Origin of the sequence: Mesorhizobium sp. CO1-1-8, assembly GCF_020164875.1 — a bacterium.
GTDB lineage: Bacteria > Pseudomonadota > Alphaproteobacteria > Rhizobiales > Rhizobiaceae > Mesorhizobium.
The window spans coordinates 1-85,728 of the sequence record NZ_JAIUGZ010000022.1 but is presented as its reverse complement, the minus strand read 5'-3'; the positions used below and the strand labels follow the sequence as shown (position 1 = coordinate 85,728).

Annotated in this window: 85 protein-coding genes; 41 read left to right on the top strand and 44 right to left on the bottom strand. The window is 62.9% G+C overall.

Features of this window, described 5'->3' with window-relative positions; all coding sequences use genetic code 11:
* The first annotated feature begins 288 nt into the window (after positions 1 to 288).
* On the top strand, positions 289 to 1,197 hold the full coding sequence (locus LB558_RS29970) for an SH3 domain-containing protein (RefSeq protein WP_224700797.1): 909 nt from the start codon (positions 289 to 291) through the stop codon (positions 1,195 to 1,197).
* A 214-nt stretch (positions 1,198 to 1,411) separates the two neighbouring features.
* Positions 1,412 to 4,909, top strand: a complete 3,498-nt coding sequence (gene carB, locus LB558_RS29965; RefSeq protein WP_224700796.1) for a carbamoyl-phosphate synthase large subunit — start codon at positions 1,412 to 1,414, stop codon at positions 4,907 to 4,909.
* A 97-nt stretch (positions 4,910 to 5,006) separates the two neighbouring features.
* Here carB and LB558_RS29960 read toward each other — a convergent pair whose 3' ends face one another.
* The 4 genes from LB558_RS29960 to LB558_RS29945 all read right to left on the bottom strand — a co-directional run bounded on the left by LB558_RS29960 (position 5,007) and on the right by LB558_RS29945 (position 8,372).
* Entirely contained in the window at positions 5,007 to 6,587 is a 1,581-nt protein-coding gene (locus tag LB558_RS29960) for an anti-phage dCTP deaminase (protein ID WP_224700795.1), read from the bottom strand.
* A gap of 309 nt (positions 6,588 to 6,896) precedes the next feature.
* Complete coding sequence (locus tag LB558_RS29955) at positions 6,897 to 7,289, bottom strand: RidA family protein (RefSeq protein WP_224700794.1); 393 nt, start codon at positions 7,287 to 7,289, stop codon at positions 6,897 to 6,899.
* Between the two features lie 237 nt (positions 7,290 to 7,526).
* Positions 7,527 to 7,988: a DUF6644 family protein gene (locus LB558_RS29950; RefSeq protein ID WP_224700793.1), complete on the bottom strand. Its 462-nt coding sequence runs from the start codon at positions 7,986 to 7,988 to the stop codon at positions 7,527 to 7,529.
* Positions 7,989 to 8,372, bottom strand: a complete 384-nt coding sequence (locus LB558_RS29945; protein WP_224700792.1) for a DUF6152 family protein — start codon at positions 8,370 to 8,372, stop codon at positions 7,989 to 7,991. It abuts the gene before it with no gap.
* A gap of 211 nt (positions 8,373 to 8,583) precedes the next feature.
* Between LB558_RS29945 and LB558_RS29940 the strand changes: the two genes are divergently transcribed.
* Positions 8,584 to 8,904 (top strand): DUF1476 domain-containing protein, encoded by a 321-nt coding sequence (locus tag LB558_RS29940; protein WP_224700791.1) that lies wholly within the window; start codon positions 8,584 to 8,586, stop codon positions 8,902 to 8,904.
* Between the two features lie 7 nt (positions 8,905 to 8,911).
* Here LB558_RS29940 and LB558_RS29935 read toward each other — a convergent pair whose 3' ends face one another.
* The 3 genes from LB558_RS29935 to LB558_RS29925 form a co-directional block, all read right to left on the bottom strand.
* Positions 8,912 to 9,376: a cupin domain-containing protein gene (locus LB558_RS29935; RefSeq protein WP_224700790.1), complete on the bottom strand. Its 465-nt coding sequence runs from the start codon at positions 9,374 to 9,376 to the stop codon at positions 8,912 to 8,914.
* Between the two features lie 312 nt (positions 9,377 to 9,688).
* Positions 9,689 to 10,243, bottom strand: coding sequence for a DUF4142 domain-containing protein (locus LB558_RS29930; protein WP_224700789.1), 555 nt, complete (start codon positions 10,241 to 10,243; stop codon positions 9,689 to 9,691).
* A 222-nt stretch (positions 10,244 to 10,465) separates the two neighbouring features.
* Positions 10,466 to 11,209 (bottom strand): DUF899 family protein, encoded by a 744-nt coding sequence (locus LB558_RS29925; RefSeq protein ID WP_224700788.1) that lies wholly within the window; start codon positions 11,207 to 11,209, stop codon positions 10,466 to 10,468.
* A 145-nt stretch (positions 11,210 to 11,354) separates the two neighbouring features.
* Between LB558_RS29925 and LB558_RS29920 the strand changes: the two genes are divergently transcribed.
* Positions 11,355 to 11,690, top strand: coding sequence for a hypothetical protein (locus LB558_RS29920; RefSeq protein WP_224700787.1), 336 nt, complete (start codon positions 11,355 to 11,357; stop codon positions 11,688 to 11,690).
* A 19-nt stretch (positions 11,691 to 11,709) separates the two neighbouring features.
* On the opposite strand, the gene LB558_RS29915 is transcribed toward LB558_RS29920, so the two are convergent.
* The 5 genes from LB558_RS29915 to LB558_RS29895 all read right to left on the bottom strand — a co-directional run bounded on the left by LB558_RS29915 (position 11,710) and on the right by LB558_RS29895 (position 16,503).
* Positions 11,710 to 12,534 carry a carbohydrate ABC transporter permease gene (locus LB558_RS29915; protein WP_224700786.1) on the bottom strand — a complete coding sequence of 275 codons (825 nt, stop codon included), beginning with the start codon at positions 12,532 to 12,534 and terminating at the stop codon, positions 11,710 to 11,712.
* Position 12,535: 1 nt separating this feature from the next.
* Positions 12,536 to 13,489, bottom strand: a complete 954-nt coding sequence (locus LB558_RS29910) for a carbohydrate ABC transporter permease (RefSeq protein WP_224700785.1) — start codon at positions 13,487 to 13,489, stop codon at positions 12,536 to 12,538.
* A 50-nt stretch (positions 13,490 to 13,539) separates the two neighbouring features.
* Positions 13,540 to 14,808: an ABC transporter substrate-binding protein gene (locus LB558_RS29905; protein ID WP_224700784.1), complete on the bottom strand. Its 1,269-nt coding sequence runs from the start codon at positions 14,806 to 14,808 to the stop codon at positions 13,540 to 13,542.
* 298 nt (positions 14,809 to 15,106) lie between these two features.
* Entirely contained in the window at positions 15,107 to 15,595 is a 489-nt protein-coding gene (locus tag LB558_RS29900) for a GNAT family N-acetyltransferase (RefSeq protein ID WP_224700783.1), read from the bottom strand.
* Positions 15,596 to 15,600: 5 nt separating this feature from the next.
* Complete coding sequence (locus LB558_RS29895; protein WP_224700782.1) at positions 15,601 to 16,503, bottom strand: lytic transglycosylase domain-containing protein; 903 nt, start codon at positions 16,501 to 16,503, stop codon at positions 15,601 to 15,603.
* A gap of 181 nt (positions 16,504 to 16,684) precedes the next feature.
* Between LB558_RS29895 and LB558_RS29890 the strand changes: the two genes are divergently transcribed.
* Positions 16,685 to 17,254, top strand: coding sequence for a methylated-DNA--[protein]-cysteine S-methyltransferase (locus LB558_RS29890; RefSeq protein WP_224700781.1), 570 nt, complete (start codon positions 16,685 to 16,687; stop codon positions 17,252 to 17,254).
* 43 nt (positions 17,255 to 17,297) lie between these two features.
* Here LB558_RS29890 and LB558_RS29885 read toward each other — a convergent pair whose 3' ends face one another.
* Positions 17,298 to 17,627 (bottom strand): hypothetical protein, encoded by a 330-nt coding sequence (locus LB558_RS29885; protein WP_127326848.1) that lies wholly within the window; start codon positions 17,625 to 17,627, stop codon positions 17,298 to 17,300.
* Between the two features lie 295 nt (positions 17,628 to 17,922).
* Between LB558_RS29885 and LB558_RS29880 the strand changes: the two genes are divergently transcribed.
* Positions 17,923 to 18,135, top strand: coding sequence for a cold-shock protein (locus LB558_RS29880; protein ID WP_010910991.1), 213 nt, complete (start codon positions 17,923 to 17,925; stop codon positions 18,133 to 18,135).
* Positions 18,136 to 18,371: 236 nt separating this feature from the next.
* Here the strand turns inward: LB558_RS29880 and LB558_RS29875 are convergent, their stop codons facing one another.
* The 3 genes from LB558_RS29875 to LB558_RS29865 all read right to left on the bottom strand — a co-directional run bounded on the left by LB558_RS29875 (position 18,372) and on the right by LB558_RS29865 (position 20,829).
* Positions 18,372 to 18,980 (bottom strand): glutathione S-transferase family protein, encoded by a 609-nt coding sequence (locus tag LB558_RS29875; RefSeq protein WP_224700780.1) that lies wholly within the window; start codon positions 18,978 to 18,980, stop codon positions 18,372 to 18,374.
* 110 nt (positions 18,981 to 19,090) lie between these two features.
* Positions 19,091 to 19,939 carry an EAL domain-containing protein gene (locus LB558_RS29870; RefSeq protein ID WP_224700779.1) on the bottom strand — a complete coding sequence of 283 codons (849 nt, stop codon included), beginning with the start codon at positions 19,937 to 19,939 and terminating at the stop codon, positions 19,091 to 19,093.
* Positions 19,936 to 20,829 carry an EAL domain-containing protein gene (locus LB558_RS29865; RefSeq protein WP_224700778.1) on the bottom strand — a complete coding sequence of 298 codons (894 nt, stop codon included), beginning with the start codon at positions 20,827 to 20,829 and terminating at the stop codon, positions 19,936 to 19,938. Before LB558_RS29865 ends, LB558_RS29870 begins: the two co-directional genes overlap by 4 nt.
* 209 nt (positions 20,830 to 21,038) lie before the next feature.
* Here LB558_RS29865 and LB558_RS29860 point away from each other — a divergent pair, with 209 nt between their 5' ends.
* Positions 21,039 to 22,241: a pyridoxal phosphate-dependent aminotransferase gene (locus LB558_RS29860; RefSeq protein WP_224700777.1), complete on the top strand. Its 1,203-nt coding sequence runs from the start codon at positions 21,039 to 21,041 to the stop codon at positions 22,239 to 22,241.
* Between the two features lie 60 nt (positions 22,242 to 22,301).
* Here the strand turns inward: LB558_RS29860 and LB558_RS29855 are convergent, their stop codons facing one another.
* Both LB558_RS29855 and LB558_RS29850 read right to left on the bottom strand, forming a co-directional pair.
* Complete coding sequence (locus LB558_RS29855) at positions 22,302 to 23,819, bottom strand: MFS transporter (RefSeq protein ID WP_224700776.1); 1,518 nt, start codon at positions 23,817 to 23,819, stop codon at positions 22,302 to 22,304.
* Between the two features lie 186 nt (positions 23,820 to 24,005).
* On the bottom strand, positions 24,006 to 24,401 hold the full coding sequence (locus tag LB558_RS29850; RefSeq protein ID WP_224700775.1) for a cupin domain-containing protein: 396 nt from the start codon (positions 24,399 to 24,401) through the stop codon (positions 24,006 to 24,008).
* Between the two features lie 285 nt (positions 24,402 to 24,686).
* Here LB558_RS29850 and LB558_RS29845 point away from each other — a divergent pair, with 285 nt between their 5' ends.
* The 3 genes from LB558_RS29845 to LB558_RS29835 all read left to right on the top strand — a co-directional run bounded on the left by LB558_RS29845 (position 24,687) and on the right by LB558_RS29835 (position 29,686).
* Positions 24,687 to 26,216, top strand: a complete 1,530-nt coding sequence (locus LB558_RS29845) for a putative bifunctional diguanylate cyclase/phosphodiesterase (RefSeq protein WP_224700774.1) — start codon at positions 24,687 to 24,689, stop codon at positions 26,214 to 26,216.
* Between the two features lie 200 nt (positions 26,217 to 26,416).
* The gene (locus LB558_RS29840) at positions 26,417 to 28,468 is read left to right on the top strand and encodes an elongation factor G (protein WP_224700773.1); all 2,052 of its coding nucleotides are present in this window, start codon (positions 26,417 to 26,419) and stop codon (positions 28,466 to 28,468) included.
* A gap of 720 nt (positions 28,469 to 29,188) precedes the next feature.
* Positions 29,189 to 29,686 (top strand): methyltransferase family protein, encoded by a 498-nt coding sequence (locus LB558_RS29835; RefSeq protein WP_224700772.1) that lies wholly within the window; start codon positions 29,189 to 29,191, stop codon positions 29,684 to 29,686.
* 18 nt (positions 29,687 to 29,704) lie between these two features.
* On the opposite strand, the gene LB558_RS29830 is transcribed toward LB558_RS29835, so the two are convergent.
* Both LB558_RS29830 and trxB read right to left on the bottom strand, forming a co-directional pair.
* Entirely contained in the window at positions 29,705 to 30,601 is an 897-nt protein-coding gene (locus LB558_RS29830) for a LysR family transcriptional regulator (RefSeq protein ID WP_023809733.1), read from the bottom strand.
* Between the two features lie 79 nt (positions 30,602 to 30,680).
* On the bottom strand, positions 30,681 to 31,655 hold the full coding sequence (gene trxB, locus LB558_RS29825; RefSeq protein ID WP_127260950.1) for a thioredoxin-disulfide reductase: 975 nt from the start codon (positions 31,653 to 31,655) through the stop codon (positions 30,681 to 30,683).
* Positions 31,656 to 31,903: 248 nt separating this feature from the next.
* Here trxB and LB558_RS29820 point away from each other — a divergent pair, with 248 nt between their 5' ends.
* Together LB558_RS29820 and LB558_RS29815 are read left to right on the top strand one after the other, a co-directional pair.
* Positions 31,904 to 32,383: an Lrp/AsnC family transcriptional regulator gene (locus LB558_RS29820; protein WP_224700771.1), complete on the top strand. Its 480-nt coding sequence runs from the start codon at positions 31,904 to 31,906 to the stop codon at positions 32,381 to 32,383.
* 253 nt (positions 32,384 to 32,636) lie between these two features.
* Positions 32,637 to 33,431 (top strand): glycosyltransferase family 2 protein, encoded by a 795-nt coding sequence (locus LB558_RS29815; protein ID WP_224700770.1) that lies wholly within the window; start codon positions 32,637 to 32,639, stop codon positions 33,429 to 33,431.
* A gap of 4 nt (positions 33,432 to 33,435) precedes the next feature.
* Here the strand turns inward: LB558_RS29815 and LB558_RS29810 are convergent, their stop codons facing one another.
* The 4 genes from LB558_RS29810 to LB558_RS29795 form a co-directional block, all read right to left on the bottom strand.
* A complete protein-coding gene (locus tag LB558_RS29810; protein ID WP_224700769.1) occupies positions 33,436 to 34,095 on the bottom strand; it encodes an HAD-IIIA family hydrolase in 660 nt (219 codons plus the stop codon).
* The gene (locus LB558_RS29805) at positions 34,088 to 34,660 is read right to left on the bottom strand and encodes an SIS domain-containing protein (protein ID WP_224700768.1); all 573 of its coding nucleotides are present in this window, start codon (positions 34,658 to 34,660) and stop codon (positions 34,088 to 34,090) included. Before LB558_RS29805 ends, LB558_RS29810 begins: the two co-directional genes overlap by 8 nt.
* Before the next feature lie 7 nt (positions 34,661 to 34,667).
* Complete coding sequence (gene rfaE1, locus LB558_RS29800; protein ID WP_224700767.1) at positions 34,668 to 36,161, bottom strand: D-glycero-beta-D-manno-heptose-7-phosphate kinase; 1,494 nt, start codon at positions 36,159 to 36,161, stop codon at positions 34,668 to 34,670.
* Positions 36,162 to 36,320: 159 nt separating this feature from the next.
* Entirely contained in the window at positions 36,321 to 36,953 is a 633-nt protein-coding gene (locus LB558_RS29795) for a LysE family translocator (RefSeq protein WP_224700766.1), read from the bottom strand.
* A gap of 165 nt (positions 36,954 to 37,118) precedes the next feature.
* Between LB558_RS29795 and rfaD the strand changes: the two genes are divergently transcribed.
* The 3 genes from rfaD to waaC are packed head-to-tail and all read left to right on the top strand — an operon-like array spanning position 37,119 to position 40,041.
* Positions 37,119 to 38,087: an ADP-glyceromanno-heptose 6-epimerase gene (gene rfaD, locus LB558_RS29790; RefSeq protein ID WP_224700765.1), complete on the top strand. Its 969-nt coding sequence runs from the start codon at positions 37,119 to 37,121 to the stop codon at positions 38,085 to 38,087.
* Positions 38,060 to 39,067, top strand: coding sequence for a lipopolysaccharide heptosyltransferase II (waaF, locus tag LB558_RS29785; RefSeq protein WP_224700764.1), 1,008 nt, complete (start codon positions 38,060 to 38,062; stop codon positions 39,065 to 39,067). Before rfaD ends, waaF begins: the two co-directional genes overlap by 28 nt.
* Positions 39,064 to 40,041 (top strand): lipopolysaccharide heptosyltransferase I, encoded by a 978-nt coding sequence (gene waaC / locus LB558_RS29780; RefSeq protein ID WP_224700763.1) that lies wholly within the window; start codon positions 39,064 to 39,066, stop codon positions 40,039 to 40,041. The genes waaF and waaC overlap by 4 nt, the downstream gene beginning before the upstream one ends.
* A 75-nt stretch (positions 40,042 to 40,116) precedes the next feature.
* Here the strand turns inward: waaC and greA are convergent, their stop codons facing one another.
* Positions 40,117 to 40,590, bottom strand: a complete 474-nt coding sequence (greA, locus tag LB558_RS29775) for a transcription elongation factor GreA (protein ID WP_127260942.1) — start codon at positions 40,588 to 40,590, stop codon at positions 40,117 to 40,119.
* A 270-nt stretch (positions 40,591 to 40,860) separates the two neighbouring features.
* Positions 40,861 to 41,397, bottom strand: a complete 537-nt coding sequence (locus LB558_RS29770) for a tetratricopeptide repeat protein (RefSeq protein WP_224700762.1) — start codon at positions 41,395 to 41,397, stop codon at positions 40,861 to 40,863.
* 143 nt (positions 41,398 to 41,540) lie between these two features.
* Between LB558_RS29770 and LB558_RS29765 the strand changes: the two genes are divergently transcribed.
* The 4 genes from LB558_RS29765 to LB558_RS29750 all read left to right on the top strand — a co-directional run bounded on the left by LB558_RS29765 (position 41,541) and on the right by LB558_RS29750 (position 44,885).
* Positions 41,541 to 41,966: a DUF3775 domain-containing protein gene (locus LB558_RS29765; protein WP_013530064.1), complete on the top strand. Its 426-nt coding sequence runs from the start codon at positions 41,541 to 41,543 to the stop codon at positions 41,964 to 41,966.
* Positions 41,967 to 42,098: 132 nt separating this feature from the next.
* Positions 42,099 to 43,181 carry an extensin family protein gene (locus tag LB558_RS29760; protein ID WP_224700799.1) on the top strand — a complete coding sequence of 361 codons (1,083 nt, stop codon included), beginning with the start codon at positions 42,099 to 42,101 and terminating at the stop codon, positions 43,179 to 43,181.
* Positions 43,182 to 43,296: 115 nt separating this feature from the next.
* Positions 43,297 to 44,103 carry an extensin family protein gene (locus tag LB558_RS29755; RefSeq protein ID WP_224700761.1) on the top strand — a complete coding sequence of 269 codons (807 nt, stop codon included), beginning with the start codon at positions 43,297 to 43,299 and terminating at the stop codon, positions 44,101 to 44,103.
* 74 nt (positions 44,104 to 44,177) lie between these two features.
* On the top strand, positions 44,178 to 44,885 hold the full coding sequence (locus tag LB558_RS29750; RefSeq protein WP_224700760.1) for an LssY C-terminal domain-containing protein: 708 nt from the start codon (positions 44,178 to 44,180) through the stop codon (positions 44,883 to 44,885).
* 13 nt (positions 44,886 to 44,898) lie between these two features.
* Here the strand turns inward: LB558_RS29750 and LB558_RS29745 are convergent, their stop codons facing one another.
* A complete protein-coding gene (locus tag LB558_RS29745; protein WP_224700759.1) occupies positions 44,899 to 45,921 on the bottom strand; it encodes a zinc-dependent alcohol dehydrogenase family protein in 1,023 nt (340 codons plus the stop codon).
* A 126-nt stretch (positions 45,922 to 46,047) separates the two neighbouring features.
* Between LB558_RS29745 and LB558_RS29740 the strand changes: the two genes are divergently transcribed.
* Complete coding sequence (locus LB558_RS29740) at positions 46,048 to 46,962, top strand: LysR family transcriptional regulator (protein ID WP_224700758.1); 915 nt, start codon at positions 46,048 to 46,050, stop codon at positions 46,960 to 46,962.
* A 75-nt stretch (positions 46,963 to 47,037) separates the two neighbouring features.
* A complete protein-coding gene (locus tag LB558_RS29735) occupies positions 47,038 to 48,348 on the top strand; it encodes a hemolysin family protein (protein WP_224700757.1) in 1,311 nt (436 codons plus the stop codon).
* A gap of 26 nt (positions 48,349 to 48,374) precedes the next feature.
* Here LB558_RS29735 and LB558_RS29730 read toward each other — a convergent pair whose 3' ends face one another.
* Positions 48,375 to 48,617 (bottom strand): DUF1127 domain-containing protein, encoded by a 243-nt coding sequence (locus LB558_RS29730; protein WP_224700756.1) that lies wholly within the window; start codon positions 48,615 to 48,617, stop codon positions 48,375 to 48,377.
* 128 nt (positions 48,618 to 48,745) lie between these two features.
* On the opposite strand from LB558_RS29730, the gene LB558_RS29725 reads away from it, so the two are divergent.
* Positions 48,746 to 50,254, top strand: a complete 1,509-nt coding sequence (locus LB558_RS29725) for a winged helix-turn-helix domain-containing tetratricopeptide repeat protein (RefSeq protein ID WP_224700755.1) — start codon at positions 48,746 to 48,748, stop codon at positions 50,252 to 50,254.
* A gap of 37 nt (positions 50,255 to 50,291) precedes the next feature.
* Here LB558_RS29725 and LB558_RS29720 read toward each other — a convergent pair whose 3' ends face one another.
* Complete coding sequence (locus LB558_RS29720) at positions 50,292 to 50,888, bottom strand: CGNR zinc finger domain-containing protein (protein ID WP_224700754.1); 597 nt, start codon at positions 50,886 to 50,888, stop codon at positions 50,292 to 50,294.
* 118 nt (positions 50,889 to 51,006) lie between these two features.
* Here LB558_RS29720 and LB558_RS29715 point away from each other — a divergent pair, with 118 nt between their 5' ends.
* Positions 51,007 to 51,780 (top strand): alpha/beta hydrolase, encoded by a 774-nt coding sequence (locus LB558_RS29715; protein ID WP_224700753.1) that lies wholly within the window; start codon positions 51,007 to 51,009, stop codon positions 51,778 to 51,780.
* A 144-nt stretch (positions 51,781 to 51,924) separates the two neighbouring features.
* Here the strand turns inward: LB558_RS29715 and LB558_RS29710 are convergent, their stop codons facing one another.
* Both LB558_RS29710 and LB558_RS29705 read right to left on the bottom strand, forming a co-directional pair.
* A complete protein-coding gene (locus LB558_RS29710) occupies positions 51,925 to 52,851 on the bottom strand; it encodes a DMT family transporter (RefSeq protein WP_224700752.1) in 927 nt (308 codons plus the stop codon).
* Between the two features lie 108 nt (positions 52,852 to 52,959).
* The gene (locus LB558_RS29705) at positions 52,960 to 53,940 is read right to left on the bottom strand and encodes a quinone oxidoreductase family protein (protein ID WP_224700751.1); all 981 of its coding nucleotides are present in this window, start codon (positions 53,938 to 53,940) and stop codon (positions 52,960 to 52,962) included.
* Between the two features lie 97 nt (positions 53,941 to 54,037).
* Between LB558_RS29705 and LB558_RS29700 the strand changes: the two genes are divergently transcribed.
* Positions 54,038 to 54,430 carry a helix-turn-helix domain-containing protein gene (locus LB558_RS29700; RefSeq protein ID WP_318011679.1) on the top strand — a complete coding sequence of 131 codons (393 nt, stop codon included), beginning with the start codon at positions 54,038 to 54,040 and terminating at the stop codon, positions 54,428 to 54,430.
* A 78-nt stretch (positions 54,431 to 54,508) separates the two neighbouring features.
* A complete protein-coding gene (locus tag LB558_RS29695) occupies positions 54,509 to 55,318 on the top strand; it encodes an MBL fold metallo-hydrolase (RefSeq protein ID WP_318011678.1) in 810 nt (269 codons plus the stop codon).
* 60 nt (positions 55,319 to 55,378) lie between these two features.
* Here LB558_RS29695 and LB558_RS29690 read toward each other — a convergent pair whose 3' ends face one another.
* Complete coding sequence (locus tag LB558_RS29690; protein ID WP_023809763.1) at positions 55,379 to 55,984, bottom strand: NADPH-dependent FMN reductase; 606 nt, start codon at positions 55,982 to 55,984, stop codon at positions 55,379 to 55,381.
* Positions 55,985 to 56,072: 88 nt separating this feature from the next.
* Here LB558_RS29690 and LB558_RS29685 point away from each other — a divergent pair, with 88 nt between their 5' ends.
* Positions 56,073 to 56,441, top strand: a complete 369-nt coding sequence (locus LB558_RS29685) for a winged helix-turn-helix transcriptional regulator (RefSeq protein ID WP_224700749.1) — start codon at positions 56,073 to 56,075, stop codon at positions 56,439 to 56,441.
* Positions 56,442 to 56,591: 150 nt separating this feature from the next.
* Here LB558_RS29685 and LB558_RS29680 read toward each other — a convergent pair whose 3' ends face one another.
* From LB558_RS29680 to LB558_RS29670, 3 genes are all read right to left on the bottom strand, one after another.
* Positions 56,592 to 56,795, bottom strand: a complete 204-nt coding sequence (locus tag LB558_RS29680; RefSeq protein WP_224700748.1) for a hypothetical protein — start codon at positions 56,793 to 56,795, stop codon at positions 56,592 to 56,594.
* A 117-nt stretch (positions 56,796 to 56,912) separates the two neighbouring features.
* The gene (locus LB558_RS29675) at positions 56,913 to 57,308 is read right to left on the bottom strand and encodes an acyl-CoA thioesterase (RefSeq protein WP_024504171.1); all 396 of its coding nucleotides are present in this window, start codon (positions 57,306 to 57,308) and stop codon (positions 56,913 to 56,915) included.
* A 242-nt stretch (positions 57,309 to 57,550) separates the two neighbouring features.
* Positions 57,551 to 58,492: a phosphoribosylaminoimidazolesuccinocarboxamide synthase gene (locus LB558_RS29670; RefSeq protein WP_224700747.1), complete on the bottom strand. Its 942-nt coding sequence runs from the start codon at positions 58,490 to 58,492 to the stop codon at positions 57,551 to 57,553.
* Positions 58,493 to 58,752: 260 nt separating this feature from the next.
* Here LB558_RS29670 and LB558_RS29665 point away from each other — a divergent pair, with 260 nt between their 5' ends.
* Genes LB558_RS29665 through LB558_RS29655 form a run of 3 tightly spaced genes read left to right on the top strand, consistent with a single transcriptional unit; the run spans position 58,753 to position 62,494 of the window.
* A complete protein-coding gene (locus LB558_RS29665) occupies positions 58,753 to 60,369 on the top strand; it encodes a GMC family oxidoreductase (RefSeq protein ID WP_224700746.1) in 1,617 nt (538 codons plus the stop codon).
* Positions 60,366 to 61,580: a mandelate racemase/muconate lactonizing enzyme family protein gene (locus LB558_RS29660; RefSeq protein ID WP_224700745.1), complete on the top strand. Its 1,215-nt coding sequence runs from the start codon at positions 60,366 to 60,368 to the stop codon at positions 61,578 to 61,580. Before LB558_RS29665 ends, LB558_RS29660 begins: the two co-directional genes overlap by 4 nt.
* Positions 61,577 to 62,494, top strand: a complete 918-nt coding sequence (locus tag LB558_RS29655; RefSeq protein ID WP_224700744.1) for an NAD(P)-dependent oxidoreductase — start codon at positions 61,577 to 61,579, stop codon at positions 62,492 to 62,494. Before LB558_RS29660 ends, LB558_RS29655 begins: the two co-directional genes overlap by 4 nt.
* A gap of 80 nt (positions 62,495 to 62,574) precedes the next feature.
* Here the strand turns inward: LB558_RS29655 and LB558_RS29650 are convergent, their stop codons facing one another.
* Positions 62,575 to 63,513, bottom strand: coding sequence for a diacylglycerol kinase family lipid kinase (locus LB558_RS29650; RefSeq protein WP_318011680.1), 939 nt, complete (start codon positions 63,511 to 63,513; stop codon positions 62,575 to 62,577).
* Positions 63,514 to 64,252: 739 nt separating this feature from the next.
* Between LB558_RS29650 and LB558_RS29645 the strand changes: the two genes are divergently transcribed.
* The 3 genes from LB558_RS29645 to LB558_RS29635 all read left to right on the top strand — a co-directional run bounded on the left by LB558_RS29645 (position 64,253) and on the right by LB558_RS29635 (position 66,564).
* Positions 64,253 to 64,687, top strand: coding sequence for a DUF4383 domain-containing protein (locus LB558_RS29645; RefSeq protein ID WP_224700742.1), 435 nt, complete (start codon positions 64,253 to 64,255; stop codon positions 64,685 to 64,687).
* A 6-nt stretch (positions 64,688 to 64,693) separates the two neighbouring features.
* On the top strand, positions 64,694 to 65,824 hold the full coding sequence (locus LB558_RS29640) for a hypothetical protein (RefSeq protein WP_224700741.1): 1,131 nt from the start codon (positions 64,694 to 64,696) through the stop codon (positions 65,822 to 65,824).
* Positions 65,825 to 66,042: 218 nt separating this feature from the next.
* A complete protein-coding gene (locus LB558_RS29635) occupies positions 66,043 to 66,564 on the top strand; it encodes a hypothetical protein (RefSeq protein WP_224700740.1) in 522 nt (173 codons plus the stop codon).
* Positions 66,565 to 66,636: 72 nt separating this feature from the next.
* On the opposite strand, the gene LB558_RS29630 is transcribed toward LB558_RS29635, so the two are convergent.
* The 6 genes from LB558_RS29630 to LB558_RS29605 all read right to left on the bottom strand — a co-directional run bounded on the left by LB558_RS29630 (position 66,637) and on the right by LB558_RS29605 (position 72,490).
* Entirely contained in the window at positions 66,637 to 67,167 is a 531-nt protein-coding gene (locus LB558_RS29630) for a dihydrofolate reductase family protein (RefSeq protein WP_224700739.1), read from the bottom strand.
* 95 nt (positions 67,168 to 67,262) lie between these two features.
* Positions 67,263 to 67,895, bottom strand: a complete 633-nt coding sequence (locus LB558_RS29625) for a hypothetical protein (protein ID WP_224700738.1) — start codon at positions 67,893 to 67,895, stop codon at positions 67,263 to 67,265.
* Positions 67,896 to 67,910: 15 nt separating this feature from the next.
* Positions 67,911 to 69,533: an FAD-binding oxidoreductase gene (locus tag LB558_RS29620; protein ID WP_224700737.1), complete on the bottom strand. Its 1,623-nt coding sequence runs from the start codon at positions 69,531 to 69,533 to the stop codon at positions 67,911 to 67,913.
* Between the two features lie 233 nt (positions 69,534 to 69,766).
* Entirely contained in the window at positions 69,767 to 70,009 is a 243-nt protein-coding gene (locus LB558_RS29615; RefSeq protein ID WP_013530037.1) for a DUF1344 domain-containing protein, read from the bottom strand.
* A 387-nt stretch (positions 70,010 to 70,396) separates the two neighbouring features.
* A complete protein-coding gene (locus LB558_RS29610; RefSeq protein ID WP_224700736.1) occupies positions 70,397 to 71,347 on the bottom strand; it encodes a hypothetical protein in 951 nt (316 codons plus the stop codon).
* Between the two features lie 84 nt (positions 71,348 to 71,431).
* Positions 71,432 to 72,490: a CapA family protein gene (locus tag LB558_RS29605; RefSeq protein WP_224700735.1), complete on the bottom strand. Its 1,059-nt coding sequence runs from the start codon at positions 72,488 to 72,490 to the stop codon at positions 71,432 to 71,434.
* Positions 72,491 to 72,597: 107 nt separating this feature from the next.
* Between LB558_RS29605 and LB558_RS29600 the strand changes: the two genes are divergently transcribed.
* From LB558_RS29600 to LB558_RS29570, 7 genes are all read left to right on the top strand, one after another.
* The gene (locus LB558_RS29600) at positions 72,598 to 73,863 is read left to right on the top strand and encodes a hypothetical protein (protein WP_224700734.1); all 1,266 of its coding nucleotides are present in this window, start codon (positions 72,598 to 72,600) and stop codon (positions 73,861 to 73,863) included.
* Between the two features lie 435 nt (positions 73,864 to 74,298).
* A complete protein-coding gene (locus LB558_RS29595; protein ID WP_224700733.1) occupies positions 74,299 to 75,903 on the top strand; it encodes a tlde1 domain-containing protein in 1,605 nt (534 codons plus the stop codon).
* A 128-nt stretch (positions 75,904 to 76,031) separates the two neighbouring features.
* Positions 76,032 to 79,118: an excinuclease ABC subunit UvrB gene (gene uvrB / locus LB558_RS29590; RefSeq protein ID WP_224700732.1), complete on the top strand. Its 3,087-nt coding sequence runs from the start codon at positions 76,032 to 76,034 to the stop codon at positions 79,116 to 79,118.
* Between the two features lie 333 nt (positions 79,119 to 79,451).
* Positions 79,452 to 80,978: an ABC-F family ATP-binding cassette domain-containing protein gene (locus LB558_RS29585; protein WP_224700731.1), complete on the top strand. Its 1,527-nt coding sequence runs from the start codon at positions 79,452 to 79,454 to the stop codon at positions 80,976 to 80,978.
* 88 nt (positions 80,979 to 81,066) lie between these two features.
* Positions 81,067 to 81,345 carry a type II toxin-antitoxin system RelE/ParE family toxin gene (locus LB558_RS29580; RefSeq protein ID WP_224700730.1) on the top strand — a complete coding sequence of 93 codons (279 nt, stop codon included), beginning with the start codon at positions 81,067 to 81,069 and terminating at the stop codon, positions 81,343 to 81,345.
* A gap of 27 nt (positions 81,346 to 81,372) precedes the next feature.
* Positions 81,373 to 81,681 carry a HigA family addiction module antitoxin gene (locus LB558_RS29575; RefSeq protein ID WP_224700729.1) on the top strand — a complete coding sequence of 103 codons (309 nt, stop codon included), beginning with the start codon at positions 81,373 to 81,375 and terminating at the stop codon, positions 81,679 to 81,681.
* A gap of 135 nt (positions 81,682 to 81,816) precedes the next feature.
* Positions 81,817 to 81,990, top strand: a complete 174-nt coding sequence (locus tag LB558_RS29570) for a hypothetical protein (protein ID WP_224700728.1) — start codon at positions 81,817 to 81,819, stop codon at positions 81,988 to 81,990.
* A 12-nt stretch (positions 81,991 to 82,002) separates the two neighbouring features.
* Here the strand turns inward: LB558_RS29570 and LB558_RS29565 are convergent, their stop codons facing one another.
* The gene (locus LB558_RS29565) at positions 82,003 to 82,617 is read right to left on the bottom strand and encodes a glutathione S-transferase family protein (protein WP_224700727.1); all 615 of its coding nucleotides are present in this window, start codon (positions 82,615 to 82,617) and stop codon (positions 82,003 to 82,005) included.
* 236 nt (positions 82,618 to 82,853) lie between these two features.
* Between LB558_RS29565 and LB558_RS29560 the strand changes: the two genes are divergently transcribed.
* Together LB558_RS29560 and LB558_RS29555 are read left to right on the top strand one after the other, a co-directional pair.
* Positions 82,854 to 83,282 (top strand): VOC family protein, encoded by a 429-nt coding sequence (locus LB558_RS29560; RefSeq protein WP_013530024.1) that lies wholly within the window; start codon positions 82,854 to 82,856, stop codon positions 83,280 to 83,282.
* A gap of 74 nt (positions 83,283 to 83,356) precedes the next feature.
* Positions 83,357 to 83,710, top strand: a complete 354-nt coding sequence (locus LB558_RS29555) for a DUF1428 domain-containing protein (protein WP_224700726.1) — start codon at positions 83,357 to 83,359, stop codon at positions 83,708 to 83,710.
* A gap of 145 nt (positions 83,711 to 83,855) precedes the next feature.
* Here the strand turns inward: LB558_RS29555 and LB558_RS29550 are convergent, their stop codons facing one another.
* A complete protein-coding gene (locus LB558_RS29550) occupies positions 83,856 to 85,478 on the bottom strand; it encodes a tetratricopeptide repeat-containing sulfotransferase family protein (RefSeq protein ID WP_224700725.1) in 1,623 nt (540 codons plus the stop codon).
* Between the last annotated feature and the right edge of the window lie 250 nt (positions 85,479 to 85,728).

Genomic DNA, 85,728 nt, shown 5'->3' with positions numbered 1-85,728 from the left:
CGGGCCGGCCGGAATGGGCTCACGCGCTCAGAACCGGGTTCATGCCCATGCCCGGCTGAACGCCCTTCGTTCATGCCCGGCTGAACGCCCTTGCGTTCATGCCCGGCTGAACGCAAGGGCGTTCATGCCGTCCAGAGTTGGCTTACGGCCTGGCGGACCGGGTTGAGACTGGCGAAACGGCGACCCGAATTTTCGGGCTTACATGGCGCCGCGTCGTCCCTTATAAAACCGGCCGGGCTTGCGGCGGGCTCGATCCGCCGCGGCATGGTATCAGCGCACGGCCAAACGATGAGGCGCACAGTTACGCTCCGAACAACCCTGCATGCGCTGATTGCCGCTCCGCTGTTGATGACGGCATGGCCGGTGATTGCCCCCGCTATGGCTGAAGAGATGGCCCAAGAGGCGCCGGACCTCGTCATCTCCGTCGTCACCGGCCTGGCGCCGGACGACCTTCTCAAGGTCCGCACCACCGCATCGCCGGTCGCCAAGGTCGAAGTGCGGCTGAGCAGCGGCGACATGGTCACCAATCTCGGCTGCAACGACATCAACGGCTACAAATGGTGCAAGATCGAGAGCACGGGCAAGGAGAAGCTGAGCGGTTGGGCGCCGGCGCGCTATCTCATCCCCCTTAATCCGGCCCCCTATGTCGAAGGCGAGACAAGACCGGCCGATGCGCCTGTGGTTGCCTCCACCGGCAGCGCCAATGAGGCCGGGCAGGCCTTGGCGCCGGATCAATCGCAGGCCACCGGCTCAGCCAACAGCGCGCCGGTCGCACCGCCCGACCTGACGGCGCGGCTTGGCGGCGCCGGCCCGGCAGCCGAAAGCACGCCAAGATCAGCCGCCGAAATCGGCCGCGCCGCGATGCAGGATGCGTACCTGCTGGCGCTGGCGGCGCCCGATGTCCCGCCGGATCCCGCTCCGACGCCGGCTTCTGGCCCCGAGATTCCCTGCGCCCGCTATGTCGGCCAGCCAATGGAGCGCTGCAAGGTCAGCGTGGTGCACACCGCCGACAAGGCGAACATCACTGTGACCTGGCCCGACGGCGGCACGCGCATCATCTCCTTCCGTGCCGGCCAGCCGGCCGGTTCCGACGCGCCCGGCGACTTCCGCTTCACTCGGGAGGGCGGCCTCAACATGATCCGCATCGGCGAGGCCGAGCGGTTCGAGATCACGGATCAGCTGGCGCTGGGGAATTAGAATTTAGGGGAGTAAGGGAGTAGGGGAACAAGGGAGTATGTTTGGAATTCCCTCGAACCCACCCTATTCCCCTACCTCGCATTTTCGGGGTTACATCAGTCAAAACTCTTCCCTATAAGGCCCTCCTAGCCTGATACCAGAATCGCGAGCACAACCGGCCGGGTCTTCCCGTCCCGGTTTTTTGTGCAAGCCGCCCGCCGAACGGACCTTTGACATGCCAAGACGCACTGACATCAAGTCGATCCTGATCATCGGGGCCGGCCCCATCGTCATCGGCCAGGCCTGCGAGTTCGACTATTCCGGCACGCAGGCCTGCAAGGCGCTGAAGGAGGAAGGCTTCCGCGTCATCCTGGTCAATTCCAATCCGGCCACCATCATGACCGACCCGGAACTGGCCGACGCCACCTATATCGAGCCGATCACGCCCGAAGTCGTGGCCAAGATCATCGCCAAGGAGCGGCCCGACGCGCTGCTGCCGACCATGGGCGGCCAGACCGCGCTCAACACCGCTCTGTCGCTGCGCCGCATGGGCGTGCTCGAGCGCTACAATGTCGAGATGATCGGCGCCGACGCCACGGCCATCGACAAGGCCGAGGACCGCGCGCTGTTTCGCGAGGCGATGAAGAAGATCGGACTGGAAACGCCGAAATCGATGCTGGCCAACGCCACCGACGTCAAGAACACCGACCGCAAGATGCATGAGGCCGAGCGCGCCGCCGTCAAGGCCGAGGCGCCTGCCGATCTCGATGCCGCGCTCGACGCGCTGGAAACCCGCTGGAACCTCGGCGAAGGCGACCGCAAGCAGCGCTACATCAGCCATGGCATGGCGATCGCCGCCCAGGCGCTCGACCATGTCGGCCTGCCGGCCATCATCCGCCCGTCCTTCACCATGGGCGGCACCGGCGGCGGCATCGCCTACAACCGCGCCGAATTCTACGAGATCGTCCAGTCCGGCCTCGACGCCTCGCCGACCACCGAAGTGCTGATCGAGGAGAGCGTGCTCGGCTGGAAGGAGTATGAGATGGAGGTCGTCCGCGACAAGGCGGACAATTGCATCATCGTCTGCTCGATCGAGAACATCGACCCGATGGGCGTGCATACCGGCGATTCGATCACCGTCGCCCCGGCGCTGACGCTGACCGACAAAGAATACCAGATGATGCGCAACGCCTCGATCGCGGTGCTGCGCGAGATCGGCGTCGAGACCGGCGGCTCCAACGTGCAGTTTGCCGTCAACCCGGCCGACGGCCGCCTGGTGGTGATCGAGATGAACCCGCGCGTCTCGCGCTCTTCCGCGCTGGCCTCGAAAGCGACCGGTTTCCCGATTGCCAAGATCGCGGCAAAACTCGCCGTCGGCTACACGCTGGACGAGCTGGAGAACGACATCACCGGCGGCGCCACGCCGGCGTCCTTCGAGCCCTCGATCGACTACGTCGTCACAAAGATCCCGCGCTTTGCGTTTGAAAAATTCCCCGGCGCCGAGCCGGTGCTGACCACCGCGATGAAGTCGGTCGGCGAAGTCATGGCCATCGGCCGCACCTTCCAGGAATCGCTGCAGAAGGCGCTGCGTGGTCTCGAAACCGGCCTCACCGGCCTCGACGAGATCGAGATCCCCGGTCTCGGTTATGGTGCGGCCAACCATGCCGACGACCGCAACGCCATCCGTGCCGCACTTGGCACGCCGACGCCCGACCGGCTGCGCATGGTGGCGCAGGCGATCCGCATGGGCACCTCGCTGGAAGACGTGCACGCCATGTGCAAGATCGACCCGTGGTTCCTCGAACAGATCGCCGGCATCGTCGCCATGGAAGCCCGCATCCGCGAGCACGGCATCCCCGAGGATGCCGTCAATCTGCGCATGTTGAAGGCAATGGGTTTCTCCGATGCCCGCCTCGCGTCGCTGACGAAGACCGACGCCGAAGTGATTCAGAAAGCTCGCGAAAAGCTCGACGTTCATCCTGTTTACAAGCGCATCGACACATGTGCCGCCGAGTTCGCCTCACCCACCGCCTACATGTACTCGACCTATGAAGTGCCGTTCGCAGGCAGCCTCGCCAACGAGGCGCAGGTGTCGTCGCGGAAAAAGGTCGTCATCCTCGGTGGCGGGCCGAACCGCATCGGCCAGGGCATCGAATTCGACTATTGCTGCTGCCATGCCGCCTTCGCGCTGCGCGACGCCGGCTACGAAGCGATCATGATCAACTGCAACCCGGAGACCGTGTCGACCGACTACGACACCTCGGACCGGCTCTATTTCGAGCCGCTGACGGCCGAAGACGTGCTGGAGATCCTGCGCGCCGAACAGGCCTCGGGCGAGCTGGTCGGCGTCATCGTCCAGTTCGGCGGCCAGACGCCGCTGAAGCTGGCGGATGCGCTGGAAAAAGCCGGCATCCCGATCCTCGGCACCTCGCCCGACATGATCGATCTGGCCGAAGACCGCGACCGCTTCCAGAAGCTGCTGCACAAGCTCGGCCTTAGCCAGCCGAAGAACGGCATCGCCTATTCGGTCGAGCAGGCCCGCCTCGTTGCCGGCGAGCTCGGTTTCCCGCTGGTGGTGCGCCCGTCCTATGTGCTCGGCGGCCGCGCCATGCAGATCATCCATGACGAGGGCATGCTGCAATCCTACCTGCTCGACACCGTGCCCGGCCTGGTGCCGGAGGACATCAAGCAGAAATACCCCAACGACAAGACCGGCCAGATCAACACGCTGCTGGGCAAGAACCCGCTGCTGTTCGACACCTATCTCTCGGGCGCCATCGAGGTCGACGTCGACTGCCTCTGCGACGGCAAGGCAACCTTCGTCTCCGGCATTCTCGAACACATCGAGGAGGCCGGCATCCATTCGGGCGACAGCGCCTGCTCGCTCCCGGTGCACTCGCTGCCTTCGGAGCTGGTCGACGAACTGGAGCGCCAGACAGCAAGCCTTGCCCGCGCGCTCAATGTCGGCGGGTTGATGAACGTGCAGTACGCGATCAAGGACGGCACGGTCTATGTGCTGGAGGTTAATCCACGCGCGTCCCGCACCGTGCCCTTCGTCGCCAAGACCATCGGCCGGCCGATCGCCAAGATCGCCGCCCGCATCATGGCCGGCGAGACGCTGGAAGACGCCTTCGCCCATTACGGCGCCATGCCCGACCCCAGGAATCCCGGCCACATCGCGGTCAAGGAAGCGGTGTTCCCCTTCGCCCGCTTCCCCGGCGTCGACATCCTGCTCGGGCCGGAAATGCGCTCGACCGGCGAGGTCATGGGCCTCGACCGCGATTTCGCGCTGGCCTTCGCCAAGAGCCAGCTGGGCGCCGGCGTCGACCTGCCGCGCTCCGGCACGCTGTTCGTCTCGGTGCGCGACGAGGACAAGAAAGGCATCCTGCCAGCGGTCAAGCGCCTTGCCGGCTTCGGCTTCAAGGTGCTGGCCACCTCCGGTACCGCCCGCTTCCTCGCCGAAAACGGCGTCGACGCCCAGAAAATAAACAAGGTACTGGAAGGCCGCCCCCACATCGAAGACGCCATCCGCAACCGCCAGGTCCAGATCGTCTTCAACACGACGGACGGCCAGAAGGCGGTGTCGGACTCGAAGTCGCTGCGCCGAGCAACGCTGATGCAGAAAGTGCCGTATTACACGACGCTGTCGGGCGCGGCGGCGGTGGCGGAGGCGATCGCGGCGCTGAAGGCGGGGAGTTTGGAGGTCAGGCCGCTTCAGGAGTATTTTGCTTAAGGTGATTGGCTGATCTCCCTCTTTGTGGGGGAGATGACCGGCAGGCCAGAGGGGGGCGCTGTCGCACCGGCGTTACCGACCGCGTGCCATTCCGCTGTTAATAGACCCCCTCGGTTTTCGGCTCTTGTGGATTTTCTAACTCAATACCCAACTCTTCCACCACCTTTTCGAGCGTGGAGAAAATGCCAGATTCCTCATTCCAGATATAAGATGGGCCCTTGTCTTCAAGCCGTGGCTTTGGGCTATCCTCATACCATTCTGAAAGTTGCCCGCCGCCACCTCGTCGAGACGTTTTCTCGAATATGTCTCTGTATCTTCTCGGAGAAATTCCGACGAAATGCTCGAAGATAACTCTCTTTTCCTGATTGTCGTCCAATGAGACCGAATCCTCATGCAATGACAACGCCTTACTCTTCGGATAAGGCTCTATAAATACGACCCTTCGGATTCCCGATGCAATGATATGTTTAGCGCAGTTGTGACACGGAAATGTAGTCACGAATATTGTGGCGCCGGCGGTAGCTCTGCCTAAACGAGCAGCATCGCATAGTGCCGTCATTTCAGCGTGTGTCATTCTGCCAAATTCTGTAATGTCCGAAATTGCAGCATCCTTAATTCGCTTGCGGACCTTCTCATCCGAGTAAATCGTTGCGGCGGATGCTCCATCCTTCAAAACCTGAGCGCCTTCGAGCGTACGAAGAAAATCAAAAATTATGCGATTTTTCTCGGTACGGTTAGCATCAATCCCATCATCAAAATCTCGATGGGGATCTTCATCCTCAGTCCAATAGGTCCCGCCACCAAATTTTGGAACTTCATTGCAGCCAAGCGATATAACCTCGCCTCTTGTTGAAAATATCGCCGCCCCAATTTGGCGAGAAAGGTCGATAGATCGAAGTGAGGCTGAGGTCGCCATGTAGGCACCGTACTCATCTTTTGTCGGGCTTATTGAGTTTTTCCCAAAGAACGCAGCTACAAAACGGTCCGTCGTTCGCGAAATGCTATCCTCATTGCGACCACTGATAAAAGCGTCTCCCATGTGGAACACTTCTTCAATACGCTGACCGTGGATATCTGAGCGCTCGCTCATGTCGGTCTCTACAAGGCTTTCGGCATATTCGGTGCATTGCTTTGGTGTCAAGTTCGCATTGTTAAGTGCAATGTCACGTTCGAGGTTCTTCTTTCGATCTTTTTCACTTAGATGAACCGATATTTGAATAAATTTTCGGCCATATACTTTTCTAAGCAATAGAATTTCTTCAGCTCTTTTCAATTGTCGAAGTATATATGCTACGCGCTCGACGGGGCGCATTCCCGCGTCCGGGGAAGGATCCGTTTTCTTCCAATGGGCTTCACGGCAATTTCGAATTTCATCAATCGCCAACGCGGCAAGAGCCGCATCGTTCTCACATTTCTTTCGAACCGCGTTTGCATATCGGATTTTTGATTCATACTTCGCGACTGGATTCGACCCGTCGTCAATTTCGATGCCTTCAATCGCAATTCGAGACATCAAATCGGTCAGTCGAATTGACTGTGGATTGTAACCAACTGAGACGAGCGCTTCGCGCAATTTTTGTTCTACGATGCGCATGTTGACGCCGATTGGACCCACCAACCCGAATATGAGTTCGGGCCAATCTGTAGACTCGTTTAATGCGTTGTCATTCAATGTCATGAGTTCCCCCCGGAACCGGACATTTAACTTGTCCGTTTAAGCGAAAAGATTCATTAATAGGAATCACGGAGGAATCAACTGATGGCTCAAAATCTGCGAGGGGAATCTGTGACAAACACAAATGTTAAGCAGCACTCCAGTCAGCTACACAGAAATTTGAGTCAGGTAGCTAAATCCCTAAGCGCACGCCCACAAGAACTGCGTGGACCGTTTAGCGTACGGTCGCACTCGGCATCTCTGAAGGCGTCTTCGGGAAACGATAAGAAATAATGAGATTAATGCGGCTTGGTAGGACGTCTGCATCTAAGATCACCCCACCGCCACACACTCAATCTCAATATCAAACTCCATCGGCCATGACGCCACCGGCACGAAACTCCGCGCCGGCGGGTTGACGCTGAAATACCGGGCATACACCCTGTTTATCGCGTTGTAGAAGCCGGAATTGACGGCGTAGATGCGCACCATCACCACGTTGTCCAGCGAGGTGCCGGCCGATTCCAGGCAATGTTTCAGCGCCTTCAGCGACGCTTCGGTCTGTATTTCGATGTCGCCGCGCACCATCTCGCCGGTCACCATGTCCACCGGCGGCGTCGCCGAGATGAACACGAAGCCGTTGGCCCTCACCGCCGTCGAGCACGGCAGCCCGAGCGCCCGCACCTTGTCCGACATGACGGGCACTTCGATGATTTCTTTCTTCATGGGTGTCCTCCCTGGGTTGGCAAGGTTAGCGCCAAGCCCCCTCACCCAGCCTCCGCTTCGCTCGGCTGACCTCTCCCCGAGGGGAGAGGAGATTGCCGGCGCAGGCGCCAGTCTCTTCTCCCCGCCGGGGAGAAGGTGGCCGCGAAGCGGCCGGATGAGGGGGTCTTTGCGATAGCCACAGATTTCAGGGAGCTTATCCCGACGCCGGCGAAACGCCAGCGCCGGCGGCCGCTCTAATCAGAGAAAACCGATGAACCGTCCGGCGAAAAGCACGGAAGTCCACAGCAGCATCGAAAGCACGGCCAGGGCGGTCCCACCCGCCGGCGCGTCGCCGCCTGTTGCGCGGCGCAAGCGCGTGAAGGCGAGGAAGTTGACGCCGGCGAGAAGGATGAGTGCCATCTTGGCGAGGAAGATCGGCATTGCCGCATAGGTGCTGGCCTTGACCGAGAACAGCAGCGAGCCTGTGACAAGCGCACCCGCGAACGCACTTAATGCAATGCGGCGCAGCAGCGCAACGAACGCCGCCTGCGGCAGCGAGCGGAAGGCGCTGCAGATCCTGAGGTCCATGAGAACGACGCTGGTCAGCAGTGCGCCGATCGACATGATGTGGAGCGCATTGACCACGGGGTAAGCGATGAAGGAGGCCTTCAGCCACCGCGCCAGGGCAAGGTGCTCGATGCCGGCGAAAAACTCCGTCATCTAGGCCGGCGGCACGCGGTCGGGATAGACATCATAGGTCTTGCCGTTGACGATGAGGCGCACCGCTTTCATGCGCCTTTCGGTCGCTTCGAGCGAGCGGTTGCCGATCGCGGTCACCTCATCGCCGACTTTGGCCACCTCCTCGGTGAAGCCGGCGGCGATGGTGCGGGATGGCGGCGCCATCTCCACCCGCCAGGCCTCTCCCTCGGCATCGACATCCAGCGTGGCGTGCGGATTGCCGATATAGATGGCCGTGATCTTGCCCTTGAGTTCGAAAAACCCGTCCTGCGTCCACGACCAGCCATGATGGGCATAGGCCGCGGTGCCGGCGGCAAGCATCATGGCCGCTGTCAGCGCGACGCTGCGAATTGCCTTGAACTGCATCGCTCGTCTCCTCGGTTCATCCCGCAGGCATTCGAGAGTAGGACACGGCGCGGCAACGTCAAATCACATCGGACGAAGACCGAGCCGCCAAGCGCCCGCTCAATCGCCGGCATGACGCCTTGTTAATGACATCCGTGCGCGCCACTCTCTTCCTCCTGACCGCTCTTCCTCCAGGGCTGAAGATCGGACTCACATCAAAGCGAGGCAAAGCATGAGCAGCATGAGAGACCGTCAGGAAGGCTTCGAAAAGAAGTTCGCGATGGACGAGGAAACGAAGTTCAGGGCCATGGCGCGCCGCAACAAGCTGCTCGGCCTGTGGGCCGCCGAACAGCTCGGTAAATCCGGTGCGGATGCCGACGCCTATGCCACGGAAGTGGTGCACGCGGACTTCGAAGAGGCAGGCGACAACGATGTGTTCCGCAAGGTCCGCGCCGATTTCGACGCGGCAGGCATCGCCCAGTCCGATGCCCAGATACGCACCGCTATGGAAGAGCTGCTGGTGATCGCGGTCGAGCAGATCAGGTCGACCTGAGCGCCGCTCAGCCTTGATCGGGATACGGCGTGCCGTCCTTGTGCAAAAACCGCCCGTCGGAGCTCGGGCTCATCATGTCGATGTCGGAGTAAATGACGACATCGTCGCGATTGCGCGAGCCGACCTCCAGATAGAGCGCCGTCGTCGTCGAGCGGTTGATCAGGTGATGGCCGTTGCCACTGTTCTTGGCAAACGTCGCGCAGTCGCCGGCCCTGAGCAGCCTCTCGCCGCCATCCTCGACCAGCGTCAGCTCGCCTTCCAGGACAGTGACAAACTCGTCCTCATGGCTGTGCCAGTGGCGCTGGCTCGACCAGCCGCCAGGCGGCAAGGTCATCAGGTTGACGCCGAAATCGGTGAGGCCGCCGGCGTCACCCAGGCGGCGGCGCGCGCGGGTGGCGCAGGGTGCATCGAAAGACGCGGGGTAGCCGGAGCCTTTGCGGACAGGCACGGTGGACAGGTCGATCTTGGGCATGGGTGCTTTCCTTGGTGGATGCCCGCAGTGCAATTCGCGAAGGGCGAAGGCACAGGCCATTTTGTGGTGTTTGGTTTGCCAAACAGACTGGCGAAACGGTGAGGTATTCACCGTAGCGCTCGACGACGCCCCCTCTGTCCTGCCGGACATCTCCCCCACAAGGAGGGAGATTGGCTGTCACAATGGGTTTCGCCAACTTTCACCGTTGCAAAAAAGAGCGCCGGCGCCAAAGCTGCCAATCTCACCACCTGTGGGGGAGATGTCCGGCAGGACAGAGGGGGGCGCCATAGAGCGCCCACCTTGAACCGCCCCTCACCCCTGATGCGCGGCCGCCAGTTCCTTCACGTGTTTCTCGTGCATCTGCAGCGTTGGCAGCGTTTTCTTGGCGAATTCCTTCATCGCCGGGTCGTCGCCGGATTGCGCATAGCCGCTGAACAGCGCCACGGCTTCCTTGTGGGCGTTGGTCTGCATCTCGATGTATTTGGCCTGGAACTGATCGCCGCTGGCGCCCTTCAGCTCATCGAGCATCTTCTGCTCCTTGGGCTGCAGGGCTGGACCGGACGGCGCGGTGGCCGACGTTGTCTGGCCCTGGGCAAGCGCCGCCTTGAATTCCTCGCCGGCCTTGGTGTGATCGGCGATCATCTGTTTGGCGAACGCCTTGACGTCGGCGTCGGTCGCCTTCTGCTCGGCGAGCTTGCTGGACTGGATCTCGAACTCATTGGCGCTCGGCACCGTCTTGATGAAGGTCGAAGTGTCGACCTTGGTTGTGGCGGCGAGCGGCGTGGTCGTGGCGGTCGTGTTCGACTGGGCAAAGGCGGGCGCGCCGGCAAGCAATGCTGCTGCGGTCAGAATGGTAAGCGTTTTCATGGCATGTCTCCGGTTGGAATTGTCCCTCGGACAATCCAACGTCGCTTGGGCACTCCGGTTGCAGGTCATGAGGAAGAAGCATGCGCGTGTCGCCTCGATCGCCCCGCCATATCCGTGGCTGGCTCGAACGCTCGTCGATGCCCTCGTTCGAGCCAGCCAATGGGGCTCATGTTCCTGAAAGGCCATCCGAACTGAAACGCGGCGGCTGGCCAGAACTGCGTTTCAATGGCAGCAAGCCTCGCCATATTGCAGCTGTTCGCTCCAGCTCGGCCGCCCCTCCGGCGTGAAATCCATCAGGTTCCACAGCGTCTCGCAGGTGCCGAGGCCACGCGGATCCTGACCGGGCTCCGTCGGCGCGAAATCCAGTTCCGAACTCCAGAAATGGCGTATGCCGTCGCCGTCGCGGTGGAACACCGACAGCAGCGGGATCTGTGAGCCGTCGGCCGCCTCCGCATTGTAGTCGCGCTTGAAGCTGTTGGAGGCCGACGAGACCAGCCGCATGTTGCGCCAGCCCCGATCGCGGCCGAGCGTGACCAGGTTTTCGAGCGCGGTCTTGCCCACCACCGCGAAATTGAAGCCGGCCGCCTGGAGATGACCGACCGCGCCATCGAACTGGTCGAGCAATGCCGTGCAGGACGGACATGGCTGGTCCTGTCGGGCAAGCTTCGCCGTGCCGCCACTGGTCGCCACATCGCGCTTTTCCTGCGGGTGGCGCGGGAACATCATGTTGTAAAGGATCAGCGAGTCCTTGCCGGGCGCGAACAGCTCCGACAGTTTTATCTTCGCAGGCTTGCCATCGCCGTCCAGCCCATCGAACCCATAATCCTGGCGGATCAGCCCGCCCGGCGGCAGCGCGCGCCGGGCCTCGGCGACCTCTTCCATGACCCGGCGCAGCTCGATTTCCTTACGCAGCAGTTTTTCACGCGCGGTGCGGTATTTCGCGGATTCGTTGGGAAAGGTGATCATGATCGGCTCCTTCAAGTCGCGGCGCCGGCGTCCCGGCGCGGTTGCTCTGCGACCCAAGGACGTTTGGCAGCGATCGGTCCCGACATTTATTGCGCATGGTGAGATGTCGTAATACCTGTTCGGGCAGCGTGATCCGGGGGACAAGATGCACGACGACGAGATCGACCTGCGCTGCCCGCAAGTGGTGGCCGACAATGCCGCCAAGGGCCTCAGGCTGCGCGGCGAGTTCGGCCGGGGCGGCACCGAGATCGGCGTCGCCCGCGCCACCGAACTGAAGAACCGGGAAAAGCTCGCGCCCTCCACCATCCGCCGCATGGTCAGCTATTTCGCCCGCCACGAGGTCGACAAGCGCGGCAGGAACTACGGCAATGAGCAAAATCCATCGGCCGGCTACATTGCCTGGCTGCTGTGGGGCGGCGACGAAGGCCGCGCCTGGGCGCTTGATCTCAAGCAGAAGATCGGCAACGCGCCGGACATCTGAGAATTTCGCCGACCGCTCCTCACCCCTTGACCCCGCCGGCGGTGAGGCCGGAGACGATCTTGCGCTGAAAGATCAGCACCAGCACCACCAGCGGCACCGTGACGATCACCGAGGCGGCCATGATGTTGCCCCAGGGAATCTCGAACTGCGAGTTGCCGGAGAGCAGCGCGATCGCCACCGGCACGGTCCGCTGCGCGTTGTTGGAGGTGAAGGTCAGGGCAAACAGGAACTCGTTCCAGGCGCCGATGAAGGCCAGCAGCCCTGTGGTCGCCAGCGCCGGCCACATCAGCGGCAGGAAGACCCGCGTGATGATGATCCACGGCGTCGCGCCGTCGAGAATCGCCGCCTCCTCGACCTCGACCGGCAGATCACGGACGAAGGTGGTGAGCACCCAGACGGTGAACGGCAAGGTGAAGATCATGTAGGAGAAGATCAGCGCGAACAGCGAATTGTAGAGGCCGAACATACGGACCAGTTCGAATAGGCCGGCCAGCAGCGCCACCTGCGGGAACATCGACACCGACAGGATGATGAACAGCAGGGCCGAGCGGCCGCGGAATCGAATGCGTGCCAGCGCGTAGGCTGATGTGACGCCGAGCAACAGCGACAGCGCAACGACGGCGCCCGAGACGAACAGCGAGTTCAGCAAATTGCGCACGAAGCTGCCTTCGGTCAGCACATTCCGGTAATTGGCGAGACGGATCGTCGTTGGCCACAGGTCGGCCCGGAACAGATCGGTCCCCGATTTCAGGCTGGTGACGATGGCGTAGTAGAACGGGAACACCGCGACGAAGACGATTGCCGCGACCAGCAGGTAAAAGGCGGTGCGCTTCACGACCCACATGTCAGCGGCCTCCGTCCAGGCTTATCCGGCCGATCCGGATGGTGACGATGGTGAGCAGAGCGAGAACGAGGAAGAGCAAGGTCGAGGCGGCGGAGCCATAGGCGAACTTGTCGAACTCGAACAGGTTCTCGCGGGCGAACACCGACATCGACTTGGTGTGCACATTGTTGGGCGTCAGCACATAGATCAGGTCGAAGATGCGCAGTGCATCGAGCGCGCGGAAGATCACGGCCACCATCAGCGCCGGGTGGATGAGCGGCAAGGTCACCCGCCAGAAGATCTGCCACGGGTTGGCACCGTCGAGCCTGGCGACCTCGATGATCTCCCTCGGCAGCATCTGCAGCGCGGCCAGGATGAGCAGCGTCATGAATGGTGTCGCCTTCCAGATATCGACGATGAGGATCGCCGCCATCGCCGTGTCGGCGTTGGCCGTCCAGGCGATCTTGCCGCTGATCAGGCCGAGGTTGAGCAGCACGACATTGATGATGCCGAACTGGTCGTTTAGCATCCATTGCCACATCTTCGCCGAGACGATCGTCGGGATCGCCCAAGGGATCAGGATCGCTGCCCTGACGATGCCGCGGCCGGCGAATTCCGCGTTGAGAACCAGGGCAACGATGGTGCCGAGGATGGTCTCGCAGGTCACCGAAATCACGGTGAAACGCACCGTGTTCCAGACGGCACGCCACCAGACCGGATCGACGAGCAGCCCGTCATAGAGTGTCCTGCCGCTCGGCATGTGCAGCACCGAGAAATAATTGGCAAAGCCGACCCATTGGCGTGCGTCGAGGTCGGCCAGCGAGGCGTCGGTGAAGCTGAAATAGACTGTACGCAGAAGCGGCCAGCCGGCCGCCGCGGCGAGCACCAGAAGCATTGGCGCCAGGAAAAACCACGCCGAGCGAACGCGCTGTGCCCTCAACGGCGAGTGCGCGGCCCTGGCTGTTTCCGGTTCCATCCCTGTCCTCTCGCTCCGCCCGTTGCGGTCCGGGGCTGCCCCCAGTATCGTCACCAGCCCTGGCCCTTCAGCTTGGTCAGCATCGCTTCGAGGTCGGCCAGATGGTCGGCGGCGGTGCCGTCGCCCGAGAGCGTGTTGTGAACGGCGTTCCAGAACTGGCTCGACGCCTCGTTGTATTTGATCCTGGTCGCGGCCGAGGGGCGCGGCACCGCATTGAGAAAGATCTGCTTCCAGCGCGGAACGATCGGCTGTTGCCTGGCGATGTCGGCATCGTCATACAGCGCCTGGATGGTCGGCAGGTTGGACGTCTTCAGCGTGCGATATTTCTGCATCGCGGGCGAGGCGATGAACTTGACCAGCTCGATCGCGGCATCCGGATGCTTCGAATATTTGGAGACGGCGAGGTTCCAGCCGCCCAGGGTTGCGACCGGTCGGGCGCCCTCGCCGGTGCCGGCCGGCAGCGGCGCCACGTCGAACTTGCCCTTGATCGGCGAGCCCTCGCCGTTGCCGAGCGCATAGGCATAGGGCCAGTTGCGCATGAACACCGCGTTGCCGGTCTGCCAGACGCCGCGCGATTCCTCTTCCTGGTAGGCGAGCACGCCGGGCGGCGCGATAGTCCCCACCCAGCCCTTGACCATATCGAGCACCGCCGCCGCTTTTGGGTTGTTGATGGAGATGGAGCCGTCCGGCTCGATGATCTGGCCGCCGCCATTCGACATCACCCATTCGAGCGCGTCGCAGGTCAGCCCCTCATAGGCGTTGCCCTGGAAGACGAAGCCCCAGATATCCCGATTGCCGGCCGCACGCTCCTTGTCCATGACCAGCCTGGCTGTGCTTGCCAATTCCCTCCAGGTGGCCGGCACCTTGGCACCATATTTGTCGAGGAGATCCTTGCGGTAGTAGAGCGCCGGCGCATCGGTGAAGATCGGCAAGGCGACGAGCTTGCCATTGACGGTCTGCGACTGGATGATCGACGGGAAATGCTCAGCCACGATGTCCCTGGTCGCCGCGGTCAGATCCACGAGCTGGCTGGCGAGCTGCGGCGCCCAGATCACGTCCGTCTGGTAGACGTCGATGTCGCTGTTTCCCGCGGCGAGCCAAAGCCGGTACTGACCGAACTGGTCGGTCCCGGACGCCGGCATGACGACGATGCTGACCTTGTTGCCGCTGTCTTTCTCATAGCGGTCGAGGATCTCGCGCAGCACCTTGATGCCGTCGCCGGTATCGCCCGACACCATCGACAGCTCGACGCCCCGCGCCGGCGTGCCAGCCAGAGTGGCGGCGACGCCAAGCGCCAGAAATGCGTGAAAAAGCTTCATGATGGTGGATGTCCCTCCGCAACCGGGGACGGAAAATCCTCCCACGCGTCGGCAGCTTGTCAGACCCACCCTCCATTGAATGCGAAGCGGCGCGTTGGGTTCCCAAATCGCGCCGTTCCTGCGTGGGGCTACATGCACTACGGTGTGTTGAGATTCAGGTCAGGCCGTGTCGGCTGATACCGGGAACCGGAGCGGAGCGTACTTGAAGTGCGTGAACTCAGTTTTACCGCGACGCGGTAGAACGGGGAAGCTAGGGAACCGTCGCTTGCAGGCGGCATCACCTGAATATCAGCACACCCTAGCCTTCCCAGGCGACAGGCATCATCCCCAGCCGCTCATAGAGCCGGACGGCGGCGGGATTCTCGACCGTGTTGGTCTTGAGGTCGACATGATCGGCGCCGCGTTCGCGAAAAACGGCGAAGGCGTGCCACATCAGCGCTTCGGCAACACCCTTGCCGCGCGCCTCGGGATGAACGGCAAGATCCTTGACGAAGGCGCGGGTCCAGCACAGCGCCGCCGCCGCCAGCCGGCCCTTGGCGTCGATGACGAGGAAGCACAGTGCCGGGTCGAATTCGGGATCGTCCGCGATACGCGGCCACCACTCGTCGAACGGGCCATCGGCGCCGTCGTCGAACACCTCGGTCAACAGCGCATGCAGGGGCAGCGCGTCACCGGGCTCGAAGCTGCGCATGACAAAACCCTCCGGCCAGTGCGGCGGAACCAGCGTCTCGTCGAGGATCTTGCGCAGCCGGATGTCGTTCAGAGCCGGCGGGCGCGGTTCAGGCATCGCGCTCAGGCGTCGGGCTGCAGGCGACGGCGCTGACGGTCGCGGCCAAGGCCGGTCGCCTCGAGCAGGCCCTTGCGCTTGGCGTCGTAATAATAGCCGGTCTGGTAGAGCCAGTCGGCCTTCTTGGCGTTGCCGCCGGCCACCAGCCAAGCGCCGCGCAGATATTTGACCGCGTATTTCAGATTGGTCTCGGCGTCGAACAGGCCCTTGGCCGGCCCGTCATAACCCATGCCGCGCGCCGTCGCGTGTTTGATCTGCATCAGCCCCCAATGGCCGTTGTTGTAGGCTTTCGGGTTGAAGGTGCTCTCGCGGTTAACGACATGGCGCACCAGATCCACCGGCACCTGATAGATCGCCGCATATTTCTCGATCAGCCGCTCGACATCGCCACGCACGCCCGTCGTGTGTTCTTCCGTCGGCCCGACGGGACCCTGGACCAGGGCCGCCGGGTTCTGCGGCACGACATAAGCGACCTGCTGGACGCCGGGCATGCGATCGCCCTTGGCGGTTGCCGGCACGACCAGCCCTGCGGTCGTATAGGTCTCGGCCGCCTTGACCGGCTCACCCGCAAGGGCCGGCGCAGGCGCCTGCCAGGCATTGGCGGTCATCACGGCAGGCACGGCTGGTGCCGCCGGTGTCGATCCGGCAAAGGCGACGGTCGCTGCTGTCGGTTGCGCTGTGGGATCGAGCGGCAACTCGGCGGCCTGAACGGGAGCGATCCCTGATGATTGCGGCAGCACCGAAACGGTGTCCGGCAACGGCACGGTGAAGCCGGCATCAGTGCCGGCAACGGTCGCGGTTTCGGTAAGAGCAGGCGCGGATTTCATCTGCGAGGTCGACGTGCAACCGCTGATGCCGGCGGCGGCCAGGATCACGCCGATCGCGATAAGGTTGAGTTTTGCTGGCAAGCCGCGCTCGGGTCCGATTTGTCGGGTTGTTAAGAAATCCCTTACACCAGCGATTCATGAGCGGCAATCGGGGCCATCCGGTGGTTTTCGGGTGGCGAGACGCAGGCGGTGATGCCATATTGTTCTGGATATGTACTGGGGTGAATCCCGGTTTTCGCCACTTTGCGGAAAGGAACGCATCATGGAAGCGACATCTTCGATCACGGCCGGCCACGCAGTGTTAGAAACAGTGATCGGTTTCATGGGCATCGCCTGGAGCGAAAAGGGCCTGATCCGGCTCTGCCTGCCCGAACGCAGCCGCGAAGCGGTGGAGCGGCGCCTGCTGCGCCATGGCGGCGTTTCCAGCTCCACGGCGCAGCCGCCATGGGTGGTCGAGCTGATCGCAGCGCTCAAGGCCTACGCGGCGGGTGAGGACATCGATTTCTCCGCCGTGCCGGTCGATCTCGACGGCGTCGACGATTTCCGCCTCGCCATTTACGACGCAGCGCGAAAACTCTCCTTCGGCGAAACCACCACCTATGGCGAACTGGCCAAAACCGCCGGCCATGCCGGGCTCGCCCGCGAAACCGGCGCGGCACTTGGCGCCAATCCGGTGCCGCTGGTCATCCCTTGCCATCGCATCCTTGCCGCCGGCGGCAAGATCGGCGGCTTCTCGGCGCCGGGCGGCTCGGTCACCAAGGAGAAGATGCTGGCCATGGAAGGCGTGCGCGTCGGCCCGCCGCCGCCGGCGCAGGTATCGTTCGGGTTTTGAGCGGCGGCCGAGAGCCTGGTTATCTAGCCGAGAGCCCGGTTATCTAGTTGTTATGGAAGAACCGCCGGCGGAAATGCCGGTCATTGTCCGGCCGCTTGCAGTTGTAGACCGGGCAGGACTTTGTGTCGGCGCTCGGCACGTAGGCCCGTGTCCTCACCTCGCCCATGCTGCAGAACCGCTGGCTCTGCACATAGCGGTCATAGAGCGGCAGTCCCGGCACCCGCTTCGACTGGTAGCGCAGGATGACCGCCCCCTGCCGGGCGATCGTCGCCTGAACCTTGCCGCAGCCCATACGCGTCGGGTCGTAGCGCGAGATCGCCTGAGCCTGAGCGGCGACAAGCGTCAGGCAGGCGGCGAGCAAAATGGTTTTCATGGTCCTCTCCCCCAGGATCCTCTCCAAGCGGGTGTAGATTGAGCGCCCACAGGCTCCGATCACCGCGACGCTCTCACGCGATTGGGGCGGCCGTTGGGCGGCGCCCTCATCACGGCTTTCTCACGCAGTCTTGTTTTTTGTGCGAAAGCAGCCTATATGCCTTCCATTGATATTTCGGCCGATCGATCCGGGCCTCGCGATAATCGCGTTTGCTGACGTCTATCTCCAAAATCTCGATGCACACCGGCTGGACCTCGGTCCGGTCAATCTAAAGCAAATGTGAAGGACTATCTAAATGGCAACTGGAACGGTCAAGTGGTTCAACGCCACCAAGGGCTTCGGCTTCATTCAGCCTGACGCGGGCGGCGCGGACGTTTTCGTCCACATCTCCGCTGTCGAGCGTGCTGGACTGTCGACCCTGGTCGAAGGCCAGAAGATCAACTTCGAGATTGAGCAGGACCGCCGCACTGGCAAGTCGTCCGCTGGATCTCTGAGCAAGGCAGCCTGATTTTGCGATAGCGCGCGCCGGGCGAGAGTTCGGGGCGCGCGGCAAGTCACGGATGTACTGACAGTCGCGCGAGAAGCGTGCTGGAGCGGAAGACCCGACAAGCTGGATCAGCAGATAGCTGCCAGCCCGGACCGGACGCTCCCGATCAGGCTACCAAGCATGGGAAGGCGGGATTTATCCCGCCTTTTTGCTGTCTGGGGTTCAGGCACCGCCGGCAATACGAGCGCCGAAGTTACTTACCCCATCCACCCGATCTGCACATGACCGGGGTCGGCCTCCACTCTTTTCAGCCAGGCGGCGACCGCCGGATAGGCGTCGAACTGGAAGCCGCCCTGCTCTGCCGTATGCGTATAGGCATAGAGCGCGATGTCGGCGACACTGAACGCGCTGCCGGCGAAGAAGGCATTGTTTTCCAGATGCCTGTTCATCACCCCGAGCGCCTTGTTGCCGCGCTCCAGCGTCACCGCCAAGCGCTCCGGCGTTGCATCCCCGGCTCTTTCGGGAAAGGTCAGCAGCGCCTTGCGCACGGCGATGTAGGGTTCGTGGCTGTACTGTTCGAAGAACAGCCATTGATAGGCGAGCCCACGCTCATATCTGTCGACCGGTAGGAAGCGCGTGCCTTCGGCGAGATAGAGCAGGATGGCGTTGGATTCGGCCAGCCTCCGGCCGTCATCGAGTTCGAGCAGCGGCACCATGGCGTTCGGGTTCTTGGCGACAAAATCGGCTTTGCGTGTGTCGCCTGTGTGCGAACTCACTTCGACATTGGTAAAGGCAAGGCCAAGCTTGGCCATCAGCAGGCGCGGCTTGTAGCAATTGCCGCTGTCGATCATGCCGTACAGTATCATGGCGTTCCCCGGAGCACTGTCTCCGCGCGATTATCGCAGCGGCGGCGGCCTCAACAAATGATTTGTTTTGGTACGACGATCAGCGCCGCTGATGTGTGAATAACGGCGCCCTAGCCGAACAGCGGAATGACCTTGCTCTCCCTGCCAAGCAGAGTGTCGATATGCAGCGGGTTCTCCTCGAAAACGGTTCCGGCCAAGGCCGGACCGGCAAGAAGAAAGCCCTGCAGCAGGTCGACGCCGCCTTCGAGCGCGACGCGGAGATGGGTGGGCTGCTCGATGCCTTCGACCAGCACCTTGGCGCCGCGGTCATGCAGGCTGGAAACCAGCGGGCGGAAGAACCGTTCGGCGGCAGCGTGGCGGCAGAACTCCGCGAACCAGGTGCCGTCGATCTTGACGACGTCGGGCTTGAGCAGGCTCACCCGCTCTTCGGTCGAGTGCCCGGTGCCGAAATCGTCGATGGCGATGCGGATGCCATCGCGCCGCATTTCGCGCACCAGCCGGGCAAGAAGCGCGTCGTCCGCCGCCTGTTCGGTGATTTCGCAGACCAGCATTCCCGGCGCGAGGCCGAAATCGCCGAGGTGCCTGGTCATCAGCCGGATCTCCGCCAGTGCCCGTCCGGGATGGTCGTTGATCAGCGGATTGTAGTTGAAGAACAGATCGAGCCCGTCGACGCCGATATTGCGGAAATTCCTGAGATGCAGCGCCCGGCACATCGTCTCGACAAACAGCCGGTCCGAGGCGGCAATGCTATCGAAGAAAACCCGTGGCGCACCGGGGCGGCCGGCGCGATGCGGCTCGATCAGGGCTTCGGCCGCGACCGCGTGAAGGAAACGGCCGCGCGGCGCGAAAATCGGCTGATAGGCGCTGCGCAGCCGGAACTCGCCATGGATGCCGTATTCGATGCCGACTTCGTCGACCTGGATCGCATCGCTGACATTGCGCCGCCGCTCAAGCCTCATGGTGCTACCCGGCGCCCGAATGCCTTCCCCGGCCGCGCCGAAGGCGTTGCCACGGCAGGAGCAGGCGTGTCGACGGCAGCGGCGACAGGTGTCTGCCTGGTCTTGTCGAAGACGCGAAAACTGGTCGGCGCCAGTTCGGGCCGCGCCAGCACGAAACCCTGCACCATCGACGCTCCCGATTTCTCGGCGAGCTCCAATTGCCAGCCCTCCTCGATGCCTTCGAATACCGTATGGATGCCTTGCTCCTCGAAGTTTTTCACCATGGTGGTCAGCAACGCGAAGCCGGCGCCGGACTCCATCAGCTGCGTGATCCAGTAGGCATCGAACTTGACGATATCCGGCTTCAACTCCTTGACCCGATTGATGTCGGAATCGTCGGCGCCATAATCGTCGACGGCGATGCGAAAACCGTTGGCCCTCAGTGCCGCGACAAAGCCGTGCAAGGCTTCCTGCGACGCCGACCGCTGCTCGGTCACTTCGCAGACGACACGGCGCGGGTCGATGCCGGCCTCATGCAGCACCAGCCGCATGTCGCGCAAGGCGGTATCGGCAACGGCGCGTTCGGTGAACACCGACGGGTCGAAATTGATGAAAATCGACGCTTCCCGCGGCAGGCAGGCACCGGCGTTGAGAAGATGCAGGGTCCTGGTCAGCGCCTCGATATGCAGCCGGTCGGCGGCCGGACAGGTCGAGAAGAAATTCATTGGCGATTGCGGCTCGCCGTCACGGAACGGCCGGATCAGTCCCTCGAACGCGACCACCGACAGCTTGCCTTCGTTGAAGGCGAAGATCGGCTGGAAGGCGCTCTGCAGCGTGTAGATCCCCCAGACACCGGTGGAGGTGCCGTCGTCCTGACGGATGATGTGGGCAAGCCCGACGCTGCGCGACACGGTTCCTCGCTCCGCAATTGGTCTGCGATCCTGCCACTCAAGCCTCTACCGCTCGTTAATGAATTTATTGTTGCCGACCCCGGGTCCCGATCACAGCTCCTTGAGACCTGGATCAGCCGACAATGCTTGCGTTGCGCGAAATCATGCGACATGAGAAGCGCCGCGGTCGCTCCTGGCCGCGCCGATCTTCCATGGAGACCTTCAAGCTCATGGCCTTTCTTGCCGACACCCTTTCCCGCGTAAAGCCTTCCGCCACCATCGCGGTGACGCAGAAAGCGCGCGAGCTGAAAAATGCCGGCCGTGACATTATCGGCCTCGGCGCCGGCGAACCGGACTTCGACACGCCCGACAACATCAAGAATGCGGCGATCGAGGCGATCCGCCGTGGCGAAACCAAGTATCCGCCGGTTTCGGGCATCGTGCCGCTGCGCGAGGCGATCGCGAAGAAATTCAAGCGCGAGAACAATCTCGACTACAAGCCCGAGCAGACCATCGTCGGTACGGGAGGCAAGCAGATCCTGTTCAACGCCTTCATGGCGACGCTGAACCCCGGCGACGAGGTCATCATTCCCCGCCCCTACTGGGTCAGCTACCCCGAGATGGTGGCGATCTGCGGCGGCACCTCCGTGTTTGCCGACACCTCGATCGACAACGGCTTCAAGCTGACCGCTTCCGTACTGGAAAAGGCGATCACGCCGAAGACCAAATGGCTGCTGATGAACTCGCCGTCGAACCCATCGGGTGCTGCCTATACCGAGGCCGAACTGCGCGAACTGGCCGACGTGCTGTTGAAGCATCCGCATGTCTGGACGCTGACCGACGACATGTACGAGCACCTGACTTATGGCGATTTCGTCTTCAAGACCATCGCCGAGGTCGAGCCTAAGCTCTATGAGCGCACGCTGACCATGAACGGCGTCTCGAAAGCCTATGCAATGACCGGCTGGCGCATCGGTTATGCGGCGGGCCCGGTCCAACTGATCAAGGCGATGGACATGATCCAGGGTCAGCAGACATCGGGCGCCTGCACCATTGCGCAATGGGCATCCGTCGAGGCGCTGAATGGCCCGCAGGATTTCATCGCCAAAAACAAGGCGATCTTTCAAGGCAGGCGCGACCTCGTCGTGTCGATGCTCAACCAGGCGCGCGGCATCACCTGTCCGTCGCCCGAAGGCGCCTTCTATGTCTATCCCTCCTGCGCCCAGCTGATCGGCAAGAAGACCAAGGCCGGCAAGCCAATCGACACCGACGAAACCTTCTGCTCGGAATTGCTCGAAGCCGAGGGCGTCGCGGTGGTGTTCGGCTCGGCCTTCGGCCTCGGCCCCAACTTCCGCATCTCCTACGCCACCTCGGAGACGCTTCTGGAAGAAGCCTGCACGCGCATCCAGCGCTTTACGGCTTCGCTGACCTGACTGGCGCACTATGAACGTAAAAAACCGGCCTCACCGCCGGTTTTTTAATGGCCGTCAGCCTCACGCCTCGTGCTTGGTCTCTTTGGCCGAGCGCGCCTCGGCCGGCGCCAACACGGCGACCAGCAGTGCGGCGGTGAGGAACGCGCCTATCGCTGCCGTCAGCATCGCGGCGTGGAAGCCGCCGGCATAGGCGGCAGCATAGAGTTCATGCACGCCGCTTTCGCCCATCGCGGCATCGGTTGCGAAATCATGCCGTGAAATTGCAGCACGGGCGACCGCTTCCGCATTGGCGACACCGGCATCGCCGAGATATCCGGTAAAAAGGTTGGTTGCCCGCATGCTCATCAAGGCGCCGAGCAAGGCGATGCCGATGGCAAGACCGCTCTGGCGGGTGGCGTTGATGACCGCCGACACCATGCCCGAGCGCTCGCGCGGCGCATAGGACATGGCCGCGGCGCTGCCGGTCGGAATCGCCAGCGCATTGCCGAGGCCGCCGATGGCGAACAGAAGGCACAGCATCGCGTAGGACGTGGAAGGGCCGGACCAGCACATGCCGAGCATGGACAGACCGATAGCAACATAGCCGATGGTCATCAGCGCGGAGTGACCATAGCGCGCGCTCAGCCTGCCGATCCATGGCGACACCACGATCTGGACGATGAAGGCCGGCGCCATGCGCAGGCCGGTCTGCGTCGGCGACCAGCCCTGCACCTGCTGCAGGAACATCGAGAAGAAGAAGACGCTGGAATAAGAGGTGAAGCCGAGCGCGAACGAAGCGACATTGGCGACGGCAAAGCGGACATCGCGGAACAGGCCAAGTGGCAGCATCGGGCGTGCCGTGCGCGCCTCGAAGCCGAGGAAAGCAGCCAGGCCGACGAGGCCGGCGACGAGCGCCGTGACCGTCCTTGGCTCGCCCCAGCCATTCTCGCCGGCCGAGATCAGGCCAAAGGTCAGCGCCCCCAACCACAGGATGCTGAGAGCCAGGCCGACGAGATCGAGGTGGGCATGTTCGGGATGTGCCGTCTCGTTGATCGAAGCAGCACCGAGCGCGATCGTGATCAAGCCAAGCGGCAGGTTGATCAGGAAGATGCTTTGCCAGCCGACGGTCTCGACCAGGATGCCACCGAGGACGGGACCAACGAGCAGAGAGATGGCGGCGAACGAAGCCCAGCCGCCAATGACGCCGGCGCGCTGGCGCGCATCGGGAAAGGCTTGCGTCAGGATCGACAGCGCGCCTGGAATGAGCAGCGAGCCGGCGATGCCTTGCACAACCCGGCCCGCCAGCAGCACCGGAAGGTTGGGCGCTATGGCGCAGATCAGCGAGCCGGCAACGAAGATGCCGACGCCGGCCAGCCACGAGCGCTTGCGGCCGTAGCGGTCGCCGATCAGGCCCGACGACAGCATGAAAGCCGACAGGCACAGCGTGTAGGCATCGACCACCCATTGCAGGCCGCCGAAATCGGTCTGCAGCGCCTGCTGGATGGTCGGCAGAGCGACATTGACGATGCTGACATCGAGCAGAGCGACAAACGAACCGAGATAGACGGCGGCAACCAAGGGCAGACGGTGCTCTGACATGATATCCAGACCTGAGTTTCGCAATCACCTACATCGCTGACTGACGGTCAGCTGAACGGGCGGCATGGCGCTGTCGATCACGCGATTGAGCGTGACCTGCGCCATGGTACGGGACTCGCCGCGAGTCGTCCTCTTCTGAAAATGTCGCGGCTGGAATAGAAGCCCGGCTTCCTACGGACTGAGCATTCAGCCGCCATATTGTTCCGATGTCACCGCTTCCAGCCAGTCGGCATGGACGCCGTCGAGCGCCTCCTGCATGGCGATATGAGTCATTGCCGATGTTGGCGCCGCGCCATGCCAGTGTTTTTCGCCAGGCGCGAACGAGATGACGTCGCCGGCCCGGATCTCCTGGACCGGGCCGCCCAACGTCTGGGCAAGCCCGGCGCCCACCGTCACGTAAAGCGTCTGGCCAAGCGGATGCGTATGCCAGTGGGTGCGCGCGCCCGGCTCGAAGCTGACCAGCGTGGCACGCAGCCGCGCCGGCGCCTCTTTCTCGATGATCGGCGTCTGCAGCACCCGGCCGGTAAAGTATTTTTCGGGCGCTATGATGGTCGGCACGCTGCCGCAGGCAATGATCTTCATGGTCGATGGTCCTTGATCTCTGACGGGGCTAGCGGCGGAACACCGCCTGTCCTGGCATTGGCGCAAATGGCATTGGCGCAAGCCGCCACCTTCCTCCGATATGCCGCGCCGTGCAACTGCGATTGGCCTTCCCCGCCACCCTGCCGGCATCCGCGGCGGGCTTCTTAACCATGAACGTTCGATCCCCGGCACGGTTGGCCAAATCGCCGGCCGGGCGTGGCCGCCTCAAGGGCTTTTTAACGCCTGCCCTCTAGCCCTTGCCGGCGCGGGTGCAGGGGTGATGGGATGAGCATACTGGCGACGATCAGGGACCACAGCGGTCGCATCTATCGCGGCATTCAATTGTTGCTGTTGATCAGCATCGGTGCCGCGGTGCTCGGCGCTTTCGACATCTCGCAAAACTTGCCTTCGGGCGTCTCCTTCACCGTCTCGATCCTGGCCACCGGCCTGGCCCTGCTGTCGCTGATGTACATGCGCAGCAGTATCGTCCATCGCTTGCAGTCGGCGGCCGCCGCCGAGGCGGAAAAGCATCATTTCCTGACCAGGGACGCAATGACGGGGGCGATGACCCGCCGCTACTTCCTCGAAGCGCTGAGTGGCAGTCTCGGCAGCATGCGTGACCGGCGCGATGCGACCTTGCTGCTGATCGACGTCGATCACTTCAAACAGCTCAACGATACGTTCGGGCATCAGTTCGGCGACCTCGCTCTGGCGTATCTGGTCAAGACTTCAGAGCGCGTCTTTGCCGGCGGCCTGGTCGGACGGCTCGGCGGCGACGAGTTCGGCGTCATCATTCCGCACTGCGATCTCGCCGCCATCAACAAGGATGTCAGGCAATTGCTTGATGTCATGCGGGCTGGCAAATCGCATGAGGGCAAGACCATCCCGCTCTCCGTTTCCATCGGCGTGGCACTGGCGCCAACACATGCCTCCAACACGACGGAATTGATTCTGGTTGCCGACCTGGCGCTCTACGAAAGCAAGGCGGCGGGCCGTGGCCGCGTCACCGTGTTCGACGAGGAGATGCTGTCCGACAAGCGCTACCGCCGCCTGATCGAACGGGAACTGCGTGCGGCGGTCTACCTCGGCGAACTCGAGTTGCATTACCAGCCGATTGTCAACCCGGACGGTTCGGCCTATGGCTTCGAAGGGCTGATCCGCTGGCGCCACCGGGTTCGCGGCCTGATCTCGCCGGCCGAATTCATTCCGATCGCCGAGCGCTCGACCCTGATCGACATGCTCGGCGAATGGGTGTTCAAGCGGGCTTGCGCCGACATCGGCCATTTCCCCGGTCGCCGTATCTCCATCAACGTCTCTGGCGAACAGCTGAAGCGCGACGAGATCGTCACCATGTGCGATCGTGTGTTGAAGGAAACCGGCCGTTCCGCCGCGCAATTCGTCATCGAGATCACCGAGACGGCCGCGACCGCCGCCACGCCCGAGGTCCTGCGGCGCCTCGAAACGTTGCGTGGCCTCGGCTTCCACATCGCACTCGACGATTTCGGCACTGGCCATTGCGGCTTCAACTATCTGAAGACCTTGCCCATCGACAGCATCAAGATCGACCGCTCTTACATCCGCAGCCTCGCCCATGACCAGGTGGCGCAGGTTTTCGTTTCGGCGCTGGCGCAGATCGCCCGCATCCAGGACCTCACCATCGTTGCCGAGGGCGTCGAGACGCAAGAAGAGTTCGCACTCGCCAAGGCCGCCGGCTGCAATCGGTTCCAAGGCTATTTCTTCGGCAGGCCGGCACCGCGTGACAAGGTTGCTTCCTTGCGTGCCGTCCCTGCCGAGCCCTTGGCGCTGAGCGCCTGAGGCAGCGGCAGAGTGTCGGAATTCTATTTTTCTTGCCCTGCCGGCAAACAAGTGGGACGATGGCTTTGGGCAGGTGGCAATTGAAAAGAACCCCCGCCCGCGACGGTCGAACAGGCCGGCCGCCGCTCAGGACCGATTGACCACGCCTGAACCATGCATGCCAGTCGGTCCTACGGGAAACGCCTGAGTGGAGGTCAGTCATGGGTACTCGCGCCGGAGGACGACGCACGGGACCGAAATGCATTGCCATAGTCGGTCCCTTCGCAAGCGGTAAGACGACACTTCTCGAAGCCATATTGGCCCGTACGGGCTCAATTCCCCGACAAAATCCCGTTTCATCAGGCAACACCGTTTCGGATCATTCGCCCGAGGCGCGCGCCCACGCCATGAGCGTCGAGGCGACGATCGCCACCACCGAATTCATGGGCGAGCAGATCACCTTCGTCGACTGTCCCGGCTCCATCGAATTCTCTTTCGAGGCCGAACCGGTGCTGGCCGCGTGCGACCTCGCAGTGGTCGTAGCCGAGGCCGACGAAAAGAAGATCCCTGCCCTGCAACTGATCATGCGCAAGCTCGACGATCTCGGCGTGCCGCGCATTCTGTTCCTCAACAAGGTCGACAAGGCAATCACCGGCGTGCGCGACACGTTGAAGATGCTGCAGCCGGCCAGTGCCGTGCCGTTGCTGCTGCGCCAGATTCCGCTGCGCAAGGACGGCGTCGTCATTGGTTCGATCGACCTGGCGCTGGAGCGCGCCTACATCTATCGCGAATATGCCGAAAGCGAGGTGGCGCAGATTCCCGGCGACGACAAGGCGCGCGAGCTCGAAGCGCGTTTCTCGATGCTGGAGACGCTGGCCGACCATGATGACCAGTTGATGGAACAGCTGCTCGAGGAGATCGAGCCGCCCAAGGACGCGATTTTCGACGACCTCGCCGCCGACCTGCGCGACGGCGCGGTGATCCCGGTGCTGATCGGCACCGCCGAGAAAGGCAACGGCGTGCTGCGCCTCCTGAAGGCGATCCGCCACGACGCGCCCGACATCGAGGCGACCCGCAAACGGCTCGGTGCACCCGGCGGCGCGGCTACCCTGGTCCAGGTGATGAAGACCATCCACACCTCGCATGGCGGCAAGCTGTCGGTGTCGCGCATCCTCTCCGGTCAGGTCGTCGACGGTTCCGAACTCTGGCTGCCCGGCGGCGACACGGCCAAGGTTTCCGGCATCTACCGGATGCTCGGCAAGGATCAGTCCAAGCTCCCCATCGCCAAGGCCGGCGATACGGTGGCACTGGGCAAGCTGGACGAGGTGAAGACCGGCCAGACGCTGAGCTCGGCCAAGGGCGGCATCAAGCCGCTCGTCCAGTTCGAGCCGCCGCAGCCGGTCTTCGCCTTCGCGCTTCGCCCCAAGGAGCGCAAGGACGAAGTGAAAATGTCGGCTGCCATCCAGCGGCTGGCCGAGGAGGACCCCTCGCTCAGCCTGCGCCACAACCAGGACTCGGCTGAAACCGTGCTGTCGGGCCATGGCGAGATGCATCTGCGTGTGGTGCGCGAGCGGCTGGAAGGCAAGAACCAGATACCGGTCGAAGGCCATCCGCCGGCGGTGCCCTACCGCGAGACGATCCGCAAATCGGCGCAACAGCGAGGCCGTCACAAGAAACAGTCCGGCGGACATGGCCAGTTCGGCGACGTGGTGATCGAGATCAAGCCGCTGCCGCGCGGCTCCGGCTTCCAGTTTACCGACACCATCACCGGCGGCGTCGTGCCCAAGACCTACATACAGTCGGTCGAGACAGGGGTCCGCGACTATCTGAAATCCGGGCCGCTGGGCTTTCCGGTCGTGGATGTCACAGTCAACCTGTCGGACGGCTCCTACCATGCGGTCGATTCCTCCGACATGGCCTTCCAGATGGCGGCCAGGCTGGCAATGAAGGAAGGCATGGCCGCGTGCTTGCCGGTGCTCCTGGAGCCCGTGATGAAGGTCGAGATCGTCACACCCTCCGACGCTACCCCGAAGATCATCGCTCTCATCCCGCAGCGGCGCGGCCAGATTCTCGGCTATGACGCGCGGCCTGACTGGCCGGGCTGGGATGTCGTCGAAGCAACCATGCCGCAAGCCGAGATCGGCGACCTGATCATCGAGTTGCGCTCGGCGACCGCGGGCGTCGCCAGCTACCGTGCCGTCTTCGACCACATGGCGGAACTCACCGGCCGCCTGGCCGACGACGCGATGAACACCAACGGCAAGGCTGCCTGAGCCGTGGCGTTCCTCTCGAACCTGATTCGAGGGGCCAAAAGAAAACGACGTCCGGCGGGGACCAGACGTCGTTTTGTTCGCGGACCGTTTCCTTGGGAGGTAAAACGGCAGGTCCGCCGCATTTGATGCCGCCGAAATCAGGCGGAGAAACGGTTCGGACGCGGTAGCCGCCTGAGCCCGGGCCGTACGGGTGATGCCCCCATCTCCCGTCCGAACCACACCGCGTCCTATGATCTACATAGCAGGTCGCGGGCGTCCGGGATATGTTACCAGAGGTTACATGTCACCGTTACGTGGCAATTATGATGGAATTTTTGGCCGGCCCAACAGGGCACAGGCAACAAAAAAGCCGGATCAATGAAGATCCGGCTGAGTTTGATTGGAGTGCCTGTTAAGGCTAACCTCCAGAGGGGAACACTCGAGGGCGCTAATGGGAGGAGAACGCGCCCAGGAGATGATCTATATATGTGCTCATCATGCCCAAGAAACAAGCATCTATTTTGCAACACACACATGCAAAAAGACGCAGGCTGTGGTCTAACCCATTCCAGAAGCCAATAGGACCAGCAGAATCGTCGAAATGGAGCGCTGAATCGGGCAATTGCAACTACAGAATCGCCAATCCCGGCTGGCTTTCGGCTCGAAATGCCAAAACTGGGCAATGATGTGAAAGCGGGCAGCAGGCGTGCATTTCTAGGGCAATCGGGGAAGAAGCAGCCAATGCGGACGTTTTCGGCGATCGCCGGCAGTGCGGCCTTCTTCATCGCGGCACCCTGCGTGGTTGCCGGGCTGGTGCCGTGGCTGTTGACCGATCGCTGGAGCTTGCCGTGGTCTGGTCTGCCGGGCTTTGCCCCTGCCGGTGGGCTTCTGATCGCAGCCGCGATCGCGGCACTGCTGCATGCCTTCGGTCGATTCGCGCTTGAGGGCCTCGGCACGCCCGCCCCGGTTGCCCCTACCGAGAGGCTGGTGACCGGCGGCATCTACCGTCATGTCCGCAACCCGATGTATGTCGCCGTGCTGTCGATCATCCTCGGCCAGGCATTGCTGTTCTCGAGTTGGACGCTGGCCGGCTATGCAGTCATCGGCGCGATCGCCATGGTGTCGTTCGTGCGGTTCTACGAGGAGCCGACCTTGGCTCACCGCTACGGCGCCGAATACGACACCTACCGCCGCAACGTCCCGGGCTGGCTGCCTCGCCTGACGCCCTGGCGGGAATAATTCAGAACAGCGCGAAAATCAGAAGGACCAGCTGCGCGCCTTGGCGATGATAAAGTCACGGAACACGTGCAGCTTGGCCTGGTTCTTCATCGCATCCGGATAGGCAAAATAGGTGTCGAAGGACGGCACCTCGGTCTCCGGCAGCAGCTGCACCAGGTCGGAATCCTTGCTGATCACATAGTCGGGCAGCATGGCGATGCCGGCGCCACCCTGCACCGCGCGCTTGATCGACAATATGTCGTTGATCTGCAGCGTCGGCACTCTTTGTCCGCCTTCGAAATCACCGACCGTTTCCAGCCAGTTCAGCTCCGACAGATGCGACGGCACCGGCACCCCGAAGGTGACGATGCGATGGGCCTTCAGTTCGGCGACGGAAGACGGCTTGCCGTGCTTGGCGACATAGGACGGGGCCGCGTAGAGGTGGAAATGCACGGTGAACAGGCGGCGCTGGATCAGGTCCGGCTGCTGCGGCTGGCGCAGCCGGATGGCACAATCGGCCTGGCGCATGGTGAGGTCGAGTTCCTCGTTGGCGAGGATCAACTGCAGGCTGATTTCGGGATAGAGCTCGATGAATTCCTGTACCCGCTCGGTCAGCCAGCCGGCGCCCAGCCCCACCGTCGTCGTCACCCGCAGCACGCCCGAGGGGCGATCCTTGGTCTCCGTCAGCCGGGACTTTATTGTCTCCAGCTTCATCAGCACGTCATGCGCCGTGCGAAACAGCATCTCACCCTGCTCGGTCAACACCAGCCCGCGGGCGTGGCGGTTGAACAGCGGCACGCCGACATCATGCTCGAGCGCGCTGACCTGCCGCGAGATCGCCGATTGCGACAGATGCAATGTCTCGGCCGCATGGGTAAACGACCCCGCCTCCGCCGCAGCGTGAAACACGCGTAGCTTGTCCCAGTCCAACGCCATGATTCCCCTCGTTCTGTTTTGGCGTCTGAATGAAAAATCAGGCTTTTACACGGCGTTTCTAAGCCGCTCTCTGAACTCTCTACTCGGCCGCTTCGCGATGCACTTCGATGCCGGCCAGATACTTCTCCGCCTCGAGTGCGGCCATGCAGCCGAGCCCCGCTGCCGTGACCGCCTGGCGATATATATCGTCGGTCACATCGCCGGCCGCGAACACGCCCGGCACATCGGTGCGGGTCGAATCCGGCGCCGTCCACAGATAGCCGTTCGGCTTCTGCTTGAGCTTGCCGGCGAACAGTTCAACCGCCGGCGCATGGCCGATGGCCACGAACACGCCGTCGATCTTGAGGTGCGACATCTCGCCGGTCACCGCATGCTTGAGCTTCAGCCCCTCGACCGACGGCGGCAGCGGCGTCTTGCCGGGCCGACCGGTGATCTCGTCGACGATCGTGTCCCAGATGACGCGGACATTGTCCTTCTTCAGAAGCCGCTCGCGCAGGATACGTTCGGCGCGAAAATCGCTGCGCCTGTGGATGACCGTCACGCTCCTGGCGAGATTGGACAGATAGAGCGCCTCTTCCACCGCTGAATTGCCGCCGCCGATCACCGCGACATCCTTGCCCCGGTAGAAGAAGCCGTCGCAGGTGGCGCAGGCCGAGACGCCAAAACCCATGAAGTCCTGCTCGGTCGGAATGCCCAGCCATTTCGCTTGCGCGCCGGTGGCGATGATCAGCGCGTCGGCGGTGTAGGTGGTACCGGAATCGCCCTTGGCACGGAACGGTCGCACGTTGAGGTCGACCTCGGTGATGATGTCGTTGATGATGTCGGTGCCGACATGCTCGGCCTGCTTCAGCATCTGCTCCATCAGCCACGGACCCTGGATCGGGTCGGCGAAGCCGGGATAGTTCTCGACATCGGTGGTGATCATCAACTGCCCGCCTTGCTGCAGGCCGGCGACCAGCATCGGCTTCAGCATGGCGCGGGCGGCATAGACCGCCGCCGTATAGCCGGCCGGGCCGGAACCGATGATGAGAACGGGCGCGTGCTTGGTGGTCATCTAAAGCCTCTGCGGAGGGCTGCCGGCAATTGCGGCATGGAAAACTCGATCATTGTTGCGCGTAATGTAAGTGTTGCCCACGACGCCAGCAAGGCAAGTTGGAGTTCGTCCCCGGAAAGCTTTGTCACACCTGTCGCCCGCTGATCCCGTGAAATATTCCGGGCGAAGGATGGAATGGACAGCGAAGTCGTTTGATTACAAAATCACGCAAGATTCTTGCGTATTGCCCCTCATGATCGAGAGCCCCCATGCCGCTCAAGGCCGACCTCGACGCCATCGACTGGAAGATCCTGCGCGAATTGCAGGGCGACGGCCGCATGACCAATGTCGAACTGTCGAACCGCGTCGGCATTTCGGCACCGCCATGCCTGCGCCGCGTCAAGCGCCTTGAGGAAGCCGGCATCATCCGTGGCTACCGCGCTCTGCTCAATGCACCAGCGCTCGGCCTCGATGTCGTTGCCTTCTGCCTGGTCGGCCTGCATCATCAGGCCGATGGCGAGCTGCGCATCTTTGCCGAGCGCACCCGCGGCTGGCCGATCGTACGCGACGCCTGGATGGTGTCGGGCGAATCCGATTTCCTGCTGCATTGCGTGGCGAGCGACCTCGGCGCCTTCCAGACCTTCGTCATCGAGGAACTGACCTCGACCCCGAATGTCGACACGGTGCGAACCGCGCTCACCATCCGCCGGGTCAAGGACGAAGGGCTGGTCTCGTTCGCACAGCCTTGAGCCGGTTGAACCACAGCGGGCTTTCGCCGATGCGGCTTGAACGCCTCGCCATATCAGCGCCGCTTTGGCGTTCGATAGGCACTCCTGTGAAGCCGGATGTCCTGCAGTAGCCGCCTTGTTGGTTTCCTAGAGCTATTCCAGAAAAAGTGTGTAACGGTTTTCCCGGGAAAAGCGCATAGCGCTTTCGGGATTGCATAATACAGGTGGCGCAGGGCAGCCCAATTCCGAGAACAGTGTGCCGTGGGGTGGGACGATGACTCGATTTTCTAGCCCGGTTTCGGCGCTGGTCATCTGCATGAACGAGGCCGACATGATCGGCGAATGCCTGGAAAGCGTCGACTTCTGCGCCGAGATCATCGTCGTCGATTCGGGCTCGACGGACAGCACTCTGGACGTCGTCAATGGGTTCATCGCCAAGGGCTACCCGATACGGCTGTTTCACAATGATTGGCCGGGCTTTCCTCGTCAGCGGCAATTCGCGCTCGATCAGGCCACGCAACCGTGGTGCCTTTCGATTGAAGCCGACGAGGCCATCGACGACATTCTCAGGCAGTCGATCATGAATGTGACGCAGCTTGGGAATGACGCTTTCGACGGATGGTACATCAGGCGCCGCGACAAGCTGAAGGGTTACGGCTATGCGCACCGCTGGGTGCTTCACAACAGGCTGCTGCGTCTCTTCCGCCGCGACAAGGCGACCATGGACCTCAATCTGCGGGTTCATGAGTCGTTCGAGGTGCCGGGCGAAACCGGCACCATAGAAAATGGCGTGCTGCTGCATCGCCGCGAAATGACTATTGCCGAGGATCTGGCGAGAGCCAACACCTACTCCAGCCTCAAGGTCGCCACGCTGGTCGAACGAGCCAAAAAGCCTGGCCTGATACGACTGGTGCTGTCGCCGCTTGGCAACTTCCTGAAGTTTTACCTGGCCAAGCGCTACTTCCTGTGCGGCCGGCACGGGTTCGTCTATTCGATGCTGGTGATGGTGTATTCGTTCGCCACCGAGGCCAAGCTCTATGAAGCCTGGCGAGACAACGATCGGGTATAAACCGTTACGACGCGCCCGAGACGGCCCCAAGTGCAGCTATTGCAGCGAGCAGGCCGTCGAAGTCCGCGCGGTCGCACCAAGGCCGAATTGTGAAGCCCGGTCGGACAGCCGCTTGCCCGTCTACCAGCCAGCCCTGCGAGAGGCCGGCGCGTTGTCCCGCCTCCATGTCGGCCTCCTTGTCGCCGACGATCAGCGAACGCCGCAGATCGAGCCGGAGACGCCTGGCCGCCTCAAGCAGCATGCCCGGATTGGGCTTGCGCATCGGATGATCTGCGGCCGCGAGCGGGCCGGAGCCGGCCTCGTGATAGGCGCAGGCAAGGACCATATCGACGAATGCACTGTCAGCGCGCAGCAGCTCGAGCACGCGGCCATTGACGGCGGCGAAATCGCCCCAACCGAAATAGCCGCGCGCGATGCCGGACTGGTTGGTGACGATGATGACCGGGATGCCGGCCCGGTTGGCGGCGGCTATCACCGCGGCTATATCCGCGCGCAGCACCATTTCGGCCGGATCATCCGGATAGCCCGTATCGACGTTGATGGTGCCGTCGCGATCGAGGAACAGCGCCGGCGAGCCGGCGGCGAACACCCTTGAGCCGACCTGCTCGACCCATAGGCCCGGCTCCGCCAGCGGATAGCGGCCAGAGGTCGTGGGATCAGCCATTGCTGAGGCGCGCTTCGACCACCTCGCACAGATGATGATAAAGGCACAGATGTCCCTGCTGGATGATCGGCGTCGAGGTCGACGGCACGTTGAGCAGGATATCGGACAGAGGCTTCAGCTTGCCGCCGGTGTCGCCGGTCATGCCGATGACCGTCATGTCCATCATCCGTGCCTGTTCGGCGGCGGCGAGGATGCTCGGCGAATTGCCGCTGGTCGAGATTGCCAGAAGCACGCCGCCGGCCGCGCCATGCGCCTCGACCTGGCGCGAAAATACCGTGTCGAAGCCATAGTCGTTGCCCCAGGCGGTCAGCACCGCTGCATTGGCCGGCAGCGCGATGACATTGTAGGCCTTGCGCTCCTTGAGAAAGCGGCCGACCAGTTCGCCGGCAATGTGGATGGCGTCGCTGGCCGAGCCGCCATTGCCGGCGATGAGCAAGGCTTTCCCCGACGAAAGCGCCGTCACCACCGCGCTCGCTGCCTGCTCCATCTCACCGGTCAGGTCCCGTTCGACCATGGCTGATATGGCAGCCGCCGAGCGGACAAGGTAATCGTTCAAGTCGGACATGAAACCCTCAGTTTGTGGTGCCGCCGGCGCGCAATTTGCCAATGGTGTTGGTGGTGCTTTTTCCGGCGACGAGATCGACCAGCACGACGCGTCCGCCGGCCTTCTGCACCACATCGGCGCCGACCACGGTGTCGACCGTGTAATCGGCGCCCTTGACCAGTATGTCGGGCAGCAGCGCTTCGATCAGCGCCAGGGGCGTATCTTCCTCGAACACCACGACCGCGTCGACCGAGGCAAGTGCTGCCAGCACACAGGCGCGGTCGTGCTGGTCGTTGACCGGCCGGCCGGCGCCCTTCAGTCGCCGCACCGAGGCATCGCTGTTGAGGCCGAGCACCAGCCGGTCGCACTGGCTGCGCGCCGCGTGCAGCAAGCTGACATGGCCGGCATGCAGGATGTCGAAGCAGCCATTGGTGAAGCCGACGCTCAGGCCTTCTTCCTTCCACGCCGCGACCATGCGCGCAGCCGACGTGGCATCGAGGATGGCGTCCTTGTGGACGGTCGGTCCATGCGAGCGAAACAGCGCGCCGGTGAGTTCCTCGACCGCCAGCCGCGCTGTACCGCGCTTGCCCACCACGACGCCACCGGCGGCATTGGCGATCGAAGCCGCCATGACCGTATCGGCGCCTACGGCCAGCGCCAGCGCGAAGCTCGCGATCACCGTGTCGCCGGCGCCCGAAACGTCGAACACTTCGCGCGCCTGGGTGGCGATGTGGCGCGCCTCATCTGGGCCGACCACGCTCATGCCCTTTTCACTACGCGTCGCCACGACAAAGTCGAAGCCGTGCGCCGAAATCAGCTCGCGTGCCGCAGCCACGATCTCGTCATCGGCGAACACCGCATGGCCGACGGCCTCGCCGAGTTCCTTGCGGTTGGGGGTGATGGCGGTTGCCCCGGCATAGCGCGCATAGTCGCGGCCCTTGGGATCGACCAGCACCGGCTTTCCCGCCTCGCGGCAGATGGCGATCAGGTCGCCGGCAACACCGTCGAGCAGGATACCCTTGCCGTAGTCGGACAGGATGACGATGTCGGCGCGCGACAGTGCGGTGCGGAAATGCCGGATCAGCCCAGCGCGCTCCGCGGCACCCAACGGCTTGATCTCCTCCTCGTCGAAGCGCAGCACCTGCTGGTTGAGCGCGCTGAAGCGGCTCTTTGACGAGGTCATGCGGCCGCGATCCTGCGACAGGCCAGCCGTGTCGACGCCAAGCTCGCCGAGCATCCGCACCAGGCTATCGCCCGCCACATCGGTGCCGATTACCGAGACGGGAACAGCGGTGGCGCCGAGCGAAACGATGTTGGCCACGACATTGCCGGCGCCACCCATCGTCGCGGTCTCGCCGCGCCCGTGTAGCACCGGGATCGGCGCTTCCGGCGAGATCCGCTCGATGACGCCGTTGACGAAACGGTCGAGGATGAAGTCGCCGACCACCAGCACGGTGGCCTGGCCGAACCGCGCAATGGCGCGGTGCAATGGTTCGGGAGAAGGCGGATTGTGCTTGATCATGTCACTGGCAACACAGGGAAAAGGCTGATTTCAATCTCACAAGTACTCATCGATCGACGGGCCGGATCGTTCATGGCCCAGATCGTTCATGACGAAAGCCGATATACCGCATATTCACGCAGCGCAACGGCAGGGCATGATCCCGGCGGCCTCCGGCGGTCAGCTCTTCTGCAAGGCGACATGGACACCGAGCCCAACCAGCACCGCCCCTCCGGCCCGCTGCATCAGCCGCTGTGCGCGGCTCGAACGCCGCAGGCGGCCGATCACGGCACCCGCCAGGAACACGCAGACGATATCGGCCGACGAGAACATCAGATTGACGATGGTACCCAACACGACGAACTGCAGCCAGACCGGAAACGCCGCCGAGGCGTCGATGAATTGCGGCAAGAACGCCATGAAGAAGATCGCTGTCTTCGGATTGAGCACCTCGACGGTGATGCTCTCGAAAAAGGCGCGCCGCGCTGATTTGCGCTCGATGGCAGGCAGCGCCGCATCGCCGTCCGCGCGCTTGCGAAACAGCGAGACGCCAAGCCAGATCAGATAGAGCGCGCCGACCAGCTTGACCGCCAGGTAGAGCGTCGGCACGGCATGAAACAGCACCGACAGCCCGGCAGCCGCTGCGAAAACATGCACGTAGCCGCCCAGATGAATGCCAAGTGCCGCCGTCAGGCCGGACCAGCGGCCGCGCGCCATCGTCTGCGCCGCGGCGTAGAGCATGGCCGGGCCGGGAATGTAGGCGAAGATCGCCGTGGTGGCGAAAAACGCCAGCAGCAGTTCAGTCGACGGCATTTTCTTTGTCCCTCACGATCGTGCCGGGCGGCACGAACCGAGTGAAGCGGCAGCTTTGCGGCGCCACTGTGACATCCGGTCTGCTGCCTGCTTTATCGACAGCCCACCCTGCCTCCCTTATAAGGGCCGGAATCGGCAAGTGAAACGCGTATCAGGGCCAACAACATGATCATCGTCACGGGCGGCGCCGGCATGATCGGCTCCAACATCGTCGCTGCGCTGAATGCCGAAGGGCATGACGACATCCTCGTCGTCGACGACCTTACCGACGGTCACAAGATCGCCAATCTTGCCGATCTCAAGATCGCCGACTATCTCGACAAGGACGATTTCCTGGACCGCATGGAGGCCGGCTCGCTCGGCCGCATCGAGGCCGTGTTCCACCAGGGCGCCTGCTCGACCACCACCGAGTGGAACGGCAAATTCATGATGGAGGTGAATTACGCCTTCTCGAAGCGGCTGCTGCATGCAAGCCAGGCACTGCGCGTGCCCTTCCTCTACGCTTCCTCGGCTTCCGTCTATGGCGGCGGCTCGGAGTTCCGCGAGGATCCCGCGCTCGAGTGGCCGCTCAACGTATACGCCTATTCCAAGAAGCTGTTCGACGACTACGTCAGGCGAACGGTGTTCGCCGGTCGCACTGGTTTCGATACCGACCATTCACAGGTCGTGGGCTTGCGTTACTTCAACGTCTATGGCCCGCGCGAAGCGCACAAGGGCGCCATGGCCTCGGTCGCCTTCCATCTGTTCAACCAGGTCGAGAGAGGCGAGAACCCGAAACTGTTCGGCGCCTATGACGGGTTCGGACCCGGCGAACAAAGCCGTGACTTCATCCATGTCGGCGATGTCGCCGACGTCAATCTGTGGCTGTGGAAACGGGGCTCAAGCGGCATCTTCAATTGCGGCACCGGGCGTGCCCAGCCCTTCCGCGCCATCGCCGAAACGGTGATCGACACGTTGGGGAAAGGGGAGATTGAATTCATCCCCTTTCCCGACCATCTCAAGGGCAGCTACCAGAGCTTTACGCAAGCTGATATGTCCCGTTTGCGCGCGGCCGGTTACAATGGCCAATTCCGGACAGTGGAAACCGGTGTCAGAGACTATGTCGAATGGCTGAAAGCCCAACGATCCTCGTGATCGGCCCACGCTGGGTGGGCGACATGGTGATGGCGCAGTGCCTGTTTTCGGCGCTGAAGGAGCTGCATCCCAACGCCGCCATCGATGTGCTGGCGCCGGCCTGGGCCGCGCCGCTGGTCAAGCGCATGCCCGAAATCCGCCAGCAGATCGACTTTCCGCTCAAACCCGGCGCGCTCGAATTCACCCATCGCCGCCGCTTCGGCCGCCTGCTGCGCGGCCGCTACGACATGGCCTTTATCCTGCCGGGCAGCTGGAAGTCGGCGCTGATCCCGTTCTTTGCCCGCATCCCGCGCCGTGTCGGCAATCTGCGCGAGATGCGCTATGGCCTGTTGACCGACATCGTGCCGCTGCCCGACAGCATCAAGCGACGCACCGCGCAGGCCTATTTCGGCCTTGCCCAGGGCGGCAGCTTCCGCGCGCCACGGCTTAGCGTGGACACGAAAAACCAGGTCGACCTGCTCGACCGTTTCGGGCTGGCGCCGCAGAAATTCGTGGCCCTGATGCCCGGCGCAGAATTCGGCCCGGCCAAACGCTGGCCCAGCGAAAGCTATGCCGGGCTTGCCCGCGATTTCATGGGCAAAGGCTTGAAGGTTGCGCTGTTCGGCTCGAAGAACGACCACGACGTGACGGCGGAGATCGCAGCCCTGGCCCCCGGCGTCGTCGATCTCGCCGGACAGACGCGGCTGGAGGACGCCATCGACCTGATATCCGCCGCAAGGCTGGCCGTGTCCAACGACAGCGGGCTGATGCATGTCGCGGCCGCCGTCGGCACGCCGATCGTCGCCGTCTACGGCTCGACCTCGCCGGAGAACACGCCCCCGCTGGCGGAACGCCGCGAGCTGGTCTGGCTCGGCCTGTCGTGCTCGCCTTGCCACCAGAAGGTCTGTCCGCTGGGCCACCTCAACTGCCTGAAGACGCTGCAAATCGGCCAGGTCGCGGCAGCGGCGGACCGGCTGCTGGACATCCCGGCCGCGGCATGAAGGTGCTGATCGTCAAGACGTCGTCGATGGGCGACGTCATCCACACCTTTCCGGCCATCGAGGATGCCCGTCGCCACCGCCCGGACCTGACCTTCGACTGGTGCGTCGAAGAGGCATTTGCCGATATCGTCGCGCTTCACCCGGCGATCGGCAGGATCCATACGGTGGCGATCCGGCGCTGGCGCAAGGCGCTGATCGATGGCGCCACCTGGCGCGAGGCGGCCGCCCTGCGCCGCACCTTGCGAGATTGCCGCTACGACCTGGTCATCGATGCGCAAGGCCTGCTGAAATCGGCTCTGGTTGCAAGACAGGCAGGCTCCCCCATTGCCGGCTTCGACCGTTCGAGCGTGCGCGAATCTTCTGCGACGCTGTTCTACGATGCCACTTATCCCGTGCCGCGCGACCTGCACGCCATCGAACGGACACGGCGGCTGTTCGGGCTGGCGCTCGGCTATCAGCCCGATCTTTCGACCCTGGATTCCGGCATCGTGCCGCCCGCCGGCACTCTGGCGGGTACTTCTGGAAAAACCGCCTTCCTGCTGCACGGCACCAGCCGCGAAGACAAGAAATGGCCGGTCAAAGACTGGATCGAAACCGCGCATCTCCTGATTGAGCGGGGCATGACGCCGGTCACCACATGGTCGAACGAGCGCGAGAAGGCCGTGGCCGAGGCGATCGCAGGCGCCGTGCCGTCAACGATCGTGGTGCCGAAATCGCCGCTGACCGATATCGCCGTGACTATCGGCGGCTCGACATTGGTGATCGGCGCCGACACCGGGCTGACCCATCTCGCCAGCGCCTTCGGCCTGCCGACGGTTGCGGTGTTCCTGGCAACCGAGCCCGGGTTGACGGGTCCACTCGGGTCCTATGCGTCGACGCTTTTGGCACCGCCGGGGGGGCGTGTGATGCCGGCGAAGGTGGTGGCGGAGGCAGAAAGGCTGCTGACGCTTAAAGTTGGCGCCAGCAGCGGTTGATTTATTCAATGAATTGAATTGGAAGGCTAGGGCAGCCTTCAGCTTAAAAGTCGCAGCCGCGCCCCCTCAAATTCCCTAAATGAACTGCACCTCGACGATCTCATACCCCCTGGCACCGCCAGGCGCATTGACCTCGATGGCGTCGCCGACTTCCTTGCCGATGAGCGCACGCGCGATCGGCGAGGAGATCGAGATGCGGCCGGACTTCACGTCCGCCTCCTGGTCGCCGACGATCCGGTAGGTCTTCTTTTCCTCGGTGTCCTCGTCGACCAGCACCACGGTGGCGCCGAACTTGATCTTGTCGCCGCTGAGCTTGCTGACGTCGATCACCTCGGCGCGCGCGATATAATCTTCAAGCTCGTTGACGCGGCCCTCGTTGAGGCTCTGCGCCTCCTTGGCGGCATGATATTCGGCATTTTCGGACAGGTCGCCATGCGAGCGCGCTTCGGAGATCGCCTCGATGATGCGCGGCCGCTCTTCCTGCTGGCGCCAGCGCAGTTCTTCCTTCAATGACGCGAACCCCTCGCCTGTCATCGGGACCTTGTTCATGATGCCTGCCTTTCCTGCTGCCACCCCCGCGTCGGGGAAAGCCTTGTCGATGGGTACAAAAAGAAAACGGGTCCGGCAGCCTCGGGCTAACGGAACCGTTTCACCGCAATTTCCCTGAATATAGCAACGTCAGCAGGTTTTTCACGCCCAAAAATCGGTTTTGCTAAAATCGTCCCCGTTTTCATCAGTCGGGAGCGTTGAATGAGACTGAGTGCAACAAAAAAAGTGGCCGCGATCGCTCGCGGCCGCTTGGAAGAGCCCGGGATCTTTTCAGCTTCTCATGAAATGGTCGATCTGCTCGGCCAGCATGCCATATTCACGCGAACCCTTGCCGGTCCGCTTCTCGATTTCCATCAACTGCTGCTGGGCGCCGGCCAGATCGCCGATCTGCAGATGCGCTTCGCCGAGATATTCGCGCACCAGCGTGTAGTTCGGATCGATGCGCAGCGCTTCCTCGTAATAGCCGAGGCCGACGGTGACGCGGCCGGAATGGCGATGCGAATAGCCGAGATAGTTGAGGATGCGCGGATCCTGCTTGTTGGCGGCGAGGCTGAGCACGGCAATCGCCTCGTCATAGCGCCCGGCCAGAGCCAACGCATGGCCAGCATCATAGATGCTGTCGTCGTCGAGCATGCCTTCCTGAGGTGCGACGCACTTTTTCTTTTTCTTGTCCCAGACTTCGCCCTTCTTGCACTGGGTGACGGTCTGGTCGCTGCCACCGCTACTGCCGGCGGCGAACACCGGAACGGCAAGGAACTGCAGCGCGACAAGGGCAGTCGCCGCCTGGATCAGCACTCTTTTATGCATCGAAACCTCCTGGAGGGGTGAGAATGCAACACTAACGTCGGTCGGCTCGCGTTTCATCCCGGAAAATTACGTGCGGGAGAACATCAGGTGACGGATGCCGCGAATCCGCTATCATCCGGCAAACGACCTGAGGGAGACGGCCCTTGCAGCGGCGGCTTGAAAAGGACTGGGAGCTTTCGATCGGGCCCGACACGGTGCGCCTGTTCATCCTCAAGGCCAAGGCGCTGAGTGCGGCCGTCAATGAAGACTATGCCGATGGCGCCGAGCACGAGGTCGAACTCGATGGCGAGTCCCATGTCAACCATCACCATGACGGCCTTGCCGAGGAAAGCTCCGAGAACCTGACCGAGGAAGAACTGCGCGAGTTGATCAACGACCTCAATGTCGATGAAGCAGCCGAGTTGATCGCGCTCGCCTGGGTTGGTCGCGGCGACTACGACGCCACCGAATGGGCGGACGCCCTGGCGGCTGCGCGCGAACGCGCCAACAAGCGCACCGCGAAATACCTGCTTGGCATGCCGCTGCTCGCCGACTGGCTGGAGGAAGGGCTGGAAGCGATCGGTGCGTAACGACGCGGTTACCGTTCGTGATGCGGCCAAGGCAACCACCTTGCGTCGGCGTCGTTGAGGGCGATGGGGTCGCTTGTCTTTTCCCGAACATTCAGGATCGCGTTCGTCATGGCCATCACGGCCTTGCTGATGATGCCGGCCGAGGCGAGACATCGCCATCGGCATCACGAGCCGTTGACGCCGAGGGTAGAGCAGCCGTTGACACCACGAGCCGAACAGCCCCTAAAACCGCGAGGCGGAAAGCGCCTGAAACCACGAAGACACCGGTCGGTGACGCCGAAGCAGGCACAGCAGAAAACGCTGCCCTTGCCTGCCGATGTTCCTGTGCCCGGACCCGGTATTTCGGGGTCCGGACCCGCCATTCCGGTGCCGGAACCACGCCCGGCGGACGCTGCGAACACCGCCGGCGCGCCCGAGCGTTCCAATGAAGAAAAATCCCGCCAGGAAAAGCAGGCACTTCCCGAGCCGTCGGCTTCCGAACCCTCAACCGGTACGGAAAGCGAACCGGAACCGCCCGCGGTCGCGCCAACACCGACGCAAAAACCCGACATCGCGGAGCCCGAAGCTCAGCCGCCTGCCGTCGCCCCGCAGCCACCGCAAAAGCCGGCCGATGCAGATGACAAGAAGATGCTGCCCGATCCGCGCTCGGCCGATCTCCCCGATGAAAAAATGCCGGCGGAGGAAGTCGCCTGCCGCGAACGGCTGAAGACGCTCGGCGTCGAATTCGAAGAACACAAGGCGGAAAGCCAGCTCGAAATCGGCTGTTCGATCCCCTATCCCATCGTGCTGAAGACCCTTGGAAAGTCCGTCGCCATCGGCCCCGCCACCGAACTCAACTGCAAAATGGCCGAGGCGACGGCGCGCTTTGCCGCCGATATCATTCAGCCGGCGGCGAAAGCCGAATTCGGTGCGGACCTGAAATCGATCGGCCAGGCATCGGCTTTTGTCTGCCGGCCACGCAACGGCACACGAAAACTGTCGGAACACGCGTTCGGCAACGCGCTCGACATCGCCAGCTTCACGCTGCCGGACGGCAGGAAGATCGAGGTCGGCCCGGCGCCGCCGGAGCAGGACGCTAAATTCCTCAATGCCGTGCGCAAGGCGGCCTGCGGACCCTTCAAGACGGTGCTCGGTCCGGGCGCCGATCCTGATCATTCCCTGCATTTCCATCTCGATCTCGAACCGCGCCGGCATGGCGGAACGTTCTGCCAGTGAGCGTGGCTGATCCAGGCCGCGTGCCGCAATTCGGCCGCAGGCGTGAACGCGGGCACTGAGTTTTTCTTTACCCTTGATCGTTAAAATGCCGGATATCCGCAAAAGGATTCCGCCAATGGCCGGCAAATTTCGCGCCGTCTTTCTCGCCACCGCGCGCCAGTCGAAACGCGCAACGATGGCGGCCGCCGGACTTACGCTGGCCGCTGTCTCCGCCTGCAACACCGGCAGCGTGCTATCGCTGCAGCCGGCCGTCGATGTCGGCTCCCAGACGGCAGCCGTGCCGCAATATGCCGGCATGCAGAAGCTCGTTCCCTCCAACCCCTATATGACGCAGGCCGCTTATCCGCGCATGGACGAGCCGATGTCGCCCGTCGAGCAGATGCCGGCCAGCGAAACCGACTGCCGTCAGCAATTGAAGCGCCTTGATGTCGCCTACACCGACCTGGCGCCGATCCATGAAGGCCAGTGCGGCATCGATTATCCGGTCAAGGTTTCGGCCATCGGCAACATCCAGATGAAACCCGCCGCGACCCTGACCTGCGACATGGCCGCTACCTTCGCCGGCTGGACGAAGAACGAGCTCGTTCCCTCCGCCCGCTGGCGTTATTTCTCAGGCGTCAAGACCATCCACCAGGGCTCCAGCTATTCCTGCCGCAACATCGCCGGCGAAGGCGTGCTGTCGGAGCACGGCAAGGGCAATGCGCTCGACGTCATGAGCATCGAGCTCAACAATGGCGACGACATCGACGTGCGCAAGCCCGGCCTGTTCGCCTTCCGCACCCGTGGCTTCCTCAACAATGTGCGCGCCGACGGCTGCCAGTATTTCACCACCGTGCTCGGCCCCGGCTACAATTACGACCACCGCAACCATTTCCATTTCGACATCAAGAACCGCAAGAACGGTCATCGCGCCTGCCGTTAGCTCGGGGCCGGGTATCCTTTGCCTGAATGCCATGACAACGCCTAATGTGACGCCGGAACATTTGAGCGGCGTTCATGAGCCAGCGAAGTTTTCGGCGACGCGTTGCAATCTGGGTGGCGACCTTGCTGGCCACCTATCTGGCGCTCGCCTATTTCGCCGCACCGGAATTCTGGACGTTTCACGATCGCGGTTTTCGCACGCGGCGCTTCGAGATGCTGACGCACACGCCGCAAGGCATTCCGGGCGACCCGATTAATGTCGGCCTTGTCGGTACGCGGAAGGAGGTGGTCCATGCCTTCGCCGTCGCCGGCTGGGACACCGCCGACGCCGTCACCCTGAAGACCGCGATCGAGATCGGGGAAAGCGTGCTGTTCGACCACCCTTATCCCGATGCGCCGGTCAGCAGGCTGCTGTTCGATGGCCGCGCCCAGGATCTCGCCTTCGAAAAGCCGGAGGGCCTCAGCGCCGACCGCCGGCATCATGTCCGCTTCTGGCAGACTGATGCAAGCGGCGACGATGGCCGGCCGCTGTGGCTGGGCTCGGCCAGCTTCGATCGCGGCGTCGGCCTCAGCCACGATACCGGCGCCGTCACCCACCATATCGGCCCCGACATCGACGCCGAGCGCGATTTCCTGATGCGCGACCTGGCCACCGCCGGCACGCTGATCTCGACCAGCGACATATCGGGTGTCGGCGCCACCAGTACCGGACGCAATGGCGGCGGCGATCCCTATTTCACGGACGGCGAGGCAATTGTCGGCGTGCTGAAGCAGATGCCATGACACATCGCAAAGGTCAGGTCGTGGTGATCACGATCTTGCCGAACGGTCCTTTCTCCAGATGCTGCAGGGCCTGCGGCACCTCGCCGAAGCCAAAGACCTTGTCGATGACCGGCTTGATCGCCAGCGCCTCGATCGCCTGGTTCATACGCTCGAAGGCGCGGCGATGGCCGACCGACAAGCCCTGCACGGTGATGCGGTTGCGCATGAAGGGCATGATAGGGAAGCTGAGTTCCATCGCGCCCAGCAGGCCGATGATCGACAGCCGGCCGTCGGCGGCCAGCGCGTTCAGCGATCGCCGTGCATTGTCGCCGCCGACCATTTCCAGAACGTGGTTCACGCCCAGCCCATTCGTCAGCTCACGCGCGGCCTCGTCCCAGGCCGGTTGCGTGCGGTAGTTGATCCCTTGCCAGGCGCCAAGCTTTCTCGCCCGCTCAAGCTTTTCATCGCTGCTTGAGGTGACGATGGCGCGCAGCCCGAACGCGGTGGCGAACTGCAGCGCAAACAGCGACACGCCGCCGGTGCCCTGGATCAGAATGGTCTGGCCCGGCACCGGTCTGGTCGCTTCGGCCATGGCGAACCAGGCCGTCAGCGCCGCGATCGGCAATGTCGCGGCCTCGACATCGCCGAGCGACTGCGGCGCCAGCACCGCGGCGTCCTCCCCGAAGATGACATGATCGGAAAGCATGCCCGACAGCGACGACCCCAGCGTGTGCTTATGCAGCACCGGCGGCGCGTCGCCATCCGGCCAATCGGCGATCACCTGGCCGAGCACGCGCTGCCCGACCTGAAAGCGGCTGACCGCACTGCCGACGGCCACCACTTCACCCACGGCATCGGATGTCGGCACGAAGGGAAAGGCAAGGTCGGGGATCAGCACGCCGTCTACGATCATCTTGTCCTTGTAGTTGAGCGATACGGCCTTGGTCCGCACCAGCAGATCGTGCGGCCCTGGCTCGGGGACCTTGCCCTCCACCTGGCTTAGCCTCGACAGGCCAAAACCGCTCATCTGCCAGGATCTGTTGATTTGGGTGCTCATGTCGTCTCGCGCTCCGGGAGTGATACCAAGCGAGACATTCATGCCTTTCGACTATAGAAAATAGTGCTTCTGTGCGGTATAATTTGAGACTTATTGCGGACTAGAAGTCGACAATAGGAAATCACCATGAAAACGGCCGACCTGCAAGGCATCGTCGCGTTTGTTCAGGCGGTGGAGGCCGGCAGCTTCACCAGCGCCGGCGAGCGGCTGCATGTGACGAAGTCGGCGATCGGCAAATCGATCGCGCAACTGGAGCAGAGGCTCAGCGTTCGCTTGCTGAACCGCACCACCCGCAGTCTCAGCCCGACCAGCGAAGGCGTCAGCTACTATGAAGCCTGCATCCGGGCCCTGGCCGAGATCGAAGCCGCACAGTCGCTGCTCGCCTCGCGCCGGCAGGTCCCGTCTGGCCGGCTTCGGATCGACGTGCCGCTGGCCTTCGGCCGACGCTGCGTCGCCCCCGTGCTGTTCGAGATTTCGAGGAAATTTCCGGACCTGACGGTGGAAGTCTCCTTCAATGACCGCCGCGTCGACCTGATCGAGGAGGGCATCGACCTGGCGATCCGCATGGGCGAACTCGACGACAGCCTGTCGCTTGCGGCCAGGCGCCTCTACGCCCAGCGCTCGGCCATGTGCGCTGCTCCCGACTATCTCGACAGGCATGGCCGGCCGCAATCGGTCGAGGATCTCGCGGGTCACAGCGTCGTTGGCTACGGTCGCGAGGGCATCGTCCGTCCCTGGGTGATCAGGCATTCCGACGGCCATCTCGCAACCTTCGTGCCCAAGGCGCGGCTCGTTCTCGGGCACGGCGAACCGATGCTGGATGCAGCGCTCGCCGGCTGCGGCATCGCCTTCCTGCCGACATGGCTGGCCGCCGACAGCCTCAAAAGCGGCGATCTCGAAATGGTGCTGTCGGACTGCCTAGTCGAAAACATCGTCGTGCATGCCGTCTGGCCGGTGACGCGCGCGCTCACGCCAAAGGTGCGGGTTGTCGTCGACGCCCTCGTCCTACATTTTTCGGCGCCGCCCTGGGATGCCGGGTGACCGAAACACCGGTCATTTGTCAAAAATCACGCCGGACTATTTTCGAAGACCGCGCCGCAATGCTATTGACCGCTCATGTTATACGTCGAAATCGCTATCGTGGTCGTCCTCATCTGTGTGAACGGCCTTCTGTCGATGTCCGAACTTGCCATCGTCTCGTCGCGACCGGCCCGGCTGAAAGCGATGATCGATCGCGGCATCAATGGCGCCGGCCGCGCGCTCGAGCTTGGTTCAAATCCCGGCAAGTTCCTCTCCTCCGTGCAGATCGGCATCACCCTGGTCGGCGTCCTCTCCGGCGCCTTTTCCGGCGCCACGCTCGGCGAGCGGCTGGCGCAGTTCCTCGCCTCCACCGGCATCCGTGAGACCGTTGCCGATCCGCTCGGCGTCGGCATCGTCGTCGCCATCATCACCTATTTCTCGCTGATCGTCGGCGAGCTGGTGCCCAAGCAGATCGCGTTGCGTGACCCCGAACGGGTCGCCGCCAGGGTCGCTCCGGCAATGACCATCCTCGCCACGGTCTCGGCGCCGCTGGTCTTCCTGCTCGACTTCTCCGGCCGCGCCATATTGTGGCTGCTCGGCCAGCGCGGCGAAAGCGAGGAGAAGGTCACCGACGAGGAGATCAAGATGCTGGTCGCCGAGGCCGAGCATCACGGCACCATCGAATCCGACGAGCGGCGCATGATCGCCGGCGTCATGCGGCTTGGCGACCGCGCCGTGCGCGCGGTGATGACGCCGCGCACCGAAGTAGACTGGATCAATCTGCAATCCGACGAGGCGGCCATCCGCAAGCTGCTCATGGAAACCCAGCATTCGCGCCTGCCGGCAGGCGACGGCGGCGTCGATGTCATGGTCGGCGTCGTCCAGACGCGTGACGTGCTGGCCGCATTGCTTGCCGGCCGCGTGCTCGACCCGCGCAGGCATGTGCGCGCAGCCCCCATCGTCTACGACCAGGCCGACGCGCTGGATGTGCTGCAGAAGCTAAAGGATTCCGACGTGCCGATGGCGCTGGTGCATGACGAATACGGCCATTTCGAAGGCATCGTCACCCCGGCCGACATTCTGGAAGCCATCACCGGCGTGTTCCGCGCGGACACCGACGCCGGCGATGAGGAAAACGCGGTCAAGCGCGAGGACGGCTCGTGGCTGCTCGCCGGCTACATGCAGGCCGACGAGATGGCCGACATTCTCGGCTTCGACCTGCCGGAAAACCGCGATTACGAAACCGTCGCCGGTTATGTGCTGTCGCACATGCATCATCTGCCGGCGACTGGCGAATGCGTCGACGCGCAGGGCTGGCGCTTCGAGGTGGTCGATCTCGACGGCCGCCGCATCGACAAGCTGATCGCCACCCGCCTGGCCGGCGCCCATCGTGAGGCGGTGCGCTGACGGTCGACGCCATTTGCGGCATTGCGCTATCGTTCCCAGAAGGACTTGGCGATCTCTCCCTCGACCTGCTCTATCGTCAGGCCGATATCGTCGATCAGATGCGGATTGTCCTTCGACATTTGCCTGAGTTGCCAGCGAAAGCGTATCCGCTCGCGCCAGGTCCGATCGTGCCGGCTCGCGATGATGCTTCGCAGGGTCTTCAGGAGCCGGCGCGATGCCGGCCGCACGGGCGTTCCCGGCCGCGCTGCACAAGTGAGGGTATTGGTCATGGCAACCTCCATATGGTTTGAGGGCCTAGGGCTCTCTATGAGGTTGAATTCTGCAGGATACGGACGGCGCCGTAATTAAGCCCTCCCAAATAGTTCTCAAAACTTCCAAACGAGCTATAGATGCGCCTATGCAGGGATCGCGTTTTGCCTTTGGTCCGTTCGTGCTTGATCCGGGTGCGGGAACGCTGCTTCGGAACGATGTCCCCGTTGCCATTGGCTATCGCGGGCTGAGCCTGCTTGCGGCACTCGTCGGGCGGCCCGGCGAAATCTTGGGGAAGGCCGAGCTGATGGACGCGGCGTGGCCGGGCACGGCCGTCGAGGAAGGCAATCTCACCGTCCAGATCGCGCAGTTGCGCAAGCTGCTTGGTCCTGTCGGCGAGAACGGCGAATGGATATCCACGGTTCCGCGCGTCGGCTACCGTTTCACCGGGGCCGTCGAACATCTCGGCCAGGCCAAGCGAAAACTATTGCCGCTGCCCGACAAACCATCGATAGCCGTGCTGCCCTTCGTCAATTTCAGCAACGATCCCGAGCAGGATTCCTTCGTGGATGGGTTGACGGAAGACCTGATCACCGACCTGTCCAGGATATCCGGCCTGTTCGTCATCGCCCGCAACTCGACCTTTGCCTACAAGGGAAAAGCGATGGACGTGCGCGAGATCGCCGGGGATCTTGGCGTGCGCTACCTGTTGGAAGGCAGTGCAAGACGCGCCGCGGGGCGCGTGCGCATCAACGCACAGCTGGTCGATGCGGTGAGCGGCGAACATCTATGGGCGGAGCGTTTCGATCGCGGCCTGGAGGATATCTTTGCCGTTCAGGACGAAGTGACGGCCAAGATCGTGGAAGCGCTGCTTGGCCGGCTGCGCGCGCCGCCGCCGCGCAATCGGCCCAGGAATCTCGAGGCCTATGATCTCTGCGTGCGGGCTCGCAAGCTGATCGACGATTCGCCGCAGACGGCCCGCGAAGCGCATCTGATGCTGACGCGCGCGGTAGCGCTCGATCCGGAATACGCCGAGGCCTATCGCTGGCTTGCCATGAACCACTGGATGGGGTGGGTGCATTGGGGCGAACCCATCGAGCCAAACCGCAGCGTAGCTTTGGAGCTGGCGCGCAAGGCCGTGGCGATCGATCCCAACGATGCCGGCTGCCACTGGGTTCTTGCCAACCTGCTCGCCTATGAACGCCGCTTCGCCGAGGCGGACGCGGAATTCGCCAAGGCTTTCGAACTCGACCCGAACGAGGCCGACGCCTGGGCAACCTTGTCCGACATCGCGGTCCTGGCCGGACGGGTCGAAGAAGGCCTCGAGCATATCCGCAAGGCATTCCGGCTGAACCCGTTTCCCGCAAGCTGGTATTATCTGACGCTCGGCGCGGCGCAATACGCGGCGCGCGAATACGAGGCCGCCGTGGAGACACTGCGCCGGGACGAGACCTATCGCACAAGCTCACGCCGGTTCCTGGCGGCAAGCCTGGCCCAACTCGGCCGGCTCGACGAGGCGCGCGCCGAGGTCGAAATGTTCCTCATCAGCAACCCGCATTTCACGACCCGCCATTGGGTGATGACCGAGCCATTCCGCGACGCGACCATAGAGGAGCATTTCGTCGATGGTTTTCGCAAGGCCGGTCTTCCCGAGTGACGCGCCGGCATCCAGCCTGCCCACAGCTAACCCAAGTCTAGACGTCGGTATGATGTCGGTGGCGCGAGACCTTTTCGCGGTTGCCGCAGGTGCGCATGCTGCACCAGCGCCGCTTCCCGCCTCGCGACGTATCGAGGAAAAGCCAGCCACAGCGAGGGCAGGAATGCAGCCTATCGCGCGGCAGGGTGAAGAACGCTTCGATGGACAGCATGGCCAGCAACGCGGTGACGGCCTCCGGATCCCGCCACCGGGCAAGGGCAAGCTCCGGCCTGGTGCGATCCAGCTCGATAGACCCGGCGGCAAGCGAGCTTGCCGTGCGCGAGAACAACACGCCGAGCGGTTCGATCGCAGACGGTTTGCCCGCGGCGATGGGCTCGAAAACCTGAAATGACGCCTCCCGCATTTCGCGGACCCATTCCACGAACCGCCTATCCGCTATCTCGGCGACGGCCTGCGCCTGGCGATCGTCGGCAAGCCCTGAGGCGCTGAACCAGTTCGCAACATCCCGGACGGACTTGAATAGTTCATTGTCAGTTGCCGGCGCCCGCCGGTCGAACACGGCGTTCGACAGGTCCAAAGCGGGATGCCCGCCTATGAAGTGATCCGGCACCCATTCGGTGTATGCATCGCCCATGGAACATAACCTCATTAGCCGGATTATACGGTTACATGATGTAACCGTGATCATACAGATATGTGGTGTCAAGGCCATAGCACCGCCAGATCGGCGCGGAACCGCTAGGAGAGAGCGGATGCGCAGCAATCGTTACAAGACCCGCCACGAAACCATCAATGTCGACGGCCTCGACATCTTCTACCGTCATGCCGGCGATCCCGGCAGACCGGCAATCCTGCTGCTGCACGGATATCCGACTTCGTCGCACGTCTATCGCAATGTCATCGAACCGCTGGCGGAGACAGCCTATGTAGTGGCGCCGGATCTGCCCGGTTTCGGCTTTTCGTCTGCCCCTTCCATCGATACCTATGACTACACGTTCGAGAACCTGGCCAACACGATCGAAGCCTTCATCGAGGCCCTCGGCCTCCAGCGATTCTTCCTTTACATCACTGACTTCGGCACGCCCGTCGGCTATCATCTCGCCACACGGCGGCCGGATCGAATCCTCGGCCTGATCGCGCAGGACAGCAATGCCCATGACGAAGGGCTGGGACCGGAATGGGACGCGCCGAAGGCGTTCTTCGCCGAACCGACTGAAGAAAACCGCGCCAAACTGCCGGACTGGATGAATTTCGAGGGGACCCGAAACCAATATATCGGCGGTCTCCCCGAGCGTCTGAAGGTGTTGTTTCCGCCCGAGGGTTGGTATCTCGATACGGAGCGCCTGGCGAGGCCCGGCAACACCGACATTCAGTTCGCAATCTTCACCGACTATGGCTCGCACATCGCGCGCTTCCCGGCCATCCAGGCCTATCTCCGCGACCAACAGCCAGCATGCCTTGTGCTGTGGGACGGCACGACGCCTTCTTCGCGCTGGACGAGATCATGGCCTACAGCCGCGACCTAGATGCAGTCGAAATCCATGTCTTTGAGAGCGGACACATGCTTCTCGAAACGCATCATCGCCAATGCGCGGCTCTCATCACTCACTTCATGCACGAGGTGGAGGCTGGGGTATTTCGCGATCCTGCAGGGCGCTGACAATCGGCGCTCAAACCGCCACTTCGATGGGCTCGGCAAGCTTGGGATTAGCCCGCGCGGCGATCAGGCAGCCGGCAACGATCAGGCACGCTCCCGTCAAGGTGGTCCAGGTCGCCTCCTCACCGAAGAAGAACCAGCCAAGTGCTACCGCCCAGATGAAGGCCGAGTATTCCGTCGGGATCAGATATTGCGCTTCGGCGCGGGCGTAGGACCAGCTCATCAGGAATTGCCCGGCAAGCGACAGCACCGTCACCCCGGCCAAAGGAAGCCAAAGATTGCTCGGCAGGGCGACGGCGAGCCAGGGTGCCGCGAGGCCGAGGAGGATGGCAACGCAAAGGTTCTGGAACAGCATGATCTCGATCGGCTTGGCCAACTGCGCCTGTTGCCGGGCGAGGATCAGATTGTAGCCGTAGAACACCGTCGATACGAGCACCGCTGCCGTGCCGAGCATGGCATCTTGCGAATAGTCTGCCTGCCCGAACTGGCCGGCCATGATGATGGCGACGCCGGTGATGCCGGCCAACGATGCCCAGACAGCCTGGCGCCGGATCCGCTCGCCCAGCAGCAGCGCGGCGAGAAACAGGGCAAACAAGGGCGCCACGAAGCTGAGCCCGATCGCCTCCGCGAGCGGCAGCCTGGCCAAGCCCCAGAAGAAGGATATCAGGACGACGCCGACAATCGCGGCACGCAGCGCATGCAGCCTCAGCACCGGTATGGTTGGCTTTAAGCGCGGTCCCGCCAACCAGGCCGCGCCCGCGACCACGGTCGCGACCATGCTGCGCCACAGCAAGGTGTTGTAGACGCCGACCGCGATGACCAGGATCTTCATCGCTGCATCCATCCCGGACAGCAGGAAGATCGCCAGGGCGCATACGAGCACCGGGATCATTGGGGAAACGGCGCCGGTCAGGCTGGATGTCTTCACGGCTTCACTCATGTGACGGATTGCAGCCGGATATATCAGGGCAAAAGGGCGCGACCAGATGGCAGCCCCGTCGATGTAGCAGTCCAACCCCGATCGACGTCGTGTTCGCGACTATCGATATCAGGGTATCAGCACCACCTTCCCGGTCGACCGGCGTTCGTCCAGCAATCGGTGCGCTTCGCCGGCCTGGTCGAGCGGGAATCGGCCGCCGATCGTGACCTGCAGCCGGCCGTTTGCCGCCATTTGGAACAGCTCGGACAGGCTGGCTTTCAGCACATCGTCAGACAGCAGCGGCAGCAGCGCGAAACCCCTGAGTGACTGATTGCGGCCGATCATCGCCTCCAGATCGGAGGCAGCGAGGCCAAAGCGCCCGAGCGCCGCAAACACCAGTTCGCCGCCAGGCGCCAAGGCCTCAAGCAAGGCAGCGGTCAGCGCACCGCCGACTGTGTCGTAGATGACGTTGGCACCCTCCCCGCCCGTGAGGTCGCGGACGCGAGCGGGCCAGTCCGGCTTGGTATAGTCGACTGCGGCATCGGCGCCGAGCGACAGGGCCAGATCCAGCTTTGCCTTGCCGCCTGAGGTCGCGATCACCCGGCGTGCGCCCTTCAGCCCGGCCAGTTGGACAAGCAGCGTTCCCACACCGCCCGATGCGGCCGGCGCCAGCACTGCCTTGCCATCAGGAGGGCTTTGGCGAAGCAGATGAAGTGCCGTCAGCCCCTGCACCATGAGCGCCGTCGCAGCCTCGAACGACAGCGAATCCGGCAGCGGCACGACGAGATCGGCTGACATCGTCACCTGCTCCGCATAGCCGCTGTGGGGACGCTGCGAGATGAACAGCGGCGCGGCCACGCGGCGACCCAGCAATTGTGCATCCACGCCTTGCCCGACGGCCTCGACGACACCCGCCGCCTCGACGCCCGGGATCATCGGCAGTTGCGGCGTCACCGCGTAGCGGTTCACGCGCATCAGCACTTCAAAGAAGTTGATCCCGGCGGCATGGACACGGATCAGCACCTCGCCGGCCCGCGGCACAGGCGCCGGCAGATCGACCGCCTCCAGCACCTCGGGACCACCGAAGCGGTTGAGTTGAATGGCTTTCATGGCAAACTCCGATCGCACTGGCATCGGCAGCGGTTTGCCACTATCTGCGGAACCTCGACTACACACTCATTTGTCCCCTGCTGACCAGGAGGTGACCATGGCTGCACTGATCAAAAGACTGCCTATGCTGCCGGCGGAACGGGCGCTGAAAGTGATCGCGGGCCGCTGGAAGGCGGTCATCCTCTACCATCTCTTCGATGGTCCCCGGCGACTGTCGGCACTCAAGGCGCTGATGCCGGGCATCACCCAGAAAGTGCTGATCCAGCAGCTGCGCGAAATGGAAGAGCACGGCCTCGTCAGCCGCGAGATCTTCGCCGAAGTGCCCTCGCGCGTCGAATACTCGGCGACGCGCCTCGGCCTCAGCCTCGAGCCGATCCTGCTGGCGCTCTGCCAATGGGGCCAGCACCACGCCGACGAGTTGAACGAGACGGACCGCCTCGCCGACTGCATCATCCGGCCACGGCAGGCGATGCACGCACCCATGGCATAGATCGAATTGACGGGGCGGGTTGCCGACACGGGCTGGCCCGTCGCAGGTTGTCGATTGTCTACAGACGGATCGGAAAAAATGCACCGCATAGCTTCAGGCGACCTTTATCAGACCTACGATCTTGGTGACTTGCGCATCACCTCCTTGCGCGATGGCTACGTCGACATGCCGATCGGACGGATTCGGCAACCCGGCGACAAGCCTTTTGGCGATGAATTGCCGCAACAAGTCGCTTTGGTCGGTGGTCAACTCAGGCTTTTCGTCAATGCCTTTGCGATTGACGATGGAAACGGGATCATCTTGATCGATACCGGCGCCTCGAACGCCTGGCATCCAACCATGGGCCGACTTCCCGAGGCGCTGGACGAAGCTGGCATCGATGCCGGACGAGTCCGGACCGTCTGCTTCACCCACACGCATCTCGACCACATCCATGGTCTTGTGCTTGCCGACGGCCTGGACGCTTTCCCGCGCCTGGCGCGCTTGCTCGTTCCCAGGGAAGAACTCGGCTTTTTTCGCGCCGAAGCGCGGCTCGAACGATTTCACGGCATGGCGGAACCATTCGAAGCCGGAGACCGTATCGGGACACATGTCGACGTTGTCGACGCTCATGGCCATGAAGCGGGACACAGCTGCTTTCGTGTTTCTGGCGGCGGCGAACGCATTTTGATTTGGGGCGACACCGTTCACGTCCCATCGCTTCAGTTCGATCGACCTGAGGTGACCTGGGAATTCGATGCCGATCAGGACCAGGCGCGCGAAAGCCGGTTGCGGTTGCTGGCGCTTGCTGCCGACGATCATTGTTTCGTTGCCGGCGCGCATCTGGATTCGCCCGGTGTTGGCCGCGTCGTCCGATCCGGCGCCAGCTTCCGATTCGAGCCGCTATAATTGAAAAAGGGCGGCGCAAGCGCCGCCCCGGTTCCTTGGGAGGATAATTCGAACCGGCGCTCAGGCCGCCTTGACTTCCTCGGCGACGGCGTCGGCCTGACGCGCTGCCTTGAGAACCTTGGCCCACCACGCAACATCGTTGACCAGCGCCGTGGCGGCCTGGTTCAGATGCTCTAGGTCTTCCAGCTTCTTCTCGCCCTGGCGCACGGCAAGGAAATCGCCCCAGGCGATATGGACGGCCGACTTGACCGGCGCCATCTGCAATTCGACGGCATACAGTCTAAGCTGTTCGACGGCACGCGAGCCGCCGACGCTGCCATAACCGACGAAGCCGGCCGGCTTCTTGTTCCATTCATTGGCGGCGTAATCGATGGCATTCTTCAGCACGGCCGTCGGGCCATGATTGTATTCGGCGGCGGTGAAGATGAAGCCGTCGAATTCGGCGACCTTCTTCTGCCAGCGCTGTGCCACTTCGTTCTGCGAAGGCGCCCAGGCGGAGGAAGCGACCTCGTCGAAGAACGGCAGCGGGAAGTCGCGCAGGTCGACGATCTCGACGTCGATGTCGGCATGCGACTTGGCGATCTTGGCGATCCACTGGGTTGGCACATCGGCGAAACGAGCGGCGCGCGTCGATCCGACGACGATGGCAATCTTGGGTTTGGACATAGGGCTCTCCTTGCACGAAGTACTGGTATCATTTGGATACCTGCGCTATATGAGATACTGCAAACGCGACGCGCAAGAAGGCACTTTTTTGTTACCGAGGCACCCACACCGCACCGAGGACTGCCGCGCCATCTCGGAAATCCTGCAGCGCGTCGGCGACAAATGGACCGTTCTGGTCGTCGGCAAGCTGGGCGACGGACCGCTGCGTTTCAACGAATTGCGCGCAGCTGTCGGCGGCATCTCGCAGAAGATGCTGACCACCACCTTGCGCGGGCTGGAGCGTGACGGCTTCGTCACCCGCACCGTGTTTCCAACCATTCCGCCGCGCGTCGATTATGAGCTGACCGAGCTTGGCCACGAGCTGCTGATCCCCGTCAGCGCACTGAGCGAATGGGCGCGCGCGAACACCCTGCGCGTCAAGGCGGCGCGCGAAAAATTCGACGGCACGCACGCCTGAAACCCTTGCGTTACAAGGGATTCAGTACGCACGCAACTTCCGGCTTGTCTAATCGGAGATTCTGTCTCGGCTGCGTGGATCGTTGCCCGAAATGCACGCGCCGTTTTGGCTGGCGGATTGCCGCTCATGCCGTCACCTGGCGGCTGCCGCTCAGGCTCCTGATGTGCGGACATCGCATCGCGCGACGGCACAGGTATCACACCGTGCCCCCCGCTCGCCGGGAGCCTTGTCGCCATGCGTGCAGGCAATGCGCGAAATGTCTTCCTTCACCTCCGCGTAAGCGGTCATGCCGAGCAGGCAGGTCGTCGCGACCAGGGCTGCCACAAGCCAACCGTTCAGCAGATGTTGACGCATTGTCTCTCCCCCGATTGCAGCAGGATCGGGCATGGAGGCAACCGTTGGATGTCGCGAAACGGGTCTGCCACACGGCCCCTGTTACAAACGGCCATGCGTGGGAGAAGACGGCTTGCGTCAGCCTTCGGCAGGAACCGCTTTCGGCTTGCCCTCGCCATCCAGCGCCACCATGACGAAATCGGCGTGCGTAACCTTTTCCATCAGGTCGGAGAGGTAGCGCTGCGCCCAGGCTTCGACCTTGAGCGTCATCGAGGTGCGGCCGACACGCTCGACATGGGTGTAGATGCACAGCGTGTCGCCGATCTTCATCGCCTTGGCGAAGGACATCTCCTTCACCGCCGCGGTGACCACGCGGCCCTTGGCGCGCTCGGCGGCGCGGATGCCGCAGGCCAGGTCCATCTGCGCCATCACCCAGCCGCCGAAAATGTCGCCCGCCGCATTGGCGTCCGAAGGCATGGCCAGAGTGCGCAACGTCAGATCGCCAAGCGGCCGTCCTTCAGCGTAGTGCACCATGCGAGAAATCCTTCGAGACCGGCTGCCCTCGATCCCGTATCGTCACGGCGCCCGAAGGTCAACGCGCCACGGCATGGCCACGGGGCTCCGAAGCTTCTCGCGATAGGAATTTTTTCTTGACTCGGTGCCCTCAGCTATGGTAGATATTTGTGCATGGTGCTGGTTTGCGCCAGTGACCCGCCGCAGAGGCGGGTTTTCGTTTAATGCACCGTCAGCCAACGCCCCGCGAAGTTTGATCAGGCCTAGAAATAGCGCCTGAGGTTCCTGCGAATGCGATCGAGCACGCTGTCCCCGGACAGGTCCGGAGAAAATTCCTTGCCTGTGATCGCCTCATAGGCCTGCACGTAGACCCGCGAGGCCTGTTCGACGATCTCGTCGGGTATTTTGGGGATCGGGTCGCTGTAGGGATCGCAGCGCGCCGAGACCCAGGAGCGGATGAAATCCTTGTCGAAGCTCTCCGGCCGGCTGCCGCCCGCGAGCGCCTGTTCGTAGCTCGCTGCGATCCAGTACCGGCTGCTGTCGGGCGTGTGGATTTCGTCGGCAAGAATGATGGTCCCGTCCTTATCGGTGCCGAATTCGTACTTCGTGTCGGCGAGGATGAGGCCGCGTTCGGCGGCACGCTGCTGGCCACGGCCGAACAGCCGCAAGGCGTAGTCCGATACCATCTCCCACTGCGCTGGCGTAAGCAGGCCCTGTTCGAGGATCTCGGCTTTGGACAGCGGTTCGTCGTGGCCACCATGCGCGGCCTTGCTGGTCGGCGTGATGATCGGCTCTGCCAGCTTCTCATTGTCGCGCAGGCCCTCCGGCAGGCGGATGCCGTACATGTCACGGTCACCGCGCTTGTAACGCGTCAGGATCGAGGTGCTGGTGGTTCCCGCCAGATAGCCACGCACGACGATCTCGACCGGCAGAATGTCGAGCCTTGTGCCGACGACGACGTTCGGGTCGGGGTATTCGAGAACATGGTTCGGGCAGATGTCGGCGGTTTCCTCGAACCAGTACCGCGCCGTCTGGGTGAGGATCTCGCCCTTGAACGGGATCGAAGTCAGGATGGTGTCGAAGGCACTGAGGCGGTCGGTGGCGATGATGATGCGCCGGCCATCCGCAAGGTCGTAATTTTCGCGGACCTTGCCGCTGTAGTGGCCCGGCAGTTCGGGAATGAACGCATCCGACAGGGTCCGCATATGATTTTCCTGCCTTCCGCAGAGTGGCCAGAGCATGATTCCGAAAAGTTGCAGACTTTTCGGAAAAAATCATGCGCCAAAATAATACCATCGCATAGGCTGTCGAGAAGGTAGATATCAAGCGCGATTGTCGGGAATCCACGCAAACCCGACCAGTTCGACGGTCGCTTTTTTCACAACTGATGCCGGATGGCGCGGCGACGCGATCAACCCGTCGCGTCTAGGCTGCAGCCAGATTTCCGGAGCCTCCCATCTCAATCATGCAGACCTATGATTTCATCATCGTCGGCTCCGGCTCGGCCGGCTCGGTCCTTGCTGACAGGCTGTCGGCCTCGGGGCGCTTCTCGGTGCTGGTGCTCGAAGCCGGCGGCACCGACCGCCGTTTCTACGTGCAGATGCCGCTCGGCTACGGCAAGACCTTCTTCGATCCTGAGGTCAACTGGAACTACAAGGCCGAGCCGGACCCCGGCCTCGCCGGCAATGCCGACCACTGGCCGCGCGGCAAGCTGCTCGGCGGTTCGAGTTCGATCAACGCCATGGTCTGGATCAGGGGCGCGCGCGAGGATTTCGACGCTTGGGCCGCTGCCGGCAATCCCGGCTGGGGTTATGATGACCTCTTGCCCGCCTTCAAGGCGATCGAGGACAACCAGGCCGGCGGCAACGCATGGCGCGGCGTCGGCGGCCCGCTGCATGTCACCGACTGTTCGGACGCCGTCCACCCGCTGACCAGGCGGTATCTCGCCGCCGGCCAGCAGGCCGGCCTGCCGCTCAACCCGGATTTCAACGGCGCTGCCCAGGAAGGCGTCGGCGTCTATCAGATCTCGACCCGCAACGGCCGCCGCATGTCGGCGGCGCGCGCCTTCCTGCGCCCGGCAATGAAGCGCGCCAACGTCCGCGTCGAGATGAAGGCGCTGGCGACAAAAATCCTGTTCGAGGGCAAGCGTGCCGTTGGCGTCGAATACCAGCAGAACGGCGAGACGAAGACAGCGCGCGCCGGCCGCGAAATCATCTTGTCGGGCGGCTCGGTCAACTCGCCGCAATTGCTGCAGCTGTCCGGCGTCGGCCCATCCGCCCTGCTCAAAGGCGTGGGCATCCCGATCGTCCAAGCCAACGAGAATGTCGGCGCGCATCTGCAGGATCATGTCGGCATCAACTACACCTTCAAGGGCAAGCTGCCGACGCTCAACCAGACGCTGCGTCCCTGGTGGGGCAAGCTGCTGGTCGGCATGCAATATATCCTCACCCGTTCGGGCCCGCTGTCGCTGTCGATGAACAATGCCGGCGGCTTCTTCCGCACCGACCCGGCGGCGACGCGGCCCAACATGCAGCTCTATTTCCAGGCGTTCTCGACCGTCATTCCCAAAAGCGGCGAGCGCCCGATCCTCACGCCGGATCCATGGCCGGGCTTTTCCATCGGCCTATCCAACTGCCGCCCGTCGAGCCGTGGCGAGATCATGATCCGCTCCAGCAACCCGCGCGACTACCCCAAAATAACAGCCAATGCCTACTCCACCAATGCCGATGTCGAGGAGATGCTGGCGGCGGTGAAATTCGTGCGCAAGATCGCCTCGATGCCCGCCATGGCCGAGATCATCGAGGAAGAGGTCCTGCCCGGACCGTCGATCACCTCCGATGCCGATCTGGTCCAGGATTTCAGGAAGCGCTCGGGCACCGTCTATCATCCGGTCTCGACCTGCCGCATGGGATCTGATCCCGCGCGCGCCGTCGTCGACCCGCGTCTCAGGGTGCATGGTCTCGAAGGTTTGCGCGTCATCGATGCCTCGATCTTTCCCGACAACATCACCGGCAACACCAACGCCGCCTCGATCATGACCGGTTGGAAGGGCGCCGAACTGGTTCTGGAGGACCAAGAATGAAGATCACCGACGTCAAGACCTGGGTTGTCGGCAACCCGCCGCCCGGCATCGGCGGCAAGTATTTCATCTTCGTCAAGCTGACCACCGATGGCGGCGTGGTCGGCTATGGCGAGGCCTACAACGCCACCTTCTCCGCCCATGTCACGGCGAAGATGGTCGAGGACATGGCCGAGCGCTATCTCGTCGGCCGCGACCCGCACGACATCGAAAACTTCTTCCGCCGCGCCTATTCGTCTGGCTTCACTCAGCGCCCCGATGTGTCGGGCATGGGCTGCTTCTCCGCGCTGGAAATGGCCTGCTGGGACATCATCGGCAAGGAAGCCAACAAGCCGGTCTACAAATTGCTCGGCGGCCAGGTGCAGGAGACGCTGCGCTCCTACACCTATCTCTACCCGCACACCGGCAGCGTCCATTCCGAGGACGCGCCCGACGGCAAGAACGTCTACAACGACCCCGATCTCGCCGCCGCCTGCGCGCTCGAATATGTCGAACAGGGCTTCAACGCCGTCAAGCTCGACCCGGCCGGTCCCTACACCGCTTTCGACGGCCATCAGCCGCGCCTCGTCGACATCGATGTCTCCACCCACATGATCAAGGCGATCCGCGAGGCGGTCGGCACCCGCGCCGACATCCTGTTCGGCACGCACGGCCAGTTCACCGCGTCGGGCGCTCTGCGCATGGCGCGCGCCATCGAACCCTATGATCCCTTGTGGTTCGAGGAGCCCGTGCCGCCTGACATGCCCGAAGTCATGGCGCAGGTCGCCCGCGGCACCTCGATCCCGATCGCCACCGGCGAGCGGCTGACGACCAAGTTCGAGTTCGCCCGCGTCATCGAGAACCGCGCCGCGACCATCCTGCAGCCGGACCTCGGCCGCTCGGGCGGCATCCTCGAAACCAAGAAGATCGCCGCCATGGCCGAGGCCTACCACATCCAGATCGCACCGCACTGCTATTGCGGACCGATCGTGGGTGCGGCCAACATCCAGCTGGCGGTGACGCTGCCCAATTTCCTCATCCTGGAATCGCTGAAGCAGTGGGACGGTTTTCACGCCATGCTGCTGAAGAAGAAGATCGAGTGGCAGGACGGCAACGTCATCCCCTCAAAGGAGCCCGGCCTCGGCGTCGAACTCGACGAAGCGGTCTGCGACGCGCACCCCTATACGGGCAAGGACCTGCATCTGCAGATGATGCAGACGCCGTTGATGCCGTGAGTGAACGCTACGCCTTCATCGGCCTTGGCCATCTCGGCGGCAACCTTGCCGTCAGCCTGATCCGCAACGGCTTTGCCGTCACCGTCTTCGACCGCGACCCCGCCGCCGTCGAGCGCCTTGTGGCGCTCGGCGCCACGGCTGCGAAGAGCGCCGCCGACGCCGCCGCGCGGGCCGGCAACGCCATCACGTGCCTGCCCTCGCCCAAGGTCAGCGAAGCGGTGCTGGCCGGCCTCGGCGGATTGCTTGAGGGCCTGCCCGAGGGCGGCAGCTGGATCGAGATGTCGACCAACGGACGCGACGAGATTCTCCGCCTCGCGGCCCTCGCCTCGGCCAGGGGCGTCGAAACACTGGAATGCCCGGTCACCGGTGGCGTGCATCTGGCGGCGGTCGGAAAAATCACCGCACTGGTCGGCGGCGATCCAGCGCTCTACGAGCGTCATCGCCCGGCCATCGAAGCGATGTGCGCGAAGTCCTTCCTGATGGGACCGGTCGGCTCGGCGGCGGTGATCAAGGTGATCACCAACATGCTGGCGTTCATCCATCTCGTCGCCGCCGGCGAAGCGCTGATGCTGGCCAAACAGGGCGGTCTTGACCTCGCCCAATCCTACCACGCCATCGTTGCGTCCTCGGGCAACAGCTTCGTCCACGAGACCGAAAGCCAACTCATTCTCAACGGCTCCTACGACATCGGCTTCACCATGGACCTGGCGCTGAAGGACCTCGGCTTCGCGCTGGCGATGGGCAGGGAATTCAGACTGCCACTCCAACTGGCGCCGCTTGTGAGTGAGATTTTTCAGATGGGCAAACAGGAATATGGCGGCAGCGCATGGTCCACCCAGATCGTTAAATTGCTCGAGGATGCCGTCGATATGGACCTGCGCGCGCCTGGTTTCCCAGCCAAGCTGGAACTCTGACGCCAGCCAAAATATCAAGCGTTTTCAGGGCGTTGGATTGATCGGCGGATTCATCTGAATCAATCTGTCAACGGCTTGATTCAGTATCTGAGCGTCAATGCACCCGGCAGGATCTCGAAGGTCGCCGGTATGCGTCCCGGCGACTCGCCGTCTACGTCGACCAGGGCGCCGTTCTTCTCGGCATCGCCGAGCGGTTCGACCACCACTTTCCTGCCGCGCAGGATGGTGATCGCTGGATGATTGCGGTGCCGGCCGCCATAGAGCAGGCGGATGTCCCAGATCAACTTCAGCTTGCCGGCGGCGCGCAGGATGACGATGTCGAACTGCCCGTCGGTCAGTTCGGCGTCCGGCGCGATCATCATGCCGCCACCGAAGAACTTTCCATTGGCCACCGCCACCAGCGCCATGCGCGCCTCGACCGGCGCACCGTCGTCGACCGTGATGCTGACATCCTGGAAGCGGTAGCGCATGAACTCGACCACGGTGCGCCACAGGAACAGCGCCTTGGCCGACATCCTGCCTTTGCGCTTGTCGGCATTGACGGCGCGGTCGGTGGCGCCGGAGAGGCCGAGGCTGGCGATGTTGATGAAGTGCCGGCTGGCCAGCGCGCCGTGATCGTCGATGTAGCAGATGCGCCCGGCATCGATCTTGCGAGCCTTGGCCTCGGCGATCCGCTTCAGCGTCGCGTCCACCTCTTTCGGCAGGCCGAGCCCGCGCGCGAAATCGATGCCGGTGCCGCACGGCAAGAGGCCGAGCTCGGTGGTCCGGCCAGTCTCCTGGAATGCCTGCAGCAGGCCGTCGGCAACTTCGCTGGCAGTGCCGTCACCGCCGGCCGCAATCACCAGATCGAAGCCGCTCGCCGCAAGATCGATCGCCAGCTTTTCGGCATCGCCTTCGGCCTGCGTCTCGCGCAGTTCGAATTCGCCGAAGTACTTTTTCAGCGAAGCGGCAACATCAGGCCAATGCCGTTTCAGCCGGCCGCCACCGGCAATCGGATTGAGAACCACCCCGACTTTCAAATACCCGCCCTCCCCGGCGCCGGACATGCAGGTCCGATCCTTTGCCGGCATTGAAGCCCGCGCCCACCGGCGGAGCAAGGGGCGCTGTCGGCTCGTACGCAAAAAAGCGGGCGGGCTGTCTAAAGCAGCCGGCGCTCGATTCCCAGGCTTGGGGCAAACGATCCCCGATAATCCCGTTATCCACAGGCCTCAGGCCATTCCCCAGGACCCTTACCCGGCATAGCTTAAACCCATCTCAGGCGGCTACCGATCATCAAGCCGAAAGGCGAAGTGAAAGGCGGATTTCCTGAGGCCCGTACGGCCCGAAGCGAGAGCAGGCTTGCCTGTTTCGAGGGACGGAGTCGAGACCTACGGGGCCGCGGAAAGCGTGCCAACGCCGACGGCGGACCGATGCTGCCATGAAGGACGGCAAAAACCTTCGATGGTGCGCAGGGCAAAGCTCGCAAGGGTGGAGACCGGCGTGGTCCCGAACGGACGCTGCTCTCGGGCGGCGGACTGGCAGGACCGTCAAAATCAAGGCCGGCAAGGCGCGACGACTTTACGGAAGTTGCTGCCGTGAACGTGTCCTGATCTGACAGGGAGGCGCTGGGAGAAATCCCGGCGCCGACTGTCTTTTCTCCCCCTCGATGCCCTTTGCCGGCGATCTTGCGAGCGCCGCTTCACCACGCGCTAAAATCGGTTAGTATCGCTGCGTCGTCAGAGTCTGTTTGCAAATGGGCTCGTAGAAGGGGGATACTTCATGACGCTCATCCAGAAGCTTGCCGTTGCCTATGCTTTCCTGTTTTTCGGCGTCGTCGCCATCGGCTATATACCGGCATTCAACGATGCCGACGGCAATCTGTTCGGCCTGTTCTCGCTGCAATGGTATGACGACCTGCTGCACGCCTTCTCCGGCGTCTGGGCGCTGGCCGCCGCCTTCATCTCGCACCGCCAGGCGGTGTTCTATTTCAAGCTGTTCGGTTCGGTCTACCTGTTCGACGGCGTGCTCGGGCTGATCACCGGTTCCGGCTGCCTCGATGCCGGCATCTTCATCAACGGCTTCCGCTCTCTCAACGACATCGAATTCCCCGCTCGCTTCTTCGCCAACCTGCCGCACATCGTCATTGGCGGCGTCGCCGTCTATGTCGGCTTCTGGTTGGCGAAGCGGATACACGCCCACTTCGCCACGGCCTGATCGGGCATGTTCCTGTTTCGCTGGCTGAAGCGCATCATCAAGACGATCCTCTGGCTGGTCGTCATCGTCATCCTCATCCCGATCGCCGGGCTGAGCTATGGCTTCCTGACGACGTCGTCGCTCGACAAGACGCCGCTGCCTGGCATTGCCGACGGCGCCCCGCCCAAAGCGCTGGCCGACAAGGTTCGCGCCGAGATACCCTTCTACCAGCGGCCGGCGGAATCGACCTTTCTCACCTATCCGGAATGGGCGATCGTCTACGCCGCGCGCGAATATGCCGGCTTCGTCGACAACGACCAGCCGAGCGGCTTCCCCTACTGGTCCTATGTCGGCCGCTTCTGGCAGGACTACGCCATGGTGATCCGCGCCAGTTCTCCCTACAAGTTCAACTACGCCAACCACCAGATGCTGGTCATCATCGGCACCAGCCACTCGATCGAGCATATCCTGCAGTGGGCCTATGAGAACACGGTCGGCCGCATCACCGAGGCCGCCGCAGGCAAGCGCACCGCCGCCGACATCTATCAGGCCAAGGTGGCGGCGGACTATGCAGGGTTTCTCGACCAGGTGCCGTGGTATCAGTTCCCCTATGCCGAAAAGCGCGCCGGCCTGTTTGCCGTGCAGCCGGCGCCGGGTGACAGTTCCTTCCGCACCAGCGAACGCAAGCTGGCGTTCGGCCTCGCCGACACCATCAAGCAGGGCTATGCCGACCTGATCAAAAAGGCCCTCGCCGCCACGATGGACCCTGCCTTGCTCGACATCCATGTCTGGGCCAAGGGGCCAGTCGGAGAAGCCACCCGCAACGAGCCAGACACGTTGCTCGAACGCGACATGGGCGCCGATGGGGCCATCTTCGTCACCCAGCGCTATCAGGTGTTCACCGAAATGATCCCGCGCCTGATCGACAAGGGCGTCTCTTTCGTCGAGATCGGCGGCAATGACGAGATCATGGCCACCGTGCTCTCCACCGACACGATCGCCGTCCCTCAAGGCATGCGCATCCTGTTCAGCTATCCGCTGCCGGCAGAGCCCGCGACGCGCCGCACCGGCATGGTCGTCGCCGTGCGAAGGCTGCACCTCGTCCTGCCGGCGCTGATCAAGTCAGGCGCCAGGCTCGAACACATCTACGATTACTGAGGCCTTTCGGCCACGCCGGGCCAGGATTATGCATTTCGAGCGCTCCGCCACGCCCATTCCACAATCGCGGCCAAATCCCGCCTTGTTCGCGCGCGAAAGAATATTTGCATGTCGCCCAAAAGCATGCCCACGGGCTCGACCGGAGGGTGGAAACCGGTTTTGAGACAACGACATGCACCTGAATGGGCTGCCGGGGGGCATCTCGAAGGGACAAGACCGTGATCAAGACCGCCCTTGTCGCCATGACCATCGTCGGCTGCGACTGCGACGCCAAGCTTTGCGAATATATCGGCGAGACGCCGGCCAAATGGTCGACCGTCGCCGAGTGCGAAGCCGCGATGAAAAGCCAGATGCTGCACGAGCGCAATTTCAACTACCCGCTCGTCTCCGGCATTTGCCGCACGAAGGGTTCGTCGTCCTCCTCGCAACTGGCCGCGACCGCATCGCGCCCGGAATTGAAGCCCGTCAGCCGAGTCGTCAGAACCGAAAGCCCGCTGCCGCCGGAATTGAGCCACCGGCCGAGCGTCTCGGTCGGTTCGCCGACGACGGCCATGGAAGCCGATGCCGCCCGGCCCGTCGCCTATGAACAGGTGGTCGATGGCGGAACCGGTGTGCTCTATCGCACCAAGAACGGCTACGCCGTGGTCAAGACCGATCTCGGCCGCACCGCCTCGGCGACCGCCGACGCCGCGAAACGCTCCGTAAACTGGCTGGCGGGATTGATGCCGAAGGGGCTGTAGTCCCGCCTGCTCTCGGTTTGACGACCGCAACATGCAAGCGCGGCATCCTATCGTCGCACCGGTTCTCCGAGATCAGGCAGGCACATAGGTCAACCTGATCACGTCATCGCCGATCAAATCGCTGGCCACAAAGCGAAGTGGCGGCCGGGGGCCGGCGAAGAATGGCTTGCCATGACCAAGCACGAACGGATGGAGGTAGAGTTGGTACGCATCGACAAGACCAAGGTCGGTCAGGCTTCGTGCCAGGTTTGGTCCAGAAACTGAAATCTCCCCGACGAGCTCAGCCTTCAACCGACCTATCACCGCCTCGACGTCGTCCCCAACAAGTGTGGCGTTGGGGCCGACCGACTTCAGCGAGCGCGACACAACCCACTTCGGTTGGCTCCGCCACGCCGCCGCGAATTCGTGCGCCTCCGCGCTCCATTCAGGACTGTCTTCGTCCCAATAACGCATGACCTCGTACATGCCGCGACCGTAAACACTGCCGCTCAAATTGCGCACTTGCTCTATCCAGTGACGAAAGATCGTCGGGCCTGACGGCATTCTCTGGTGGTCGACATAGCCGTCGAGTGACTGGTTCATTCTGAAAATGAGCTTCGCCATGCTGCAGGACCTCCAATTCAGGATCGTCAGAATAACTTGAGCCGCCGTTACGCAAAAGTGTGGACCCCAACCGAAATCCAAACCGGGACACGACCCTAGTCCCGCTGCAACTTGACTTTCAGGCTCTGCCAGAACTTGTCGATAAGCGGCTTTTCGGTCGCTGCATCCTCGCCGGCAACGCGGGTGATGAACAGCAGCCCCCGATCGGCCAGGCCGAAGCCGACGATCTCGAAATCGGCGATGTCGGTGCGTGTCTTCACCTCGGCGCGGATGCCGGTCAATTCCTTGCCGTCGGCGAGTTTGCGCGTCGTCGGCTCCTGCGTCAGCTTGGCGCCGGCCTGCACCGATTCCTTGGTCATTTCCTGCAGCATCAACTGGTTGAGCGACACCGGATTCATCGTGCCATATTCCTGCACGACGACGATCGTGCCGAGAGCCGACGCCATCAGATACTGCGTGATATCATCGCCGAGATCGGTCTTGGTCACCGAAATGCTGCTGGGGTGAACGAAGGAAAAATCACTGCCGGAAAAGGTAGCGAAGTCGTTGCGCTCGAGCATCACCTTGCTCTGCTTGCCGCCGGGCAGCGTCACATCAGCGCTCTCGCCGGGATCGATATCGACCGTCACACCGTCGATGGTCAGCTTGAAGGCCTTGAGATCCTCGGCTCCCGCAGGACCAGCGCACAGCCCGATGAGGATGAGTGCCGCGGCTGATACCTTGCGCATGAAGTCTCCTAACGTCTACGCCACCCCGCTCAGCGCCTTGATGGCACGGTAGAAGGTCGAGGAAAACAGTTCCGTAGGGTCATACTGCCGCTTCGCCGCCAGGAAGGCCGGCAGTTCAGGATAGGAGGCCAGCAACTCCCTGGCCGTATAATGCAGCTGGTAAGGCAAGAAGAAGCGGCCGCCATGCTTGATCGTCACGTCGATCAGCGCCCGCGTCAGCGCCCGCATCCTGGCATTGCCGTCGGCATCGGTCGGCTGGTTGATGTAGAGCACCAGCGAATAGGCCGGCTCCGGCGCGTAGGTCAGCGCCACATCCTCCTTGTGGACGATGCGCACCGAGGCGTTGAGCACCGGCAGCGTCTGGTTGCGCAGGATCTCGCGCGCTTCCGCGATGAATTCGACATAGGCGGCACGTGGAATAAAATATTCGTGCAGGATGTCGGTCTCTTCCATCTGATCGTTGAAGAGATAGGGCACCGAATCGTGCATCGGGTTGTTGCGGGTGACGAGACAGGCCTCGCCCTCGGCCATCGCTGAGGTGCGCGCCACCGTGCAGCTTTCGAATTTCGGCTCCAGCGTCTTTTCGGTGAACCACTTCAGTTCCTGGAACAGGCTGCCCCATTTCGCCAGGTTGATGATCACCCGCTTCAATCCGACCGATCCCGGCCCACCAATCGCTGGCTGATCGGCCGGCGGCTGCTCCGCCACCTTGTCGTAACGGTAGACGATCATGTCTTCGAGGAAATTGCCCGGCGCCGTCGACAGATGGCCGTAGAACAGGCCGATATCCTTGTTCGGCTCCAGCACCTCGGCGAAGAATTTCGGAAAATCGTCCGATCTGATGATTTCGCGCGAGGTGCGGTAGACGGCGTTGTCGACGATATCGAGCGTCGCCTCCAGCACCACGCCGAACAGGCCGTAGCCGCCGACGACGTGCCGGAACAAATCGGTGTTTTCGGTCGGCGAGCAGGTCGTCACCGAACCGTCGGCCAGCATCACCCGCATCGAGCGGATCGAACCCGCCACCGAACCCGCCTGATGGTCCATGCCATGCGCATTGACCGACAGCGAGCCGCCGACCGAGAAGATGTCGGTCGACTGCATCGCCTTCACCGCGAAGTGCGGGTGCAGAAGGTTCTGGATGTCGTGCCAGCACGCGCCCGGCTGCAAGGTCATGGTCTTCGCCGCCGCATCCACGGTCACCTTGTTGAACTTTCTGAGGTCGAGCACCAGCGCGTTGTCGTCGAAGGCATGGCCGCCCATCGAATGGCGAATGGCGGCCAGCGAGACTTTCAGGCCATTGGCACGCGCGAAGGCCAGCGCGTTGGCGACGTGCTCGTCCGCGCTGACCTCGACCACGCCGTAGACCGGCGTCATCGACAGGCCGCTGGCATCGTTGACGTCACCGCCTTTTGCCGACCAGGGCAGCGACGCATCGAAGGCCGGAGCATTGTCCAGCGGCTTCAGAGGCAGCGCGAACCCGTCAATATCGGCTATCCGTCCGGCATTCTTGGGCCCCGAAGGTCCGAGTGCCAGCCGCGCCACCGTGTTGCCGCCCCACAGCACCGCGCCGCCGACGACAGCCGCACCCAGCAGCAATCGCCGCGACAGGCGAAACCCTTTTCGTTCGTCGGCCATGAATATCCCCCGTTGGCCAAGGGATAGCGCGGCTTTTTGGCAAAAACCATAGCGATGCCGCCGGACAGCGTTCCGCCGGCCGGCCCTGGGGTCCAGCCGGGAGACCTTGGCCAGGTCGTCCGACATCGAGAGGCGACGGATGAAAATGGCCGATCCCCGGAGGGACCGGCCATGAGTGGAACAGGGTTTGAAAAATCCGGTCGGCAGGCCTGCCGACGCACGATGCTCTCGCCCTACGAGGCCTTCTTGATCGACGTCACGATGCCGGTCTTGTCATCGACAGTCACCGCCACCTTGGCGCCGACCTTCAGTTTCCCGATCGTCGCCTCCGGCGACAGCTGGTAGATCTTGCCGTCGTCGAGGGTGATCGACTTGGTCGTCGGGTCGACGGCCTGGATGGTGCCCTGAACGGTCGCGGCATAGGCGGTGCCGAGGAAGGCGAGCAGAGCGGCGGTGGTTGCGAGGGTCTTCTTCATTGGTAAGCACTCCGTGCTGTTTCACTTTTCCGGACCGCCGCCTTGGGAAACGACAGCACCGGACGGCCTGAAACTGGAACGGAAAGCTCTCCCTCCGCAAATCACGTTGGGTGAATTTTCGCAAACAATATCATGGGCTTAATTCCGACATATTGCTTACCGCCGACATCATTTCAAGCCGCTTCGGCTCCCCAAGAGCGCACTTCTGTCCGCCAAAAGAGTCGCTTAGCCGATTGTGACGGCAGCTTTGGATTGCCACGCGGCCGCTGCAATCCATCTCGGGCGGCATCACGAAACAGCCTGCTGACCGATCGTCGATACAAGTTTTGTTTCATGAGTCAGAGGCGGACTATAGGCACGACAAATACGGCTTCGACGGCTGACGGCTCAGCCCGCCTCGTCCTTCGCGCCGATCTTGCGCACAAGTGCCGCCGTCGCCAGCATCGCGCCCATGTCTGATATCATCGGCGCGACATGCCTGCTGTAGTCTAGCGGCACCGAAATATCCGGCAGCTCGAAGAAGTTCTTCGTCTGCGGCAACAGCAGGAACCCATCGCTGCCATTGAGCGCGACACGGGCCGGATCGTCCGGCCAGGTTTCGCCAAGCCATTTCAGTGCCTGCGCCAGCCGGCCGCTCACCAGTGGCTGTGCCGCTCCGAGATTGTCGGTGCGGAACTCGTAGGCGGCATCGAGCAACGCATCGCCGCTGGATAGCTCTTGCAGCTTGCTGGCGAACATGCCGCGAAAGAAGCTGATCACCGCGTTGGTCCGCCGCGTCGCCACCAATATGCCGGGAAACGGCGCGATGGTCTCGAAACCGACGATGACGCCCTGGAAGGCGGTCGACGAGCCCTTGCCCGAGCCTTCCCGCAGATGCGCCTCGTACAGCTCGAACGGAAACCCTTCGTAGCGGCCCGCGACGATGTCGTCGAACGCCTGCCGGTTGAACGGACCAACCGCCGTGCGCGGCAACCGGTCGAAGGAATTCGGCGTCACGCCATGCTGGTAGCGCATGTCGGCGATGAAGCCGAATATGATCGGCAGCAGCGTCTCGCGGAACGATTGCTGCAGCCGCGTCGCCGGTTTCCTGGCTTGGAAATAGAGCAGGATCGACGCCGCGAAGCCGATCACATAGAGAAATACATGCGGCGTAGAGACCCATTGCTCGTTGGGGTCGGCAACCTTGTTGAACAGCCAGGCGACCAGCACCACGGCCACCAGCACCAGGCCGACGAACACCGGCACCCGCCAGCGCACCTGCCGGACCGCCGACGCCCTTGCCGCTTCATAGGCCTCGATGTCTTTCCGGATGCCGGCGATGACCGTTTCGCTCGGCATGAAATCCGCTGTTTCCACCGCTACCCCCCGCAATCCTGCCTCTGCGGCAGCATGATAGTTGGTTTTGCAAGGGCCGCCAGACGTTTAAGCGGGGACGCCTTCATCGGTTGGTGGAGAAGGGAAGACCGCTTTCAGTCGCCCTTCGACCTTGTCTCGCATTCGGCTCTCCAATGCCTCCACCAACACCAGCCGCTCGTGGTTGCCGGCGCGCAGGCGCATGAAGGGATGCATCCGGTAAGACGAGATCGTGCCGCGCGTACCGGCATCGGCACTGACATCGACAATGAGGATAGAACCGATGCGACCCGGCCATGGCTGGCGGGCAAAGGCGGTACCGAGGAAATCGCCGAGCCCATAGGCGACGATCGTCCTGTCGATCTTTTCCGTCGGTTGAACGACATGGGCGTGATGGCCGGCGATCAGCCCGACGCCCTCCCCGGCCAGCCGCCTGGCCAGTGCTCGCGTCCCGTCGCGCGGAAAATGTCGGAACTCCCAGTCCCAATGCGGCACGGCGCAGAGAAGGTCCAAGCCAGGGCGCGGCCAGCCCGCCGGATCGCTGCCCATCGAAACGCGCCCGGCAAACAGTTTTTCATCGGCGTTGCGCCACAGCGTGAAGGCGGCGAAGCCAATATCAAGCGGTCCAACCTGGACCGGCACCACAGGACCATCGGCGGCCAGGCCGATCATGCGGATGCCGAGCCGCAGCAGCGCCGCGATCGTCTCGTCGAAACCGGCGACGCCCTGATCCAGCATATGGTTGTTGGCCAGCGACAGCACGAGCTTTTCGCGCGCGATACCGACCGCCGCCAGCGCCTCGGCCAGAAACGACTCGCTCATGGCATGATGCGTGCCGAGCCTTGTGCCCAGCGCCGCGCTTGGTCTGTCCACAACAGGGCTTTCGCAATTGCCGATCACCAGATCGGCAGCGCCGAGCAGCGCCTTGATCGCCGGACCGCAGTCCGGCGCGCTGTGGTTGGCCACCGCCGAGATGTCGCCGACAAAGGCAAGCCGCACCGCCTGCTTCGGCGGCGGATCCACCAGCGTTCCCGCCATCGGCGCAAAGTCTCGTGCGTCGCCGGCCAGCGACGGCTTCAGGAAACGCGGCAGCCAGGACAGCTTGTAGGAAAACGGATAATTCGACACGCGATGCCCATTGTTTTGCCCTGTGTAGACCGTCCGCCGGACGGGTTGAAGCGCGGCGCTGCAAATGATGTATATTTGCGCTGCGCGACAAATATTGGGGGGAAGAGATGACACGACTGGCAGGCCTGCTGACGTCCGCTTTCATTCTGCTCCTGCCGCTGTCCTCCGCTTCGGCGGCAATGCCGGAAGCGGCAACCGCACTGTTTAAGGCGAAGACCGTGGCCGTGCGCGACACCGCTCTCTCGACGCTGGAGGCCGCGGCGCCAAAAGACCCGGCATCAGCCTATGCCGCCGGCGCCGGCGAGTTCTTCACCGCATTGGAGATCCTGGCCAGCGGCCTGCACCGCCATGGCTTCGAGAGCCCGCAATCCTTCATGCTGCCGCTGATGCGGCTGCCGGTGCCTGACAATCCCAACCCGGAGCCGCTGACCTATGAGCAGTTCCGCGCCATCTTGGTCGGCTTCCGCGACCGGCTGGAAAAATCCGCCGCCACGTTTGCGTCGGTGCCGGCAGACGCCGATATCGGCATGGTCATCGACCTCACCCATACTGGCATCGACCTCAACGAGGACGGCACCATCGCGCCGGACGAAAGCATGGCGGCGATCATCGCCGCGTTGTCACGCGGCGGCATTACATCGGACGACGCCGTTCCCACGCTCACCTTCCGTTTCGACCGCGCTGACGGCTACTGGCTGCAGGGCTATGCCGAATTCCTGATGGCGCAGGCCGATTTCTGGCTGGCGCATGATTTCAGGAGCACCTTCGACGGCTCGTTCCACATGCTGTTCCCGCGCGCCAAATTGCCGCTGCAGGATATTCTGGTGCCGCCGGCCGGCGAGATGGGCTCGAGCATCTTCTCCTCGGAATGGCGCATCGCCGATTTCATCTCGATGGTGCATCTCATCAACTGGCCGGTGATCGAACCGGAGCGCCGGCAAGCAGCGCGCCGCCACCTGCTGGAAATGATCCGGCTGTCACGCGAGGACTGGAAGGCGATCCGCGCCGAGACCGACAATGACCGCGAATGGCTGCCTGGACCGCAGCAGAAGGGCGAGAACCCGCTCACCGGCCTCGAAGTGGGCGAGGAGCAGGTCCAGGCCTGGCTCGCCGCCCTGACCATGGCCGAGGATCTCCTGGAAGGCCGCAAGCTGCTGCCGCATTTCCGCGTCACCGCCAGTACTGGCCTTGGCATCAACATGAAGCGCTTCTTCGATGATCCGAAAAATTTCGATCTCGTGCTGTCGATCACCGGCCCGGCCATCGCGCCCTACCTCGAAAGTGGCGAGCTCGCGACCAGCGGCGATTTCGACCAGATCCAGCGCCAGTTCGGCGGCGGCGGGTTTTTGACGTTTGCGCTTTGGTTCAATTGAGGGTGGGCTGTTTGAGGCCGCCTTCCCCGCGAGAATCGCAGCATGGCCGGCAACAATTTTACCGGAAACACGCGCCTTTTAAGCAGTTTCTGCCGGCAGTCGGTTCGCTGCATATGCCGCGGGAAGGCGTTGCGTAGAAATTAGCAATGGCTGTTTTGCTTGACTCGTCCGTTAAAAACGGGCAGCAAAACGACGTCGGAAGGGCGACAACACCACTTTCCTGGCCGTGAACGAAGCCTGATTTGGCCCAAATTCATGTCTCGTCGTTGGTTTTGAGAGGGATTGATTAACCAACTTTGTCCATATTTTGAAGCAATCGGCAACCAACTACAGACGCGGCAAACGCGTCGGGGACCACCTGGGATCACTCACAGAATGGTCGTCGCGGCTCTCAAGGCCACGTACGGGGAAACCGATTGAAGCGAGATTGGTTGCATGGCGTTGTTGAGTACACAAAAAAAAATCCGGGAACTGCGTGAGGGCGGCGAGTTGGTCGATGCCCGGCGTTCCTCTTCCTTCAATGCTGGCCGGGTGATCCGCTGGGTCGCGCTGCCCTGCGCCAGCACCGCCATCGGCCTTTGGCTGATCGGCACCATGGCCGGCCTCAGTTCCGTCGGCGCCTCGCTGTCGGCGACTTCGGTTGGCCTGCCCCAGACGCTGTCCATGCCGGGATCGCTCGCACTTACCGATCCGCTGAAACAGCACTTCTTGAAAGCACCCTTCGTGCTGGCCAATGCCAATGGCGGCACTCAGGCCCTGCATGATCATTCGGTGCAGTGCGGTGCCAGCTGTTTCAAGCTGGCCAGGGTAAGCTCGCAGGCGGAAAAATCCGAACGCCTTGTAGCGCAGGTAAAGCCGATGCCTGCCCCTGTGAAGTCGAAGGCTCAGGAGCGCTTCGAACGCATGGAAGCGTCGCTTTCGCCGATGAAGCTGGCCGCAGCCTTTGCCGACGCCGGAAAGCCTGCCGCCAGTGCCAACACTCGCCCGATGATCTCCACCGTCGCACCGCGAATTGCCGAGGCGTCGCTGGTGCCATCCGTCCAGGTGATGGCCAGCCTGTCAGATGACATGCCGGCGCCGGCGGCCGAACGTTTCGCCCGGCTGGATACCGGCTCGGCGGTCGTGCAGACCGCACCGCAACCGATGGGTTTTGCCCAATCCGATACGCCAGACAATTCGCAGTTGGCGCTTGCTCTGGTGCAGTCGCTGCCGGCCGACGACGAGGCGTTCGCCTCACCGCTGCCGATCGAGGAATCGTCAGCCGATGTCGCGGTTTCACCCGTCGAAACCCAGCAGGATCAACCCGGCGATACCGCCTCGCTGCCGGACGCGCTGACCGACGACGTGCCGTTGCCGACCCGCCGCCCGCAATTCGACGCGCCGCAGCCCAAAATCGTCCAGCAGGAGCCTAAGTCCGTTCAGCAGCCCAAATCCGTTCAGCAGCCGAAGCCGGCGCGCGAGACGGTCCAGCAGGCCCAGCCGGCAAAACCGACGCGGCAAGGCCGGCCGGCCGATGGCGGTGACGTTTTGGCCTATGCCAAGCCCGACACGCCTTCGGGCGGCCTTGGCAAGGCGTTCAGGAACCTGTTCAACTCGCCAGGCGCCAGGAGCGGAGCCGGCAATGGCGTCGCCGTGTACGACATCAGCAGCGCGACCGTCTACATGCCTGACGGATCGAGGCTCGAGGCGCATTCAGGCATCGGCGCCATGGCGGACCAGCCGCGTTATGCCGACCAGAAGAACCGCGGGCCGACGCCGCCCAATACTTACAATCTGTCGATGCGCGAGTCGCGCTTTCACGGAGTGGAGGCCTTGCGCCTGACACCGGTCGATGGCCGCAACAAATACAATCGAGACGGCCTGCTGGCTCATACTTACCTGCTTCGGGGACGCTACGCCCAGTCGAGCGGCTGCGTCGCCTTCAAGGACTATGCGCGTTTTCTCGCCGCCTTCAAGAAGGGCAAGATCAAACGCCTCGTCGTGGTGCCGCGCCTGAACGGGTCGGCGACGCAGGTCGCATCAGCCGCCAGGGGCGTGTAGCGACAGGAGGCTTTCGGGCGTACCTTCCCGCCTGCTCCTGACAGCCTTCTGTCAGGAGCAGCGCTGTCCGGCACGCCTCTCCCCACCGCGCTCTTTCCATTTTGGCCAGGAAATCCCATATTCGGGACATGGCCAAATCTCCCGATCAGAAAACGCCGCCGACGGCGAATGACGACCGCGCCGCGCCGAAGCGGCGCAGCCCGCTGACCGATTTCCTGGACGCTTCGGAGCCGCTGCACAAAGGCGGCTTCGCCGAGATGCCCCAGCCGGAGCTCTCTGGCTCGCCGCTGACCGGTTCGATCGCGGATTGGGCCGAGCAGATCGAGCAGGAAGCCGAAAACGAAGGACGTCTTGTCGGCAAGGGCGACCGTGGCAAATCGCCGAAGCCGTCGAAGAAGATACCCGAGCGCTCAAGCTCGCCGGGACGCAGTTCGCGCGGCACCTCGATGGGTGGCGCGGCGTCAGCCAGGGAGCGCACCGCCGCCGGCCTCAATCCGGTCGCCGGCCTCGACATCTCGCTGGAAGACGCCGAGACCATGGCTTCGGGCAGCGTCACTGCGACGGTGGCGGCACTGTCGGCGCTGATCGAATCCGGCAATCCGCTGCACAAGGACGGCGTGCTGTGGACACCGCACCGCCCTGCCCGCCCCGAAAAATCCGAAGGCGGCATTGCCATCAAGATGGTGTCGGATTTCGAGCCGGCCGGCGATCAGCCGACCGCCATCAAGGATCTGGTCGAAGGCGTCGACAACAACGACCGCACCCAAGTGCTGCTCGGCGTCACCGGCTCCGGAAAAACCTTCACCATGGCCAAGGTGATCGAGGAGACGCAGCGCCCTGCCTTGATCCTGGCGCCGAACAAGACGCTGGCGGCGCAGCTCTATTCCGAGTTCAAGAAATTCTTCCCGGAAAACGCTGTCGAGTATTTCGTCTCCTATTACGACTATTACCAGCCGGAAGCCTACGTCCCGCGCACCGACACCTTCATCGAGAAGGAATCCTCGATCAACGAGCAGATCGACCGCATGCGCCATTCGGCGACACGTTCGCTGCTCGAGCGCGACGACGTCATCATCGTCGCCTCGGTGTCCTGCATCTACGGTATCGGCTCGGTCGAAACCTATACGGCGATGACCTTCCAGATGCAGATCGGCGACCGGCTCGACCAGCGCGCTTTGCTCGCCGATCTCGTTGCCCAGCAGTACAAGCGGCAGGACATCAACTTCGTCCGCGGCTCGTTTCGCGTGCGCGGCGACACGATCGAGATCTTTCCGGCTCACCTGGAAGACCGCGCCTGGCGCATTTCGATGTTCGGCGACGAGATCGAGCAGATCACGGAGTTCGACCCACTGACCGGCCAGAAGACCGGCGAGCTGAAAAGCGTCAAGATCTACGCCAATTCGCACTATGTGACGCCGCGCCCGACGCTGAACCAGGCGATCAAGTCGATCAAGGAAGAGCTCAAGCACCGGCTGGTCGAACTCGAACGCGCCGGCCGCCTGCTTGAAGCGCAGCGGCTGGAACAGCGCTGCCGCTTCGACCTCGAAATGCTGGAGGCCACCGGCTCCTGCGCCGGCATCGAGAACTATTCACGTTATCTCACCGGCCGCCAGCCGGGTGATCCGCCACCGACGCTGTTTGAGTACATTCCCGACAACGCGCTGGTGTTCATCGACGAAAGCCATGTCACCGTGCCGCAGATCGGCGGCATGTATCGAGGCGACTTTCGCCGCAAGGCGACGCTGGCCGAATACGGCTTCCGTTTGCCGTCCTGCATGGACAACCGGCCGCTGCGCTTCGAAGAATGGGATGCCATGCGTCCGCTTTCGGTCGCGGTCTCGGCGACCCCTGGCGCCTGGGAGATGGAACAGGCCGGTGGCGTCTTCGCCGAGCAGGTCATCCGTCCGACCGGCCTGATCGACCCGCCGGTCGAAGTGCGGCCGGCCAAGAACCAGGTCGACGATGTCGTCGGCGAGATCCGCGACACCACCAAGGCCGGCTACCGCACGCTGGTCACGGTGTTGACCAAACGTATGGCCGAGGACCTGACCGAGTATCTGCACGAGCAAGGCATCCGGGTCCGCTACATGCACTCCGACATCGACACGCTGGAGCGCATCGAGATCCTGCGCGATTTGCGCCTCGGCGCCTTCGACGTGCTGGTCGGGATCAATCTTCTGCGCGAAGGCCTCGACATTCCCGAATGCGGCTTCGTCGCCATTCTCGATGCCGACAAGGAAGGTTTTCTGCGCTCGGAAACCTCGCTGATCCAGACCATCGGCCGCGCCGCCAGAAACGTCGACGGCAAGGTCATCCTCTATGCCGACCAGGTGACCGGCTCGATGGAACGGGCGATGGCCGAAACCAACCGCCGCCGCGAAAAGCAGGTGGAGTGGAACGAGGCCAACGGCATCACCCCGGAGTCGGTCAAGTCGCGCATCTCCGACATTCTGGATTCCGTCTACGAGAAGGACCACGTCCGCGCCGACATCTCGCAGTTCACCGACAGTGCCGGCGCCATGATGGGCAACAACCTCAAGGCCCATCTCGACGCGATGGAAAAGCAGATGCGCGATGCCGCGGCCAATCTCGACTTCGAGAAGGCGGCCCGCATCCGCGACGAGATCAAGCGCCTGCGTGAGATGGAATTGTCCATCTCCGAAGACCCGCTGGCCAAATACGCCGACATGGAAAGCCCGGCCTCCGGCCGCGAAAAGGGCAAGCACAACAAGGGCGTGGCCAAACATCGGACAGCAGAGGAGCAGGAGCGTTTTCGCAAGCTCGACGCAGCCCGTGCCGCCGAAGAGGCGGCCAAGGCTGCCCGGCCCAACCTCTTCCGCAAGCCTGATCTCGACGAGATGGGCGCCGACGGCACTGTCCCGGTGAAAAAGCCGCTGTTTTCGAAACCCTCGATTGACGATATGGGCCCAGGCACCGACATGCCGACGCCGGCCGGCGCGGTGTCGCGCTCGCTGTTCAAGAAACAGTCGGCCGAAGAGGCACATGGCTCCGATTTCGGCATTCCCGGCGAGCCGGTCAAGCCGCTGTTCAAGAAGAACTCGCTGGATGAGATGACCGTGCGGCGGACCGAGACACCGATCGAGGGCGACAAGCCGGTCAAGCGCGAGCGTGCCGGTATTGGTTCCTACGAGGATCCGGGCGATGCGCGTCGCGAAAAGCGGCGGCCGGGCAAGACGGGACGCCCCGGGAAGTAGAGCTTTCCCTTCTCCCTTGGGAGAAGGGAGGTACTCCACTGTCAGCGCTCCACTTGCCACCAACCCTACCTTTGGTGTAACCACTCCGCACACTCAACGTCTTGTCTTGAAAGGAGGGCTCACGTGTTTACGTTTTTTCGTCACCATCGTCAGCGTGGCCCGATTTCTGCCCTGCGAGCTTGCTTGCAGGGCTGACCAGGGACGGTCCGGGTTTTTCCCGCTTCGATTTTTTGGTCTGCCCTTCGTGGTGTTGCAACGCCGAGCCTGATGGCCGGCACGCGCACCGTCAAAGTGCATCCGGAGTTGTCTCCGGCAAGACCAGAGAAATCAAGAATGGCCCTGATCAGCCTCAAATCCCTCGGCGTCACCATGAGTGCGCCGCTGTTTGCCAATCTCGACCTCACCATCGGCACCGGCGACCGGCTTGGCATTGTCGCCGCCAATGGCCGCGGCAAGTCGACCTTGCTGAAATGCCTGACCGGCGAGATGGAGCCGACCTCGGGTGACATCACCCGCACGCGCGGCCTGCGCGTCGGTCACGTCGAACAATCCGTCGCCCCGGCCCTTCTCAGCCGGACGTTCCACGAGGTGGTGGCGGATGCCTTGCCGGCCGAGCAGGCCGACAGCGAGCTGTGGCGCGTCGACGTGGTTCTCGATTCGCTCGACGTGCCGGAGCCGATGCGCGAGCGGCAAATGCAGGCGCTGAGCGGCGGCTGGCAGCGGCTGGCGCTGATCGCCCGCGTCTGGGTCACCGATCCGGACGTGCTGCTGCTCGATGAGCCGACCAACCATCTCGACCTCGCCCGCATCAGCCAGCTTGAGACCTGGCTGAACATGCTGCCGCGCGAGGTGCCCGTCGTGATCGCCAGCCACGACCGCGCCTTCCTCGACGCCACCACCAACCGGACGCTGTTCCTGCGCCCGGAGCAGTCGCCGGTGTTTGCGCTCCCCTACTCCCGCGCCAGGCAGGCGCTCGACGACGTCGATGCTTCGACGGAGCGCAAGTTCCAGCGCGACATGAAGGTGGCGCAGCAATTGCGCCGGCAGGCGGCCAAGCTCAACAACATCGGCATCAATTCGGGCAGCGATCTGCTGACGGTCAAGACCAAGCAGCTCAACCAGCGCGCGGAAAGACTGGAAGAGGCGGCGAACCCGGCGCATCGCGAAAAGTCGGCGGGAGCCATAAAACTGGCCAACCGCGGCACCCACGCCAAGGTGCTGATCACGCTCGACGATGCGGCTGTCGAAACGCCCGACGGCACGCTGCTGTTTCGGACCGGCAAGCGCCACATCTGCCAGGGCGACCGCATCGTCCTGTTCGGCCGCAATGGCGTCGGCAAGTCGCGCTTCGTCACCCTGATCCGCAATGCCATCATCGAACCGGACACGGTGCAGAATGTGAAGGTGACGCCTTCGACCGTGCTCGGCTACAGCGACCAGGCGCTGTCGGGCATCAGCGGCAATGACACGCCGCTGGCGATGGTCTCACGCCGTTACGATGTCGGCGAGCAGCGCGCCCGCTCGCTGCTCGCTGGCGCCGGTGTGGTCATCGAGATGCAGGAGAAAAAGATCGGCGTGCTGTCCGGCGGCCAGAGGGCGCGGCTGATGATGCTGGCGCTCCGGCTCGCCAATCCCAACTTCTATCTGCTGGACGAGCCGACCAACCATCTCGACATTGACGGTCAGGAAGCGCTGGAGGCGGAACTGCTGGCGCATCAGGCAAGCTGCGTTCTCGCCTCGCACGATCGCTCCTTCATCCGCGCCATCGGCAACCGCTTCTGGCTGATAGAGAAGCGGAGGCTCACCGAAGTCGAAGACCCCGAGGAGTTCTTCCGCTCGGTGGCCGAGGAGGCTGGATGAGGCCAACGCATCATGAAGGTCGACTGAGTGTGTAAATTATTTGCTTACAGGCTCTTGTTTTTTGTAAGCAATCTGTTTACATGCATCAATGATCAAGTCCTTCAAGAACAAGGCGCTGCTGGACCTCTTTCAAACCGGAAAGACCGGCAAGGTCGACGCCAAGATGCACAAGCGCATTCTTGTCCGGCTTGACCGCCTGGAAGCTTCAGAGAAGCCGGAGGAAATGAACCTCCCCGGCTTCGATTTCCATCAGCTGAAAGGCTTCGATCCCATCCGTTACACGGTCCACGTCAACGGCCCGTGGTGCATTACATTCGAGTTCGACGGCAAGGACGCCGCCCGCGTCGATTTCGAGCAATATCACTAAGGCGGCCAGATTGGAGAAGTTCGACTTATGACCCTGCACGAGCCGACGCGTCCTATTGAGCGTTGTCCCTCCCACCCGGGAGCGCTGCTTGAGGACATTATCCCGGCAACTGGAAAGACCAAGGTGGAAATTGCAAATCTGCTCGGGATCTCCCGGCAGCAGCTCTATGACATTATCCGTGAAAAGAAGCCGGTTTCGCCTGCTGTGGCCGCCCGCCTTGGGAAGCTGTTCGGCGACGGAGCCGCGATCTGGCTTCGAATGCAGGCGGCTTTCGATGCTTGGCACGCAGAGCGTGAAGTCGATGTTTCAGCTATCCCGACGCTCAAGGTCGCGTAGGCGCAGCTCGGCGGCGCTTGCGAGATATCAAACGCTGCCAGCAATAATTTTCGACGGCCTGTCGGATGACCGCCACGCACCACGTCCTTGGGATGCCGACACGATGATGCCGGCTTCAACTGAGGACAAAGCATCATGTTCACCCTGTCATCCATAGGCCGCCTCACCACGCGCTACATGCAAGCCCGCACCCGCCATCGCAGCGAGCGCGTCCTGCTTTCGCTGCCGATCGAATTGCGCAAGGACATCGGCTGGCCGGAAATCGTGACCGACGTGGAAAATGGCCTTCGTATCCGCAGAGCACCCTGACCGAGGCGCCAGTCAGTCATGCGTATCGCCTGAAAGCGGCGTCGCCTGCATCGATACGCGTTTTTCGAAAGCCTCGAACCAGCGCGTCAGCCGCGCCCGTGAGCGAAAAGGCGGAAGGTGACGAAACGCCATCCAGGACAGCGTGGTGGCCAAGGCAATGTGGCCGATATGGAGCGGCGCCTCGTCGTCCAGCGTGCTCTCGATCCAGTCGTAGGTCGCCTCGATCTTTTCCCGGCATCCGTCGGCGAGAGCACTGAAACGCAGCTGTTCGGGTCTCCTTTCCGTCTCCCAGCGCAACGCTATCCCTGTCTGCGCCAGGCCCTGGGCGACCGACTGCAGCCGCAATGCCTGCCAGCGCGCCTCGCCGTCCTGCGGCAGCAGCTTGCGGCCATGATGCAGCGTGTCGAGATAGGCGCAGATGACATCGGAATCGAAGATCGGTGGCGCGTCGGGCCGCAACAGCACCGGCACCTTGCCGAGCGGATTTTCGGCATAGACGCGAGCATTGCGCAAGGTCGGACTGGTCTCGTGATGAATGACCTCCAGCCGATCGGCAATGCCAACCTCATGGGCGAAGACGAGCGCCTTGCGCGCGAAGGGTGAATGGGTCTGATAGTAGAGGATCATTGTCGTCCCGGGGTTGAAGAGGCGTTCGGGTGATCCATCTCTTCTAGCCTGCGAGCAGCGAGAATTGCGCTCTGATTGGGGGCCGCCGACGCAAGTTCGTTTCACGCCTCGTTCAGCTGCCGGCCGCGTGGCTTATCCAGCGCCGGTCGGCCAAAAAAATCTTCCCGGCCATGTAGGATCGCCGTCACCTCATCCGTCCTGTGGCTCGCAAGGCCAAACGCAAAGAGGAACAACAAATGACTGATCAGACCCCCGTTCAGCCCGCGGCCAAAGTGCTCGGCGGATTGACCCCCTATCTGCAGCTGGATGGCGCCTTCAAGGCTGCCGAATTCTACAAGAAGGCCTTTGGTGCCGAGCAGGTCTTTGCCTATCCGGCGGACGAAAAAGGCCGCACCATGCACATCCACCTCCACATCAACGGCTCGACGCTGATGCTCTCCGACTTCTATCCGGAAAACGGCATGCCGGCCGTCAAGCCGCAGGGTTACACCATGCAGCTCCACCTCGGCAGCGACGACATCGAAGCCTGGTGGAAGCGCGCCGTCGATGCCGGCTGCGAAGTCGCTGTGCCGCTCCAAATCATGTTCTGGGGTGATCAGTGGGGCAATATGCGCGACCCGTTCGGCGTCGAGTGGGCGATGAACGCGCCGGTGAAGAAAGCCTGATCTGCCGCCAATGGTCCAAGCCCCTCACCGGTTGGCGCCGGTGAGGTCCTTTGAACTTCAGGAGGAGACCCGAAATGTCCTATGTCGATGGCTTCGTGCTTGCCGTGCCCAAGGCAAATCTCGATGATTACAAGAGGCTGGCCAACCTCGCAGGCCCTATATGGATGGAACACGGCGCGCTCGCCTATGTCGAATGTATCGGCGACGACGTGCCTTATGGCGAGATCACTTCGTTCCCGCGCGCGGTGCAGGCCAAGGACGACGAGATCGTCGTCTTCTCCTGGGCCGTCTACGAATCGCGTGAGAGCCGCGATGCCGTCATGGCCAAGGTGATGGCCGACCCGCGCTTGACGCCCGATTGGGGGGCCATGCCGTTCGATATGAAGCGCATGATCTTCGGCGGCTTTAAGCCATTCATGGAGCTTTGAGCAGCCGGCAGCAGATTAGCAGAAGCCCCTCAGCTTCGTCATCCTACGGCGAAGCAGGAGCGAAGCTCCGTCGCAAAGACCCTAGGATGACGACGCGGGTGCTTAGGCCAATCTCCGAGGCCACGATCAGCTAGATAGCGTTGCGCTAATCCAGCCTGTCCAGCAGCGGCTTGAGCCGGTCTCCATAGCGCTTCCACAGATCGACCGACCCCTGATACATCGGCTGGCGCACCTGTGCGGCCGACGCCGTGCGCACTGGCCGGTCCGTCTCGTGGAACGATAGAGCCGCATCGTCCCAGGGCAGGCCGACATGGGCGATCAGGGCCCGCGTCTGACCTTCCTGGTCGGCGACAAAATCCTCGTAGCGTACATCGTGCACGACGCCCGGCAGCACCGTGTGCCAATGCTTCATGATGTCGGTGTAGAGATTGTGGAAGTCGGCGAGCTCGCCGAGATCGTAGCCATAGCGATGGCTGTCACCGCGGAAATGCACCTTGTAGATCGACAGGCAAGTGGCCGCCGCATCGCGCGCGCAGTGGATGATCCTGGCCTTCGGCATCATCATGTGGATGAAGCCGACAAGCAGGAAGTTGCCCGGCATTTTGTCGGTGACGTGGCGCATGTTCGGATAGCGGGCATGCAGCATGTCGAGATAGGCTTGGCCTGCCTCGGCAAAATCCGAATCGCTCGTATCCGATATGCCCCATGGGAAGCCACCCGGCATGGTCGCCGGGAACTGCCTGCCGACCGCCTTCTTCAAGATGCTGAGCTCGCCTGCGCCATAGACCTGCGGATGGCTGGCAATGATCTGCTCGACCAGCGTCGTGCCCGAACGCGGCATGCCGACGACGAAGATCGGCGTGTCGTCGCTGATTGAGCTGGGCCTGTGCTTCTCGAAGAAGCCGGCATCGAAGGTGGCCTTCATTGCCTCGAACTCGGCCCGCGTCCTGGCCTGGTCGTAGTCGATGCCTTTGCGGCGGATCGCATTGCCTTCGGCGAAATAGTCGAAGGCCCGGCCATAATCCCTGAGATCGTCATTCGCCTTGCCGAGTCCGAAGGACAGCTGCATGCGTGCCAGGCTGTCCTGCGGCGCCTTGGCATGCTGGGCTTCCATGCCCCCAAGCTCGCTGTCGCGCTCCTTCTGGCGCTTGACCTGCGTCAGCATCAGCCAGGCTGTGGCCATGGCGGGGTTGATCGCCAACGCCTGCCGGAACAGGTCGGCCGCCTCGTCGAGCTTGCCCTTTTCCATCAACCCGACGCCAAGCCCGTGCAGCAGGTCGGCATCCTTGGGCCGGATCGTCAGCGCTTCGCGGAAGGCAGCCAGCGCCTCATCCAGCCGCCCGGCTTCCTGCAGGGTTTCGGCAAGCCCGATACGGGCGCGCACATGAAATGGATTGCGTGCAACCGTGCCGCGATAAATCTCTTCGGCCTCTTCGAACTGACCGACCTGTTTCAGCGATGAGCCGAGATTGTCGCGCGCCGCGAGCTGGTCCGGCCGCAGATCCACCGCGCCGCGGAAGAAATCGATGGCCGCAGCAGGGCGGCCGAGGTCGCGCATCACCGTACCGAAATTGTTGAGGAAATCGGGATTCGTCGGCTGCAGGCTCACCGACAGTTCGATGAGGTCCAGCCCTTCTTCGCTGCGCCCGGTCTGGTGCAGCAGCAGTCCCAGGAAATGCGCCGCGGCCGCGTGCTTGGGCTGACGCGCCAGCACCTGCCGGTAGATCGTCTCAGCCTCTTGCCGGCGCCCGGCCTGATGCAGTTGCAACGCCTGCTGCACATACTGGTCGAGGCCCAGCGGCGGCTGTCCGCCCGCGCCAGACCTGGTTCCCGCACCCGCCGCTCGTCTTTGATCTCTGTTGATGGGAAACCTGCCGTGTTTTATCCGCCTGTGGCGATCTAGGCCATCCGGGCCGCAGGTTCAAGGCTTCGCTTGCTGTCTGTCGTAAGCACACGAGTTGTCCGGATTAGGTAGCACGTGAGTTGTCCGGTTTGATCTTCAGCGAACGGAGGCTGGG

What these genes read in the sequence shown, in the direction of transcription:
- waaC (WP_224700763.1), top strand. Translation starts at nt 39,064, where the DNA reads ATGAAGGTGCTGATCGTCAAGACGTCGTCGATGGGCGACGTCATCCAC.
- LB558_RS29600 (WP_224700734.1), top strand. Translation starts at nt 72,598, where the DNA reads ATGACACGACTGGCAGGCCTGCTGACGTCCGCTTTCATTCTGCTCCTG.
- LB558_RS29930 (WP_224700789.1), bottom strand. Translation starts at nt 10,243, where the DNA reads ATGAAAACGCTTACCATTCTGACCGCAGCAGCATTGCTTGCCGGCGCG.
- LB558_RS29725 (WP_224700755.1), top strand. Translation starts at nt 48,746, where the DNA reads ATGCAGGGATCGCGTTTTGCCTTTGGTCCGTTCGTGCTTGATCCGGGT.
- LB558_RS29580 (WP_224700730.1), top strand. Translation starts at nt 81,067, where the DNA reads ATGATCAAGTCCTTCAAGAACAAGGCGCTGCTGGACCTCTTTCAAACC.
- LB558_RS29660 (WP_224700745.1), top strand. Translation starts at nt 60,366, where the DNA reads ATGAAGATCACCGACGTCAAGACCTGGGTTGTCGGCAACCCGCCGCCC.
- LB558_RS29690 (WP_023809763.1), bottom strand. Translation starts at nt 55,984, where the DNA reads ATGTCCAAACCCAAGATTGCCATCGTCGTCGGATCGACGCGCGCCGCT.
- LB558_RS29875 (WP_224700780.1), bottom strand. Translation starts at nt 18,980, where the DNA reads ATGATACTGTACGGCATGATCGACAGCGGCAATTGCTACAAGCCGCGC.
- LB558_RS29880 (WP_010910991.1), top strand. Translation starts at nt 17,923, where the DNA reads ATGGCAACTGGAACGGTCAAGTGGTTCAACGCCACCAAGGGCTTCGGC.
- LB558_RS29845 (WP_224700774.1), top strand. Translation starts at nt 24,687, where the DNA reads ATGAGCATACTGGCGACGATCAGGGACCACAGCGGTCGCATCTATCGC.
- LB558_RS29950 (WP_224700793.1), bottom strand. Translation starts at nt 7,988, where the DNA reads ATGACGGAGTTTTTCGCCGGCATCGAGCACCTTGCCCTGGCGCGGTGG.
- LB558_RS29945 (WP_224700792.1), bottom strand. Translation starts at nt 8,372, where the DNA reads ATGCAGTTCAAGGCAATTCGCAGCGTCGCGCTGACAGCGGCCATGATG.
- LB558_RS29795 (WP_224700766.1), bottom strand. Translation starts at nt 36,953, where the DNA reads ATGCCGTCGACTGAACTGCTGCTGGCGTTTTTCGCCACCACGGCGATC.
- LB558_RS29645 (WP_224700742.1), top strand. Translation starts at nt 64,253, where the DNA reads ATGACGCTCATCCAGAAGCTTGCCGTTGCCTATGCTTTCCTGTTTTTC.
- LB558_RS29675 (WP_024504171.1), bottom strand. Translation starts at nt 57,308, where the DNA reads ATGGTGCACTACGCTGAAGGACGGCCGCTTGGCGATCTGACGTTGCGC.
- LB558_RS29915 (WP_224700786.1), bottom strand. Translation starts at nt 12,534, where the DNA reads ATGTGGGTCGTGAAGCGCACCGCCTTTTACCTGCTGGTCGCGGCAATC.
- rfaD (WP_224700765.1), top strand. Translation starts at nt 37,119, where the DNA reads ATGATCATCGTCACGGGCGGCGCCGGCATGATCGGCTCCAACATCGTC.
- LB558_RS29870 (WP_224700779.1), bottom strand. Translation starts at nt 19,939, where the DNA reads ATGAGGCTTGAGCGGCGGCGCAATGTCAGCGATGCGATCCAGGTCGAC.
- LB558_RS29595 (WP_224700733.1), top strand. Translation starts at nt 74,299, where the DNA reads ATGGCGTTGTTGAGTACACAAAAAAAAATCCGGGAACTGCGTGAGGGC.
- LB558_RS29555 (WP_224700726.1), top strand. Translation starts at nt 83,357, where the DNA reads ATGTCCTATGTCGATGGCTTCGTGCTTGCCGTGCCCAAGGCAAATCTC.
- LB558_RS29610 (WP_224700736.1), bottom strand. Translation starts at nt 71,347, where the DNA reads ATGCCGAGCGAAACGGTCATCGCCGGCATCCGGAAAGACATCGAGGCC.
- LB558_RS29665 (WP_224700746.1), top strand. Translation starts at nt 58,753, where the DNA reads ATGCAGACCTATGATTTCATCATCGTCGGCTCCGGCTCGGCCGGCTCG.
- LB558_RS29575 (WP_224700729.1), top strand. Translation starts at nt 81,373, where the DNA reads ATGACCCTGCACGAGCCGACGCGTCCTATTGAGCGTTGTCCCTCCCAC.
- greA (WP_127260942.1), bottom strand. Translation starts at nt 40,590, where the DNA reads ATGAACAAGGTCCCGATGACAGGCGAGGGGTTCGCGTCATTGAAGGAA.
- LB558_RS29560 (WP_013530024.1), top strand. Translation starts at nt 82,854, where the DNA reads ATGACTGATCAGACCCCCGTTCAGCCCGCGGCCAAAGTGCTCGGCGGA.
- carB (WP_224700796.1), top strand. Translation starts at nt 1,412, where the DNA reads ATGCCAAGACGCACTGACATCAAGTCGATCCTGATCATCGGGGCCGGC.
- LB558_RS29715 (WP_224700753.1), top strand. Translation starts at nt 51,007, where the DNA reads ATGCGCAGCAATCGTTACAAGACCCGCCACGAAACCATCAATGTCGAC.
- LB558_RS29925 (WP_224700788.1), bottom strand. Translation starts at nt 11,209, where the DNA reads ATGATCACCTTTCCCAACGAATCCGCGAAATACCGCACCGCGCGTGAA.
- LB558_RS29810 (WP_224700769.1), bottom strand. Translation starts at nt 34,095, where the DNA reads ATGGCTGATCCCACGACCTCTGGCCGCTATCCGCTGGCGGAGCCGGGC.
- LB558_RS29750 (WP_224700760.1), top strand. Translation starts at nt 44,178, where the DNA reads ATGAGCCAGCGAAGTTTTCGGCGACGCGTTGCAATCTGGGTGGCGACC.
- LB558_RS29960 (WP_224700795.1), bottom strand. Translation starts at nt 6,587, where the DNA reads ATGACATTGAATGACAACGCATTAAACGAGTCTACAGATTGGCCCGAA.
- LB558_RS29730 (WP_224700756.1), bottom strand. Translation starts at nt 48,617, where the DNA reads ATGACCAATACCCTCACTTGTGCAGCGCGGCCGGGAACGCCCGTGCGG.
- LB558_RS29840 (WP_224700773.1), top strand. Translation starts at nt 26,417, where the DNA reads ATGGGTACTCGCGCCGGAGGACGACGCACGGGACCGAAATGCATTGCC.
- LB558_RS29705 (WP_224700751.1), bottom strand. Translation starts at nt 53,940, where the DNA reads ATGAAAGCCATTCAACTCAACCGCTTCGGTGGTCCCGAGGTGCTGGAG.
- LB558_RS29740 (WP_224700758.1), top strand. Translation starts at nt 46,048, where the DNA reads ATGAAAACGGCCGACCTGCAAGGCATCGTCGCGTTTGTTCAGGCGGTG.
- LB558_RS29935 (WP_224700790.1), bottom strand. Translation starts at nt 9,376, where the DNA reads ATGCCCAAGATCGACCTGTCCACCGTGCCTGTCCGCAAAGGCTCCGGC.
- LB558_RS29770 (WP_224700762.1), bottom strand. Translation starts at nt 41,397, where the DNA reads ATGCATAAAAGAGTGCTGATCCAGGCGGCGACTGCCCTTGTCGCGCTG.
- LB558_RS29920 (WP_224700787.1), top strand. Translation starts at nt 11,355, where the DNA reads ATGCACGACGACGAGATCGACCTGCGCTGCCCGCAAGTGGTGGCCGAC.
- LB558_RS29700 (WP_318011679.1), top strand. Translation starts at nt 54,038, where the DNA reads ATGGCTGCACTGATCAAAAGACTGCCTATGCTGCCGGCGGAACGGGCG.
- LB558_RS29970 (WP_224700797.1), top strand. Translation starts at nt 289, where the DNA reads ATGAGGCGCACAGTTACGCTCCGAACAACCCTGCATGCGCTGATTGCC.
- LB558_RS29850 (WP_224700775.1), bottom strand. Translation starts at nt 24,401, where the DNA reads ATGAAGATCATTGCCTGCGGCAGCGTGCCGACCATCATAGCGCCCGAA.
- LB558_RS29585 (WP_224700731.1), top strand. Translation starts at nt 79,452, where the DNA reads ATGGCCCTGATCAGCCTCAAATCCCTCGGCGTCACCATGAGTGCGCCG.
- LB558_RS29835 (WP_224700772.1), top strand. Translation starts at nt 29,189, where the DNA reads ATGCGGACGTTTTCGGCGATCGCCGGCAGTGCGGCCTTCTTCATCGCG.
- LB558_RS29860 (WP_224700777.1), top strand. Translation starts at nt 21,039, where the DNA reads ATGGCCTTTCTTGCCGACACCCTTTCCCGCGTAAAGCCTTCCGCCACC.
- LB558_RS29815 (WP_224700770.1), top strand. Translation starts at nt 32,637, where the DNA reads ATGACTCGATTTTCTAGCCCGGTTTCGGCGCTGGTCATCTGCATGAAC.
- LB558_RS29625 (WP_224700738.1), bottom strand. Translation starts at nt 67,895, where the DNA reads ATGCGCAAGGTATCAGCCGCGGCACTCATCCTCATCGGGCTGTGCGCT.
- LB558_RS29615 (WP_013530037.1), bottom strand. Translation starts at nt 70,009, where the DNA reads ATGAAGAAGACCCTCGCAACCACCGCCGCTCTGCTCGCCTTCCTCGGC.
- LB558_RS29910 (WP_224700785.1), bottom strand. Translation starts at nt 13,489, where the DNA reads ATGGAACCGGAAACAGCCAGGGCCGCGCACTCGCCGTTGAGGGCACAG.
- LB558_RS29565 (WP_224700727.1), bottom strand. Translation starts at nt 82,617, where the DNA reads ATGATCCTCTACTATCAGACCCATTCACCCTTCGCGCGCAAGGCGCTC.
- LB558_RS29955 (WP_224700794.1), bottom strand. Translation starts at nt 7,289, where the DNA reads ATGAAGAAAGAAATCATCGAAGTGCCCGTCATGTCGGACAAGGTGCGG.
- LB558_RS29710 (WP_224700752.1), bottom strand. Translation starts at nt 52,851, where the DNA reads ATGAGTGAAGCCGTGAAGACATCCAGCCTGACCGGCGCCGTTTCCCCA.
- rfaE1 (WP_224700767.1), bottom strand. Translation starts at nt 36,161, where the DNA reads ATGATCAAGCACAATCCGCCTTCTCCCGAACCATTGCACCGCGCCATT.
- LB558_RS29885 (WP_127326848.1), bottom strand. Translation starts at nt 17,627, where the DNA reads ATGAAAACCATTTTGCTCGCCGCCTGCCTGACGCTTGTCGCCGCTCAG.
- LB558_RS29760 (WP_224700799.1), top strand. Translation starts at nt 42,099, where the DNA reads ATGCCGGCCGAGGCGAGACATCGCCATCGGCATCACGAGCCGTTGACG.
- LB558_RS29900 (WP_224700783.1), bottom strand. Translation starts at nt 15,595, where the DNA reads ATGCCTGAACCGCGCCCGCCGGCTCTGAACGACATCCGGCTGCGCAAG.
- LB558_RS29695 (WP_318011678.1), top strand. Translation starts at nt 54,509, where the DNA reads ATGCACCGCATAGCTTCAGGCGACCTTTATCAGACCTACGATCTTGGT.
- LB558_RS29745 (WP_224700759.1), bottom strand. Translation starts at nt 45,921, where the DNA reads ATGAGCACCCAAATCAACAGATCCTGGCAGATGAGCGGTTTTGGCCTG.
- trxB (WP_127260950.1), bottom strand. Translation starts at nt 31,655, where the DNA reads ATGACCACCAAGCACGCGCCCGTTCTCATCATCGGTTCCGGCCCGGCC.
- LB558_RS29890 (WP_224700781.1), top strand. Translation starts at nt 16,685, where the DNA reads ATGGAAGCGACATCTTCGATCACGGCCGGCCACGCAGTGTTAGAAACA.
- LB558_RS29620 (WP_224700737.1), bottom strand. Translation starts at nt 69,533, where the DNA reads ATGGCCGACGAACGAAAAGGGTTTCGCCTGTCGCGGCGATTGCTGCTG.
- LB558_RS29940 (WP_224700791.1), top strand. Translation starts at nt 8,584, where the DNA reads ATGAGCAGCATGAGAGACCGTCAGGAAGGCTTCGAAAAGAAGTTCGCG.
- LB558_RS29735 (WP_224700757.1), top strand. Translation starts at nt 47,038, where the DNA reads ATGTTATACGTCGAAATCGCTATCGTGGTCGTCCTCATCTGTGTGAAC.
- LB558_RS29670 (WP_224700747.1), bottom strand. Translation starts at nt 58,492, where the DNA reads ATGCGGACCCTGTCGGATGCGTTCATTCCCGAACTGCCGGGCCACTAC.
- uvrB (WP_224700732.1), top strand. Translation starts at nt 76,032, where the DNA reads ATGGCCAAATCTCCCGATCAGAAAACGCCGCCGACGGCGAATGACGAC.
- LB558_RS29640 (WP_224700741.1), top strand. Translation starts at nt 64,694, where the DNA reads ATGTTCCTGTTTCGCTGGCTGAAGCGCATCATCAAGACGATCCTCTGG.
- LB558_RS29720 (WP_224700754.1), bottom strand. Translation starts at nt 50,888, where the DNA reads ATGGGCGATGCATACACCGAATGGGTGCCGGATCACTTCATAGGCGGG.
- LB558_RS29805 (WP_224700768.1), bottom strand. Translation starts at nt 34,660, where the DNA reads ATGTCCGACTTGAACGATTACCTTGTCCGCTCGGCGGCTGCCATATCA.
- LB558_RS29905 (WP_224700784.1), bottom strand. Translation starts at nt 14,808, where the DNA reads ATGAAGCTTTTTCACGCATTTCTGGCGCTTGGCGTCGCCGCCACTCTG.
- LB558_RS29570 (WP_224700728.1), top strand. Translation starts at nt 81,817, where the DNA reads ATGTTCACCCTGTCATCCATAGGCCGCCTCACCACGCGCTACATGCAA.
- LB558_RS29820 (WP_224700771.1), top strand. Translation starts at nt 31,904, where the DNA reads ATGCCGCTCAAGGCCGACCTCGACGCCATCGACTGGAAGATCCTGCGC.
- LB558_RS29830 (WP_023809733.1), bottom strand. Translation starts at nt 30,601, where the DNA reads ATGGCGTTGGACTGGGACAAGCTACGCGTGTTTCACGCTGCGGCGGAG.
- LB558_RS29630 (WP_224700739.1), bottom strand. Translation starts at nt 67,167, where the DNA reads ATGGCGAAGCTCATTTTCAGAATGAACCAGTCACTCGACGGCTATGTC.
- LB558_RS29855 (WP_224700776.1), bottom strand. Translation starts at nt 23,819, where the DNA reads ATGTCAGAGCACCGTCTGCCCTTGGTTGCCGCCGTCTATCTCGGTTCG.
- LB558_RS29680 (WP_224700748.1), bottom strand. Translation starts at nt 56,795, where the DNA reads ATGCGTCAACATCTGCTGAACGGTTGGCTTGTGGCAGCCCTGGTCGCG.
- LB558_RS29755 (WP_224700761.1), top strand. Translation starts at nt 43,297, where the DNA reads ATGGCCGGCAAATTTCGCGCCGTCTTTCTCGCCACCGCGCGCCAGTCG.
- waaF (WP_224700764.1), top strand. Translation starts at nt 38,060, where the DNA reads ATGGCTGAAAGCCCAACGATCCTCGTGATCGGCCCACGCTGGGTGGGC.